The sequence below is a fragment of the Alteromonas antoniana genome (genome assembly GCF_019249295.1).
GTDB classification, from domain to species: domain Bacteria; phylum Pseudomonadota; class Gammaproteobacteria; order Enterobacterales; family Alteromonadaceae; genus Alteromonas; species Alteromonas antoniana.
In genome coordinates, this window is the sequence record NZ_JAESDH010000015.1 from 1 (window position 1) to 115,061 (window position 115,061).

The 115,061-nt window shown below is 47.8% G+C and carries 109 protein-coding genes and 5 pseudogenes; 83 read left to right on the plus strand and 31 right to left on the minus strand.

The genetic code is table 11. From position 1 onward, the window contains the following. Positions 1 to 82: 82 nt before the first annotated feature. The 5 genes and pseudogenes from JKP77_RS13120 to umuD form a co-directional block, all read right to left on the minus strand. A pseudogene (locus JKP77_RS13120) lies at positions 83 to 571 on the minus strand (IS21 family transposase); the annotation flags it as partial. 104 nt (positions 572 to 675) lie between these two features. Further along, a complete protein-coding gene (locus JKP77_RS13125) occupies positions 676 to 1,164 on the minus strand; it encodes a hypothetical protein (protein ID WP_218311694.1) in 489 nt (162 codons plus the stop codon). Positions 1,165 to 1,168: 4 nt separating this feature from the next. Further along, positions 1,169 to 2,578 (minus strand): tyrosine-type recombinase/integrase, encoded by a 1,410-nt coding sequence (locus tag JKP77_RS13130; protein ID WP_061094527.1) that lies wholly within the window; start codon positions 2,576 to 2,578, stop codon positions 1,169 to 1,171. A 188-nt stretch (positions 2,579 to 2,766) separates the two neighbouring features. Next, positions 2,767 to 3,000: pseudogene (locus JKP77_RS13135) on the minus strand (Y-family DNA polymerase); the annotation flags it as partial. A 7-nt stretch (positions 3,001 to 3,007) separates the two neighbouring features. Next, complete coding sequence (umuD, locus tag JKP77_RS13140) at positions 3,008 to 3,457, minus strand: translesion error-prone DNA polymerase V autoproteolytic subunit (protein WP_000116661.1); 450 nt, start codon at positions 3,455 to 3,457, stop codon at positions 3,008 to 3,010. Between umuD and JKP77_RS13145 the strand changes: the two genes are divergently transcribed. The 21 genes from JKP77_RS13145 to JKP77_RS13245 all read left to right on the plus strand — a co-directional run bounded on the left by JKP77_RS13145 (position 3,456) and on the right by JKP77_RS13245 (position 27,810). Then, entirely contained in the window at positions 3,456 to 3,713 is a 258-nt protein-coding gene (locus JKP77_RS13145; protein ID WP_000182836.1) for a hypothetical protein, read from the plus strand. The two genes, umuD and JKP77_RS13145, sit on opposite strands and share 2 nt — an antisense overlap. Before the next feature lie 382 nt (positions 3,714 to 4,095). Then, the gene (locus JKP77_RS13150) at positions 4,096 to 5,001 is read left to right on the plus strand and encodes a 3'-5' exonuclease (protein WP_000196208.1); all 906 of its coding nucleotides are present in this window, start codon (positions 4,096 to 4,098) and stop codon (positions 4,999 to 5,001) included. An 87-nt stretch (positions 5,002 to 5,088) separates the two neighbouring features. Further along, on the plus strand, positions 5,089 to 5,388 hold the full coding sequence (locus JKP77_RS13155; protein WP_000284112.1) for a hypothetical protein: 300 nt from the start codon (positions 5,089 to 5,091) through the stop codon (positions 5,386 to 5,388). 321 nt (positions 5,389 to 5,709) lie between these two features. Next, positions 5,710 to 6,660 carry a WYL domain-containing protein gene (locus JKP77_RS13160; RefSeq protein WP_000180271.1) on the plus strand — a complete coding sequence of 317 codons (951 nt, stop codon included), beginning with the start codon at positions 5,710 to 5,712 and terminating at the stop codon, positions 6,658 to 6,660. An 8-nt stretch (positions 6,661 to 6,668) separates the two neighbouring features. Further along, positions 6,669 to 8,384 carry a type I restriction-modification system subunit M gene (locus JKP77_RS13165; RefSeq protein WP_001065598.1) on the plus strand — a complete coding sequence of 572 codons (1,716 nt, stop codon included), beginning with the start codon at positions 6,669 to 6,671 and terminating at the stop codon, positions 8,382 to 8,384. Continuing rightward, positions 8,377 to 9,081, plus strand: a complete 705-nt coding sequence (locus JKP77_RS13170) for a restriction endonuclease subunit S (protein WP_000829999.1) — start codon at positions 8,377 to 8,379, stop codon at positions 9,079 to 9,081. Before JKP77_RS13165 ends, JKP77_RS13170 begins: the two co-directional genes overlap by 8 nt. Then, positions 9,078 to 10,232 carry a BstXI family restriction endonuclease gene (locus JKP77_RS13175; RefSeq protein ID WP_002040530.1) on the plus strand — a complete coding sequence of 385 codons (1,155 nt, stop codon included), beginning with the start codon at positions 9,078 to 9,080 and terminating at the stop codon, positions 10,230 to 10,232. Before JKP77_RS13170 ends, JKP77_RS13175 begins: the two co-directional genes overlap by 4 nt. A gap of 4 nt (positions 10,233 to 10,236) precedes the next feature. Then, positions 10,237 to 13,401: a type I restriction endonuclease subunit R gene (locus JKP77_RS13180; RefSeq protein ID WP_001001495.1), complete on the plus strand. Its 3,165-nt coding sequence runs from the start codon at positions 10,237 to 10,239 to the stop codon at positions 13,399 to 13,401. Positions 13,402 to 13,416: 15 nt separating this feature from the next. Continuing rightward, positions 13,417 to 15,615, plus strand: coding sequence for an McrB family protein (locus JKP77_RS13185; protein ID WP_000210502.1), 2,199 nt, complete (start codon positions 13,417 to 13,419; stop codon positions 15,613 to 15,615). Then, positions 15,615 to 16,742 (plus strand): 5-methylcytosine-specific restriction endonuclease system specificity protein McrC, encoded by a 1,128-nt coding sequence (gene mcrC / locus JKP77_RS13190; protein ID WP_001277095.1) that lies wholly within the window; start codon positions 15,615 to 15,617, stop codon positions 16,740 to 16,742. Before JKP77_RS13185 ends, mcrC begins: the two co-directional genes overlap by 1 nt. Beyond that, positions 16,742 to 17,596: a restriction endonuclease gene (locus JKP77_RS13195; RefSeq protein ID WP_000255863.1), complete on the plus strand. Its 855-nt coding sequence runs from the start codon at positions 16,742 to 16,744 to the stop codon at positions 17,594 to 17,596. Before mcrC ends, JKP77_RS13195 begins: the two co-directional genes overlap by 1 nt. Positions 17,597 to 17,689: 93 nt before the next feature. Beyond that, positions 17,690 to 17,971, plus strand: coding sequence for an ECs_2282 family putative zinc-binding protein (locus tag JKP77_RS22350; RefSeq protein WP_001067695.1), 282 nt, complete (start codon positions 17,690 to 17,692; stop codon positions 17,969 to 17,971). Then, the gene (locus tag JKP77_RS13205) at positions 17,971 to 18,444 is read left to right on the plus strand and encodes a hypothetical protein (RefSeq protein WP_001145412.1); all 474 of its coding nucleotides are present in this window, start codon (positions 17,971 to 17,973) and stop codon (positions 18,442 to 18,444) included. Before JKP77_RS22350 ends, JKP77_RS13205 begins: the two co-directional genes overlap by 1 nt. Before the next feature lie 119 nt (positions 18,445 to 18,563). Continuing rightward, entirely contained in the window at positions 18,564 to 20,714 is a 2,151-nt protein-coding gene (mobH, locus tag JKP77_RS13210; protein WP_000475920.1) for a MobH family relaxase, read from the plus strand. Positions 20,715 to 20,762: 48 nt separating this feature from the next. Next, positions 20,763 to 22,583 (plus strand): conjugative transfer system coupling protein TraD, encoded by a 1,821-nt coding sequence (gene traD / locus JKP77_RS13215; protein WP_000661889.1) that lies wholly within the window; start codon positions 20,763 to 20,765, stop codon positions 22,581 to 22,583. Positions 22,584 to 22,592: 9 nt separating this feature from the next. Then, positions 22,593 to 23,153, plus strand: coding sequence for a hypothetical protein (locus tag JKP77_RS13220; RefSeq protein WP_000546512.1), 561 nt, complete (start codon positions 22,593 to 22,595; stop codon positions 23,151 to 23,153). Further along, positions 23,140 to 23,775, plus strand: coding sequence for an IncC plasmid conjugative DNA transfer DtrJ family protein (locus JKP77_RS13225; RefSeq protein ID WP_000033756.1), 636 nt, complete (start codon positions 23,140 to 23,142; stop codon positions 23,773 to 23,775). The genes JKP77_RS13220 and JKP77_RS13225 overlap by 14 nt, the downstream gene beginning before the upstream one ends. A gap of 271 nt (positions 23,776 to 24,046) precedes the next feature. Then, on the plus strand, positions 24,047 to 25,603 hold the full coding sequence (gene istA / locus JKP77_RS13230; RefSeq protein WP_000850406.1) for an IS21 family transposase: 1,557 nt from the start codon (positions 24,047 to 24,049) through the stop codon (positions 25,601 to 25,603). 159 nt (positions 25,604 to 25,762) lie between these two features. Continuing rightward, positions 25,763 to 26,011, plus strand: coding sequence for a hypothetical protein (locus JKP77_RS13235; protein ID WP_001083547.1), 249 nt, complete (start codon positions 25,763 to 25,765; stop codon positions 26,009 to 26,011). Beyond that, positions 25,971 to 27,242: an IS4 family transposase gene (locus tag JKP77_RS13240; RefSeq protein WP_196897288.1), complete on the plus strand. Its 1,272-nt coding sequence runs from the start codon at positions 25,971 to 25,973 to the stop codon at positions 27,240 to 27,242. Before JKP77_RS13235 ends, JKP77_RS13240 begins: the two co-directional genes overlap by 41 nt. 325 nt (positions 27,243 to 27,567) lie before the next feature. Beyond that, positions 27,568 to 27,810 carry a hypothetical protein gene (locus JKP77_RS13245; protein WP_013785947.1) on the plus strand — a complete coding sequence of 81 codons (243 nt, stop codon included), beginning with the start codon at positions 27,568 to 27,570 and terminating at the stop codon, positions 27,808 to 27,810. 15 nt (positions 27,811 to 27,825) lie between these two features. On the opposite strand, the gene JKP77_RS13250 is transcribed toward JKP77_RS13245, so the two are convergent. The 4 genes from JKP77_RS13250 to JKP77_RS13265 form a co-directional block, all read right to left on the minus strand. Further along, complete coding sequence (locus tag JKP77_RS13250) at positions 27,826 to 28,404, minus strand: RES family NAD+ phosphorylase (protein ID WP_218311738.1); 579 nt, start codon at positions 28,402 to 28,404, stop codon at positions 27,826 to 27,828. Further along, complete coding sequence (locus JKP77_RS13255; protein WP_218311695.1) at positions 28,405 to 28,599, minus strand: hypothetical protein; 195 nt, start codon at positions 28,597 to 28,599, stop codon at positions 28,405 to 28,407. 2 nt (positions 28,600 to 28,601) lie between these two features. Beyond that, positions 28,602 to 28,973, minus strand: coding sequence for an MbcA/ParS/Xre antitoxin family protein (locus JKP77_RS13260; protein ID WP_013785949.1), 372 nt, complete (start codon positions 28,971 to 28,973; stop codon positions 28,602 to 28,604). 89 nt (positions 28,974 to 29,062) lie between these two features. Continuing rightward, entirely contained in the window at positions 29,063 to 29,731 is a 669-nt protein-coding gene (locus tag JKP77_RS13265) for a TetR/AcrR family transcriptional regulator (protein ID WP_218311696.1), read from the minus strand. Positions 29,732 to 29,754: 23 nt separating this feature from the next. On the opposite strand from JKP77_RS13265, the gene JKP77_RS13270 reads away from it, so the two are divergent. Then, positions 29,755 to 30,801, plus strand: a complete 1,047-nt coding sequence (locus JKP77_RS13270; RefSeq protein ID WP_013785951.1) for an efflux RND transporter periplasmic adaptor subunit — start codon at positions 29,755 to 29,757, stop codon at positions 30,799 to 30,801. Then, positions 30,798 to 33,839 (plus strand): efflux RND transporter permease subunit, encoded by a 3,042-nt coding sequence (locus tag JKP77_RS13275; protein WP_218311697.1) that lies wholly within the window; start codon positions 30,798 to 30,800, stop codon positions 33,837 to 33,839. Before JKP77_RS13270 ends, JKP77_RS13275 begins: the two co-directional genes overlap by 4 nt. A gap of 84 nt (positions 33,840 to 33,923) precedes the next feature. On the opposite strand, the gene JKP77_RS13280 is transcribed toward JKP77_RS13275, so the two are convergent. Further along, entirely contained in the window at positions 33,924 to 34,538 is a 615-nt protein-coding gene (locus tag JKP77_RS13280) for a DUF938 domain-containing protein (RefSeq protein WP_013785953.1), read from the minus strand. A gap of 211 nt (positions 34,539 to 34,749) precedes the next feature. Between JKP77_RS13280 and JKP77_RS13285 the strand changes: the two genes are divergently transcribed. Next, positions 34,750 to 34,983, plus strand: coding sequence for a bacteriohemerythrin (locus JKP77_RS13285; protein ID WP_013785954.1), 234 nt, complete (start codon positions 34,750 to 34,752; stop codon positions 34,981 to 34,983). 223 nt (positions 34,984 to 35,206) lie between these two features. On the opposite strand, the gene JKP77_RS13290 is transcribed toward JKP77_RS13285, so the two are convergent. Together JKP77_RS13290 and JKP77_RS13295 are read right to left on the minus strand one after the other, a co-directional pair. Continuing rightward, positions 35,207 to 36,511 carry an IS1380 family transposase gene (locus JKP77_RS13290; RefSeq protein WP_013784042.1) on the minus strand — a complete coding sequence of 435 codons (1,305 nt, stop codon included), beginning with the start codon at positions 36,509 to 36,511 and terminating at the stop codon, positions 35,207 to 35,209. 188 nt (positions 36,512 to 36,699) lie between these two features. After that, positions 36,700 to 37,656: an IS1595-like element ISAma5 family transposase gene (locus tag JKP77_RS13295; RefSeq protein ID WP_168477428.1), complete on the minus strand. Its 957-nt coding sequence runs from the start codon at positions 37,654 to 37,656 to the stop codon at positions 36,700 to 36,702. 197 nt (positions 37,657 to 37,853) lie between these two features. On the opposite strand from JKP77_RS13295, the gene JKP77_RS13300 reads away from it, so the two are divergent. Continuing rightward, positions 37,854 to 39,347 (plus strand): IS4 family transposase, encoded by a 1,494-nt coding sequence (locus JKP77_RS13300; protein ID WP_013785955.1) that lies wholly within the window; start codon positions 37,854 to 37,856, stop codon positions 39,345 to 39,347. A 39-nt stretch (positions 39,348 to 39,386) separates the two neighbouring features. Further along, positions 39,387 to 40,118: pseudogene (gene istB, locus JKP77_RS13305) on the plus strand (IS21-like element helper ATPase IstB); the annotation flags it as partial. Between the two features lie 78 nt (positions 40,119 to 40,196). Here the strand turns inward: istB and JKP77_RS13310 are convergent. Beyond that, positions 40,197 to 40,769: a hypothetical protein gene (locus JKP77_RS13310; RefSeq protein WP_001167481.1), complete on the minus strand. Its 573-nt coding sequence runs from the start codon at positions 40,767 to 40,769 to the stop codon at positions 40,197 to 40,199. 288 nt (positions 40,770 to 41,057) lie between these two features. Here JKP77_RS13310 and traL point away from each other — a divergent pair, with 288 nt between their 5' ends. The 8 genes and pseudogenes from traL to JKP77_RS13350 form a co-directional block, all read left to right on the plus strand. Then, entirely contained in the window at positions 41,058 to 41,339 is a 282-nt protein-coding gene (gene traL / locus JKP77_RS13315) for a type IV conjugative transfer system protein TraL (protein WP_000433889.1), read from the plus strand. Beyond that, positions 41,336 to 41,962, plus strand: coding sequence for a TraE/TraK family type IV conjugative transfer system protein (locus tag JKP77_RS13320; protein ID WP_000667169.1), 627 nt, complete (start codon positions 41,336 to 41,338; stop codon positions 41,960 to 41,962). Before traL ends, JKP77_RS13320 begins: the two co-directional genes overlap by 4 nt. Then, positions 41,946 to 42,842, plus strand: a complete 897-nt coding sequence (locus JKP77_RS13325; RefSeq protein WP_002040533.1) for a TraK domain-containing protein — start codon at positions 41,946 to 41,948, stop codon at positions 42,840 to 42,842. The genes JKP77_RS13320 and JKP77_RS13325 overlap by 17 nt, the downstream gene beginning before the upstream one ends. A 2-nt stretch (positions 42,843 to 42,844) precedes the next feature. Further along, entirely contained in the window at positions 42,845 to 44,134 is a 1,290-nt protein-coding gene (locus JKP77_RS13330) for a TraB/VirB10 family protein (RefSeq protein WP_000647308.1), read from the plus strand. A 74-nt stretch (positions 44,135 to 44,208) separates the two neighbouring features. Beyond that, positions 44,209 to 44,781: a type IV conjugative transfer system lipoprotein TraV gene (gene traV, locus JKP77_RS13335; protein WP_024015925.1), complete on the plus strand. Its 573-nt coding sequence runs from the start codon at positions 44,209 to 44,211 to the stop codon at positions 44,779 to 44,781. Next, positions 44,778 to 45,164, plus strand: coding sequence for a TraA family conjugative transfer protein (traA, locus tag JKP77_RS13340; protein ID WP_000180224.1), 387 nt, complete (start codon positions 44,778 to 44,780; stop codon positions 45,162 to 45,164). Before traV ends, traA begins: the two co-directional genes overlap by 4 nt. Positions 45,165 to 45,383: 219 nt before the next feature. Next, positions 45,384 to 46,175, plus strand: coding sequence for a type IV toxin-antitoxin system AbiEi family antitoxin (locus JKP77_RS13345; protein WP_002040534.1), 792 nt, complete (start codon positions 45,384 to 45,386; stop codon positions 46,173 to 46,175). Then, a pseudogene (locus JKP77_RS13350) lies at positions 46,168 to 46,854 on the plus strand (nucleotidyl transferase AbiEii/AbiGii toxin family protein); the annotation flags it as partial. The gene JKP77_RS13345 and the pseudogene JKP77_RS13350, both read left to right, overlap by 8 nt. Before the next feature lie 79 nt (positions 46,855 to 46,933). Here JKP77_RS13350 and cadR read toward each other — a convergent pair. Next, positions 46,934 to 47,341 carry a Cd(II)/Pb(II)-responsive transcriptional regulator gene (gene cadR / locus JKP77_RS13355; RefSeq protein WP_004364961.1) on the minus strand — a complete coding sequence of 136 codons (408 nt, stop codon included), beginning with the start codon at positions 47,339 to 47,341 and terminating at the stop codon, positions 46,934 to 46,936. 95 nt (positions 47,342 to 47,436) lie between these two features. Here cadR and JKP77_RS13360 point away from each other — a divergent pair, with 95 nt between their 5' ends. The 13 genes and pseudogenes from JKP77_RS13360 to JKP77_RS13420 all read left to right on the plus strand — a co-directional run bounded on the left by JKP77_RS13360 (position 47,437) and on the right by JKP77_RS13420 (position 61,642). After that, positions 47,437 to 48,333: a cation efflux transmembrane domain-containing protein gene (locus JKP77_RS13360; RefSeq protein ID WP_218311698.1), complete on the plus strand. Its 897-nt coding sequence runs from the start codon at positions 47,437 to 47,439 to the stop codon at positions 48,331 to 48,333. A gap of 3 nt (positions 48,334 to 48,336) precedes the next feature. Next, complete coding sequence (gene lspA / locus JKP77_RS13365) at positions 48,337 to 48,849, plus strand: signal peptidase II (protein ID WP_004813174.1); 513 nt, start codon at positions 48,337 to 48,339, stop codon at positions 48,847 to 48,849. A gap of 21 nt (positions 48,850 to 48,870) precedes the next feature. After that, positions 48,871 to 50,160 carry an ISL3-like element ISPpu12 family transposase gene (locus JKP77_RS13370; protein WP_035594389.1) on the plus strand — a complete coding sequence of 430 codons (1,290 nt, stop codon included), beginning with the start codon at positions 48,871 to 48,873 and terminating at the stop codon, positions 50,158 to 50,160. Positions 50,161 to 50,210: 50 nt separating this feature from the next. Then, a pseudogene (locus tag JKP77_RS13375) lies at positions 50,211 to 50,484 on the plus strand (nucleotidyl transferase AbiEii/AbiGii toxin family protein); the annotation flags it as partial. 131 nt (positions 50,485 to 50,615) lie between these two features. Then, on the plus strand, positions 50,616 to 51,308 hold the full coding sequence (locus tag JKP77_RS13380; RefSeq protein ID WP_001228924.1) for a DsbC family protein: 693 nt from the start codon (positions 50,616 to 50,618) through the stop codon (positions 51,306 to 51,308). Further along, the gene (traC, locus tag JKP77_RS13385; protein ID WP_000648043.1) at positions 51,308 to 53,707 is read left to right on the plus strand and encodes a type IV secretion system protein TraC; all 2,400 of its coding nucleotides are present in this window, start codon (positions 51,308 to 51,310) and stop codon (positions 53,705 to 53,707) included. Before JKP77_RS13380 ends, traC begins: the two co-directional genes overlap by 1 nt. After that, positions 53,700 to 54,047 (plus strand): hypothetical protein, encoded by a 348-nt coding sequence (locus tag JKP77_RS13390; RefSeq protein ID WP_001044649.1) that lies wholly within the window; start codon positions 53,700 to 53,702, stop codon positions 54,045 to 54,047. The genes traC and JKP77_RS13390 overlap by 8 nt, the downstream gene beginning before the upstream one ends. Then, positions 54,031 to 54,543 carry a S26 family signal peptidase gene (locus JKP77_RS13395; protein WP_002040537.1) on the plus strand — a complete coding sequence of 171 codons (513 nt, stop codon included), beginning with the start codon at positions 54,031 to 54,033 and terminating at the stop codon, positions 54,541 to 54,543. The genes JKP77_RS13390 and JKP77_RS13395 overlap by 17 nt, the downstream gene beginning before the upstream one ends. A 7-nt stretch (positions 54,544 to 54,550) precedes the next feature. Continuing rightward, on the plus strand, positions 54,551 to 55,678 hold the full coding sequence (locus tag JKP77_RS13400; protein ID WP_002040538.1) for a TrbC family F-type conjugative pilus assembly protein: 1,128 nt from the start codon (positions 54,551 to 54,553) through the stop codon (positions 55,676 to 55,678). Further along, positions 55,662 to 56,690 (plus strand): TraU family protein, encoded by a 1,029-nt coding sequence (locus JKP77_RS13405; protein ID WP_000735888.1) that lies wholly within the window; start codon positions 55,662 to 55,664, stop codon positions 56,688 to 56,690. The genes JKP77_RS13400 and JKP77_RS13405 overlap by 17 nt, the downstream gene beginning before the upstream one ends. A gap of 2 nt (positions 56,691 to 56,692) precedes the next feature. After that, on the plus strand, positions 56,693 to 60,385 hold the full coding sequence (gene traN / locus JKP77_RS13410; RefSeq protein WP_000805219.1) for a conjugal transfer protein TraN: 3,693 nt from the start codon (positions 56,693 to 56,695) through the stop codon (positions 60,383 to 60,385). A 231-nt stretch (positions 60,386 to 60,616) separates the two neighbouring features. Further along, on the plus strand, positions 60,617 to 60,949 hold the full coding sequence (locus JKP77_RS13415; protein WP_001132435.1) for a hypothetical protein: 333 nt from the start codon (positions 60,617 to 60,619) through the stop codon (positions 60,947 to 60,949). 30 nt (positions 60,950 to 60,979) lie between these two features. Further along, positions 60,980 to 61,642 carry a uracil-DNA glycosylase family protein gene (locus JKP77_RS13420; RefSeq protein ID WP_000342215.1) on the plus strand — a complete coding sequence of 221 codons (663 nt, stop codon included), beginning with the start codon at positions 60,980 to 60,982 and terminating at the stop codon, positions 61,640 to 61,642. Between the two features lie 90 nt (positions 61,643 to 61,732). Here JKP77_RS13420 and JKP77_RS13425 read toward each other — a convergent pair whose 3' ends face one another. Beyond that, positions 61,733 to 62,335, minus strand: coding sequence for a hypothetical protein (locus JKP77_RS13425; protein ID WP_000035788.1), 603 nt, complete (start codon positions 62,333 to 62,335; stop codon positions 61,733 to 61,735). A 367-nt stretch (positions 62,336 to 62,702) separates the two neighbouring features. On the opposite strand from JKP77_RS13425, the gene JKP77_RS13430 reads away from it, so the two are divergent. From JKP77_RS13430 to merA, 22 genes are all read left to right on the plus strand, one after another. After that, the gene (locus JKP77_RS13430) at positions 62,703 to 63,029 is read left to right on the plus strand and encodes a hypothetical protein (protein WP_000455722.1); all 327 of its coding nucleotides are present in this window, start codon (positions 62,703 to 62,705) and stop codon (positions 63,027 to 63,029) included. 15 nt (positions 63,030 to 63,044) lie between these two features. Next, positions 63,045 to 63,464, plus strand: a complete 420-nt coding sequence (locus JKP77_RS13435) for a single-stranded DNA-binding protein (protein WP_000795984.1) — start codon at positions 63,045 to 63,047, stop codon at positions 63,462 to 63,464. Between the two features lie 79 nt (positions 63,465 to 63,543). Then, the gene (gene bet / locus JKP77_RS13440) at positions 63,544 to 64,362 is read left to right on the plus strand and encodes a phage recombination protein Bet (protein ID WP_218311699.1); all 819 of its coding nucleotides are present in this window, start codon (positions 63,544 to 63,546) and stop codon (positions 64,360 to 64,362) included. Between the two features lie 81 nt (positions 64,363 to 64,443). Next, entirely contained in the window at positions 64,444 to 64,587 is a 144-nt protein-coding gene (locus JKP77_RS13445) for a hypothetical protein (protein WP_000167276.1), read from the plus strand. 60 nt (positions 64,588 to 64,647) lie between these two features. Beyond that, positions 64,648 to 65,664, plus strand: coding sequence for a YqaJ viral recombinase family nuclease (locus JKP77_RS13450; RefSeq protein ID WP_000862954.1), 1,017 nt, complete (start codon positions 64,648 to 64,650; stop codon positions 65,662 to 65,664). 209 nt (positions 65,665 to 65,873) lie between these two features. Then, positions 65,874 to 66,833, plus strand: a complete 960-nt coding sequence (locus tag JKP77_RS13455; protein ID WP_218311700.1) for an AAA family ATPase — start codon at positions 65,874 to 65,876, stop codon at positions 66,831 to 66,833. 2 nt (positions 66,834 to 66,835) lie between these two features. Then, positions 66,836 to 67,600, plus strand: a complete 765-nt coding sequence (locus JKP77_RS13460; RefSeq protein WP_001901423.1) for a hypothetical protein — start codon at positions 66,836 to 66,838, stop codon at positions 67,598 to 67,600. 98 nt (positions 67,601 to 67,698) lie between these two features. After that, positions 67,699 to 68,652, plus strand: a complete 954-nt coding sequence (locus JKP77_RS13465) for a DUF3150 domain-containing protein (protein WP_000027441.1) — start codon at positions 67,699 to 67,701, stop codon at positions 68,650 to 68,652. Between the two features lie 61 nt (positions 68,653 to 68,713). Beyond that, positions 68,714 to 69,154 (plus strand): hypothetical protein, encoded by a 441-nt coding sequence (locus JKP77_RS13470; protein ID WP_024023027.1) that lies wholly within the window; start codon positions 68,714 to 68,716, stop codon positions 69,152 to 69,154. Positions 69,155 to 69,223: 69 nt separating this feature from the next. Next, positions 69,224 to 70,879 carry a VWA domain-containing protein gene (locus JKP77_RS13475; RefSeq protein WP_053410252.1) on the plus strand — a complete coding sequence of 552 codons (1,656 nt, stop codon included), beginning with the start codon at positions 69,224 to 69,226 and terminating at the stop codon, positions 70,877 to 70,879. 82 nt (positions 70,880 to 70,961) lie between these two features. Then, on the plus strand, positions 70,962 to 71,459 hold the full coding sequence (gene radC / locus JKP77_RS13480; protein WP_000797298.1) for a RadC family protein: 498 nt from the start codon (positions 70,962 to 70,964) through the stop codon (positions 71,457 to 71,459). Then, positions 71,459 to 71,800: a hypothetical protein gene (locus tag JKP77_RS13485; RefSeq protein ID WP_024023025.1), complete on the plus strand. Its 342-nt coding sequence runs from the start codon at positions 71,459 to 71,461 to the stop codon at positions 71,798 to 71,800. Before radC ends, JKP77_RS13485 begins: the two co-directional genes overlap by 1 nt. A gap of 91 nt (positions 71,801 to 71,891) precedes the next feature. Then, the gene (locus tag JKP77_RS13490) at positions 71,892 to 72,965 is read left to right on the plus strand and encodes a DUF7146 domain-containing protein (RefSeq protein WP_024023024.1); all 1,074 of its coding nucleotides are present in this window, start codon (positions 71,892 to 71,894) and stop codon (positions 72,963 to 72,965) included. Between the two features lie 89 nt (positions 72,966 to 73,054). Continuing rightward, entirely contained in the window at positions 73,055 to 73,759 is a 705-nt protein-coding gene (locus JKP77_RS13495) for a hypothetical protein (protein ID WP_024023022.1), read from the plus strand. A 92-nt stretch (positions 73,760 to 73,851) separates the two neighbouring features. After that, the gene (locus tag JKP77_RS13500) at positions 73,852 to 74,796 is read left to right on the plus strand and encodes a thioredoxin family protein (RefSeq protein ID WP_024023021.1); all 945 of its coding nucleotides are present in this window, start codon (positions 73,852 to 73,854) and stop codon (positions 74,794 to 74,796) included. A 2-nt stretch (positions 74,797 to 74,798) separates the two neighbouring features. After that, positions 74,799 to 76,187, plus strand: coding sequence for a conjugal transfer protein TraH (locus JKP77_RS13505; protein WP_024023020.1), 1,389 nt, complete (start codon positions 74,799 to 74,801; stop codon positions 76,185 to 76,187). Between the two features lie 3 nt (positions 76,188 to 76,190). Next, positions 76,191 to 79,760 (plus strand): conjugal transfer protein TraG N-terminal domain-containing protein, encoded by a 3,570-nt coding sequence (locus JKP77_RS13510; RefSeq protein WP_109247963.1) that lies wholly within the window; start codon positions 76,191 to 76,193, stop codon positions 79,758 to 79,760. Between the two features lie 97 nt (positions 79,761 to 79,857). Further along, positions 79,858 to 80,247: an Hg(II)-responsive transcriptional regulator gene (gene merR, locus JKP77_RS13515; protein WP_028867973.1), complete on the plus strand. Its 390-nt coding sequence runs from the start codon at positions 79,858 to 79,860 to the stop codon at positions 80,245 to 80,247. A gap of 84 nt (positions 80,248 to 80,331) precedes the next feature. Next, positions 80,332 to 80,679 (plus strand): mercuric transporter MerT family protein, encoded by a 348-nt coding sequence (locus tag JKP77_RS13520; RefSeq protein ID WP_028867974.1) that lies wholly within the window; start codon positions 80,332 to 80,334, stop codon positions 80,677 to 80,679. Positions 80,680 to 80,738: 59 nt separating this feature from the next. Further along, on the plus strand, positions 80,739 to 81,014 hold the full coding sequence (gene merP / locus JKP77_RS13525) for a mercury resistance system periplasmic binding protein MerP (protein WP_028867975.1): 276 nt from the start codon (positions 80,739 to 80,741) through the stop codon (positions 81,012 to 81,014). Between the two features lie 9 nt (positions 81,015 to 81,023). Further along, positions 81,024 to 81,437, plus strand: coding sequence for an organomercurial transporter MerC (gene merC / locus JKP77_RS13530; protein WP_154622165.1), 414 nt, complete (start codon positions 81,024 to 81,026; stop codon positions 81,435 to 81,437). Positions 81,438 to 81,474: 37 nt separating this feature from the next. Next, entirely contained in the window at positions 81,475 to 83,148 is a 1,674-nt protein-coding gene (gene merA, locus JKP77_RS13535) for a mercury(II) reductase (protein ID WP_028867977.1), read from the plus strand. A 105-nt stretch (positions 83,149 to 83,253) separates the two neighbouring features. Here the strand turns inward: merA and eexR are convergent, their stop codons facing one another. The 7 genes from eexR to JKP77_RS13570 are packed head-to-tail and all read right to left on the minus strand — an operon-like array spanning position 83,254 to position 86,926. Next, positions 83,254 to 83,685, minus strand: coding sequence for an entry exclusion protein EexR (eexR, locus tag JKP77_RS13540; protein ID WP_040132805.1), 432 nt, complete (start codon positions 83,683 to 83,685; stop codon positions 83,254 to 83,256). A gap of 54 nt (positions 83,686 to 83,739) precedes the next feature. Further along, a complete protein-coding gene (locus JKP77_RS13545) occupies positions 83,740 to 84,273 on the minus strand; it encodes a FlhC family transcriptional regulator (protein ID WP_000566752.1) in 534 nt (177 codons plus the stop codon). Next, a complete protein-coding gene (locus tag JKP77_RS13550; protein ID WP_000210563.1) occupies positions 84,270 to 84,569 on the minus strand; it encodes a flagellar transcriptional regulator FlhD in 300 nt (99 codons plus the stop codon). Before JKP77_RS13550 ends, JKP77_RS13545 begins: the two co-directional genes overlap by 4 nt. After that, positions 84,566 to 85,114: a lytic transglycosylase domain-containing protein gene (locus JKP77_RS13555; protein ID WP_040132806.1), complete on the minus strand. Its 549-nt coding sequence runs from the start codon at positions 85,112 to 85,114 to the stop codon at positions 84,566 to 84,568. The genes JKP77_RS13550 and JKP77_RS13555 overlap by 4 nt, the downstream gene beginning before the upstream one ends. Continuing rightward, positions 85,101 to 85,763 (minus strand): DUF6475 domain-containing protein, encoded by a 663-nt coding sequence (locus tag JKP77_RS13560; RefSeq protein ID WP_007105460.1) that lies wholly within the window; start codon positions 85,761 to 85,763, stop codon positions 85,101 to 85,103. The genes JKP77_RS13555 and JKP77_RS13560 overlap by 14 nt, the downstream gene beginning before the upstream one ends. After that, positions 85,750 to 86,619: a hypothetical protein gene (locus JKP77_RS13565; protein ID WP_040132807.1), complete on the minus strand. Its 870-nt coding sequence runs from the start codon at positions 86,617 to 86,619 to the stop codon at positions 85,750 to 85,752. Before JKP77_RS13565 ends, JKP77_RS13560 begins: the two co-directional genes overlap by 14 nt. 55 nt (positions 86,620 to 86,674) lie before the next feature. Beyond that, positions 86,675 to 86,926 carry a helix-turn-helix domain-containing protein gene (locus JKP77_RS13570; protein ID WP_024015942.1) on the minus strand — a complete coding sequence of 84 codons (252 nt, stop codon included), beginning with the start codon at positions 86,924 to 86,926 and terminating at the stop codon, positions 86,675 to 86,677. A 117-nt stretch (positions 86,927 to 87,043) separates the two neighbouring features. Between JKP77_RS13570 and JKP77_RS13575 the strand changes: the two genes are divergently transcribed. The 6 genes from JKP77_RS13575 (at position 87,044) to lysS (ending at position 95,038) form a co-directional block, all read left to right on the plus strand. Then, on the plus strand, positions 87,044 to 87,691 hold the full coding sequence (locus JKP77_RS13575; RefSeq protein ID WP_000854920.1) for a LexA family protein: 648 nt from the start codon (positions 87,044 to 87,046) through the stop codon (positions 87,689 to 87,691). 256 nt (positions 87,692 to 87,947) lie between these two features. Then, complete coding sequence (prfC, locus tag JKP77_RS13580; protein WP_218311701.1) at positions 87,948 to 89,537, plus strand: peptide chain release factor 3; 1,590 nt, start codon at positions 87,948 to 87,950, stop codon at positions 89,535 to 89,537. Positions 89,538 to 89,551: 14 nt separating this feature from the next. Next, positions 89,552 to 91,282 carry an arginine--tRNA ligase gene (argS, locus tag JKP77_RS13585; protein WP_218311702.1) on the plus strand — a complete coding sequence of 577 codons (1,731 nt, stop codon included), beginning with the start codon at positions 89,552 to 89,554 and terminating at the stop codon, positions 91,280 to 91,282. A 131-nt stretch (positions 91,283 to 91,413) separates the two neighbouring features. Next, positions 91,414 to 91,989, plus strand: coding sequence for an NADPH-dependent FMN reductase (locus tag JKP77_RS13590; protein ID WP_218311703.1), 576 nt, complete (start codon positions 91,414 to 91,416; stop codon positions 91,987 to 91,989). Between the two features lie 375 nt (positions 91,990 to 92,364). Further along, positions 92,365 to 93,463, plus strand: a protein-coding gene (prfB, locus tag JKP77_RS13595) for a peptide chain release factor 2 (protein WP_218311704.1) whose coding sequence is annotated in 2 segments (ribosomal slippage) — positions 92,365 to 92,439 and positions 92,441 to 93,463 — 1,098 coding nt in all. Because the reading frame shifts where the segments join, the coding sequence is not laid out codon by codon here. 24 nt (positions 93,464 to 93,487) lie between these two features. Continuing rightward, positions 93,488 to 95,038: a lysine--tRNA ligase gene (gene lysS, locus JKP77_RS13600; protein ID WP_218311705.1), complete on the plus strand. Its 1,551-nt coding sequence runs from the start codon at positions 93,488 to 93,490 to the stop codon at positions 95,036 to 95,038. On the opposite strand, the gene JKP77_RS13605 is transcribed toward lysS, so the two are convergent. Genes JKP77_RS13605 through JKP77_RS13615 form a run of 3 tightly spaced genes read right to left on the minus strand, consistent with a single transcriptional unit; the run spans position 95,025 to position 97,197 of the window. Next, on the minus strand, positions 95,025 to 95,921 hold the full coding sequence (locus JKP77_RS13605) for a ketopantoate reductase family protein (protein WP_218311706.1): 897 nt from the start codon (positions 95,919 to 95,921) through the stop codon (positions 95,025 to 95,027). The genes lysS and JKP77_RS13605 overlap by 14 nt on opposite strands. Positions 95,922 to 95,931: 10 nt before the next feature. After that, positions 95,932 to 96,642: a TIGR01621 family pseudouridine synthase gene (locus JKP77_RS13610; RefSeq protein WP_246601209.1), complete on the minus strand. Its 711-nt coding sequence runs from the start codon at positions 96,640 to 96,642 to the stop codon at positions 95,932 to 95,934. A gap of 3 nt (positions 96,643 to 96,645) precedes the next feature. Next, on the minus strand, positions 96,646 to 97,197 hold the full coding sequence (locus tag JKP77_RS13615; RefSeq protein ID WP_218311707.1) for an Hpt domain-containing protein: 552 nt from the start codon (positions 97,195 to 97,197) through the stop codon (positions 96,646 to 96,648). A 285-nt stretch (positions 97,198 to 97,482) separates the two neighbouring features. Between JKP77_RS13615 and JKP77_RS13620 the strand changes: the two genes are divergently transcribed. The 4 genes from JKP77_RS13620 to JKP77_RS13635 all read left to right on the plus strand — a co-directional run bounded on the left by JKP77_RS13620 (position 97,483) and on the right by JKP77_RS13635 (position 103,411). Next, positions 97,483 to 100,329 (plus strand): M16 family metallopeptidase, encoded by a 2,847-nt coding sequence (locus tag JKP77_RS13620; protein ID WP_218311708.1) that lies wholly within the window; start codon positions 97,483 to 97,485, stop codon positions 100,327 to 100,329. A 131-nt stretch (positions 100,330 to 100,460) separates the two neighbouring features. Next, positions 100,461 to 102,059 carry a glutamate--cysteine ligase gene (gene gshA / locus JKP77_RS13625; protein WP_218311709.1) on the plus strand — a complete coding sequence of 533 codons (1,599 nt, stop codon included), beginning with the start codon at positions 100,461 to 100,463 and terminating at the stop codon, positions 102,057 to 102,059. A gap of 68 nt (positions 102,060 to 102,127) precedes the next feature. Continuing rightward, a complete protein-coding gene (locus JKP77_RS13630) occupies positions 102,128 to 102,766 on the plus strand; it encodes a transglycosylase SLT domain-containing protein (protein ID WP_218311710.1) in 639 nt (212 codons plus the stop codon). A 519-nt stretch (positions 102,767 to 103,285) separates the two neighbouring features. Further along, a complete protein-coding gene (locus JKP77_RS13635) occupies positions 103,286 to 103,411 on the plus strand; it encodes a DUF3149 domain-containing protein (RefSeq protein ID WP_218311711.1) in 126 nt (41 codons plus the stop codon). An 86-nt stretch (positions 103,412 to 103,497) separates the two neighbouring features. Here the strand turns inward: JKP77_RS13635 and smrB are convergent, their stop codons facing one another. After that, positions 103,498 to 104,109, minus strand: a complete 612-nt coding sequence (smrB, locus tag JKP77_RS13640; protein WP_218311712.1) for an endonuclease SmrB — start codon at positions 104,107 to 104,109, stop codon at positions 103,498 to 103,500. Between the two features lie 91 nt (positions 104,110 to 104,200). Here smrB and prmB point away from each other — a divergent pair, with 91 nt between their 5' ends. Genes prmB through JKP77_RS13655 form a run of 3 tightly spaced genes read left to right on the plus strand, consistent with a single transcriptional unit; the run spans position 104,201 to position 107,444 of the window. Continuing rightward, positions 104,201 to 105,136 (plus strand): 50S ribosomal protein L3 N(5)-glutamine methyltransferase, encoded by a 936-nt coding sequence (gene prmB, locus JKP77_RS13645; protein ID WP_218311713.1) that lies wholly within the window; start codon positions 104,201 to 104,203, stop codon positions 105,134 to 105,136. A gap of 9 nt (positions 105,137 to 105,145) precedes the next feature. Further along, positions 105,146 to 106,246, plus strand: coding sequence for a chorismate synthase (aroC, locus tag JKP77_RS13650; RefSeq protein WP_218311714.1), 1,101 nt, complete (start codon positions 105,146 to 105,148; stop codon positions 106,244 to 106,246). Positions 106,247 to 106,280: 34 nt separating this feature from the next. Then, positions 106,281 to 107,444 (plus strand): MFS transporter, encoded by a 1,164-nt coding sequence (locus JKP77_RS13655; protein ID WP_218311715.1) that lies wholly within the window; start codon positions 106,281 to 106,283, stop codon positions 107,442 to 107,444. Between the two features lie 90 nt (positions 107,445 to 107,534). On the opposite strand, the gene JKP77_RS13660 is transcribed toward JKP77_RS13655, so the two are convergent. After that, on the minus strand, positions 107,535 to 107,846 hold the full coding sequence (locus JKP77_RS13660) for a DUF2845 domain-containing protein (RefSeq protein WP_218311716.1): 312 nt from the start codon (positions 107,844 to 107,846) through the stop codon (positions 107,535 to 107,537). A 279-nt stretch (positions 107,847 to 108,125) separates the two neighbouring features. Here JKP77_RS13660 and JKP77_RS13665 point away from each other — a divergent pair, with 279 nt between their 5' ends. Continuing rightward, positions 108,126 to 109,094 carry a TolB family protein gene (locus JKP77_RS13665; protein WP_218311717.1) on the plus strand — a complete coding sequence of 323 codons (969 nt, stop codon included), beginning with the start codon at positions 108,126 to 108,128 and terminating at the stop codon, positions 109,092 to 109,094. A gap of 37 nt (positions 109,095 to 109,131) precedes the next feature. Here the strand turns inward: JKP77_RS13665 and JKP77_RS13670 are convergent, their stop codons facing one another. The 4 genes from JKP77_RS13670 to sodB all read right to left on the minus strand — a co-directional run bounded on the left by JKP77_RS13670 (position 109,132) and on the right by sodB (position 114,811). Beyond that, positions 109,132 to 110,655 carry a SpoVR family protein gene (locus JKP77_RS13670; RefSeq protein ID WP_218311718.1) on the minus strand — a complete coding sequence of 508 codons (1,524 nt, stop codon included), beginning with the start codon at positions 110,653 to 110,655 and terminating at the stop codon, positions 109,132 to 109,134. Further along, positions 110,645 to 111,943: a YeaH/YhbH family protein gene (locus JKP77_RS13675; protein ID WP_218311719.1), complete on the minus strand. Its 1,299-nt coding sequence runs from the start codon at positions 111,941 to 111,943 to the stop codon at positions 110,645 to 110,647. Before JKP77_RS13675 ends, JKP77_RS13670 begins: the two co-directional genes overlap by 11 nt. Before the next feature lie 29 nt (positions 111,944 to 111,972). Beyond that, positions 111,973 to 113,895 (minus strand): PrkA family serine protein kinase, encoded by a 1,923-nt coding sequence (locus JKP77_RS13680; RefSeq protein ID WP_218311720.1) that lies wholly within the window; start codon positions 113,893 to 113,895, stop codon positions 111,973 to 111,975. Positions 113,896 to 114,229: 334 nt separating this feature from the next. Next, positions 114,230 to 114,811 (minus strand): superoxide dismutase [Fe], encoded by a 582-nt coding sequence (sodB, locus tag JKP77_RS13685; protein ID WP_218311721.1) that lies wholly within the window; start codon positions 114,809 to 114,811, stop codon positions 114,230 to 114,232. Between the last annotated feature and the right edge of the window lie 250 nt (positions 114,812 to 115,061).

Below are 115,061 nucleotides of genomic sequence, written 5' to 3' on the forward strand. Positions count from 1 at the left end.
ATATAGAACGCATCTCCTTAAACGAAGATAGCCTCAAACACTAAACGAATCACAACGGTCTATATTGATCGCTTACGTGATAACGAACTTCGCCCGTATCAGGATTGATGATAGGTACCGTTGGTCCGCAATAGTCAATAAACAACTTATCGCCTGCGATGTGATGTTGTCGCATACTGCGTTTCTGCTTTTTAAGCCACCGCTGATAGTGCTCGCAGAACTGCGTGTAGCCGTAGGCTGACGCACTATCCTCGGCGCAATATTCTTCCCACAGCAAGAGCTTAGTCATGCCTTTGCGCTTCAACTCTTGCTGCATTAGCATAAAGTCAGGCAGCCGTTTCTGGCGCTGAACGGGACCCGTGCTATACAACTGCGCTTCGAGCGTTTTATCGTTTAGCGCTTCCGGCAACGGCCACGATAAGTCACTGGATTTAAAGCGCGAGAGTATTTCACTCACGGTTGAAGGACCAAGACTTAAGCATTGGCCGATGTCTCGATGGCTTAATCCTACTTCGAATTTGAGACGCAGGACGTCTTTAATCTTTCTCATATCGGTTCTCTTTCTCGCCATGGCAGCTCATTCCTTCAATAAAGTGATGAAGTGGAGCTTACCAATTGATTTAATGAGAAAAAGAAGAAGATTTCGGGATTCCGATCAGTGATTTCGGAAAAACGTCATTTTTGATCGGATAACTCCGAAATAGGCGATCGGATTAGACCGAAATCAGTGATCGGATTGAACCGAAATGGGTGATCGGAATGGGCCGGAACATGCAAGCGCCGTAACTCACCTGAGTTACCAGCGTAATAAAGATATCCAGCCTGACTAAAAGGGTCGAACTTCTTAATGTCGCAAAATGCAATGTAAGTCTTTAAGGCGCTTAATTTAACTACTAGAGACCATGCATTGGTTTCATTTTTCTTCTCTTGATCAACCCATCTTTTTAGCTTTTGCATTCTTTCCAGTCGAGAGGGTTTAGCTAATGGTTTTTTGGGATCACACTGTTCATGACACCAATAAATAAAATTGTGTCTTGTGCTGTTTAGCACCCCTTCTGGCCGTATATCAACGATCAAATCTAATGAAGTAACATTTTTCTTAGTAATCGGCGGAGCGGGTGATTTATTTTGATTTCTCGATGCTGCTAATCGACTTTTTGCCATATCATCACCTCAGCGATTGTTGTGCGAATTGATTTTTACGCTGAGCGAATTCCAACCATGTTTTATTGTCATTCATGTAGTTAACGTATTTTTGAGTGGTAGAGGTGCTTTCATGCCCCATCAAATCAGCCAGCTCCTGTAACAAAGCCTCGAAGGGCTTACCTGTTTCCATATGTTTGCTGTACAGCCAGTCGGTTGCGAAAGTGGCTCGTAAGTCATGAGGGGCAAAATAAATATCAAGCCCACAGTGTGTCAAATCATTGCGGATAGTTTCCACATACTTTTGAATGGTGTTTGGAGCGTAGATATTGCCATTCGATTTAACGAATAAGTGGTTATGGCGAAGTAATCCTTTTTCAATAGCCTTCTTCCTCGCCTTACTTAACTTGTACTCGTACAACAGATCCATGACACTGGCTGGGATTTCAATTGTTCTGTTTTTTTTGAACTTGGTTAAGCAACCGTTAATATTCTCACCAATTTGCACCTTAACTACTTTAGCTTTTGGCTTGTCCACGACAGAGGCAGGAAATGTTATTAATTCCTCCAATCTCAATCCCGTTTCAGTTTTTAAGTACACCATTAGGGCTTTAGTGTCAGATGAATTTTCAATATCAAGGTGTTTATAAAGCTCTTGTTTTTCATCTTCACGAAGTGGGTTAAGCTCTCGAATATCAGCATCTTGAGGTTTTTTTATGTTCTTAAATGGTCTAGTGAGACCTGTGGTGTATACAATAATTTCCTTACTGTGACTGCGATTGAGATGTGAGAGCATTTCATGTTGTGCTCTGTTTCCTTTGTTGCTTATGCGAACAGTCTTTGCCTTAAACTCAAATGGTCGAAAGGTTTTGCTGATTGAAATGATCCGCTGGCGATGAAGGAAGATGAAGTAATTGACAACTTTCAAAACATAGTTAGAGGCTGTACTTGGAGAACCACCGACTTTTCCAGTTTCATCCTTGGTATAAAGGTTTTCCAATAAATAGTCTCGATATCTCACGATTGGACTTTCCTCTACCTTCTCGGTGCAGTCATATATTGTTAACGGAGGTTTTTCATCAACCAGAAGGCCAGTCCTTGGGTGTGTATGTTCGGGGATTTCCGTGCTCAACCACCGATAGAAGCTCAATAACGCAACTGCATGGGATTGAATCGTCTTATCGGAGGATATATCTGGATCTGCCAACAAAGAGTGAAGATATAGATTCACTGGCACCACATTGATACCATCGGGGTCTATTAAAATTGGAAGTTTATGAGCAAATGGTTTTGAGTTGTCCCTAACGTCATGGATGATCTCGCCACTGTCAGGGTGTGGCCTACTTATAAATGAGGGATATTTCTCCGTACTAATCCACATAAGACAATAGTCAAAGCCGAAGTCATCTGGAAACGACCTATTTTGTTCAATCACATTAACACCTAAATCATCCGTTATTCACACTGCTAAGCCTTCCCCCAGGGGGTTACGCGTTCATACATCTACTTTTTCAAGATATTTCTTAACCAATAGTAAAAATTGTAACCACCCCTCATCTCGACGTCTAATTTATACAACCTGAAACATTACAACATGTGATGTCTAAAGTATTTCCCAACTGTAAGCGCATAGTTAGAGGAGAATGCCAAAATGCCATGGCGCTGCATTTCGGCTTTGATCTGAAAGACGGGTACGCCCATTTTAATACCGAGTAACTTAGCTTCACGCGAGCGTGCAACCACGCAGCCGTCATTGTTGGACAGCACCACAACCGGCGTATCTTTTAAATCAGGACGAAACAGCTTCTCACAACTGGCGTAAAAGTTGTTGCAGTCCACCAAGGCAAATACAGGCATGGGACAGTCACGACTTACGGCGCATGTTTCGCACCACATTGGTGACCACACCAAATATCTCTAACTCTGCCCCTTCAGGAATATGAATGGGCTCATACGCCTGGTTTCTTGGGATCAGCTTGACGCACGGCCTTAGTTGAAGCTCCTTTACCGTGAGTTCTCCATGGATGCCAGCGATGACAATGTCACCGTGTTCTGCTTGAACAGAACGATCAACCACCAAAATATCATCTGGGTGAATCCCAGCATCAATCATTGAATCACCTTCAACACGCACAAAGAACGTTGCAGCCGGTCGCTTGATGCACAGCTCGTTGAGGTCGAGCGTTTGCTCAACATAATCCTGCGCTGGTGAGGGAAAACCAGCAGAAACACGTTCCATGAACAATGGAATACGAAGGCGCTTGGCTTTGATGAAGGCAAGTGCGCCGCTACGGCCTATCAGCGAGACACTCATGACGAACCTCGAAAAAATAGAATTAATACTGTTTGTTTATACAGTATCTGATGCTATGCTGATTTCTACAAGTAAAATTGTAGGTAAAACTGTAGTTGTTCGAGTAAGACGTTGTGTCGTGGGTGATTTCTTTTTTGTGTTGAAAAGCTTGATGTGGGGATTGCTCGCCCTCGTCAAAGCCTGCAAGGCTTGGACAATACTGCTTCTGCCTACTGCTCTTGTTTCTGTTACTGATCCTGTTACTGCTACTGGTTAACGCATGGGTCAAGTAACCGTCAAACAAGGCTTGTTGAACCCTTTGCAAAGGGTTTAAAAACAGTTAGTAAAATTCTGCTTCGTATTGAATTTACTGGCTTAAAGCGAAGTCAGGAGCATCATTAAAATGCTCAGTCGAACTCAGTTCAAGCCTTTTTCAACCGTTTGAAAAGGGGTTGGCTAAGCCATACCTAAAGGGTATCGGTAAGGGTTACCTAAAGGGTTTAGCTAAGGCTTTCTGAAAGGCTTAGCCAAAGCCTTCATACATGGGTCACCCAGTAGAAAGATCAAAAAAACGCTGAGGTATCCAAGGTGCATTTAGAGAAACCTGTGGCACAGTGAAATAACCCAAAGCGAACAATAGAATTGAAGAGGAACCATCAATGACAAGAGCCCCTGCGCCATTTCCGCTAGAGCGCCTCGCGGATATTCCAGAAAGACCAGAAGATTTTAGATTGCTGGAGCGTATTCCATTAACGCGTGAGCCGCAGTCCTGGCCACTTGAACTTTCTCCTATGGTTGGTGATGAACAGCCAATGGTGCTGCTCGATACAGAGACAACCGGACTGTCTGCCGAGGACGAGTCCATTATTGAGCTTGGTATGGTTAAGGTGCTTTACAGCCCCTCTGCTCAGCGGATTGTGTCGATTGTTGATGTGATCAGCTTGTATGAAGATCCCGGTAAGCCTATCCCCGAGCTGATTACCGAGTTAACCGGTATCACCGATGATATGGTGCAAGGCCAGCACATTGATGATTCACTGGTAGCGAGTTGGTTATCCGATGATCCGCTGGTGGTTGCACACAATGCGCAGTTTGATCGTCCTTTCTTTGAAAAGCGGTTTGCTGCATTAGGCCATCTATCTTGGGCCTGTTCAGCCAGTGGCATAGATTGGAAGGCACTGGGTTTTGAAAGTCGAAAGCTTGAGTACCTGCTGCTTCGCTTAGGTTGGTTTTATGAAGGACACCGAGCTGCAACCGATTGTTTGGCGATGGCCTGGTTGTTCCATTTGTTGCCCGAGTCCGTTGCAAACTTGTTGTCTGAAGCGGACAGGCGAACTGTGTTAGTTCGTGCGTTTGGTGCGCCGTTTGACGTAAAGGACTATTTAAAAGAGCGTGGTTACCGCTGGCATGACGGTGTTAAAGGTGCCAACAAGCATTGGTGGCGCGAAATCAGCGAAGACGAGTTACCGCAGGAACAAACTTACCTGGATGATTTGTACCATCGTGGCTCAGAACATGCCCACTATGACTACAAAGATGCTCGCAATCGATTTAAAGCTTTGTAGCTCTCTATAAGTTAAGCCTTGCATATTTGAGAATCTCTGGAAAATGGAAAGTGAACTCATGGTTTAACCAACAAGAGGAATCTTTCCATGTACCAAGACACCTACATTGAATACTGGGGCGAAATCTTCGTCTCTGCCCGCATCATTGAATTTGGCATCACGTTCGAGCGCTTTCTTAAAGATCCATGGAAGCACTTGATGTCCTGTGGCCAAGAGTCTGCACCGGACGCGATTGCTGAAGGGATGCTGCCATTGCTACCAGCCCAGGCAGAAGTCGCCAGGCGCATTCGGGAGAGTGAGCAACGAGCCCTGATGTCTACAGAGTCGGACAAAGGGGTATCTCATTGCAGTTACATCGTGGTGCCACTGGTTCGGGTAGCGCATTGATTGATAGCAACTATCATCGATGGCACCAAACAAGGTCTTCACGCCCATACCTGAGCGGCAATTGCAATCCAGATCAAAAAGTTGCCGCTTAGTCTTCCCTACAAAATAATTTGTGATAGGATGATACCTAATAAAATTAATTAGGTTGAAGCCTATTCAGTGTTTTATGGCCATCTGTCCAGCTTCAACCGGTAGAGATTGATTAGTCATTGCGGATGAAGAGCAGCATTGAGTGACACTATTCAATGTGATTACGCGATGTCTGACCGTACTTTATAAACAGAGTTTTAAGAATCTGGTTGAATTGGATAAACAAGACGCATGACAAATGATGGTCTGAAACAAACGGTAGTGGTGAAGCCAGATAGGCTTTCGCAGATAGCGCAGTTGCCACAAGCAACCAGGGATCGCATTGCCCACATCGATTTCACCTTATTGTTTAAGGGAGAAGCGGTACGGGCAGACTTAGTAGATCGGTTCAGCATAGCTGCTGCACAAGCAACGAAAGACTTCACCATGTACCGAGAGCTTGCGCCAGGCAACATTGAGTATGACCAAAAGCTCAAATTGCATAAGCGCGGTGAAGCTTTTGAACCCTTGTTCGACTACGACGTTGTCAGAACACTGGCAACCATTAGCCAAGGCTACGGAGATGGCTTTACTGGAAAGGTAAAACCACCATTGGCTTGTGAAGCGCCTTATCACCTTAACAAGCCGAGTTTGTCGATAGTGGCGAAGGTCACCGAAGCCATCCACAAAGGCAAAGCCTTGAGCATTACCTATGTGTCGTTATCGAGTGGTGAAACTACGCGTGAAATAGTGCCGCATACGCTGGTGGACAATGGCCTGCGTTGGCACGTTCGTGGTTTTGACCGCAAGCATGGCCAAAGCGGAGCGCCAAATGGGTTCCGTGACTTTGTGCTTACCCGAATTAAAGCAGCGGTCGTGCTTGAGGATTCCATTCTGTCAGAGGCTGAACTTGAAACCCAAGACCGGCAATGGAATCGCTTTGTAGAGCTTGAGTTAGTACCGCACCCACGCATAGAGCACAGCGAAGCGATTGAGCTTGACTATGGCATGAAAGGTGGTGTTTTAAAGATTGAGATTAGAGCGGCAACGGCAGGTTATTTACTCAGACAATGGAATGTCGATTGCTCCAAAGCAGCTCAGCTAAAAACACCCGAATTTCATTTATGGTTAAAAAATTATCAAACTTTATACGGTGTGGGTAACCTTGCGATTGCGCCTGGTTTCGATAGCGTCACAGCATAGGGAAGAACATGAATAATTCAGAACAGCAGTTTTTAAAAGAACTCGATGTAAAGTTGTGGTCGGCAGCCGATCGGTTACGTAACAACCTCGATGCCGCTAACTATAAGCATGTCGTGCTAGGGATCATCTTTCTAAAGTATGTGTCAGACGCTTTTGAAGAGCGCCAACAAGAGTTACGTCAGTTGTTTACTCAGGACGATAGCGATGACAATATTTATTACATGCCTCGTGAAGATTATGACTCTGACGAAGAATACAACGATGCGGTCAATGCAGAGTTAGAACTGCACGAATACTATCAAGAGAAAAACGTTTTCTGGATACCAAAAAGGGCAAGATGGAAATTTATAAAAAGTACTGCTTCTCTTCCGATCGGTAGTGTAATTGACAAAGATAGTCATGGAAATGAAATTAAATTGAGATCAATTTCATGGTTGATTGACAATGCACTGGATGAAATAGAGTCGCATCGGATAAATGATAAGCCAGCAAATCCAAAGTTAAAGGGAGTTTTACCTCGAATAAGTCGTTACGAAGTTGAAAATACGAATCTAACAGAGTTAATAAATAGATTCTCTGATACGAGTTTTAGTAATCCTGAGTTTAATGGAAAGAAGTTAAGCTTAAAAAGCAAAGATATTCTTGGTCATGTATATGAATATTTTTTGGGGCAATTCGCGTTGGCTGAGGGAAAACAAGGTGGGCAGTATTACACACCTAAAAGTATTGTTACTCTAATTGTTGAATTGCTAGAGCCATATCAGGGGCGGGTTTATGATCCTGCAATGGGGTCGGGTGGATTTTTCGTTTCAAGTGAAAAATTTATTGAAGAACACGCAAAAGAAAAAAAATACAACGCATCAGAACAAAAAAAACACATATCTGTTTATGGTCAAGAAAGCAATCCTACCACATGGAAGCTTGCGGCTATGAATATGGCTATAAGAGGCATTGATTTTAATTTTGGGAATAAAAACGCTGATACTTTTCTAGATGATCAGCATCCAGATCTTAAAGCTGATTTCGTAATGGCAAATCCTCCGTTTAACATGAAAGAATGGTGGAGTGAAAAGTTACAAGGAGATATAAGATGGATGTATGGAACACCTCCAAAAGGGAATGCTAATTATGGATGGCTTCAACATATTATCCATCACCTAAATTCTAATGGTAAGGCAGCAATCTTACTTTCAAATGGGTCTTTGACCGTAAATGCTAAAGACGAATATGAAATAAGGAAGTCCATCGTTGATAGTAATTTATTAGATTGTGTGATTGCTCTCCCGACACATTTATTCACTAACACGCAAATTGGTGCATGTATTTGGTGCTTTAGTAAAGCAAAAGACAAAAGACAAAACAGAGCGAAAAATGTGCTATTTATCAATGCTAAAAATTTAGGAACTCTTGAGACTAAAGTAATCAGATCTCTATCAAAGTCTGAAATAGAACAAATAGCGGATTGTTATAAAGACTGGGTTAGATCTGAAGGATACAAAGATCAGCCTGGGTTTTGTAGAAGTGTTGATATAAGTGAGATAGAAAGGCATAAATATGCCCTTGTACCAGGTCGATATGTGGGTTTTGACAGGAAAAATCTTGTATCGAAGGAAGCACAGATTGAAATGTTTAAGAATATTCAAAAAGTAAGTAATAGGCTTAATGAAGTAGTTCTGGCGGCTGAAAAAACAAAACAAATAATGGAGAAAGTTTCAAATGGCTGAACCATTTCTATTAAGTCATAAAGATTGGTTTCATGGAACTTTAGAGGCTTGTAAAAAAACTGGATTAATTCTTCAGGTTGAATCAGGTGGCACACCCAAAACAAATGAAGATGATTATTGGGAAGGAGATATTCCATGGCTAACTCCCAAAGAAATTACTGACATGGATGGTGTTTACGTCAGTAAAACAGAGAGAAATATCACTACTTTAGGTCTTAAAAGTTCGGCAGCAAAACTATTGCCTGCAGGAACAGTAATGCTCAGTAAAAGAGCCCCTGTTGGTGCAGTTGCTGTCAACACTGTTCCTATGGCTACAAATCAAGGTTTTTTGAATTTTACATGTGGGCCACTTTTGAGGCCGCTTTATTTAGCATATTGGTTTCGCTTGAATAAGCCTTATCTTGACGCAGTTGCTAATGGTTCAACATATCCTGAACTCTATAAAAGTGATCTCTTTGAGTTTCACATATCAGTGCCTTCAGTAGATGTACAAGACAAAATATTGAAAGTAATTAGCGCACTTCAGTTTTGTAAACTATCAGGGCATGCACTAGAACAATCCGCATTAGATATGCAGCAACTTAGCAATATAAAAGCAGAAAGTAACGAGTTAGAAAAGACAATAAATCAAGTGATGTTCCTACTATTTTCAGGGGAGCTTTCAATAGATGATCTTAGTAAAAGGCTCTCATTATGATTGGTTTGTGTCAAAAAGGTAGTTGCCGAAAGTTGATTGGTCATACTGGGAAGTGCGATCCTTGGCCGACTAACTGCTGGTCATTTCTGGAAGAAAAAGATAAGAAAAAACTTTCAAAAGCAGGCTACGCAACACCGCGAGGAGGAAAGAAGGGGGCTTATCAAAATCATGTTTATAGAAACAATAAAGTTATCATTCCTTTTGAAAAGATTAATGTTATTGATACTTCAAACTATGAAGATGGGTACATCGTAAGGCTGTACCCTGATCAAGCTTTTATTTCTTCAGGTATTTTGAGTGAAATAAATTTGCCAGATGGTGAGCCACTCGTAATCGGTGAAAATGCTTTTGTATTGTATCGCTCTCATCAATCTTTTGATGAGTTTCCACCGCTTGACGAATGGTCCGTTCGTCACTTGGAGGATAAGAATGGAAATATCGTTGAAAAAAGAAGTTCAGAAGTATTAGACAAAGGGCATTATATTCTTCGCCTTCCAAAAGTTGGTGGAGGCAAGAAAATTATAAAAAATGAAGTTATCGAAGGGCCACCGCAGGGGATTTTTGCTCCTGAATATGCTAACAAGGAAACTAATTTTCTATCACAAGCATCTTTAGCATGGCAAATTATACATACATCGTCTAGCCCATATACAGCATCACAAGCATTACATCTGAAATTAATTCTAGATGAGTGCTCACTTAGTGATGGGGTTCACTATAACTATCTTGGGATGATGAAAGGAAATATTACAACTTGCCCACTATGCCTCAAAAGAATTTCATATGATGAGCTTCATAGTCATATAAACCTTGAGAATGAAGAATCTCTTTTAAACTCTGGCCTAATAGTAGATGGAACCAATCGTTCTACTACAGTAAATCTATTTCATATGATTCCACTTGAATATGAACGGTTGCATCATAATCACTTCTACGTTTCTTGGGGGCATGCAACTTGTAATACCAAGCTTGGGCAGCGAAGATGTTATTCGCTTGCTGAAGTAAAGGAAATGGATATAAAAGTAGCTAAGTTAATTGGTGATAGCATTGAAACTTTTGGGTGGATTAGTGATGACGACAAGATGATTAGATCCCCGAATGGAGCTGTTTGGATCAGAATCTCTGAAGAGCTGTATATAGAGAGGGATTAAAGTTATGAATGAAGAAAATCTAGAGAGCCTTTGTTTAGGTTGGTTTAGGGAAAATCATTGGGATATTCTTCATGGGCCTGATATTGGTCCAGATGGCAACAATCCTCTGAGAAAGAATTACTCTGACGTTATCTTAGAAACTTACTTAAAATTAGCATTTGAAAAAATCAATAACCATATTCCTGTTGTTCAAATAGATATCTGCTATGAACAGTTTAAAGCCATTATATTAAAACCTGATTTTTTTGATTTAGTTACAAGTAACCGTTCTTTTCATCGTTTCTTGTTGCAAGGAGTTCCTGTTGTATATAAGGGAGCCGATGGTGAATCGATACAGGATCATGTTTTTATTATCGACTTCGATAACTTGAACAATAATCTATTTACTGTCGTCAATCAGTTCACGATTACTGGCACCAAACAGCCACGTCGGCCTGATGTCATTTGTTTTATCAACGGCTTACCGATTGCTGTTCTTGAGTTGAAAAGCCCAAGCGATGAAAATGCCGATATTTGGGATGCCTTTAATCAACTGCAAACCTATAAAGATGAAGTCTCAGACCTTTTTATCTTCAATGAGGCGCTAGTAGTCAGTGATGGTTACACCGCTCGGGTCGGCTCTCTAACTGCTAACCAAGAGCGTTTTATGCCTTGGCGCACTATTAATAATGAAAACGATAAACCTTTACTGGAGTGGCAGCTAGAAACCATGGTTCGCGGTTTTTTTGATCGTGAGTTGCTGCTGGATTACATACGATTTTTTGTATTGTTTGAAACAGACGGTGAGACGATCATTAAAAAGATTGCTGGTTATCACCAGTTTCATGCTGTGCGAGAAGCGGTAAAGACGACAGTCATTGCGGCTCAGCAAATTGATGGCGTAACAGAGAAGCGGGCAACCTATGCCGATGAGGTAGTACCTGGTAGTAAAAAAGCAGGTGTGGTTTGGCACACTCAAGGCAGCGGCAAAAGTATTTCAATGTGTTGTTATGCCGGTATGTTGCTTCAACAAAAGGCTATGAATAACCCAACGCTGATTGTTGTTACCGACCGCAATGATCTAGATGGTCAGCTCTATGCCACGTTCTGCAACGCAGTTGAGCTCTTGAAGCAAACGCCTGTTCAAGCATCTGACAGGGATGCGCTAAGACAGTTGTTAGCTGAAAGAGAGTCTGGCGGCATCATTTTTACCACAGTGCAAAAGTTTGCCCTGCTTGACGACGAGAAGCATCATCCAATACTCAATGAGCGTCACAATATAGTTGTTATCTCAGACGAAGCACACCGCAGCCAATATGGCCTGAAAGCCACCTTAAGTGCAGATGGTCAATATAAGTTTGGTTACGCCAAGCATATGCGCGATGCGCTACCGTCTGCTTCCTTTATTGGTTTTACTGGTACACCCATTTCACAAGAAGACAAAGACACTCGCGCTGTATTTGGTGGCTATGTGTCCATCTACGACATTCAAGATGCAGTAGATGATGGCGCAACCGTTCCTATTTATTATGAGTCACGCTTGGCAAAGCTTGATTTGAACCATGCTGAAATCGCTGAGTTGTCCGATCAAGTTGATGAAGTGGTAGAGGACGAAGAGGACGTAAGCAACCGTGAAAAAACTAAGGGGGAATGGAGCCGTCTTGAAAAGCTTGTTGGTGCGACGCCTAGATTAAGCCAAGTTGCAGCTGACTTGATCGAGCACTTTGAGACACGCAATGCCACTATGGATGGTAAAGCCATGATAGTGGCTATGAGCCGTGATATCTGTGCGCATCTCTACAATGAGATTATTGCACTGCGCCCAGAATGGCATTCGGATGATCCTGAAAAAGGGGCGATTAAGATTGTGATGACAGGGTCAGCTTCGGACAAGCCACTTTTGCAACCCCATATCTATAACAAAAAAACCAAAAAACGCTTAGAAAAGCGCTTTAAAGATATGAATGATCCTCTGAAGTTGGTCATTGTCAGGGACATGTGGTTAACGGGGTTTGATGCGCCTTGTTGTAACACTATGTACGTGGATAAACCGATGAAAGGCCATAACCTGATGCAGGCCATTGCGCGGGTTAACCGCGTATTTAAAAACAAGCCAGGCGGTTTAGTTGTTGACTACATTGGTATTGCTAACGAGCTTAAGCAAGCATTGAAAACCTATACAGACTCTAAAGGTAAAGGCGAGCCAACACTCAATGCAGAAGAAGCGTTTTCCATTCTTTTAGAAAAAATTGATGCTATCCGTGGCATGTTTGGTAAAACACCAAAATCCGATGGTTTGGACATATCGGGGTATGAAACTCAAGCGCACAAACTATTGGTGCCTGCCGCTAACTATGTACTTGGCTTAGAGGATGGCAAAAAGCGTTTCTTAGACTTAGTGTTGGCGGCAACAAAATCATACTCACTATGCAGTACCTTGGATGAGGCCAAAGAGTATCGGTGCGAAATAGCTTTTTACTCTGCCATTAAGGCCGCTATCAGCAAATTTACCAGTGTGGATAGAAAGCGCACTCAGGAAGAAAAGAACTCGGCACTGAAACAGATCCTAGATAACGCAGTGATCGCCGAAGGCGTTGCTGACGTGTTCGCACTTTGTGGCTTGGACAAGCCCAATATTGGTTTGCTATCGGATGAGTTTTTAGAAGACGTGCGACAGATGCCGGAGCGCAACCTCGCCGTTGAGTTACTTGAAAAACTTCTCAAGGATGACATTAAAGCGAAAACACGTAATAACGTTGTGCAAGAGAAGAAATACGCAGACCGCTTGCAAGAAACGCTTAGAAAGTACAATAACCGCGCCATTGAAACAGCTCAGGTCATTGAAGAACTTATTCAAATGGCCAAAGAGTTTCAGGAAGAAATGATGCGCGAGGCTGAACTGGGGTTAAATCCAGATGAAATCGCGTTTTATGATGCTCTAGCCAACAACGAAAGTGCAGTACGTGAACTTGGTGATGAGATCCTTAAAAAGATTGCCGTCGAAATCACAGACAAACTCAGAAAATCGACCACGGTTGATTGGCAAGTTCGTGACAGTGTTCGAGCTAAATTAAAAATACTCGTGCGCCGCACTTTACAGCGTTACAAATATCCACCTGACAAAGCCGCTGAAGCTGTAGAGCTTATTTTGAAGCAGGCTGAGACATTGTCGAATTCATGGACGAAATAAAGGGTGCTTTTATAGATGACAACAAATAAATCTAATTCATTCTGGTTTGTGGGTGCATCCTACGGCAAAGGTAGTGAAGACCAAACGGAGCGTTTTCTCAACGATGGCGTTTGGCAAAATGGCTATGAAGATAAATATCTCGATGTAGTCCGCAGTATGCAGCCGGGCGACAAGATTGCCATTAAATCGTCATATACAAGAAAGCGAGAGCTCCCTTTTGATACTAAAGGCCAGACTGTTTCAGTAATGGGGATCAAAGCTATTGGTGTGATTACCCGTAATCATGGCGATGGCCGGTTTGTCGATGTTGAATGGCAACCACGCTTTGAGCCTGTTAATGAATGGTATTTCTATACCAATCGCAGCACTATTTGGCGCGTTTCTCCCGATGATTGGATGACAGAGGGGCTTATTGACTTCACTTTCAATAATAAACCCCAGGATATAGATCGTTTTCGCAATGCTCCCTATTGGAAGGAGCGCTTTGGTGATACCCCTGTCGATAAACAGCGTTTTAAATGGACCCAATTTTACGAAGAGTTTGCCGACAAGCTATTAACTTACAAGGATGATCGTGCTTCTTTAATGGCAGCCATCCACGATTTACCGAACAAAATTGAAAGCATTTCTGTCCTTCAAGATCAGCCTAAGGAAGGCACAAAAGATTTGCTAAGTGATATTTGCCCGTTTACCGTCTTCGGCCTGTTTAACCGGGGCATTACCGATGCTAACCGAATAGCCATCGCAAGCGAGCTTGCTGCTTTTTTGAAAGTTGAAACGCCTGTTCCTAATTCCTTTGAAGGTATCCCTGTTGTTAATAATCAGCGCTCTTGGTTTTTTGGATACAAATACCGACGGGGTGAACATGACATTGATACACTATGGAACCTTTTTGAGGCCGCCATAGAACACGCTAATAACTCAGAAACTGATACCGCAGAGGCACTTTACGATGCTTATGAAACTGCGACTAAATGCTGGGGAACCGGCTGGAACCTCTCAATGGGGCTGTATTGGATTAGACCATGGAAGTATCTGACACTTGATGGCCAATCACAGGCATACATCACTAAAAAGCTGGGTTTAGAAATAGGCAAGAATGGCGAAAAAGGTCGCTGTAGCTCAAGAGATTACTTCGGTCTGATTGATGATCTAGAAACACGATTTCAAGAGGACGCCTACCCCGTACACTCTTTTCCAGAACTGTCGCTTTCGGCCTGGCTATTTAAGGATACCGACACATCCGCTCATCCGAATGCTACTAACCTTGATGACGAGGAGCTATCGGCAGAAGAAGACGAAGTTGCTGTTCAGACTGCGCCTATTGAACCTTATACTATTGACGACATCATTGCCGATGGTTGTTTTCTTGAAAGAGAAAGCATCGCAAAAATAATTACTCAGCTTAGACATAAGAAAAACCTTATTCTCCAAGGCCCTCCGGGAACTGGTAAGACATGGCTCGCAAAGAAACTTGCATATGCGTTAATGGGCCAAAAGGACGAAAACTCTCTACGCGCTGTTCAGTTCCACCCCAATCTATCATATGAAGATTTTGTGCGTGGTTGGAGGCCATCAGGCGAAGGAAAATTAACTCTCGTTGATGGTCCATTTCTGGAAATGATTAATGAAGCCAAAAAAGATGCGAGCAGCAAACACGTAGTCGTTATCGAAGAAATTAACCGAGGAAACCCTGCTCAGATTTTTGGCGAAATGCTCACATTGTTAGAGGCTGACAAGCGCACGCCAAGTGAAGCTTTGGAGCTTAGTTATCGTCGAGCTGAAGGCGAAAGAATTCATATTCCCGCTAACCTTTATGTTATTGGCACTATGAATATTGCCGACCGCTCATTAGCACTTGTTGACCTTGCTCTACGTCGCCGATTCGCATTTTTTGATCTTAAGCCAACGCTCGGTGAGGCATGGCGCAATTGGGTTCATAGTAAGGCTGGTATTGATAACGATTTTTTGCAGTTAATTGAACAGCGCATAGTCTCACTAAATAACGAGATTTCAAAAGAACGCAACTTGGGCCCTCAGTTTAAAATCGGCCACAGTTATGTAACACCACCGTTAAATACAAAGATTGAAGATGCTGCAGCATGGTTTCAAGGTGTCGTAGAAACTGAAATTGGACCGCTTCTTGAAGAATACTGGTTTGACGATATAGAACGCGCTATCAAATCCAAAGACGCTTTGGTTGAAGGCATCTAATGTCTGCCGTTATTGAAGCTAAAAGCCAAACTACTTCGTCGAGACGATTAGGAAAGATTCCTGTTCGTAACCTGTGGTTGTTGATGCTCTATGCTTCGGACCTTTATCGCCACCTTGGCACCAATAAAGTCGACGTAGAAGACAACCCAGAAGACATAGCAGATTTGGTTGCCGAGATTCTCTGCCATCAAGTTGAAGAACGCATGATGCGAAATTTAAGCTATGGGTATGAATCGAAAGTTGCTGTAATCAATCGAGTTCGTGGACGCATAGATACCCTAACCACCGAGCGGCAAAGGCTACTTGAAAAAGGTAAGGTATGCTGTCGCTTTGATGAGTTAACGGTAGATACTCCCCGTAATCGTTATGTTAGATCTGCATTAGAACGATTATCAAAGCTGAATATTAAACCAACTCTTGCCCATAAATGCCGAGCCTTAATGCTGAGTTTAGAACGTCTAGGCGTGAGCAAGGCAAAGCCAATAAATTACAGCGGAAAGTCGGAAAGATTTGGACGCCATGATATTAGCGATCAGAAGATGGTTGCTGCAGCCGATTTGGCTTTTTCACTCGCTATACCCACAGAGTTTGACGGTCAATTTCATCTAACAGCTCCTGACACTCGAAAAGAGTGGCTTAGAAAATTGTTTGAAAAAGCTGTAGCGGGTTTCTATGCCGTAGCACTAGATAAAAGAGAGTGGCGAGTATTGGCTGGCAAACAGTTTGATTGGCAGATATCAGATAAAAGCTCAGGGATAGACGAAATTCTTCCCAGCATGAAAACAGACATCATTATCGATAATCGTTCACCAGACAAGCGTTTGGTAATCGACACAAAATTCAATTCAGTGACCACTAAAGGTTGGCATAGGGAACAGACTCTTCGCAGTGGTTATATCTACCAAATGTATACTTACCTTAGAAGCCAGGAAGACACTTCAGACCCCAAATCACTTGAAAGTATTGGCATGTTACTTCACCCGACAGTAGATAAAGAAGTCGCTGAGATGGTAACAATTCAAGGCCACCCAATATGGTTTTGCACTGTTAATTTAGGTGAGTCAGCTATTTCAATCAGAGAGCGCCTACTTGCTCTTTTACAAAAGAGTTTCCAGGAGAAAAAATAATGGTCACATTCGATCAACTTATGCTACCGCTAATAAAGGCATTAGTGAACCTTGGGGGCTCAGGCAGTATCGACGAGATATACGAAGAAGTTGTCGAGCTTGAGAAGTTTGATGAGGGTACTTTGGCTGTTCTGCACAACCCTGAAAAAAGTAGCCAAACTGAAGTTGGATATCGATTAGCATGGGCTAGAACCTACCTGAAGAAAGCTGGATACCTTGAAAACTCATCTCGTGGCGTTTGGGCACTTACAGATAAAGCTAGACAGGAACCGGAAATCGATAGCAGAGAAATTGTCAACTTTGTTAGAGCACTGGACCGCAAGCCTGAACAGACTAATGCTACGACATCTACTCCAGAACTGTCGTCCGATGACTCCCCTGAAGAGGCTATGCTTTGGCGTGAAAAACTGCATCATGTGCTAATTGAAGAAATGAGCCCGGATGCGTTTGAGCGACTAACACAGAGGTTATTGAGAGAATCAGGCTTTATCCATGTTGAAGTGACTGGTCGCACGGGTGATGGTGGTATCGATGGCAAAGGAATTGCCCGAATCAACGGTTTGATGAGCTTTCATATCGCTTTTCAGTGTAAAAAGTACAAAGGTTCCGTTGGGGCTCCCGAGATCCGTGATTTTAGGGGCGCAACCGTTGGTAGAGCTGATCGTGGGATGTTTATCACTACAGGTAACTTTACAAAAGCTGCGATTGAAGAAGCCAACCGTGATGGCGTTGCTCCGATTGACTTGGTCGATGGTGATCAGTTAGCCGATAAGCTTAAGGAACTTAGTTTAGGCGTTAAAACAGAGTTAGTTGAAAAAGTAACAGTTGATCCTGGCTGGTTTTTAGGTCTTTAACTGTTAATAAGCACCAAAGGAACTCCAACGTGCATTGTCTAGTTCTTGAATATATGCGGTTAAATACGGCCACTCACATAACGGAAAGTTAGAATGAATCCTGAAAAATACAATAGAAGTATAAGCTTGCTTTGCCCGACTTGTGGCTGTTCAGACTTTTCATACGAAGACGGTTGCGATGAAACAATACAAGTAATGACTTGTGCATCTTGTGACCGAGAGTTTAATAAAGATGAGCTTATTCAAGAGAATAGCGAAAATATTGACGAGCACCTTTCTGAAATCAAGGAAGAAGTTTTAAAAGACGTTCAAGACGAACTACGTAAATCTTTAAAAAAGGCTTTTTCTGGTAGCAAGAATATAAGGATTAAGTAATGCCAGTAACTATTGATGCAGGTGATGTGATAGCTGGATTAGCTTTCCTTTTATCTGGCTACGCAACATGGCAAACGGTCAGCTTTAATAAGAGGCAGAAGTCACTTGTCGAAAGCCAGGAAAAGCTAAACACCATTCTCTTGGAAAAAGAAAATGAAGATGCTCTGAAAGGAAAGCAAGCTGACCTTGGTGCATCAATTATAAAACTTGGCAGCAGTAAGTATCGGCTTAAGGTTTGGAATAAAGGTGCTGCTACTGCAAGAAACGTCAGAATTGAGTTCCCCGAAGGTAACGATTTAGTTATTGAATCAGAAGTGACTGACAAATTTCCAATGGAAAGCCTCGAAAAGTATCAAGCCGTTGAGCTAATAGCCGCTGTTCATATGCAAACGAAACGAAAGCATGTTGTTCGGCTAGTTTGGGAGGATGATGCCCAGTCTTACAATGAAAAGCTGTCTTACCCCACACTGTAATGTAACTGTCGGTTTTCTCACTAGAACGAAGACAACTACAGATAAATGCATATTTCTTTCGGCTATCTAACATCTTCAGTTGCTACAGAACCTTCACACTATCGTGTCGGAGGTTCACTATGTTCAAAAACCTATTTTTTCAAACCAAAGCACTACCAGAACTGTCATCGCAACTGGATACAGAAATTCCACGCTACCCGCCATTCCTGAAAGGGTTGCCAGCTGCGTCCCCCGAGGATTTGCAGTCTACACAAGACGAGCTAATTACCAAACTGCGCCAGGTACTTGGCTTTAACCTGCGTGATTTTCAAAGGCTAATTCAGCCCTGCATTGATCATCTGGCTGCTTATGTTCATTTGTTGCCAGCTTCTGAGCATCATCATCACAGTGGCGCTGGTGGTTTATTACGTCATTCGTTGGAAGTTGCTTTCTGGGCTGCACAAGCTGCTGAAGGGATCATCTTTGTTGCCAGTGGCACACCGGTTGAGAAAAAAGAGCTGGAACCAAGGTGGCGTGTTGCGGCGGCATTAGGCGGTTTGTTCCATGATATTGGTAAGCCTGTTTCAGACTTGTCTATTACAGACGAAGATGGACGCTATCAGTGGAACCCTTTTTTAGAAACCTTATCCCAGTGGACCACAAATAACAGCATTGAACGCTATTTTATTCGCTGGCGCGACGGACGGTGCAAGCGGCACGAGCAATTTTCAATTTTGGTTTTAAACCGGGTGATGACACCCGAGTTGCTCGCCTGGTTAACCCAACCGGGCCCTGAAATTTTGCAAGCCATGCTGGAGGCAATTGGCAATACCGATCCCGAGCATGTCCTGTCTAAATTGGTTATTGAAGCTGACCAAACCAGTGTCCAGCGAGACCTGAAAGCTCAACGAATTTCCGTTGACGACAACACCATTGGTGTCCCAGTCGAACGCTATCTACTTGATGCCATGAGGCGATTGCTTGCCAGTTCCCAGTGGTTGGTCAATCAGCGAGATGCCAGAGTTTGGATACGAAAATCGAATCAATCAACCAATCTTTACCTGGTTTGGAAAAGCGCGGCTAAGGAAATCATTGAGCTGTTGGCCAAAGACAAGATACCTGGCATTCCAAGAGATCCCGATACCCTTGCGGACATCCTCATTGAGCGAGGATTAGCCACAAAATCAGCCTCAAATGAGCGATATGAAAGCCTTGCCCCTGAAGTGCTGATCAAAGACGGCAAGCCAATCTGGTTACCCATGCTGCATATATCTGAGGCCGATTTATTGTTCAGTTCGAATGTACCAAGTGGTGTGAGGCTGTTTAGCAAATCTGAGTGGGAAGCAACACAGCAAACACAAGCAGAGCCTCAGAGTCGTTCCAGTGAGCAGCCAGGCTTGTCTGAAGCGTCATCATCAATTGAACTCAATAATTCGGCTGAGTCGCCATCGACAAAATCGTCCGAACAAGATGATGAACGTCGTCTTGCCAGTGATGTTAATCACCTTCAGGCAACTGAAAATGCTCCAGGTGATGAATGCGAAAAGCCTAACAACTCATATGATGGCGCTATCTCAAATAACGTAAACCAGCACGATGCAGAAGCATTGAATCTGCCTGAATCTTTGGCATGGCTCCCAGAGGCCAGTAGTGCGTTGGTTATGGTTGATGAACAGATACTGGTCCGCTATCCCGATGCCGTAAGACATTGGTGTGCTCCCCGAAAACTGCTTGCTGAACTCAGTCGATTGGATTGGCTTGAAATAGATCCGGCAAACCCGACGCGTAAAGCCAGAACTGTGACTACGAAAGGTGGCGTTCAGGAGCAAGGGTTACTGCTGAAAGTATCGATTTCTAAAGGGCTTACTGCACTGATTGACCTTCCCAAACAAGACGCAGAATCAGCGGCAGCAATTCAGAACGAAGAGGCTTCACCGCGACCGAGTCGAACTGAGACAACCAATGCCCGAGCAAAAGAGCCCTCCAAAAGAGCGGAGTGTAAGCAAAAGCCGATTGCGCCCAATGCGAACTCAAGTATCGACCCCAAACACGCGCAGCGCCAACAGATGGTTAATTTTGTGAAAGATTTGCCCATCTTACTGACCGATGGCGATTACCCAGACGTGGATCATAGTGCCGATGGTATTCGCGTCACGATTCAAACCTTACGCCAAGTCGCCAATGAGCATGGCATTCCAGCCGGACAGCTGCTTCGGGGGATCTCGGCCAGTGACCAATGCCAGTTTGATGAGGGGGAAACGGTTCTGTTTACCGCTCACGCTGAACGTTAATCCATTTGAAATTAAGCGGATTGCAAACGGTTATTTTGCGGAGCATGAATGAAAGAAAACGCATACGAGATGCCCTGGCGCACGAACTATGAAGCCATGGCCGCAGCAGGTTGGCTGGTTGGGGCAACAGGGGCAATAGCCGCAGAAATGCTGACTGAGTTACCACCTGAACCATTTTGGTGGATGACAGGGATTTCCTCGGGCATGGCGTTGTATCGCCTTCCTGAGGCTTATCGCCTTTATAAGTTGCAGATGGGGCTAAAAGGCAAACCATTGGCATTTATGGAGCTGTCGCATTTGCAAAAGGTGATGGCAAAACATCCTGATGAATTGTGGTTAGGGTATGGCTTTGAGTGGGATCAACGTCATGCCCAACGCGCTTATGAAATCCTAAAGCGGGATAAGCAAACCTTGCTTAACCAAGGTCACGGCAAACAAATGGGTTCGACCTGGATTCATGGTGTCGAGCCCAAAGAAGAAGATGTGTATCAGCCAGTTGGTCACACCGAGGGGCATACCTTAATTGTCGGAACGACCGGTGCCGGAAAAACCCGATGCTTTGATGCGATGATCACTCAGGCCATTTTGCGTAATGAAGCTGTGATTATTATTGACCCTAAGGGAGACAAGGAACTTAAGGATAATGCACAGCGAGCCTGTATTGCCGCCGGTAGTCCAGAGCGCTTTGTGTATTTTCATCCGGGTTTTCCAGAGCGATCAGTACGTCTTAATCCTCTGAGAAACTTTAACCGAGGCACTGAAATTGCCAGCCGAATAGCGGCCTTAATCCCATCCGAAACCGGAGCTGATCCATTTAAAGCTTTTGGCCAAATGGCATTGAACAACATCGTGCAAGGTTTGTTGCTTACTTCTCAGCGTCCTGATCTGAAGACTCTGAGACGATTCTTGGAAGGCGGCCCAGAAGGCTTGGTAGTAAAAGCCGTCACGGCTTGGGGTGAGCAGGTATATCCGAACTTTAGTGTGGAGATTAAGCGCTTTACCGAAAAGGCCAATACCTTGGCAAAACAAGCGATGGCGATGCTGCTTTTTTATTACGAACGCATTCAGCCCGTTGCCGCCAATACCGATTTGGAAGGGTTATTGAGTATGTTTGAGCATGACAGAACCCACTATTCCAAGATGGTGGCTTCATTGATGCCGGTGCTCAATATGCTCACTTCAAGTGAACTTGGCCCGCTGCTATCACCGATTGCAAACGATGTAGATGACAGCAGGTTAATTACGGATTCTGGCCGTATTATCAACAATGCCCAAGTGGCCTATATCGGGTTGGATTCATTGACCGACGCCATGGTTGGCAGCGCCATTGGTTCGTTGCTTTTATCCGATCTCACCGCCGTGGCCGGTGACCGCTATAACTATGGTGTTGAAAATCGTCCCGTAAATATCTTCATCGATGAGGCGGCTGAAGTCGTCAACGATCCCTTCATTCAACTGCTCAACAAAGGCCGTGGCGCAAAAATGCGTTGTGTGATTGCTACTCAGACCTTTGCTGACTTTGCAGCTCGTACAGGCAGTGAAGCTAAGGCCCGTCAGGTGTTAGGTAACATCAACAACCTGATAGCTCTTCGGGTGATGGACGCCGAAACACAGCAGTACATTACTGACAATCTGCCTAAGACTCGGTTGCAGTACATCATGCAAACTCAAGGTATGTCGTCCAACTCGGACAGTCCAGCGTTGTTTACCGGCAATCATGGCGAGCGCTTGATGGAAGAAGAAGGCGATATGTTTCCACCGCAGTTATTAGGCCAGCTTCCCAACCTGGAGTACATCGCCAAGCTTTCAGGTGGCCGCGTGATCAAAGGCCGCATTCCTATTTTAACCAGCTCTACACAGGCAGCATAAGGAGTCTGTATGCATCATTCTGTCTGTCTGAAAATGACAACACTTACCAGTAAAGAAATGCTCGCTCAGTGGCAGCAACATAACCCCCAGTTCAAGGAAACCTTAGGACTGCTTGAAACCGACTGGCCTCATGCTTTGGCCTCGGTGTATTGCTTGGCGGACTACTTAACGGATGCGTTCACGTTAGATGGCCATTCCATCTTTGATTTGTGTCTGTGTAATGGTTTGGGCAGTTATGAAGAAGTCAGTTGTGATGATGATAGTGTACGCCTTTGGCATTTCATTGAGGCACTGACCTGGACTGCCGCCAGTGCTTTAACGGGGATTCGCCTGCGTGATCCTGACCATTTCGAGTGGGCCGCCGTAGATGGTGTGTATTTCTACTCCTGGATTCGTAATCGTCCAAATCGGATGGCGTATCTGGCTGAAGGACGTATTGATATGCGTTATGTCAGTGGCCATACATCGACAAAGCGGCTTCAACAAGTGATTAAAGCCCGGATTATGACTCCAACCGTTGCAGCCATGCTGGCGCGAGTTGAAGAGGATGTTTGGCATGAGCAAGCATAAGTCGGTTTGGCTGCTGTGTCTGGCACTGATGCTGGAGATTATTGCCATTGGCGTGTTAGTGCCCGGTGATTGGACTGGCCGGGTCATCAGTAAAGAGAAGCAGATGATCCAAAACCAATTGGGCGCACAAACAAGCTATTGGATTGGTCAAACTAGCCATCGCTGGTATCAATCATGGGTTGTGGATACGCAGATGGAGCAATCTGTGCGAGATTTTCTAATCCCCACTGAAGAGCAGCGACTGCGCTCTAAAGGGATGGAGAACATGGGAGGCTTTTGGTTTGTCTGGGTAGAAGACCGTATTCAGGCATTTTTTGATGTGTTGTACCAAGTGTTCACTCGATTTGCTTTACTGATGGTCTGGTTGCCCTTTGCGCTTATTCTCATGTTACCGGCGTTGTGGGATGGCTTAATGACCTGGAAGATTAAGAAGACAACCTTTGATTTTTCGAGCCCTATCATTCACCGCTACAGCATGATTATCCTGGGTTCAGGCGTCATCTTGCTGTTTATGGGATTGTTCGCCCCGCTGGCTATTCCACCGGTGGTACTACCGTCGATGATCATCGGCTTGGCATTGATGGCAGGGTTGGCGTTAAGTCACTTGCAGAAGAAGATATGAGGCCAGTTGGGCCTCATCTTGTAGAGCTAAAACCTTACGCCTACGGTATTGCCGTTCTCGTTGCGTATTTTTCCCAACCGTGAACACCAGTTTTTCTCTAGCGTGAACACCTAATTTTCTTAACTGTGAACACTGATTTTTGCCTAAGCGTGAACACTTTTTCCGCATGACAAAATTTAGTGTTCACGGTAAGCAAAAATCCCCACCCCTTCTTGCAGGTCAGTTTTTAACCATTAACCTGCGCTCCTTTGTTTAACCCTCAGGAGCCGTTATGAAAACGAAGAAGATCTCTATGCAGAAAATCAAAGAAATTCTGCGCCTCAAATACGGCGCCGACCTCTCATCCAGGCAAATATCCCGTAGCCTGAATATATCAACGGGGGCTATCTCAAAGTACCTCAATCGAGCCGATGCGGCTGGCATTGGTTGGCCTTTGCCAGAGAGCATGACAGAGCAACAAGTTTTAGCCATCCTGCAGCCGTCACGAAAACCAAGAAAGGACACGGTCACCGTGTTTGCGGAACCCGATTTCAATGCAATTCACGATGAGTTGGGGACCAAGGGAATGACACGACAATTGCTGTGGGAAGAGTACACACAAGACCACCCCAGTAATCACTATAGCTATTCTCGCTTCACCGTTCTGTTCAAACGTTGGCAGGGCTCACGCCAGCTATCGATGAGACAAACACACCTAGCTGGCGAGAAGATGTTTGTCGATTATTGCGGGCCGACCATGGATGTCATTAACCCTCAAACGGGCGAGGTACGTACTGCCCAGATTTTTGTCTCCGTCCTGGGCGCCAGCTCTTATACATTCGTTGAGGCGACATGGTCACAAAGCTTGCCTGACTGGATTGGTTCCCATGTTCGAGCATTTAACTTTTTTGGTGGTGTTCCGGAGGTGGTTGTGCCAGATAACCTGAAAAGTGCCGTTAGCAAAGCCTGCCGCTATGATCCTGACCTAAACCCTACCTATCAGCAACTTGCAGAGCACTACAATGTTGCCGTCATCCCAGCTCGCCCCTACAAACCAAAGGACAAATCTAAAGCAGAGGTCGCGGTTCAAGTGGTTGAGCGGTGGATCATGATGCGCCTGAGAAAGCAGCCATTTTTTACTCTCGCGTCACTTAATCAAGCCATTCGTTTTTTGCTGGCAGACCTCAACAACCGCCCGTTTAAAAAACGTCCGGGATCTCGCCAATCTCAATTTGAAAGTATTGATAAGCCTGCGTTAAGACCGTTACCACCATCCCCCTATGAGTACCTTGAGGTTAAAAAGGCCAGAGTTCATCTTGATTACCATGTGGAATACGACGGTCACTTCTACTCCGTACCATATCAACTGGTAAAACAAAACGTGATGATTCATGCAAGCCGAACCACCTTGACCATTAATCATCAGGGAAAGCAGGTGGCCCACCACCCGCGAGCCTTTAAACACGGCCACACGACTGACACCACGCATATGGCGAAGGCGCATTTGAAGCATCAAGAGTGGTCGCCTCAGCGGTTTGTGTTATGGGCAACCCGAATTGGCGAATACACGACATTGGTGGTTGAGCATCAACTTGCTGGTCGCCGTCACCCCGAACACGGTTATCGCGCTTGCCTGGGTTTACTTAACCTGACAAAGAAGTATGGCCAGGAAAGGCTCGAAGCCGCCTGTCGTCGCGCACATTATATTAACGCTATTACGTACAAAAACATTGCCTCAATTCTCAGCAAAGGTTTAGACAACCTGCCCATGGAAGATGGCGATGCAGACAAGCAGATTTCCCTTCCCCTCAGTCACGATAATGTTCGCGGTGCCAAGTACTATCACTAATTACGCAAAGGAAAAACGAATGATTAATAACTCAAGTTTCGGGGTTCAAAAACAGCAAAAAATACAGCTTAAGTTACTGAATAATATAAATAAAAATAGCCTTTTCGTGGTATAATGTTAGTTAACTAGACAAAACAAAACACCCACCCAAGGCTATGTATGAATTCTGACACAACCTCTTCTGTTTTGCCATCGCTCACCGCTGAGTATTTAAGCCGCCACGATGTTCAAGTGGATAATCTGTTTAGCAAAGCATGGCAGCGCATCGGTTTTAATCGACTGCTGAAACAAGCGCGGTTTTCAAAGCGTTCAGGATCACCCGTCAGTGATGTAGTGTACCTTTTACTGCTTTGGGTCTGGCTTAACGATGTTTTCAAAGGAGTCGTTACAAAGCTTCTCGATCACTAAGAAGGATGCCCTTTATGATCTTCTTAATCGGGAAGATCTGGATTGGCGCAAGTTGCACCTTCAAACAGCGAAGACCGTCATCAGTTTGACTGACCACAGCGCCATACGCGCCTATGTTGTTGATGATTCTGTTAAAACACGGCGCGGTAAAACCATGCCAGGCATCTCTAGCCACTTTGATCACCTCAATGGTCGTTGTGTGATGGGGCAGCAAATCCTGACCCTAGGGCTGGCGACTGAAAAGCAATTTATCCCTTTAGATAGCGAACTCTATATCAGTCGAGTTAAATCACAACCTCTGACCAAAGCCTTTGCCGATGGTCGCAGTATCGCCGCAAAACGTTATCGTGATGCGCAGTCAATGACTAAACCGGAGATGGTCCATGGCATGATTAAGCGAGCCGATCGGTCCGGCATTCATGCACAGTATTTTTTAGCCGATTCATGGTTTGCCAGTAAGTCCATGCTGGCCTTTATGGAAGCGCAATCGTTAGTCTCCATTGTCCGTATGAAGAAAAATAAAATGAGTTACCGCGTGGCCGGTAGTGACAAGGTTCTCTCAACAGCGGCTGAGCTATACCAACATCACATCAAAGGCCAATGGCAGAAGGTTAAGGGCAGGCCATACCAGTCTAAGGCGATCACCGTTGAGTTAAACTTAGCACAAACCCTCGATGCACCTGATCACTGGATCAAGGTCAAGCTGCTGTTTGTACGTGGCGTTAACGAAGAAAAACAGCGTGCTGGAAAGCATGATTGGGCCTTGTTTTTATCCACCGACACTCACCTCAGTGATGAGAGAATACTCGAAATCTATGCATTACGCTGGGGAATCGAAGTGTACTTTAAGGAAGCGAAACAAAAGCTTGGGTTCCTTAAAGAGCAGAGTACACATTACAGTGCTTATATCGCCTCCATCCATTTAACGGCTCTGCGATTCTGCTTGCTGCTATTGACTCAACACGAGGAAGGTGCCGCTCGACTGAGTTATAGTCGTAACGACATGATCAACAGTCTGTGCACCTTAGATTTTGCCAGCCGACTCTGGGTTATCTTTAGAGCGCTGATATCGGGAGCGCTTGATGAGCTCAGCAAGCTATATGGAGTCAGCGTCGCCCAAGAGATCATGAACCAAATAGACAAAACGGTTCAGGAGTTCTTTATGCAAGTCATGCAAATGGATACCTTCACGCTGAGGCTAGAAGCCAAATCTATTGGTGATGAGTACTGATTTTAAGCTAAACTGAACTCCGAAACTTGAGTTATTACTCTCGGTGATGTAAAAGCCATTTTTTTCTATGCAAGCTTGTTTCCTGCATTTGTCGATCTGACGACTATCGCCACGTCAGACATTGCAACGATTATTGTGTTGACTGTCGTTGCAGTCGGTGGTGTTAAACTGGGTTATGCGTATTTCGCCAGCAGGATTCTGTCCTGGACTAAGGGCAGAGCACCAGGCGTTGTTAAAAAGACCGCTGGCGGTTTTATGGTTGGTGCAGGCACATACCTTATGGTAAAAGCCTAATGAATTGAAAATCCCACGTTGGAGGTTGTAGATGGAAGATGATTTTGAAGTTGAAATGAGTGCTTTAAGCCAGGAGCTGACGGCTGAGGGTAAAACTGTTCAGGTCGATATTTACCGTGGCGACACGGGAGGCTGGATTCTTGAAGTGATTGATGAATCGGGTGTTTCGACAGTCTGGGAAGATGAGTTCGATACAGAGGAAGCCGCACTGGATGAAGTTAAGGCGACCATCAGAGATGAAGGAATTGATTCTTTAATTGGTATGGATGTGTAAATGACGCTGGGTTAATCATACCGGGTTCCGTGGTGCGGATGGGGCTGGCATAGGAAACAGCCTGTTAACAGAGAACTCCTCCAGACAAAAGCTGAAGACCTGTTGGGAGCCCATTGCTTTAAAGGTTACCTGTTCCTGGGTTAGTTCACAAAACCAGTTTTCTCTGGATTGCGGCGCCTGGTCAGTGAAGGCGATGGGGGTAAAGAGGGCTGCGCACAGCTCATCACGAGCTGAACGGGCCGATAGATATTCAAAGGCTTCTACTCCAGCTTCTCTCATGTTGGTGCCTAATGCTTGAGTCAGGGAGTACTCAGTGCGGTGGCGCAATGCTGCCGTGAATGCACTAAAGGGTGGCTGTTGAAGCTGGATACCTTTATCGGTCTTATAACCCACTGTGAACAGCGTATGCTCGGTGTTCAATTTTGCCGCAGGTGCCGTTCCTTCCATTGAGCGGAGAAACACAAAGCGGTAGAAGGCGGATTCTGCCAGGGTTACTTCAAGTGATTTTCCGCCGTAGAACAGGCTAGGTTCATGGATACGGCCAAATCGAGATCCCCAGTGTAAGGGAGGATAACGAAAAGGTGTTTTGAGCAGTTAGTGCAGGGTGTTTGGGTAGGTATCAGGATAGTCGGGTTTTGAGGTTTCAAGTAACTCTTCAAGCACCGCCTGTTCTTCGAGTGTGTCCACATAGCCTAGTGTGGCGACTTGTTCCTGATTTTCCACCAGGCGGTATAACAACCCCTCAATGGGTCTGATGCAGGCTTCGCCGTTACAGTCAGCCCAGATCATGGTTACACCTTGCCTCGTATCGCATCCAGGCAGGTCACCACACGCATAAGTCCCTGAACAGTTTGTACCTGTATAGCAGGAACACCGCCAGTAAGCTTGTTCTGTGAGCGCATGAAATGTTTGATCCAGGCCTGGTCACCCCCGGTGAGTGCAAATAGTGCCCGGGCGGCTCTGATCAACAGCAGGGCCAGTTCACCTTGTTTACTGTCGGGACTCAGGTCCAGGTTTTGCTTTAAGCGTGTTATCGCGGTTCTATGCACACCAATCACCTTGCCCAGCTCATCTTGCTTGAGTGTCAGCTGTTTGGATGCATTAAGTAGTGCTTTTGACAGGACAACAGCTGGGTCTGGTCGTTGCTTTAGTTGTGCAGTCATCTTGCTTTTCACTCCAGGATCTAACTTTTGATCTTTATTTTAGATGCAAATAAAGCAAAATGGTAATCAGTTTTACTAAATGAAACATTTCATCTCTGCCACAGCCTCCAGCACTGCTTCACAACAGCGTCAACATGCCTGTTGATTTCCTCACCAGGTTGTCTGGGTGGGAGTTGATGCAAGGCACGCACTATGTCCAGTCCTGCAAGCATGCTCAAAAACAACTCGGCGGCATGCTCAGTATCAGTACACTCTATACGTCCTGCCTCTTGTTGTATTTTTAACCAGCCGCTCAAGGTGTCTAAGGCGTTTTGAACACTGTTGTTGTACATGCTGTGCAGTAGATCCCGGTCTACTTCGTGCAGGCTGCCCAGCAAACGCAGAAAATTGAGGTGTTCATGGCTGAGTACGAAATGTGCCAGGTTTAGTGCAAAGTCATGCAGTGCTTGCCGAGGTGTTTGGCCCTGCTCAGGTTCGATAACCAGGTGTTGAAGCAAGCTATCGCACTGGCGATGAATGATGGCCTCGATCAGTGTGTTTTTTTCGTTAAAGCGGTTATAGACCGTTACTTTTGAAACGCCCGCTTTACATGCGACCGCTTCTATCGAGAATTTAGCTGGGCCCTGGGTGAACAGAAGTTCTGTGGCGGCATCCAGAATAGCGACTTCTTTGCTGGGATCGACAGGTCGTCCCGATCGTGACTTACAAGGCACTTTTTTATCCATTTTAATTAGTGTACGATTGCGTTCATTAATCATAGTGTATTTTTGAGTCGATTACCATGCATAGACCCTTATTCTTTATGGCTATTGTGCTGTTAATGCTGGGCTGTAGTCCAGATAATGGTGCATCCAATGCACCTCAGTCTGCGGCTCCCTGGGTTCGAACTCTGGTAGTGAGTAATGCCTCTTCTGCTTTTCTGAAGCTATCCGGCACAGTAAAAGGGCGCTATGAAACACCCGTTGCCTTTCAGGTTTCGGGCCGTATTCTGGAGCGCTATGTTGATGCGGGTCAGCGGGTCGAAGCGGGGCAGTTGCTGTTCCAGTTGGACCCGCGTGATTTGTTAGCCTCGGTGCGAGTGGCTGAAGCTGACATGAAAACGACTGAAGCGGCATTGGCAATTGCACGCAGCGAGTTGAATCGTCAACAAACACTGGTAGACGGCCAGTTTGTCAGCCGCCAAACCCTGGAGCGTTATGAGCTGACACTGCGTGAAGCCATCAGTCGTCATCAGGCGGCTAATGCTGTGTTGGAGCAGGCACGTAATGCTGTGGATTATGCTGAACTGCGTGCTGAAAAAGCGGGCATACTGAATGCCGTGACAGCTGAGCCAGGACAGGTGGTCATCATGGGGCAGGCTCTGGCTACTCTGATTGACGATAGCTCACTTGAAGCGGAGGTATATCTGCCTGAAGGTGAGGATGCTCCAGCGTCTGGTAGCCTGTTGATTGATGGTGAATCATTAGCGATTACTTTGCGGGAGATGGCAGCCTCGGCTGATCCTGACAGTCGCAGTTGGCGGGCACGTTATCGTATTGAGTCGCGCTCTGATGCCTTAAGTCTGGGCAGTGTGGTACAGGTCAGGCTTGACCAGCCACTGCAGGAGACAACCTTTAGTGTGCCCCTGGGCGCACTGGATGAACGCAGTCAAGGCGCTCAGGTCTGGCAAGTAGTTGAGGGGCAGGTGCAGCCTGTGCCTGTGGAGGTGCTGGAGCTGAGCCAGGAATATGCCCGTATTCGCGCTTCCCTGACGCAGGGTAGTCGCATTGTTGCGCTGGGCACGCATTTATTAACGCCGGGCATGCAGGTCAGGGAGCAGGCGCGATGAATTTTCCCAATTTGTCAGCCCTGGCAGTGCGTGAACGCTCGGTAACCCTGTTTTTTCTTCTCCTGTCTGTCTTTGCCGGTGTCTATGCGTTTTCATCTTTGGGGCGTGCCGAAGACCCATCCTTCACTGTACGGGTGATGGTGGTGTCGGCTATCTGGCCCGGTGCCACACCGACCGAGTTACAGGATCAGGTTGTTGACCGTCTGGAGAAACGCATTCAGGAAGTGGAGTACCTGTATAAAATTGAAACCACGATACGTCCGGGTCGGGCCGATTTACAGATAGAGTTCGAGGACTTTTCACCCAGTGAAAGGGTGCCTGATCTGTTTTATCAGGTACGTAAGCGCATGCTGGATGAAGCCGGAAGTCTGCCTGCGGGGGTCATAGGTCCGATCGTTAATGATGATTTTTCAGATGTGTATTTCTCGCTGATTTCACTGACGGCACCGGGTATGCCGATGCACAGCCTCACCCGTGAAGCGGAATCTGTCCGTGATCGTTTACAGCGTGTGCCTGGCCTGCAAAAAGCGCTGTTACTGGGCGAGCGCAGTGAGCGGGTGTTTATCGACTTTGATATGAACCGCCTGAATAACCTGGGGTTGTCAGCAGAGCAGATTTTTGCTGCGATTGAAGCCAGTAATCGTATGATGCCAGCTGGCTTTGTTGACCTGGACGGGCCACGCGCCTACCTGCGTGTGGATGCTGATCTGGCGGACCTTGATCAACTGGCTGCTTTGCCGATACGTGTGGGAGACCATCTGTTAAAGCTGTCTGATCTGGCAGATATACGGCGAGGTTACGAAGATCCTCCCTCCTATATGATCAGGGCGGATGGTGAAGCGGCCATATTGTTGGGGGTGGTGATGCAGGCCGGTCAGAACGGCCTGGAGTTTGGTGAGCGTCTGACGGCCTTTATTGATGCTGAACAGGCCGCGTTACCCCTGGGTATGTCTTTGCATATGCTGACCAATCAGACCGAAGCGATCAGTCAGGCCGTTGATCTGTTTCAGATCAAGTTTCTGGTGGCGGTGCTGGTCGTTATGGCTGTCAGCATACTGGCGATTGGCTTTCGTGCGGGTCTGGTGGTAGGTATTGCCATCCCCGTTACCATCGGCCTGACCTTCCTGTTGATGAAAATTACCGGGATCAATCTGGATCGTATCACTCTGGGTGCCTTGATTATCGCCCTGGGGTTACTGGTGGATGATGCCATCATCGCCATTGAAATGATGATCGTTAAAATGGAAGAGGGCTGGGAGCGGGTGCGCGCGGCCAGTCATGCCTGGAGTGTGACGGCCGCCCCTATGCTGTTTGGTACGCTGGTGACGGTAGCGGGTTTTGTCCCGATCGGCTTTGCCCAGTCAAGTGTGGGTGAATATGCCGGCAATATCTTTTGGGTGCTGGCCTTTGCACTGCTGGTTTCCTGGCTGGTGGCTGTGACTTTTACGCCTTATCTGGGAGTGAAGCTGCTGCCATCCTATACTCAGCATCAGGCTGGAGATATCTATCAAACACGTTTTTACCAGTATCTGCGAGGCGTGGTAAACACCTGTGTGCGTTATCGTAAAACGGTCGTGCTGTCGACACTGATGTTGTTGATACTCAGCGGTGTGGGTATGGCAACGCTGGTACAAAAGCAGTTTTTTCCAGGTTCAGACCGTCCAGAGGTATTGATCGATATTTACCTGCCGCAGGGCAGTGCAATCGGCACGACAGAAGCCACGGTAAAACGCCTCGAAGCCATATTGGAAACGCTGCCCGAAGTGAAAAGCCTGTCATCCTATATCGGTGCGGGTGCGCCTCGATTCTTTATTTCGGCTAACCCTGAACAGCCTGATCCGGCCTTTGCCAAGATCATTGCCATAGGCCATGATGCCGGTGCTCGTGATCGTATTATGGCGGAGATGAATCGTCACCTGGAGGCAGGTGAGTTTCCTGAAGCACGGGTACGCGTTACCCGTTTGCTATTTGGACCGCCGGTTATCTGGCCTGTCAGCTTTCGCGTGCTGGGCCCGGATACTGAAGTCTTGCGTTCCATCGCTCACGAGGTGCGTAATCTGATGGCGGCGCATCCCAATACCGTGATGCCGCACCTGGAATGGGATGAGCGTACACCCGCCTACTATCTGGATATGGACCCTGACCGTCTGCGGTTAATGGGACTGACGCCGACCGAGGTTGCGCAGCAACTGGCGTTTCAACTCAATGGTTTTAATGTCACCGATGTGCGTCAGGATGTTCGCAGCGTACAGGTGATCGCGCGCAGTGCACGCGAAGGGGGGCTGTTACCCGAGGCGCTAGAGCTTAAGACAGCGGATGGGCGCAAGGTGGCGCTCAGTCAGTTGGGCGAGTTGAGTATCCGCTATGAAGATCCGGTGATAAAACGCTATAACCGTGAACCCTTTCTGGCTGTACATGCCGATGTACAAGGAGCCCAGCCACCTGACGTGACCCATGCGATCTGGGCTGACATGCAGTCGCTGCTTGCTGAATTACCACCGGGCTATCGTATCGATATAGGTGGATCGGTTGAACAGTCTGGCAAAGCGGATAGCTCCATCCAGAAGCTGCAACCGCTTATGCTGGCGCTTATGCTGATTTTCATCATGCTGCAGATGCGCTCATTTACCGGCACGTTTGTGGTGATTGCGACGGCTCTACTCGGGTTGGTAGGAGCGGTGGCAGCACTGCTGTTGTTTAACCAGCCGTTTGGTTTTACCGCGCTGCTGGGGTTGATCGGTTTAAGTGGTATTTTAATGCGCAACACCATGATACTGGCGCAACAGGTGCAGGATAACTTCGATTCCGGTATGCAGGCGGGTGCCGCTGTGGTTGAGGCGGCGGTGCAGCGTTCCCGTCCGGTGGTACTAACCGCTCTGGCGGCGGTGCTGGCTTTTATTCCGCTGGCTCTGGATCTGTTCTGGGGACCCTTGGCCTATGTGCTGATTGGCGGTGTCGCTGTGGGTACGCTGATTACCTTGCTATTTGTGCCAGCGCTCTATGCATGGTTGTTCAAAGTGAAAGTCAGTGACTATTGAGTCGTTCACTATCTGCAGAGTTGATAGCCTGTAAAGAGTGGATTGCCAGCCTGGCGGGTACAGCAGTTCGGCTGCTGTACTTGCTCACTCCTTCCGAAATACCACCGATAGATTGTTAGCTGGCATGGGAACTACCGCTTGTCGTATCAGCCCTTGCTCTTTTGCCAGATGAGTGACCTCATCCAGATGGCGGATACCCCAGAGCGGGTTACGTTGGCGGAGTGATGCATCAAATGCCAGGTTGCTCTCGGCAGGGCTGACATCGGCCTGCCAGAAAGGGCCATAGAGGAAGAGGACGCCATCGTTACTGAGCAGATTTTGGGCTAATTTCATAAGCCCCTCGGCGGCTTGCCAGGGCGCAATATGGATCATGTTGATCGCCAGCAGGGTGTTGTAGTCACCCTGAGGCATTTCTGTGGGAGCGGTTACATCCAGGAGTCGGGCTGGAAACAGCTTTGGATGGTGGTCACTCTGTCGCCTGGCTTCGATGCTGCTTAAGGCTGTCGGATCTATATCGGTGGGTTGCCAGTGAACGACCTGTGAGAGATTTGAGGACAGATACACCGCGTGCTCGCCCGTTCCTGAAGCTATTTCCAGTACCCTGGCCGGATCGGGAAGGTATGTCTGCAAGACATTGAAGATCGGCTCTCTGTTGCGCCGTGTAGCGGGTGCATGGGCAAGCGAGTTTGATGGTTTCATCGCAGATAGGTCTCCCTGCAAAGCAAAAGGCTCTGTATCAGGGACATTAATCTACCGGAAGAAAAGGCCAGGGTCACGTTTCATTAACCTGTGGTGTTAATTCCCATAGCAAAAATTTACTGTATTTATCCCTTATGGATATATGGGAATAGGTGGCTGGTATACAATGTCTTTTTAAAGGTTTGAATTCGGCTATAAGGCTATTTTACACATGACATCACTTTCAGATGATGCAAACAACACGTTTGAAATCTTTCCCTGGAACCCGCAACTTGAGACGGGTATTGCGATTATTGATGATCAGCATCGTAATTTGGTGATCCTGCTGAACAAGCTGGGTCAGCAGTATGTGCAGGGTGTTTCCAAACAGGCTATTGAGCAAATTCTGAAAGAGTTATCCGATTACGCTGACTACCATTTCCAAACTGAGGAAGCTATCTCCTGAATCAGTGACGAGTATTGCTTAAGATTACAGATCGGAGCAGTCACTGTTTTATCGCTCTTTAACAATCGATTTTATTCGTACTGATGTGCGCTTGCATTGCAGGCTACTGATTTTTGCCTATTAAAGGATTTTTCTCTGGTTAAAATTCAAACAATTTTGACCGATTTGGCATGCTGAGGCCTGGCTACTAGCCATGCAAGGAATGTTTGGTATATCGAGTATGTCAGGTAATGTGATACACGCGATTGAATGCGCTAAAGCCTGGACAATGAGAGCCAAACTTAAGTGTCAGCTGTCTACCGCTCTTCACGAGTCGGCAGGCCAGATACATCAACTCTTGCATAACGGTTTTCAATCGGCGACGTTTCGCTGAGTGCCGCACAGGTGAGTCAGATTGCATTAAGCCGCGTAAACCGATCCAGCGTAAGATGTTATAAGCCATGACGGCAAAGCCCATGACCAGATCGTTGGTCGCGAACTTCCCAGATGGCAGGCGCTCTAGATCCAAGTCAGTCTTGAACTCGCTATGGAACTGTTCACACAGCGCATGCCCTTTGTAGAGTTTAATCACCGTGGCGTCATCTGCCACATCTGAAGACAATGAGGTCAACCAGCCATCTAAGCTGATTTCAGGCTCCAAGAACAACTGACCTTTGGCATCAGAGTGTCTCACCGTAACTTTGACCACTCGACGCGTATTGGCCGCATCATCCAGCTGTTGAGAGAACACGGCTTCCATTTTACCGGGTCGTGGATGATGCCACTTCGCATGTGCACAGGCTTCATCGTACCATTGCCAGACATCCTGCTTTCGTGGGTTCCATTTAATCAGGAAGTCGACGTTTTGGTTGTTCAGAAAAACACGGTTTTCAAGCGCATCATGTGCACTATCCAGTCGGATCAGTAATGACTGATCGGTCAGCTGACGTGCTCTTGGAATCACGCGTTGAAGTACATTGATAAACTCAGCATTAGCATGCTGGCTGCCAGGGCGTAACTCACAACCTAAGCACCACCCTTGCTGACCCAAATAGGCAGCAATCGGCGCATAGCCATCATGCCCTTTGTAAGTGTAGGAAACACCTTCCTTTTTAGTGTCACTGTTATCCATGGGGAACACGTCCATATCCAAGGGAATATGCCCTGTTGAGAGCTCTGTTAGTGGAATGGATGCATTCTGTAAAAACTCAACACTGGCCGAACTTAACAGTGGTAGTAAATTAACGGCATCTTCATCAAAGCGCTGACGTAATCGCGCGGATGAGGGTGATTGTTTGATACCCATGGCGGCCTTGAAGTAGGGATCATGTCTGGCTTGTTCGACGGCTTCAAAGTCACTTTTGCCCAAGCAAACGAGTCCTACATACGTACGAATAAGATCGATATTAGCGATACCATGGCGTTTAGCGACATCACGAGAAGTCTTATGAAGTGATGTCATTTGGTTGATGCAATGACCAATGAGAGCAAGACCACCATGAGGTGTGATCACTTCGGTTTTAGACTGAACAAGCTTGAACTTACGCATGGTAGTAACATCACTGATTGGGTGAATGGACAGTGATGACTATTTTAACGTTGGAAGCCTTGCTATTGCAGGGTTTTGAACACATTTATTGAATCTGAAGTCACGGATTCAGGTACAAGTTAAGATAAACTAATGCCTGAGTCAGTGTGTTAATGGTAATAAAAAAAATAAATATATGAATTTAATGGCTATGTTCGGATTAACTGTTGTTGAATCGAAAAGAGCCTGTTTTCGTTAAGGTTTTCTGGAGTATCCATAAACCTGAACCAACCTAGGTAGTGTTCCAAGTATTTTGTGGCTACTCCGTGAAACCGTTTTATCCACGCTTTCAGACGGCTGTGATAGGCGTTAACATTTTGAATGTGAAAGACTTTATCTATCACCTTAACTCCTCCTGCCACATCTAAGCGCTTGTGTATTAAATCATTTTTCTCAGAAAGAGCTATGTAGGGCTTATAGCCATCACTACACAACACACTGTCTTTCTCTAATTTCCCTGCTAGCTCCTGATGTAGAGCTGCCGATGTAACACTTGGCACAACGGCTTCATACGTATTCTTAGCTCGGTCTCTGACCGTTAAAACTGGCACCCAATCATCCTTTGAACGCCCCCGTTTTTTCGCTTTCATCCCTCTTTTACGGGGCTGACGAGTCATCCGTTTTGAGCCTTTCTCTGAGTAGGGAAAAAGTGTTTCGTCTGCCTCGATAATGCCTTCTAATTTGCTCGCTTTCAGTGCTGATGGTAGCGCCAAGAATCGGTGCCGCCACCTGAACGATGTTTCAAGGTGGAGGCCACATTCTTCGGCACATTTACGCAATGGCTTACTGTCCAGCATACAGCGAATATATTCTAACCAAAGCTCTTTGTACCTCAGTCGAGCTAGCGGTGTCGCCGTTGTCGCTACAAAGGTTTTGCCGCAGTTCTTGCAGCGATAACGCTGCATCTTGTTTACCTTGCCGTGCCGATTGATCAGTGAGCTATGGCAGTGCGGGCATTCAGGGTTTTCAACCATCCGCTCCTCAAGCTCTGTTATCAACTGTGAGACGCTATCAGTGCCTTTCAGCAGCTTCTCAACATAACGGGTTTGACTATCTGTTAAGTGTTCTAACTCGGCTATAAGCTTTGTAAATTGTGCTGGGAGCATGATCAATCCTTAACAACTGTATTCATATACAGTATAGCAACAATTTAGCAGAACATAGCCAATTTAATACTCAAGTTTCGGGGTTCAAAAACAGCAGAAATTATAGCTTAAGTTACTGAATAGTATAAATAAAAATAGCCTTTTCGTGGTATAATGTTAGTTGTCTAGACATAACAAATACAACTCAAAGGCTACACATGAATTCTGACACAAGCTCTTCTGTTTTGCCATCACTCACCGCTGAGTATTTAAGCCGCCACGATGTTCAAGTGGATAATCTGTTTAGCAAAGCATGGCAGCGCATCGGTTTTAATCGACTGCTGAAACAAGCGCGGTTTTCAAAGCGTTCAGGATCACCCGTCAGTGATGTAGTGTACCTTTTACTGCTTTGGGTCTGGCTCAAAGCAGACTCAATTGCGATGTTTTCAAGGGAGTCGTTACAAAGCTTCTCGATCACTAAGAGGGATGCCCTTTATGATCTTCTTAATCGGGAGGATCTGGATTGGCGCAAGTTGCACCTTCAAACAGCGAAGACCGTCATCAGTATGACTGACCACAGCACCATACGCGCCTATGTTGTTGATGATTCAGTTAAAACACGGCGCGGTAAAACCATGCCAGGCATCTCCAGCCACTTTGATCACCTCAACGGTCGTTGTGTGATGGGGCAGCAAATCCTGACCCTAGGACTGGCGACTGAAAAGCAATTTATCCCTTTAGATAGCGAGCTTTATATCAGTCGAGTGAAAGCACAACCACTCACCAAAGCATTTGCGGATGGTCGTAGTATCGTAGCAAAACGCTATCGTGATGCGCAGTCAATGAGTAAGCCGGAGATGATCCACCGCATGATTAAGCGAGCCGCGCGGTCCGACATTCATGCGCAATATTTTTTAGCTGATTCATGGTTTGCCAGTAAGTCCATACTGGCCTTTATGGACGCGCAATCGTTAGTCTCCATTGTCCGCATGAAGAAAAATAAGACGCGCTATCGCACTATGGATAACACCTCGGCTCTAGCAACAGCGGCTGAGCTTTACCAACACCACATCAAAGGCCAATGGCAGAAGATTAAGGGTAGACCATACCAGTCTAAGGCGATCACCGTTGAGTTGAATCTAGCAAAAAGCATCAAAGAGCCTGATCACTGGATCAAGGTCAAGCTGTTGTTTGTTCGTGGTGTCAACGAAGAAAAACAGCGCGCTGGAAAGCATGATTGGGCCTTGTTTTTATCCACCGACACTCACCTCAGTGATGAGAGAATACTCGAAATCTATGCGTTGCGCTGGGGCATCGAAGTGTACTTTAAGGAAGCGAAACAAAAGCTTGGGTTCCTCAAAGAGCAAAGTACACATTACAGTGCTTATATCGCGTCCATCCATTTAACGGCGCTGCGATTCTGCTTGCTGCTACTGACTCAACACGAGGAAGGTGCCGCTAGACTGAGTGATAGTCGTAACGACATGATCAACAGTCTGTGCACCTTAGATTTTGCTAGCCGACTCTGGGTTATCTTTAGAGCACTGATATCGGGAGCGCTTGATGAGCTCAGCAAGCTATACGGAGTCAGCGCCGCACAAGAGATCATGAACCAAATAGACAAAACGGTTCAGGAGTTCTTTATGCAAGTCATGCAAATGGATACCTTCACGCTGAGGCTAGAAGCCAAATCTATTGGTGATGAGTGCTGATTTTAGGCTAAACTGAACTCCGAAACTTGAGTTAATAAAACACGCACTCAGCTAAACAGTTTGCGATTAACCGGTATGGCTGAGGCTCTGTCTCAGCAGTGTGATCAACCCAATACCTATGAGGAGCTGAGCTTTCTCGAACGACTCGCACTCTTGGTTAATCATGAAATCACAACCCGAGATAACCGTAAAATTGCACGCCTGTTACAACAAGCCAAACTCCGAATCAATGCCCAACCATCAGACATTGATTACCAAACCAAGCGTGGTTTAAACAAAAGCACCGTCGCACAGCTATTGCAGTTTGACTGGGTTAAGCAGCATCGAAATATTCTGATTGAAGGGCCAACAGGCACAGGCAAAACATTCCTGGCCTGCGCCATGGGGCAAACTGCTTGTGAACAAGGAATCTCCGTGCGCTACTACCGGGCCAGCAGACTACTTGAAATGCTCACGATCGCACACGGTGACGGTAGCTTTGGTAAAGTGCTTTTACAGTTGCGGAAAACTGAAATCCTGATCATAGATGACTGGGGATTGGACGCCCTAAAGCGGCAGCAAAGAATGGACTTAATGGAAGTGATTGAAGACCGGCACGGAATCGGATCGACAATCATTACTAGCCAACTTCCAACCAATCATTGGCATGAAACTATTGGCGATCCAACACTTGCTGACGCCATCTTAGATAGGCTTTTACACAACGCCTATAAAATTAGTTTGAAAGGAGAATCCATGCGTAAAAAACAAGCGAATCTTGACCAACTGTGAACACTTAAGGTAAAAGTGCCGCATCTGCAAGAATAAGGGGTGGAAGTGTTCACGCTAAGCAAAAATCAGCGTTCATAGTTATAAAAATACGCACTCGTCTTCAGCAGGCAAATGGTAAGTATCAATAAGGTGGCCTTGAAGCCAAATATATTGAGGCATCCAAAACGAGTACTGTCGTATAAGAGCCAATACTTCTTTTAACGGTTTGTTTGCATGAGGCTCGGCAATACGAAAGTACATGAATGAGCAATAATCTCGAAAATACTCATGAAGCTCTGAATCCGATAGCGTTTCTTTTAGCGGCCTGTTTTGTTCGTCGTCCTCATCAGGGGAATTGGCATAAATTTCAAATAGCTGCTTTTCAGTGAGCATCTCCAAGAAGTGGTCTTCAATTAAAACCCCATCACTGGTATCGACGTCCATACCATCTTTGACATCAAAAGCCATGACACATCCAGAAGATAACGCCACTTCTGATGGTTTCAGTAAGTCATTAGCTAGCACAACTTGATGCCAATGATTAAAACCAGCAGATACTGCAACTTCATCGAGTGCTTGAGTGTGTGGAATGGATTTTTCACGTTTAAGCTTTCGTGCTTTTTGCTTTAAACGTTCAACCGAGGCAGAGGAAATGATTTTAGTAATTTGCATTGAGTTTCTCCTATTAGCGAATACGGTGCCCACTGCCGAGGTCGCAGAAAAAACCTAAGCAAAAAATAAATTTGATATGCATGTCGTCCCGTCCGGGTTTGCTAAAGTGGGCAGCTGGTCTCGACACGACCAATAACCCCATCATATCAACCGCATCAAAAAGATCAATTGTTAGTATTGTCTGAGTAGAACCCTCAAAACCTTCAAGAATTCGGCATCTAGCTGACCACTGAACCTACCAATCCCAAGGCATCCTTCACTTCTCAATTCAAACAACGAGGAGTGACTATGGAACCTGTGAATATTCCATCCTATATCGATGACCCGCCGCACTTCCTGCTTTGGAGTGCCGATGAGATGGCTCCCATTCTGTTGGGGCTAGTGATCGGCATTTTTACCGGTAATGCCTTGGTTTTATGCCTGTTGGGGTTGGTGACAACCAAGCTCTATCGGCGTTTTCGTGATGGTCGCCCAGATGGTTTTATTCTTCACGCCATCTACTGGGCCGGGCTGTTGCCAACCAAAGCCAAGACAATCCCTAACCCATTTATCAGGAGCTATCTGCCGTGAAGTTCGACGTGTTTTTAAAATCATGGCAAGGCACGCAATTAGAGAACCGATGGCAACGGTTCCTGATTGCGGTGCTGGTGCTATCTAACTTGCTGCTTGCGGTAGCGGCATTTTCTCGCAATACCGTGGTGGCCATTCAACCACCAACCTTGTCTGAAACGGCTGAAGTGTCACGAAACCAGGCCAGTCAGCCTTACCTGGAATCTTGGGGACTCTACCTGGCTGAGCTTATGGGCAACGTGACGCCGGGCAATGTGTCCTTTATCCGGGTTGCTATCGAGCCGCTACTTTCACCTGCGGTGTACCAGCAAGTGGTCGATGCACTGGAGATTCAGGCAAGACAGATCCGTGAAGACCGAGTCACGCTCAAATTCCAACCCAGACAAGTGGAGTATGAGTATGAAACCGGCCATGTCTTTGTGACCGGTTATTCCTTGGTCTCTGGACCATCTGGAGATGAGCAGCGCCAAACTCGCACCTATGAGTTTGATATCGACATTGAGCAATACCGTCCAAAACTTAGCTGGATGGATACGTATGAGGGGCAAGCTAGAACGAAGCGAGTTCGTGAAAAGTTGACCCAAGAGCAAAACCGGAGGGTGAATGATGCGAACCAAAATTAGTCGATGGATGACACCAAGTTTAATCGCAATGAGCTTGAGTGGCGTTCTGTTATCACAAGCGTCGTATGCAGACGTGGAATTGCCGATTGTGCCAGCTAGTGTGATGAAGCAGTCTGCTACTGCAAATCCACCGGTTCAAAGCAATTCGGTTGCAGCGGATACGCCAACAACGCTACTGATGACACCGGGGGTTAATGAACTGATCCCTGTAGCACTTGGTCATCTGAATCGAATTGTGACGCCGTTTGAATCGCCTAAGGTGAGAACAACCAGTGATGCTCAGACGCAAATCAAGGGGAATGTTGTATATGTAGCCACGGACAAAGAATCACCGGTTTCACTTTACATCACTCCGCCTGGTCAGGAAGCGCCCGCATTATCTGTCACCTTAGTGCCTCGTCGTATTCCACCGCGTGAAATTACCTTAGCTATTGATGGTCAGCAGTGGCCTATTAAGGGCGTCGTGAACCGCAAAGCCGCCACTTGGGAAACAGCTCAGCCATACGTTGATAACCTACGAGACTTACTCAGACGCCTTGCATTAAATGAGTTGCCACAAGGCTATGACATCCGTTTGGCTGTCCAAACTGACATAAGCCCTAAATGTTTTCAGCCAGGCTTAAAGTTTGGTTTTAAGCAGGGGCAAATTGTGACGGGACATTACTTCACCGTCTATGTAGGACTGGTTGAAAGCTTTGCCGATGAACCGATAGAAGCCAGTGAAATAGCCTGTCATGCACCAGATATAGTGGCAAGCGCCTACTGGCCGCGCAATATCTTGTTGCCGGGTGAAAAGACTGAGTTGTATTTAGTTGTTCGCAATCATCGTGAAGAAGCGGTGGAAAGTCAGCGACCTTCACTTCTTGTGGGAGGTGAATAACGATGAAAGCACAATGGGAACAAATGAGCCCGAACATGAAGCGTGGCCTATCGGTTGCTGGTATTGCTGGTGGTCTCATCCTTATGGTGATGGTGTTTTCACCTAATCCTGACGATGGCTCAAGCAATCGGAACCGGCAGGAAACGATCCGGCACATTCTAACGGATACCAATACTCGCGATGTTGGGGTCGATAGTTTGGCTGCAAACGTAAAACTACTCAGTGAGCGCAATGAACAGTTACGTCGTGAAGTTGAGCGCTTGCGTCGTGACGTCGATTCAGGGCGGCTAAGCCCAGGTTCGCCTTCTATACCAAGTGAGGTCAATGCGGAGCTGGCCCGCCTTAGAGCGGAACTTGATGATGTTCGCGCTGGAGGTGATGCAGCAGTTGAAGGCACAAATAGCCGCTTTGAAGTGCCTTTATCTGCCATGGAATTACCCAAAGACGAAAAGCCTCTGCCGTCTAACCCAGACGACTATTTTGCCAATGCGCCGCTGCCTGATCCGCTCTATCAGCAGCCAGCCAATGGCCAAGGTACACGAGCACGAGATGTTCCATTGCCGCCAATCACGATTCGTATGATTGAGCCTGAAGTGGTTGCTGAACCAGAGGTTGTTGTGCAAGAAGCGCCGCCTTTGTATCTACCGGCGGGCAGCATCATCTCAGGTACTTTGATCACCGGTTTGGATGCACCGACTCACGAGTCCGCAAGACGAGAGCCTTTTCCTGCATTGCTGAGGATTCAAAAGGAAGCCATTTTACCCAACCGATTTAGAGCGGATATCAAAGAGTGTTTCTTGATCGCCGCAGGTTACGGTGATTTGAGCTCTGAGCGTGCTTATTTGCGAGGCGAGACCATTTCATGTGTGAGAGAAGATGGTGGCGTCATTGAAACGCGACTGGATTCTTATGCCGTGGGTGAAGACGGCAAAGCCGGTATTCGTGGCCGATTAGTGTCGAAACAAGGCCAGCTGGTGGCCAAATCGATGATGGCCGGATTCCTTCAGGGCTTGGCAGGCGCATTTGATGTGAATCCTGTTCCGACGATTCAGACGGGTAATGCCGGTGATACTCAACTGTACCAGCAAGTCATGAGCCAAGAAGCATTACAAGGTGCTGCGATTAAAGGCACCGGTAAAGCATTGGATCGAGTGGCCAAGTTCTATTTGGACATGGCTGAAAATATGTTCCCAGTCATAGAGGTAGACGCTGCCAGGAAAATTGAAGTCATAGTCACTCGTGGTGCCTCGTTGTCGTTGGCCACTTCGCAAGGGGGAGGTGCAAGAAGATGAAAAAATCCTGCATGTTGCTAACCGATCGAAGTCCGTTTCAGACAATAAGATGTGTATCCAGAGGAGAGTTAACCATGACGACATCAATGCAGAACAACCCAAAGCACCATTCAAAACAGTGGTCTAAAGCTGGATTACTTTTATTGGTAGTCGGCTCAACCTTATTGTCTGGCTGTAGTTCATTGGGTCTTGGGAGTAGTGAATATGGATGCCCAGGTATGCCTGACGGTGTGCGCTGTTTATCCGCTCGTGAAGTCTATGAGCTTACCAGTAATGGCGCTGCACCCAAGACGATTGATGCTGTGGCGACTCGAATGGGTGCTCCCTCTGGGTATTCACAATCTGATTTAGAGACAGGACTGCTGAGCCATCCAGCATTACCTGAGACGCAGCAATCTGCACCTATTCGCATTCCTTCAAGGGTGATGCGAATTTGGATTGCGCCTTGGGAGGATGACCGTGGAGATCTGAATTTATCCAGCTACGTGTTTACCGAAATTGAACCGCGCCGGTGGGATATTGGGGTGTCAGCACCTCGAACGGTTTCGCCTGTGCTACGTCCACTTCAGACTCAGAGCGATTCAACCTCAGCGGGAGCTGATGGTAAGCGCGATAACTTGAGTATCTACGGAGAAACTAACGAATGACAAATGCAGTTCGCACCATTCAAACTCAGCGCCTAATGACCATTGGTGCGCTTGGTTTGATGGCGTTAATGATTTCGGAGCCCTCATTTGCGGGCACCGGTGGTGATGCTTTCACCGATGTGTGGGATACCCTAAAAGATTGGACCCAAGGTACTTTGGGACGGATCGTAGCGGGAGCCATGGTTCTGGTGGGTATTGTGGGCGGTATCGCTCGCCAAAGCTTGATGGCCTTTGCCTTGGGCATTGGTGGCGGTATGGGTCTCTACAATACGCCAACAGTCGTTGAAAGTGTTATGTCTGCAACTTTACCTGTCGTTGCCAGCACTCAAGAAGTCATTGACACAGCAGTTCCAGCGATCAGCGCCGTTTTACTGGGCACCTGAATGTGAGCCACAGTAGGCACTTCACTTAAGGTAATCAAACTAGGTCTACACAACATCGGGTTATTGGTGATGTTCTGTAGACCTTTTCATTTCAACAACGCCGCATTAGCGGGCTTGGTTTACAGTATTTGGTATATTAATACCTAAGGTGTTAAAATTCCTATCGTAATAAACTATATGGTTTATACTGTTCGTGATATTCATACCTTGGGTGTTAAAATGTCATCTAAAATAAACTGGCTTGTTGCTCATACTTCTCCTGGTGCGCTAGTACTTCAGCAATGGCTGACTGAAAACGGCGTGAGCTACTCCCTGGCTCAAAAGTACACGCAGAACGGTTGGCTGAAGAAGCTTAGTTCTGGTGTGTACTATCGTCCAAATGCGCAGGGCGATATAAAGCCAACTTGGGTTGATGCCATTCAAGCATTGGATGTGCAATTGGGCGTTCCAGTTCATTTGGCTGGATTGAGCAGCTTAACTCACCAAGGACTGAGTCACTATTTGCAGCTGAACAAAGAGCAAGTTTGGATTTGCGTTAAAAACAAGTCGTCCTTACCGAAATGGTTTCGTGAATTCCCTTATCAGAATTGGTTTTACTGCGGAAACCATAAGCTTGAAGTGAATCCCGAGAAGGATTTGAAAAGGATCACGGTTAAAGAGAAAGAGCTCACTGTCAGCTGTGCAGAACTTGCTGCCTATGAAGTGGTAGATGCGATTGGAAAGCTGATTTCATTTGAGCATGTCGCAGAATTATTTCAGGGTTTAGTCAATCTTAGCCCTAGAAAAGTACAAGATATTCTTGAACGAAGCAGCTCTGTTCAGGCAAACCGAATATTTCTATTTCTGGGTCGATACTACGATCACCAGTGGGTCAATCGCATAGATGAAACAAGAATTAAATTGGGGGCAGGAAAGCGGCAGGTTGTCGAAAAAGGACGTTTTGATGAGCGATATCAAATCACAGTGCCAGAGATATTAAGCGTCAAAAAAGGTGAACAACATAATGGATAAAGATAGCCCATATTACAAACAGGTTTCCTTGCTCATAAGAATGCTTCCTGTGGTAGCAACAGAGACGGTTTTTGCACTTAAAGGTGGCACCGCCATTAATTTATTTGTGAGAGATTTTCCTCGGCTATCTGTAGATATTGATCTTGCTTATCTTCCACTTGAACCAAGAGATGAGGCTTTGATTAATGTCAGGGCTGCATTGCAGCGCATTACAGACAGAATCAATACTCAACCAGATATCAGAGCGGCATTTCAGGATAATAAAGCTGATGAACTGAGAATCGTTGTATCAAGTCCGGTTGCGACGATCAAAATTGAAGTGTCGCCCGTCGCCAGAGGTACATTGCATAGTGCAGAAATAATGCCAGTTCAAGAGTCTGTTGAAGACGAGTTTGGTTATGCTGAGATTCAGGTAGTCAGTCTTCCCGATCTGTATGGTGGAAAATTGTGTGCTGCAATGGATCGCCAACATCCTCGCGACTTATTTGATGTGCGTATGTTACTTGGCAGTGAAGGGATTTCGAGAGAGATTTTGGTGGGTTTTTTAACCTATACATTAAGTCACCCTCGGCCTATTAATGAAGTCATGTCGCCAAACTGGCAGCCTCTGAATGAGAAATTTCAGGCAGAATTTGACGGAATGACTTTTGAAAAAGTTGAATGCGAAGACTGGGTAAGCGGATTAAATGGTTGATCTTACCTTTGCATGAGAGTGAGACAGACCGGCATCTCATCGGATTATCTGGTTGATGCTTCACCTACTGCTGGTGCATGTTTCCTTCGCTAATTCCAGCAAGAACCCCACACGCCTCAACTTCCCGGTCATCGTTGCAACTCGCTCTCAGTGAAACGAGTTGTTTCTCAAGCGCTTGCAGAGCGGTTATCTGCGACCGCACATGAGAGATGTGATCATCGAGCAAGGCGTTGACGGCGGTACAAGGCTGATGAGGGTCGTCCTGATAGCTCTGTAGTTCGTGAATCTCAGCCAGTGACAGGCCCAGGATTCTGCAGCGACGGATGAAGGCCAGCCCCTCACCATGCTTCTCGGTATAGACACGGTAACCGTTGTCCTGCCGATCAGGCGGCGGCAACAAGCCCTGCTGTTCATAGAAGCGGATCGTCTGTGTTTCGACCCCTACCAACTGCGCCAACTGACCAATGCGCATCAGCCTCCTCCCCAACGGATTCTTTACTCTATTGACATTATAGTAGCTTTATAGTTTTAAATGGTACCACAACATTGTTCAAGTGGAGTCGTATCATGAGAAAATCCTGTGGTGGCGCCTGTGGCGGTGATGCAACGTCCGCAGCGGATACCGATATACAGGCCTCCTCCGAGGCGCCAGGGAGATGGGTCAGTGTTTATGCCGTGCCGAAGATGGACTGTCCATCAGAAGAACGAATGATTCGCCTAGCCCTGAACGGCTTTGAGGAGATTCGGGCGCTGTCCTTCGACTTGTCGAACCGCCGGCTGAAGGTCGTGCATGACGGCGAGGTCGAGCCCGTCACCTCGAAACTGAAGACCTTGGGGCTAGGCGCCTCGCTTCAGGAAACCGTCGCTGCAAATCCGGAGACCATCAAGGCCGCCGAGTTTTCGGCAGCTTCTGCTAAGCAAGAATCCGGGACCCTGCGCTGGTTGCTCGGCATCAATGCACTTCTGTTCGTGGTGGAAATGACTGCCGGTCTGATCGCCCGGTCCACCGGCCTGATTGGAGAATCCCTGGACAATTTTGCCGATGCGGCGGTGTACGGGCTTGCCCTTTATGCGGTTGGACATAGCGTGAAAATGCAGGTACGTGCCGCGCATCTTGCTGGTGTACTGCAACTGATCTTGGCTGTGGGCGTACTCATAGAGGTGGTGAGACGCTTTGTATTCGGTAGTGAGCCTGAATCGCTGGTGATGATGGCTATCGCATTCGTCGCATTGATTGCCAATACCAGTTGTCTGCTGCTCATATCCAAACATCGGGAGGGCGGGGCGCACATGAAGGCAAGCTGGATATTCTCGGCCAACGACGTGGTGATCAACCTGGGGGTCATCACCGCCGGCGCTCTGGTCGCGTGGACCGGGTCCAATTATCCGGATCTGATTATCGGCACCATCGCGGGGGTAATTGTACTTAACGGTGCTAGACGCATTCTGGCGCTCAAGGATTAAGCAATGTCCATTTTTGGCAAACATCTGTCACCGTACGCTCTGTTGTCCATCTCCGGCCTGCTGGCAGCGTCTGATCAGGCCGTAAAATGGCTGGTGCAACAATCAATGGCATATGGCGAGTCTATTTCAGTGACCTCATTCTTTAACTGGGTACACGTATGGAATACCGGTGCCGCATTCAGTCTTTTTGCGAATGGTGGAGGCTGGCAGCGCTACTTTTTTATCGGAATCGCGGTAGTGGTCTCGATTTTTCTGATCAAGCTGATCCTTGAAAATCGTCATAAAGGAGAAGCCATCGCTTACAGTCTTATCCTCGGTGGCGCCATGGGCAACCTGATTGACCGGGTCTTTCGCGGCTATGTTGTGGATTCCTTTGATTTCTATTGGCGAGACTGGCATTGGCCGGCCTTCAACCTGGCTGATATTGCAATTGTCCTCGGTGCCTTACTTTTAGTTTCCAGCAGCTTGTTGGGTAAAAAAGCAAACACCAATGCCGAGTCGGATGGATCTGACTGACACCTACGCCTATACAACACCATGACCGAACTTCCCGACAACATCCTTCACCTGCCGCAATACCAAGTACTGGGCTGCAAATCAACCGACGACGAAATGCACTTCCAGGTGGACGTGCCCGATCCCATCGCCTGCGAGGAATGCGGCGTGCAGGGTGAGTTCGTACGGTTCGGCAAGCGTGACGTTCCCTATCGTGATCTGCCCATCCACGGCAAGCGGGTCACTCTCTGGGTGGTCCGCCGCCGATACACCTGCCGGGCCTGCAAGACAACATTCAGGCCCCAGCTACCGGAGATGGTGGACGGATTCCGTATGACACTGCGGCTGCATGAGTACGTGGAGAAGGAATCCTTCAACCACCCCTACACCTTTGTGGCGGCACAGACCGGCCTGGACGAGAAGACGGTGCGCGACATCTTCAACGCCCGCGCCGAGTTGCTGGGGCGCTGGCACCGCTTCGAGACGCCCCGCATCCTGGGCATTGACGAGCTATACCTGAACAAGCGCTACCGCTGCATTCTGACCAACATTGAGGAGCGAACCCTGCTCGACCTTCTGGCCACCCGCCGCCAGGACGTGGTGACCAACTACCTGATGAAGCTGAAAGACCGGCAGAAGGTCGAGATCGTCAGCATGGACATGTGGAACCCCTACCGGGCAGCGGTCAAGGCTGTGCTGCCCCAGGCCCGTATCGTGGTCGATAAGTTCCATGTGGTGCGCATGGCCAACGATGCCCTAGAGAGAGTGCGCAAGGGCCTCAGAAAGGAGCTGAAACCGTCCCAGAGCCGGACTCTCAAGGGAGACCGGAAAATCCTGCTGAAACGCGCTCACGAAGTCTCAGACCGGGAGCGCCTCATTATGGAGACCTGGACAGGCGCGTTCCCGCAACTGCTGGCCGCCTACGAGCACAAGGAGCGCTTCTACGGCATCTGGGACGCCACCACACGGCTCCAGGCAGAAGCCGCCCTGGACGAGTGGATAGCCACCATCCCGAAGGGCCAAAAGGAAGTCTGGAGCGATCTGGTCAGGGCAGTGGGAAACTGGCGCGAAGAGACCATGACCTACTTCGAGACGGACATGCCCGTCACCAACGCTTACACGGAGTCCATCAACCGACTGGCCAAGGACAAGAACCGTGAAGGGCGCGGTTACTCCTTCGAGGTGATGCGGGCACGAATGCTCTACACCACGAAGCACAAGAAGAAGGCACCGACTGCGAAGGTCTCTCCTTTCTACAAGAAAACCATCGGTTACGGACTGCCGGACTTCGCAGAGGAACTCAACTACGGAGTCGATCTATCAACCATCTGAGGGTGGTATCAGATTGATGGGGTGAAGGTGCCCCATCAACCATTAAATCCGTATACCCCGAAGACTTAGCCTCTTAGGCCCATGATGTTAATTGAACTGCAAAAACATTTCACAGAAAGGGATCATGCTTTCCTTATGTCATTCAAAAGAGGACAACCTGACTGGGCATTGTTTGACTATCCTAAAGCAGCAGACTTGCCAGCGATTCGTTGGAAGTTGCAGAACATTAACAAATTGGCAAAGAATCAAGCAAAACATCAAGAGCAATTAGATAAATTGAAGCAAGTGCTTGATGATTGGCTTGTTAACGCAAACGCCGAGTAATTCGTTTATAACAAACCTCAACGAGCTATAAGCCCCCTAGTTAGATTGCGATTTCTTCAATCTATCTAACCGAGTCCACATAGGACAACTGCATAGACTGGAGCCTCGATTTACATTAACGAGGACTCCTCATGCGAAAACTATCTCCAATTATTCTGGCGCTTGCGCTGTCTCCATTGGTTCAAGCTGAACCTGTGTCTGAAGTGTCGCCCGTTGGCAAAATTGACGGCATGGTTTCTTTGCCGGTCACGGGTATGAAAGCGGTCGAAAGCAATGGCCGTATTGTTTTCATGTCAGACAGTGGCCGGTTCGTCATTGATGGCACGCTCTATGATGCCTGGTCGAAAAAGCCGCTTACCAGCCTTGAAGAAATTCGTGAAGCGGGTAACACGCTGGACTTAAGTCGTCTTGGCTTAAAAATGGATGATTTGAATCCACTGACGCTGGGTGAAGGCAAAAAGAAAGTGGTGGTCTTTGTTGATCCCCGGTGTCCGCATTGCCATGAGCTTTTGAAACAAGCCCTACCGCTAACCAAAGAATACACCTTCCAAATACTCCCTGTGCCAGTGCTTGGTCCTGATTCAGAGCGTCAGGTTCGCCAGCTTGGCTGTGCGCGTGACAAAAAAGCGGCCACCGATGCATTGCTGAATGGCCGGATTGGTAACCTAGAACAGGATGATGCCTGCAACTTAGAACCAATGCAGCGTACCTTGGTGACGGCTCAAATCCTGGGCATTCAAGGTGTGCCTTTCATCGTCGCCAATGATGGTCGCATCAGCCGAGGCCGTCCTTATGATCTTTCTGCTTGGTTGGAGGGGCGTTAATGAAAGCCTCTCTGTATTCAGGGCAACGCGCTTCAGAGCTATTGCCAGTATTGGCCTATTCAGACGATGAGCAACTGTTTTTCATGGAAGACCAAAGTGTTGGCTTTGGTTTTCTATGTGACCCATTGCCGGGTGGTGATGAGTCTGTTGCAGACAGGGTTAATGTTCTTCTCAACAACGACTGGCCAAAAGACACTTTGCTGCAATTTGGCCTGTACGCCTCGCCTGATATTCAAACCGACCTTCAGCGCATGATGGGCTTACGGCATCGTCAATCCGATCCATTGCTTAGGGCGTCGATACGCAAACGTGCGGATTTTCTCGATGGGGGCACGGTTCAACCGATAGAAGAATCGACCCAGACTCAGGTTCGCAACTTTCAACTGATCGTCACCTGCAAATTGCCTTTGGAAAGTCCTATACCGACGGAGCGTGAGTTGAGTCGAGCATCCGCGCTTCGGGCTTCTTTCTCGCAAGCGCTGGCAACGGTTGGTTTTCGCGTCACTGAGATGACTGACCGAAACTGGCTCGCGGCAATAAGTGCTCAGCTTAACTGGGGAAAAGATGCTTCCTGGCGCAATCCATCACCAATCCGCAGTGAGGCAGATAAACCACTTCGGGAGCAAGTGTTGGATTATGACCGAGCTATCAAGGTGGATAGCCAAGGTCTGATGCTGGGCGATTACCGAGTTAAAACCTTATCGTTTAAACGCTTGCCTGAGCGGATCTGGTTTGGTCATGCCGCAAGTTTTGCGGGCGATATGATGACGGGCAGTCGCGGTTTACGCGGCAGCTTTTTGCTAAATGTCACCATTCACTTTCCCTCAGCTGAGGCGATGAGATCTCGTTTAGAGACGAAGCGTCAGTGGGCGGTCAATCAGGCCTATGGCCCGATGCTCAAGTTTGTGCCGGTGCTTGCAGCCAAGAAAAAGGGATTTGATGTTCTTTTTGAAGCTTTGCAAGAAGGTGATCGTCCTATTCGGGCCAATATGACTTTGACGCTGTTTTCACCAACGGGAGAAGCGTCCATCAGCTCTGTTTCAAATGCTCGAACTTATTTCAAAGAACTCGGATTTGAGCTGATGGAAGACAAGTACTTCTGTTTGCCCATTTTCCTGAATGCCTTGCCATTTGGTGCTGACCGCCAGGCGATGAACGACTTGTTTCGATTCAAGACCATGGCGACACGGCATGTCATCCCTCTGTTGCCTTTATTTGCGGATTGGAAAGGCACTGGCACGCCGGTGATTAACTTTGTTTCCCGTAATGGCCAGATCATGAGTGTGTCCCTTTATGACTCGGGCAGTAATTACAATTGTTGCATCGCGGCGCAATCGGGATCGGGTAAGTCATTCCTGGTGAACGAAATCATCTCCTCCTACCTATCAGAAGGCGGGCAATGCTGGGTGATTGATGTTGGCCGCTCTTATGAAAAGCTGTGTGAAGTCTATGACGGTGAGTTCTTACAGTTCGGGCGAAACAGTGGCATTTGCTTAAATCCGTTTGAAATCGTTGAGGACTATGACGAAGAAGCGGATGTGTTGGTTGGGTTATTGGCCGCAATGGCCGCACCTACGCAGTCATTAACCGATTTTCAGATGGCAAACCTAAAGCGTCAGACCCGTGAACTGTGGGAGAAAAAAGGTCGTGCCATGTTGGTTGATGATGTGGCAGAGGCCTTGAAAAATCACGAAGACCGACGTGTGCAAGACGTGGGTGAGCAGCTCTATCCATTTACGACACAGGGCGAATATGGCCGCTTCTTTAATGGCCACAATAATATTCGCTTCAAAAACCGTTTCACCGTTCTGGAGTTAGAAGAGCTCAAGGGGCGTAAGCATCTACAACAAGTGGTGTTGCTTCAGCTTATCTACCAAATCCAACAAGAGATGTACTTAGGTGAGCGGGATCGTCGCAAGATTGTGTTCATCGACGAAGCCTGGGATCTGCTGACTCAAGGTGATGTCGGTAAATTTATCGAAACGGGTTACCGGCGATTTCGAAAATATGGTGGCAGTGCTGTAACGGTAACGCAATCGGTCAACGATTTGTATGATAGCCCTACAGGTAAAGCCATCGCTGAAAACTCAGCCAATATGTACCTGCTTGGTCAAAAAGCTGAAACCATCAACGCGCTCAAAAAAGAAGGCCGCTTGCCACTAGGTGAAGGCGGCTATGAATACCTGAAAACGGTTCATACCGTCACTGGTGTCTATTCCGAAATTTTCTTTATTACCGAAATGGGCACCGGGATTGGCCGCCTCATCGTCGATCCGTTTCACAAGCTGTTGTACTCGTCCCGTGCAGAAGATGTAAACGCGATTAAACAGTTAACGCGCAAAGGCCTTTCTGTTGCTGATGCCATCTCTCAGTTGTTGAAGGAGCGAGGCTATGAATAAGACCACGCTTTGGCCATTTATGGCCTCTATTACTTTGTCTATTGCTGGTAGCGGTTTAATGACCAGCTGGCTCTTAATGAAAACACTCGAACCCATCCACAGCCAGTTGGCGTTAAGTACGCCCATTGCGGTCGTGGATTTTGGGGAGGCTGTGCTGTCACTGGGCCCCAATGCCAGCGAACAAGACATCGAATCCAGGTTGCTTCAGACCAATCAGCAAATTGAAAAGCTAAAAGCAGCCGGTTTTATCGTGCTGGATGCCCAAGCGGTGGTGGGTGCTGATGATTCCGTATTTGTGCCATTAGGCTCAAAGGAGGTGTCTCATGCAGATACTCCGTAAAAGAATGCCTTGGCGGCCATACCTCATCCAGTTGACTGTTCTTGCGTTAATCATGGCCTTGGTAGGCACCTACGCCATGATGCGCTACCGAATAGGTATTGATACCCAGCAAGAGCGCTGCCTGCCTGATACCACGGTGTATCTGATTGACCTATGGAATAAAAAGCCCGTTAAGGATGGTTTGTATGCCTTCCACTCAAAAGGACTCGCTCCGTTATATAACGACGGTACTCGGATGCTGAAACGCCTAACAGGGATGCCTGGGGATGAAGTCAAGGTGACGCCTGAGCATGTGATGGTGAACGGTGCTGAAGTCTCAAATGGCATGGCATTAGCCCAGCGTCTTGGTGTGGCGGAAACAGAATTTAGCCGCTCATTGACGCTGCAAGAAAACGAATATTGGTTTTCCGGTGAGGCTGCAACGAGTTTTGACTCCCGCTATTGGAATGCCGTTAAGCGCGAGCAGATTGTTGGTCGCGCTTGGCCGCTTTGGTAGGAGGTGGATGATGAGAAGACTATGCCTCTTATTTTTGTTGGTTGCTCCATTGGCTTGGGTTCAAGTTTCCTGGGCACAAGAGCCTTATCCGTTGTCTGATGAGGACAAAAAGATCGTTGAAATGAGCCGCAGCATTTTACAAAGTGCTGTGGATGGTTCATCTGAATTTATCGAGCCTTTTTCACCGATTGAACAACCTGCGTCGCTCAAACATAACGATGAATGGTTGATTTTTGCGTCGTCTTCACTGGGAGATTCCTCACTGAAGCAGCTATTTAAAGAGGCCAGTGCTACCGGCGCTATTGTGTTGTTTCGGGGAATTCCTGAAGGAAAGACCTTGGGGGCGGCTATCCGTGATTGGCATACGCTGATGACGGGGCTTGATCCTGTTCCTCAGGTTCGAATCGATCCGAAAGCCTTTGTGCACTGGCGGGTGACTAGCGTGCCTGCTATTTTCCGCATAGAAGATGACAAGGTGACTGCAAGTGCACTAGGGGTTTACAGCAAGGACTGGTTGCAGCGTCAAATTGAAACAGGCAATACCGGTTCATTGGGTCAACGCGGTCCTATTCATTCGATTTTAGAACCGGATTTGGTGCAAGTAGCGATGCAGCGTTTACAGTCGATTGACTTGGGCGCGTTAAAGAAAAAAGCCATTGAGCGTTTCTGGTCTCGCCAAACATTTACTGAGTTACCCAAAGCCACGCAGTATCGGATAAGAACGGTTGATCCAACCATCGTCATGCAGCGGCCACTATTGGATGCCAATGGCCGAACATTGATCCCAGCGGGAACGCGTATTAACCCGCTAAAAGCCTTGCCATTTACTCAGCAGCTCGTGGTGTTTAATGCGTCGAACGCTGAAGAAGTGGACGCAGTAGCGCATTGGCTTGAGGGCCAAGATAGGACACTGCGCCGCATTACGCTTATCACCACGCAGCTCGACCGTACTCAAGGCTGGAATCGCCTCAATGCGATAGAAAAGACATTGGACAGTCCGGTTTATCTTCTCAATGCCTCGCTAAAGCAGCGCTTTGATTTGCAAGTCACCCCATCGTTTGTTCAAGCAAAGGGACTCGCGTTTGAAATAGAAGAAATTCCAGCAAAGGAGCTTGTTCATGAAAAAGCTCAATAATACGTATCGTCTGTTGCGGACTCTCGTTGTCATGTTTGTCCTAAGCGCATCTATTCCTGCAAAAGCCGACCTGACCTGCCCAGACGCGGGGTTATTGTCCGGCAAGTTGCTGACGGATGTTTGCTGGTCATGCATTTTTCCTATCCGGGTTGCCGGTCTTCCTCTTGGTTCTGGAAATGTCCCAAGCGGCGCATCAAACAAGTCATTTTGCTTATGTGAAGACAACTTAGGTGTGCCAAGGCCAGGTATTGTTACCAGCATGTGGGAGCCAGCGCGTCTGATTGAACTGGTCAGAACGCCGGGTTGCTCGCCTTCCCTGGGAGGGATTCGTTTACCGTTAGGTGATAGACGACTGCAAGGTGGTCATGGCGAGGGTGAATACGACACCGGTGATCTCGCTTTCTACCATTACCATTATTACGCCTTTCCGCTTTTGGTCATGCTCGATTTGTTCATGGATGGCAATTGCAATGCCGATGGTTACATGGACTTTGACTTGATGTATTTGTCGGAATTGGACCCAACATGGCTGAACGATGAACTGGCCTTTTTTACTCAGCCTGAAGCTGCTGCCGTTGCCAATCCATTGGCTATTTCGGCTTGTACCGCTGACGCTGCCTCATCGACGCTTGGTAAACCCATCGACCAGTTGTTTTGGTGTGCTGGCAGTTGGGGCCATCTCTATCCCTTATCTGGCCACACCTTAGCCATTGGCTCATTAGCAGAAAACACCAGCCATTTAGCGGCGCGTGCAATCGCGGCTCAACACAGGCGTGGTCTTGCTAGGCGAACAATGGGGAACAGTGCGCTATGCCGACCTGTTATCGAACCCATGCTGCCGAAATCCCAATACAAGATGAGTATGTTCTTCCCTGTACCGGAAACTGAAAGTGCGCATGTCATCGGTGAAAGCACCATGAAATGGGGAGAGTGGCGAACGATCCCCGGTGCCGGTGAAGATGCGCTCTACATTTTGTGGCGCTGGCAAGACTGCTGTAACTCGGGAGGTTAACTATGAAACCAACACTTTTTACCCGAGTTTTAGCGGGTGTTTTATCAATCACTATGGCTTGCTTGCCCTTACATGGTGTGGCCGCTGATGTGCAGCGCCAATCCGGCTTAAGCGGACAACAAGAAGGTAAGCAATTACTGCAAAACTGGACGATGCCCGCACTTAACGGCAATACATTGTTGGTGCCGAGTGGCAGTGGTAATGAGTCCATTAACTTGCAAGAGCTATTTCCTGGTATGGATCAGGGCTCATTAGATGTCTTAACGGGCGTTTATGGCTCTGATGCCAGCATGAATCAATTGGGGACGCAGCGCCAAGAGAGCATGGCATCCGAAAGTGGCGCTACGGGTGAGGCGTTTCGCTCGCTACAGCAAATCAAAGACAGGTCTCGGCCAGATATGGTCAATGATCCGCTTTGGGCATTAACTGATGCGGTTCAAACTGACCCCAATCTATTAACCCAAAGCTTCCCCGGCTGTGAGTCTCAAGGTGAAGGCAGCCCAAATTACCAGCAATGTGACAGGCTCAATACAGCGGTTAACAGCTGCACTATTACTCACGATTACACGGCAGGCATCATTGAGCATGTTTCAGGGCCGATGAACCTTCGCTCTTGTGGTGAGGGGTGTCTTGAAGTTTGGATTGGACGAATTGGCGACAACTACTGGAGTGGCCGTTGTAAAGTGTTTGAACAGGCCATCACACTCAAAGTCGTGAACCCCGATGCGATTACCTCAGCCGTTCTTGAATACGCCAAATGGGATGACTACATGCAAGTGTGGCTTGGTGATCAGAAAGTCTGGTCTGGGCCGAACAATAACTTTCCACCAGAAACGGCAGGTCGTTGCGAGCTCAGTACCAGTTGGGAGCGCAATCCAAATACCGATCTCACTGCCAAGCTAAAAGCGGTAGAACCAGGTTTAGAAGTGCCGGTAAAAATTCGCGTATCGGTTACGGGTAGTGGTGAGGGCTATGCACGCATAAAGGTGCGCTTTGATCCAACCAAGGTAGTGATGAATGATAGTTGGTCGCCACAATCCTGTATCGAACAAGCAGCGGATATCCCGACGAAGTTTTCAGACTACAGCATTCAATGCACGGATCAGCCTTCTTCAACCAACGGATGTACGGTGGTCAATGGTGTTTCAGTTTGTGAATCCTACTTTGCCCCTAGCCCTGTGGCTGGCATATCGCCTTTGTGTCGGCGTGTACAAGTCAGTGTGGATGATGAAAGCTATAAGGGGATTGAAAATCAGGCCTGCCAAGTGCTTGAAGCGAATCCTTCCTGTGGATTCATGTCGTCAGAATGTGCCGAGACCAATGATAAAGGTGAATGCATTCGTTTTACCGATACCTATGACTGTGGATTGCAAACCAGCGATCCAAAGTGTGTGGTATCTAACCTTATGCCAAGTAGTTTTGAGGCCTGTGAGCCTACTCAGACGATTACGCCATTTACTGAAACCAAGCATGTACCGGATTACCAGGTGTGCGAGAAGATCAGCACGCTTACTGAGTGTCAGTTAGAACGACGTGTATCCGCTGAAACTCATCAACAAAGCTGGTCTATTGAGCGTGGTTGCTTTAGCTCTGAAACGCTCAGCTTTGTTCCACAGCACAGCAGTACTATGCAAACTGGGAACGCGATACTGAGAATTTTTGATAATCAAAATACTGAGATAAAAATTACCGAGTCGCCATCCAAGGCAAATGGTTGGAAAACGACACTCTCACTGACGGGCAATAAGGAAACGGTGACTGAGACGAAACCGTCCATTAAATACCCTGAAATGACGTGTCCAAAAGGAACCTTGGTTGGTTCATTGTGTAAAGTCGCCAATGGGTCGATTATTTCGTGGCATGAACCTCAGGAAGTTACTCGTTCCAGATGTGAATCCGGCTGGAACAAAGTCGATTTCGATACTTGCAGCCGAGAAGTTCAGAAGTGTTTGGCTCCTGCGAAACTGAGCGCTTCATTGACCTTCTCTGGCAAGTACTTAGAACAGGACGTTGTTCATCAATCAAGTGATCCGGGCATAGACCAATGCTTGATGCAAACGGATCAGTTTACTGCCGTGCAGTGGCAGTGTTTGGATACGGGCACAAAACGAATCGACGGGTTAACGGTTGGTAGTGGCGAGTTGGCCAATCTTGGGAGCCTTTATCCAGCGGTTGTTTCGTCTCCTGTTCATTTAACCAGTCGCGGCAGCTCTGATGGACTGGGACTCTCATGCTGGAGGGCAAGAGCAACCTACAATGCTTCGACTGCTCATCCAGAGTTCAACATGGGCAGCTCAGATAGCTGGGTAGATGCCAATGGTAATACACAAACCATCGTTAATAACGGACAAAACACGACCACCAATACGTGTGCCGCGCTGGAGCAAAACCTGGCCTGCCAGTACGTCAGAACCGAATGCACTGAAGGCGGGGCTGGTCATGAAGGCTTCTGCTATATCCAAAGTTTGGTGTATGACTGCGGACAAAGCGTTGAAGTGCAAAATGCACGAATGGAAACTCAATACAACTGTGAGGGGCCAGTTCGCTGTATGGGCACAGATTGTTTAGAGCCAGAGTCAATCAAGCAGGCTAACTTTGCAGAAGCCGCAGCGATGCTTAATGCGGCGCAGTTTATGACCAATGATATGTCATGTACGGGAGCTGATGGCCAAGATAACGTCGAGTGTACGGTCTTTAAAGGTAATGCTGGCCAGTGCAAAAAAGCCGTTGGTGGCATAGTGGATTGCTGTGAAAAGCCAAGTGGCGTGTCGTTATCGGATTACATCACGATGATAGTGGCGGTTAACAAGCTTGATACGGCAGTCATGGCCATGAATCCGTCTTCGGCAATCTATGGTTCGTGGAATACGCTCAGGGAACCAATCACCAGTACCTGGAGTGCGGTTAAAGAGCCTTTTGTGTCTGCATGGGACTCTCTCATGGGGGCTGGGCCATCAACGGCTGCTGGCGCGGGAGCGGAGCAAGCTGCGACTGGCTTTATGCAGGTGTTGACCAACAAAACGGCTGAGTGGGTAGGCTCTACGTTTGGTTCGGGGGCGCAATCGGCACTGTTTAGTAACGTTGGTGGTGCGGTTGGAGCCGATGGTGTCGTTTCGGGTGGTAACTTTGCCCTGGGGGGCGCTGCGGGCGCGGTTCTGAGTACGGTTATGACGGCCTACATGATTTATTCAGTCACTATGATCCTCATTCAGCTTATCTGGAAATGTGAGCAGAGCGAGTTTGAAATGAACGCCAAGCGGGTATTGAAGAGTTGCCACTATGTAGGCTCTTACTGCAAGTCTAAGTTCTTAGGTGCCTGTGTTGAAAAACGGCAGTCATATTGCTGTTTTACTTCGCCACTTTCACGGATCATTCAAGAACAAGTACGTCCTCAATTGGGCCTTGGTTGGGGCAGTGCCAAGTCACCAAACTGTGAAGGTTTGACCGCGAGTCAGTTAAACCAGGTAGATTGGAGCCAAGTCAATCTCGATGAATGGATAGGTATCTTGTCGATAACAGGCAACCTACCCGAAGTACCGTCACTGGATCTGGAACGACTCACAGGCTCAGGAAGTACGCTAAACGTTGATGGAAATCGTCAGAGTGCCGCAGATAGAGCCATTGAACGGCTAAACGGAATGGATGCACAGAAACTGCGTCAGGAGGCGACGGAAGAAATTTCGGGGAATAATTGAGCGTATCCATCTAAAACAGCTTTGCCAATAATGTTCCATCATGGTTACTTTAATGAGCTTATTGCGCCTTAAGGTAACCAATTTGGCACTTTGGGCCTCTTATACTTTCTGTTCAGCGTGTGCGCAATTTGCTCTTATTTTTTTACCATTTTCAGACTTAGGAGGCTGCTGCAAAAAGGAAAAGCTGATAGTCTGGCACATATAAAATTTATGATAAAAGGAAAATTAATAATGCCTAATTTCGATCAAAACTTTGAAGCTACTCGTTTGTCTATGCTTTCAAAACAACACCCTGACATTGTGAAGGTGTCGGGTGAGGTGGTGTTTCGTGCGGAAGATGACGAAGACCGCCTAAGCGGAACATCTTGGACTCTTGAAGATGACATTTTTGATCAGGTCACCGAATCAGGCTTCAAATTACACTTGCTTGAACTTCTGGATAATTTCATAGAATACCGAGGTCAATGTAACGAGCTGCCGAAAAAGGAAGGGATTGTGCGTTTTGGTGGTGGCACTTTAAATATTGAATGGCTACCTAATGGAACTACCCATCTATCCAAATGATGTTTTATAAGAACCAGCCTGAGTTTTCCTATGGATGATAAATATGTTTCAGAAATAGACTGTCTTGATAAGTTAATGGTTGCATGGTCAGAGGCATTCCCGAAGGATTGGTATTTCAACTACGATGGAGTGATTTCAACTGAGGACTGGGATAGTTGTGGTAAAAAAGTTTTGTTTGTTTTAAAGGAAACAAATGAAGCAAAGCAAAATATTGTCAACGCTATTAATAGGGCTATTGAGGTGAAGGCAAGTGGATGGTGGCGAGGAAAGGTTCTTCGTCGGGTGGGGCGTTGGGCTTACGGACTTCAAAAATATGATGGGGCTGTGCCGTCACTGAGAGATGCTAAATTAAATGAAAAAAATGCAGTTAAGAATATTGCATACATAAATATAAGGAAAACATCTGGAAGTGCGCGAACCGACCAAAAATCATTTGACGCCCATGCCAAAGAATTTGCCCCTTTTGTTCGAAGGCAAATTGAGTTGATTAACCCTGATATTGTTGTGCTTTGCGGCACATATAATCAAGTTAAACGTTACGTATTCCCTGAGCTTAAAAAAGTTAGCGAACGAGTGCATGTTAATGACGGGGTTGTCTTCATCAATGCCTTCCATCCTGCCGCAAGAAAAAAGTCGGCCATGCTTTATCATCAAGTACTCGATAACTACCACGCTTACAAAAATCATATATAACCAATGCTTGAATAGTTATATGCAGCGCAAGCCTTGCGTCGTATCTTGAAAAAGCCCCTTCAAGAGGGGCTGTGTGATGGGAGCCGTTCGCTAGTTGGCGGGAGTATCTGTTTCCTCTTCAGTGATATCGTCATCGGTTGAAGGCACCGCTTGCTCAACTTCTGCTTCTTTACCCTTAGCTTGGGCTGATTTTCGTGCACGAATTTCGATATCAATAATGCGTCGTGCAAGTTTGATAATGCGCTGTTGCCATGCGTAGTTGCCATCAACACGTTGCTTGTTACTAAGCACGCTAGATAACCAGAGTGTGTCCATTGAGATCATCAACGAATCGAGTTTGCGCACTAAGCCGACAAACTGGCCAACCTGAGGCGAGCTGATTTTAGCGTTGAAGGTAATCGGGTCGGTGTAGTCAGGTACTTCATCGATGCCGTTGGACTCCATCAATTTGTCCAAACGAGATTGTTCGTTGTCTACCGCCTTAGCGCAATCCTCGATCAACTGGCTAATGATCTGTTCCACGTCATCAATTTCGTTCTCATCGCCAATGATGCGCAGGATGACATCGATTCCGTAAAGCGCACTGACCGTCCGTCTAAAAACACGGTCAACGACACGTTGCGCCTGTAAGCTATTAATTGTGAATGATTGTTCAAAGATGGGTTTTGAGTAACTGGGTTTTGCTTGGGCCATAAGTTTGCTCCTGATATGACAATAATCAGTCCCTAGACTAATCCTCTGTGAGGTAATGGCCTTTCAGCTAGGTGGAAGAATTGAGCATCTTTCTGACTATCCTGTCTGGATAAGACGGTTACACTGACTATCAAATATTGCTGATCTGTTTCAGTGATATCTGCGCCTGAGAGCATGAGCTCAAAGGAAGCCCGCCGCTGAGTATTCTCAGTGGTACTAAGAGGTAGCTAGCCTCCTTAAACAAATAGCCTGCATGTTCTTACATGCTCAACCATGCGTTCCTTACGGTTCGCCTTTTCACCACCCAACTGGGGGAGTTTTCCCCAGTTGGGGGTGACTCCTTCAAAACCAAATTATGGAGTCACCAATGGAATATATCTTCGGATTTATTATCCAAATCGCGGGCATTATGTTGCTAGCAAAACTGAGCTGGTCGCTTTTGCGATTGCTTGCTCGTCAAAGCGTGCGTCCGTTTCGATTTGTACTTACTCAAATCAAGCGATTGCTCACACCAACACCAAAACGTCGTCCAATGGCAGTGCCTAAAGCTCCTGGTATGCCCCGTTTGACATCTGCGTTTTACAAAGAGCCACATCAGTACGACATGGCTTTACTCGAAATACCAACCTATCTGCGTCGTCAGTCTTCTTTGCCCAGCCGGGTAGAAGCGACTGTGTGCACAGAGTTCAACTAAGACGAGGAGAACATCATGAAAAACCAAGTAACACTCATAGGCTACGTTGGCGCTGAGCCAGAGACACGAGCCTATCCATCAGGTGATTTAGTGACCAGTATTTCACTGGCCACTTCTGAGAAATGGCGCGACCGTCAATCCAATGAGCTCAAAGAGCATACGGAATGGCATCGGGTCGTTTTTCGAGATCGTGGTGGATTTAAGTTAGGGCTAAGAGCAAAAGATTTAATCCAAAAGGGAGCGAAGCTTTTTGTTCAAGGGCCTCAGCGCACGCGTTCATGGGAGAAAGATGGCATTAAGCATCGATTGACCGAAGTGGACGCGGACGAGTTTCTGCTTCTTGATAGTGTGAACAAAGCATCTGAGCCATCACCGGCGGATGATGCGAGCTCCCAAGCTAATTGGGCACAAACTTATCCTGAACCAGATTTTTAACCGAGCAAAAACGCTTTAACCCAGCCGGGAGTACTTTCCCGTCAGGGGCAGACTCCCACTTTGATTGTCGGAGTCCATAATGGAAAAACCAAAGCTAATCCAACGCTTTGCTGAGCGCTTTAGTGTCGATCCAAACAAATTGTTCGATACCCTAAAAGCAACAGCATTCAAGCAACGTGACGGTAGTGCACCGACCAATGAGCAGATGATGGCGCTCTTGGTGGTTGCAGATCAGTACGGCTTGAACCCTTTCACCAAAGAGATTTTTGCGTTCCCTGATAAACAAGCTGGAATTATTCCAGTGGTAGGTGTCGATGGATGGTCTCGCATCATCAATCAACACGACCAGTTTGATGGCATGGAGTTTAAGACTTCAGAAAACAAAGTCTCACTGGATGGCGCGAAAGAATGCCCTGAATGGATGGAATGCATCATCTATCGGCGCGACCGTTCGCACCCAGTCAAAATCACTGAGTATCTGGATGAAGTCTATCGACCGCCTTTTGAAGGTAACGGCAAAAATGGCCCTTACCGGGTAGATGGTCCATGGCAGACGCACACTAAGCGAATGCTAAGACATAAATCCATGATCCAGTGTTCCCGCATTGCGTTTGGCTTTGTGGGAATTTTCGATCAAGACGAAGCGGAGCGAATTATCGAAGGCCAAGCAACACACGTTGTTGAGCCATCGGTGATTCCACCCGAGCAAGTTGATGATCGAACCCGAGGGCTTGTTTACAAGCTTATCGAGCGGGCGGAAACTTCAAACGCTTGGAATAGTGCATTGGAATATGCCAATGAACATTTTCAAGGTGTTGAACTGACGTTTGCGAAACAAGAAATATTTAATGCACAGCAACAAGCAGCCAAAGCGCTCACACAGCCTTTAGCTTCTTAGAGCCACGCATTCATTTTACTAACCCTGGCGGGATTATTCTCCCGTCAGGGGGAAGGTCTCGTCTTTTTTTGGAGATCTTCCATGACTAAATCAGCCTCACTTTTTCGCTTGGTATTGGTTGTTGCCCTTGTCGTAGGTTCGATTCAAGCCGGTAAAACGGCAATTGATTCGCTTCAAGCAAGTGTTGTTCAGCACCAAACAGCGTTAGCACAAGCTGCAAAGTAACCACTTAACCCTGAAGGGGAGTTCTCTCCTTCGGGGGAGTCTCCCTTCAAAGGAGGCAATATGAAGGTTATCGACCTATCACAACGTACTCCTGCATGGCACCAGTGGCGCATTGCAGGGGTTACGGCATCTGAAGCCCCAATTATTATGGGGCGTTCACCCTACAAAACACCTTGGCGATTATGGGCAGAAAAAACTGGATTCGTATTACCGGAAGACCTGTCGAATAATCCAAATGTGCTTCGCGGTATACGGTTGGAGCCTCAAGCAAGGCGAGCATTTGAAAATGCGCATAATGACTTTCTTCTGCCGTTATGTGCAGAAGCCGATCATAACGCAATCTTTCGAGCCAGCTTTGATGGCATCAACGATGCGGGCGAGCCCGTTGAACTGAAATGTCCTTGCCAGTCAGTTTTTGAGGATGTGCAAGCTCATCGAGAACAAAGCGAGGCGTACCAGTTGTATTGGGTGCAAGTACAGCATCAAATACTGGTCGCCAATAGCACGCGTGGTTGGTTGGTATTCTATTTTGAGGATCAACTGATTGAGTTTGAAATACAACGAGACGCGGCGTTCTTAACTGAATTGCAAGAAACAGCGCTTCAGTTTTGGGAGTTAGTACAGACCAAAAAAGAACCGTCAAAATGCCCTGAGCAAGATTGTTTTGTTCCTAAGGGTGAAGCCCAATACCGTTGGACATCGCTGTCTCGACAGTATTGCTCAGCACATGCCGAAGTGGTCCGACTGGAAAATCACATTAAATCTTTGAAAGAGGAAATGCGAGACGCCCAGTCAAAATTGGTCGCCATGATGGGTAACTACGCTCATGCCGACTATGCTGGGGTCAAACTCAGCCGCTACATGATGGCGGGCACGGTGGACTATAAGCAATTGGCCACCGATAAGTTAGGCGAGCTGGATGAACAGGTTTTAGCCGCTTACCGAAAAGCGCCACAAGAGCGGTTGCGCATTAGCACCAATAAGCCAGAGCAGCCCGTTGAAACACCAATCAAAATCAGCCTTGAGCAAGAGAACTTGGTTCTGCCAGGTGACTCGCCGAGCTCATTTTATTTTTAACGTTCACTTGGAGCCGATTTCGGCTCCTTTCTAATGCGCTCATATGGAGTGCATCAGAAAGCAGTTTCACTCGTAGCCAATGCTGGGTACGAATGATAGAGCGAGCTGAACTCTTACATACACAGCCATACCACAATCAACATACCACCCGACGGGGACTTCATTCCCTGCTGGGGCATGGAGCCTCGTCAAAACTGATGAGGTTTACCATGACTGAACAATCCCCATTTTTGGTTCAAGTGAATCAAGCGTTTAATGTCCCGGCTCCTGATGCTTTCGTTCTGGAAGGATTTAGTGCCGACACTACCCATCCAAACATTCCCGTTCGCAAGGACGAGTATGTTTTTAGAAAAGAAGACTTACGTGACGTATTGGCGTTCTTGTCTAACCCAGACGGTGACGGTTTGTATATTACAGGCCCCACTGGATGCGGGAAGACCTCGCTAATTTGCCAAGTTGCTTCTCGATTGAATTGGCCTGTTCAGCAAATTACTGCGCACGGTCGATTGGAATTGTCCGATCTTATCGGTCACCACACACTGGTTAATGGCAACATGACCTTTGTGTATGGACCGCTGGCACTGGCTGTAAAGCATGGCCATTTGCTGATCATTAATGAAATGGATCTTGCTGAGCCTGCTGAACTGGCTGGGCTCAATGACATTTTGGAAGGTGCCCCTTTGGCCATCGCACAAAATGACGGAGAGATCATCATGCCACACAACAAGTTTCGTTTTATCGCTACCGGCAACAGTGCGGGCAGCGGTGACCAAACGGGCTTGTATCAAGGCGTGCTTCAACAGAATTTGGCTTTCCTTGATCGCTTTAGAATCATTGAAGCGACCTATGCAGAACCATCTGTAGAGGAAGCCATTCTGGAGAACGTTGCGCCGGGCTTACCAGAGGTCTTTCGCCAAAAAATGGTGAAGGTGGCTGGTGACATTCGTCGTCTTTTTATTGGGGGCGCGGATGGCGGTGCAGAGCTTAGTATCACCATGTCCACTCGGACCTTGGTGCGCTGGGCAAAGTTAACACTTGCTTTTAAAGGCGCTCCTAACGCAGTGGAGTATGCACTGGTTCGGTCTTTGACGGCTCGTGCTGAGTTGGAGCAACGTGAAGCCATTCACCGTATTGCCGCTGATGTCTTCGGTGACCACTGGGAGGATTGATGATGGAAAAGTGCTTTGCTCTTTACCGTTACAGTCATTCTGATGGGACAGCCAAAGAATGGGCCATTTACGTTGGATCAGATACCCAGGAGATTGAAGTTCGGTTTGGAAAAGCAGGTCAATTGTCGCAGCAGCGATTAATTGACTCGACTGATCCTAACGCAGAAGCAGACCGAAGAATCAATGAGAAAATCAACAAGGGTTATCGATTTGTTGGACAAGTCGGCATTGATCATCAAGGGCGGCCATTTGAACTATCAAATGCGCTTGATAGCGTCGCGTGCGCCAATAACGTCAGTTGGGAGTTTCGTACTCGCAAGGACGTCAATGGTCAAATCTCGCTGGCGCAAAAAGCGTTGTTCGATATGGCAAAGCTGCTTGAAGCCTATGGCTTGGCTGTTATTGATGATAACCAAGTCAGGATTGGAGAATGGTCATTAGGGTTTTGCAAAAGCGGATTACCTAGTACCAATCAAATCAGCATGGTGTCAGGTGAAGGCGCTGGCATTGTTAACACTGATGATGGCCCGTGGCCATTGTTGCTGTTACTGGCTTTTAAGCGTCAATTACCACCACTGTGTTCGCTCACAGTAGCGAGTCCTGAAGGGATAGAAGTATCCGACCAACTGAAGTTGGAAAAAGATGTATTGCGGTTGCTAGGCAGTGATTTAGAGCGGGTTCGCCCGATAGCTGAAGCACTGGACTTAATGCCTGTGAAAATCGATCTCAACCAATCGTCGCCTGATTCGCAAAATTACTATTTCTGATAGTGGTATTGCCATTAGCGCGTCAACTACTACCACCCAAACGGGGGCCATTGCTCCTGTTGGGAGTGGTGCGTCCCCATCTCGCATGAGGATGCACTATGAGTATTCAAACCCTCGACAAACTGTTGATTTGTCACATCGACTGTTCCATCTGGAGCGGTAGAAAAAAGCTAAGGCCTGAAGATTTCAGATTAGCCAATGGCAGCCAACTTCCACCGAAGGATGTTGCCAGCTTAGGGAGTAAAAAAATTTGCGACCCAGAGGCATTGGCGAACTTTGAAAGGCTTAAGAAAGAAGCGCAGCGCTTGTGTGAGCAAGTCGGTGTGCGGTTTTTAGGTGGCTATGCCGTCCCTGAAGACCGAATTGATCAGATTGTTCCAGAGCTTGACAGGATCGGTCAGGAGTTTGCGCAGTGCAAGCAGTTGTTCTTGGACAACTATGATCAGGTGACGTTTGACTGGGTTGCGAAACACCCGGAATTTGCAGATGCAATTCGGCGTGCGCTGTCACCCATCGAAGACGTGGAACAACGGCTTCAGTTCGATTATGCCATCTATCGAATGCAACCGGCTGAACAAGCTGGTGGCTTAGATGACAAGGTCAATGGCATGGGACACACCCTATTTAGGGAGGTGGCTCGTGATGCTAATGAACTGTTTGAGCGTTCCGTTGCAGGAAAGAATCAAATCAGTCAGCGTGCCCTTAATCCTCTCAAGCGATTAAGAGACAAGTTGGATGGTTTGTCATTCCTGGATCATCGAGTTCAGCCGATGGTTGAAGCGATGGACAATTTATTTGTTCGTCTGCCGAAGACCGGCCCTGTGACAGACAATCTCTATCACGAACTGATGGCGACCATTTTAATTTTGTCTGATCCAGACAAGATGAGAATGCACGGTGAAGGTCAATTGGATATCAGACAACTGATGCCCAAACCTGAACCTAAACCCGCACAGCCAGTATCTGCTCAGGCAGATAACTTACGTGCAATACCACAACCAACCGTCAGACCAAACCTTGGTTCGACTGTACCAAACTCATTTTATTTCTAACGTCCTTGAGGGCATGTTGCCCTTAAGGGCGCATGTCCTCTGAACTATGTAAGAGGAAATTATGCAATCAACCATCCATAACCCCAGCCAACTGAACCAGTTTGAACCGCATTTTCGTGGTGTGACTGATGCGGTTGAAAGTGAATCGATACCAGAAGTGGCGTGTTGTCGAACGTTAGTACAACGATCGTACTCAACACATAGTGTCGTGATCCCCAAGAACCCTGTATTGATCGCAGATGCGGACGGGCAAGGTGTTTGGGTAACGGCCATGGTGTTTGTTCCAAACATGGCATTGCAGCAAACCGCTCATGAGCGGGCCTGGCTGCAATATCAACACGAGGTGTCTACTCAGTTACAAGACCAGTATGGTCTGACATTGGATGACATCCTGAGTTTAGACCAGCTTAAAACGTCATTTGAGCAGCACGAGAGTACCGCTCAATTGGTGGCTTGGTTAGGTCAAAAATACGACCTGGTTAAGCTAAAAGCACAGGTTTAAACACTTACATTCCCAGCGGGGAAACGCTCCCGCTGAGGGAGTATTCCCCCTAATGATTAGGAGACTCCCATGAATCATCCATTAAAAAATGCACTGCCAATCGTTGCCGCCGCTTATGGCGAAAAGTTTGGTGTGAAGGTGCTTATTCAAGGACAAGATGCGTTTACCGATGGTGAGCGGATTGTGATCCCAACAGCAAACCCAGACGACCCACACTATCAACAAATAGCTTGGGGTTATCTGGCTCATGAAGCGGCGCATATTCGGCATACCAATTTTGACATGGTGAAGAAGGCGTCGTCTAAGCCGATCCGTAAGGCACTTCTCAATATTATTGAGGATGTGCGCATTGAAAACGAATTGGCAAAGGATTACCCCGGAACCCGGCGCAGTATTTCGCAAGTGATTGAGTACATGGTGGACACACAGCAAATGTGTGTACCTGAACAGCCTGAGCCTGCATCTAACTTGCAAGCCTGGTTGTTGTTTCGCTTGAGATGCCATTTTCTGGGCCAGAAAGCGCTGACGCCTTTGTATCAAGCTGTTGATGAAAGAGTGAGACAACTCTTTCCTGCCGCAGCGATGAGCCGGTTAAGCGCCATGCTGACAGCAGTGCCTAGCCTGGCATCTACAGGTGAAGTGCTGAAACTTGTCGATGCCATCGTTGCCATGTTGGAAGAAGAATCTCGTCCACCACAGGATGAGTCTGATGCTGATGGCGGTGATGACATTGGACAAGATGCGAGTAATGACAGCAATAGCAGTAGTGACAGTCAAACCCCGGAAACAAGTTCGTCTGCAACAGGGGATGCTGCTGAAACGAGTGATTCAGATAACTCTGATCAAGCTGATAATTTGCGACAAGCCTTAGAGGCCAGTGCCGCTCACTTTGAACCCGATACCTTTGCACAAGTGGCAGAAGTGTTGTCGGAACAAGCAGAAGGACATCAGGGCGTCACTCCACTCAGTTTGCCCCAAGCAGAGCAAGCTATGTTGGGTGATGAGGCTATCTTGACCTTATCGGCGTCTGAGTCGGCTCAAATTCGAGCCCGACTTAGGGGCATGGTTCAGTCCAGTCAGGACAATCGGAATCATGCCAAACGGTACGGTCTTCGAGTGGCAACTCATCGTCTTGCCGCTTCACAAGCAGGTGAGTCGAGATTGTTTATTCAAAGGCAGCCCCGCATTGCGCCTAATGCTGCTGTGCACTTGCTTGTCGATATATCGGGCTCAATGGGTAAGCCCATTGGCGAAGGTAATCGCAAGTATTTTCATGTTGCCAATGAAGCCGCTTTGGCTTTAGCCATGGCATTGGAAGGTATACCGGGTGTTGTACCTGCGGTCAGTTATTTTCCTGGTATTCATCAGGAAGTTTCTATCGCGTTATTGCCCAAGCAATCGGTTCGACATCGGGCCGCCTGTTTTGACCAAAAACCAAGAGGTTGTACGCCTATGGCACAAGCTATGTGGTTTGCGGCAAACAGTTTGTTGGCACAAAAACAGAAGCGAAAGCTAATGATAGTGCTAACGGATGGTGACCCAGATGATTGGGCTGCCACGCATGACATTGTTGACCGGTGCAGACGCAGTGGCTTTGAGCTGCTGGGGATCGGGATTCAAACACGCAGTGTTGAGAAATTCTTTCCTCGAAGCATCGTGATTAACGACGTCAAAGATCTGAAGCGTGAGTTATTCGAAGTAACACAACAACTGATAATTCAGTAACCACATCCATTTTACCACCCTGCGGGGACGATTCCGTCCCCGCCTGGGCATGGGTTCGTCTCCGTTTTTTTTGGAGACTCCTATGAAAAACAGAAAGTTCTTAGCTGGCGAAGAAGCCGGTACTTACATCGTTCCTGAGCAAGTGACTGAAGCGGATATCTTAGATATGGCGCTCAAGCTTGCCCGTGGTCGATTGAGTAAAGGTCGAAAAATTGAACAGCCATCGTCGGCGTTCTCATACCTGCAAACACTGATGCACGAGTATGAGCACGAAGTCTTTGGCGTACTGTTTCTTGATACAAAGCATCGCGTTATTCGATTTGAAGAGCTGTTCAAAGGCACTTTAGATGCAGCGAGCGTTTATCCAAGGGAAGTAACAAAACGAGCGCTAGAACTTAATGCGGCAGCAGTGATACTGGTTCATAACCATCCATCGGGTGATCCTGAACCCAGTGAAGCTGATAAACGCATCACTCATCGACTCCGTGACGCCTTGTCACTTGTTGATATTCGAACGCTTGACCATGTCGTGGTCGCATCCGAGGGCTGCGTTTCGCTTGCCGAACGCGGTTATCTTTAATGAATGGGCGCATTGCCCATTCTCCTTCATCACAAAAGCAGTCCTATCAACACACGTCATCACAGCTCGAATTTCTATTTGAGTTTGATGATGCCCCAGTCACTTGGTCTGACACGGAAATCTGGCAGTTACGCGAAGGCATTCTATTGGATGCGATCCGTGTATTGCTGGACGGTCGTGTCAGTACTCGATTGCGAAGGGATGTGTTGTCGTGGATTCAAAATGACGAATTAACGCCATTTTGCTTTCGTGTTTGCGCGATGGCTGCGGTTGTCGATCCTGATGTGCTTCGTGATTCCATCATGTGGCTATTAAGACGACATGGTATCCAGCTTGACTAACGTTCCTGCATTAACCAAACGGCTCAATGCAGGACCCAAGCTGACTTTTACCACCAGTGGTAGGAGTCGGCTTTTTACTTAAGGAGGTTATATGGCGTTACCTTTACAAATTGAAACAGTAAGGCCATATCTTAATGGCCAATGGCTTCAAGTATTAGCGGTATTGGTGCCAGAACTTGATGCCGCCATTGCTCGAAAGGGCCGTCATGTGGCTTGTCCTGTTCATGGCGGTCGTGATGGCTTTAGGCTATTCAAAGATGCTGAATATACCGGAGGTGGCGTTTGTAACACCTGCGGTATCTTTCATGATGGTTTTGAACTGTTGTCTTGGATTAATGGATGGAACTTTGCTCAGTCTATTGAAGCAATCGGCCAGGTTCTTGGTATTCAACCCGGACAAATACAAGCGCCTATTCGGCCAATACCGAGTAACGCAGTTGATTGGAAGGCTAGAAAGCAGGACGAGGACAAAGCGATTATCCATCGCTTGAATCAAACCTGGGGAGAAACGTTTTCTCTTGCAGATACTCGTGCGCAACCAGTTTGGAACTACATGCATCGTCGTGGCATTGTTACCCGGCTTCGTCCTGAATGGGATTCGGTGCTGAGGTATCATCCAAACTTGCCTTACCATGATGAAGATGGCTTGTTTATCGATAGCTACCCAGCGCTGCTAGGTAAAATCGTTACTCAGCAAGGGCGTTCGGCCACGTTTCATCGGATCTACCTAAGTGAAGATGGATTCAAAGCGCCGGTTGAAAAGCCTAAAAAGATGATGCCGATACCAAGTGACAGAACAATCACTGGTGGTGCCATTCCGATAGGTGAGCCTGGTGAGGTATTAGGTGTTTCTGAAGGCATCGAAACAGCTTTAGCGGTTACCAGAGCTACGGGACAGACATGTTGGTCGGTTGTGAATGCAACGCTACTGGCTAGGTTTGAACCACCAAGTAATGTGAAAATGCTGTACATCTGGGCAGATCACGATCTCTCTGAGACCGGCCTGAATGCAGCGAATGAACTCAAGAAAAAAGCCTGGCAAAAAGGCATTCTGACACAAGTTCTGATCCCTCCGATACCAACGTCACTTGGCGTGAAAAGTTGGGATTGGAATGATGTGCTGAATGTTTACGGAGCCATGGGCTTTCCGAAAGTTCATATCTGATCTAAGGGGCTTCGGCCCCTTTTTTTGCGCCTTGCATATTTGAAAAATCATGGAGAATGAAAAATAGATAACCAATAGGAGAAACAAACATGATGGTATTAACCCTGTTAACAAAGCAGATTGATGGTGAGTTTACGGTTTACTGGAAGACCGGCCTTCGAAGAGGTGGTGAACTAAAGGTCGATTTAGGTGAGCAATACGACAAGCTAACTGAGCAGCAAAAGCCAATTGCAGCTGAGCTCTATGCGATTCATCACCTACTGTCAGTGAAAGAGGTGATGGGGAGTAACCGAAGCGGTAATGGGCTTCAAATCCGGGTCAGTAAAGGAGCTATCAAAAAGTTACAGAAACAACGCTCAACTCAGCATTCACTTTACAGCCTGACTAGGTTTTTGCTCACTCGATACCAGGAAGCACAGATATCGGTAGAGAAACGGGAAGATTGGCTCTCATATTCCTTCGAAGAATACAGCGTCGATAATGCTACCGTGAGAGAAATCGATGAGGTCATCAACGTTCCGAACATTGGGCCTGTCGTGGTGACTCGTCATGCACTGGAAAGGTTTGTGGAACGGCTTTCAGGCGGTGTACCTAAGCATCCTTGGAAGGCTTTGTGCGCTAAATTGTGTAGCACAGAATTGGCAAAATCTTTATTGCCAGAATGTATAGCTTCAAAGAAAGCAAAAAAATATTTCGTACAGGCAGAGTTTTGGTGTCATGGGAGCTCTGGTATGCACTTTGTGATGGTGCCATCAGCCAAAGCACTTACGTTAGTAACAGTGTTTAATAGATAGTCAGAAACACACACGATTCCTTCATCTATCTGGCCAATCGCTCTTACGGGGATCTTTAGCATGTTAGCTCTGTGAAATTTCTGGAGCTGACAATGAGAACGCCTTTGTTACCTTGGTTCATCCTATGGGTGACCATCCCAATCATTATTTTCTTTCTATTCATCTTGCCCGCCTATGCTAGTGATGGGCAATTCTATCAGCGTGGTCAGGAAGGTTGGTTTTGGTATCAGGTCATTCCCGAGCCAGCCGAGTCTGAAGACCTAATGAAGCCGAAATCTGGTGTTGTGGAGCCCACTAAGGACGGGCTAAAGCCTTTCAGTGCTGCCTGGTTTCGTGAGCACATGCAGTCGTTCATGGACAAGGCAATTGATGAGCCGACGAATGAGAACGTCAGAGCCTATCTGTATCTCCAGCGCGTCATGATGGATAAGGGCTCACAGTTTGCTGATGTTAGTCAGCAGGTGGTCATGGGCGATCCTGTTTTGGATGAAATCAGTCGCAGACCCTTGGCGACCTATGCTGCCAATCGGATGGATCGAGAAGCTGGCGCTCAACGTGATGTAGCTTTAGGTGAAGTAGCGAAGCGGGCTGGTTTGTTCTTTTTCTATCGTTCGGATTGCCCTTATTGCCATGCTCAAGCGCCTATCATCGAATCTATGGCCTTGAACTATGGGTTCGAGGTGTTTGCTATTGCTGTCGATGGCTTGCCTTTACCCGGTGGAGAGTTTCCCAATTACAAAGTCGATTCAGGACAAGCACAATCCTTGTCCGTTACGACTGTCCCTGCCGTGTTCTTAGTTGACCCGCCTAACGTTATTACTCCGATTGGACAAGGCGCAATGAGCCTTGATGAGCTCAATAATCGAATCATTCTCGCAGCCCATCAAGCCGGTTGGATTGACGATCAAACTTACTATGCCACCAGACCTGTTCAACCCGGCGTGTCACTCGCGATGTCAGCCCAAGAGCTTAACGAAAAGATATTACAGGACCCTGAGTTCCTTGTTCGCTATCTGCGTGCACAAGGAGGGTTATAACAATGAAAAAAGTAATCCGAGTATCGCTAATCGCCTGTGCGATTGGTTTTTCATCTATGAGCCAAGCAAGCTTGCAACAGGAGATGAACCAGTTGTTTGGTTCAATGACCAACACCACTGCGCCTGGTGTATTCGAGAGTCAGCGGCGTGGCGTTATATCTGGAGGAAGCGTTGTTGTTCGTAACAGGATCATGAACGAGAACCTCGTCTCTATGGTGCCACCGTCATTCCAAGCCGGTTGTGGCGGCATTGATATGTTCGCGGGAAGTTTGTCATTTGTTAACGCGGATCAGTTTGTTCAATTACTTCGCTCTGTTGCTGCAAACGCCAAGGGGTATGCATTCCAATTGGCGCTCAGTGCTATGTGTGAGAAATGCTCTCAGCACATGGAGACACTGCAAAAGAAAATCCAGCAGTTGAACGAGTATTTTGGTAATTCCTGTCAAATGGCTCAGGGAGTCGTGAACGATACCCTGGCTGCTTTTGGTAAAAAGGGGCAAACAGAAGCCAGCATGTTGAGCTCACTTAAAGGGGCTGGGGACATTTTTACCAGTTGGAGTGAGTCCAATGGTAAGAACCCATATGAGAACGCTTCGAGTGTCGCGGCATCTGATGTAAACAGAACGATTAAAGGTAATTTGGTTTGGCGAGCACTGAAACGTCATTCGGCATCAAGCTGGTTTGCATCGGGGGATGACCGTTTTCTTGAAGCAGTTATGTCGGTGACTGGTTCGATCATTGTTGGTGATCTAGCTAATGCCGCTGATGGCCAAGGTAAAGCCCCGAAACTGACCAGACTGAATGGCAATAAAGTGACTATTGAGCATCTAATTCACGGCGGTAACGTCGCTATGTACCGATGTGACACAGTGACACAAGACGGCTGTCTGAATCCGACAATCACTAACGTGACCCTGACGGGGTTATCAACCCAAGTAGAAAATTTACTTCTTGGTACAGGTTCCAGTAACGGCATTATTTTTAAGTTTGCTCGAAATACAGGAGCTGCTAGCACCACCGAAAAGGCTTTTATGACATCGGCTCCTGCGAGCATTGGCGGCATGATTCGAACACTTTCTGCATTAAATGAAGGGGCCGCTAGGTCGTTTGCTTCACGAACGGCACCATTTATTGCTGTTGAGATGGCGCGAGCATTGGTTGAAGACATGCTCAATGCAGCTAGAAGTACCTCCGGTGTGGAAGATCATGCCTATGCGAAGTTATTAACGGAAGACCTTGAACGTGCACGTCGCCAAATCAATGAGGAGTACGCTGCGTTGCAGCGAAGATACGGCTCAGAGCAAGAATTGCTGGCGCATTTTAACCAGGTGATTCAGACCATTCGCAAACAGCGTTATTACACCGTTAAATCTACGGCACTGGGGGAATAGGTCATGTGGGAGATCTATTCCATCGGGGATTCGGCATTTTTAGAGCAGGTCTTGAACGCTGTCGCGATGATTACTGGTACAGGCGACTTTACTTCAATGGTTCGCATTGGCTTGCTCATTGGGGTATTGATGGTCTCTGTTCAGGCCTTAATGCAAGGCGGTCGTGGCATTAACTTTCAACACGTTTTAGTCTCATGGTTAGTCTTTGCAACCATGTTTGGACCCAGTACCCGAGTGAGCATTGAGGATGCGTACACGGGACAAGTTCGAGTGGTTGATAATGTGCCCATCGGTGTTGCTGCCGCAGGCAGTACGATTTCAACTGTCGGCTTTCAAATCACGCGATTGTTTGAAACGGCGTTCTCAACTCCCGCCATGACGGAATACGGCTTTGCATCCAGTTTACAGTCACTGATTAAAGTGAGAAAACAGGTGATGGATCGCTCGGGGTTGGGTGATGCAAATCGTGTCGGTGGCTCAGATATCGAGCAATCGTGGTTTAACTACATCAAAGAATGCACCTTGATTGGCATCGACATCGGCCAAAAGAACCTAGATCAGGTGCTGAGTGATCCTAACCCGATGACTGCGATTAGGTTTGATTCGCGCATATATGGCACACGCATCATGCTCAGTGGTAGCAGTAGCGATCTGGACTGCACCGATGCCTATAGCCAACTGAAACTCATGACAGAATCAACCTTCATTCCGAGGCTTAAACAGGTTCTGTCAGCCTCATTGGGGACTTCGTCAGCCACTGACACTGATGACGTGATCCGAAATGCACTGAATAACCTTGGTTTGGCTTCGGTTAACACCCAAGAGTACATGACCGCGTCAGTGCTTTTGCCTATTTATGAGCAAAGCGTGACGGGCAAGTATATGGATGATCAAGCTTTCACCGCCGCCGTTATGGTTAATCAAGCGATTGAACAGCGCAATACACAATGGGCGGCGGAGCAGACTCTTTTCCAAAGTATCGTTCGTCCGATGATGACGTTTTTTGAGGGTTTCATTTACGCCATCACCCCTTTGATGGCCTTTGTGATAGCCCTTGGCCAAATCGGGATGCGAATGGCTGGGAAGTACTTGTTAATCCTGCTTTGGATTCAACTTTGGATGCCTGTCATGGCTATCATTAACCTGTATATTCATTTAACCGTTGCAGGGAAAATGTCGGCTCTTGATGCCTTTGCAGGTACAGAAGTGCCATCTTTTGCTGGGATGATGCAGATGGATTCAGTGCTGCAAACCTGGATAGCTACTGGCGGCATGTTGGCGTCGAGTGTTCCGGCAATTTCGCTCATGCTCGTGTATGGCTCAGCAATAACTGCAACCCACTTGGCTGGACGTCTTCAAAACGGTGATGCCATTGATGAAAAGATGGCAAGTCCAGATGTCGCGAAAAATGCCCCGGTGATGCAATCACAGTCAATGTTCCAAAATTCAGCCCTCACTGGTTCTGCTATGACCGGCGCGTCAAACCTACTTAGCAGTTTCTCTGTCGGAAATGCGGTGGGTTCAATGGTCGGCTCTGCAAAAGAATCCATGACTCAGGCAACTCAAGCCTTTAGCCGTCAGGTTGGCAATACCATGAGTCGAACCTTTGGTGAAAAGCTAAGTTACGACAACCTGTCTTCAGTTGGACGTCAGATCGGTTCTTCTAATTCCGCATCTAGCGCCGTTGTTAATCAGGTTACTGATGACCTGCAAACACGGTATGGTTTCGGAGACGATAAAAAAGACGCTGTACGTGGCTTGGTATCGGGCGTGTTATCGGGAGGCCTAAGGGTCGGTGGAGATGGAACCATTACAAATACCGGTGATAAAGAAGTAGCAGATAAAGGGTTCTTGGGAAGATTACTTGGTACAGGGGGGAATGACTCCCCACAAGGTAACTTGCCTGGAGTCGATAAGCCTGAATCCTCAAGAGTGCCAAAAATATCACGGCTACGAGCAGGCTTGGATTTAGGTGGAAACTTTAGTGGCCAAGTTGAGTCGTCAGAAGGCAGTTCTCGATCTACGACCGCAAATACGCTCACTGGGGAGATGCAAAGCTTGGCATCGAGTGATTCACGACGTGCTGAGTATCGCGATGCAATGGTTAAGGACCTTTCAGATTCAAGACGTTCTGGCGTTGAAATGTCGTTGTCTAACCAAGACTATCAGTCACTTCAGAGTTCAGCACAAGACGTTATCACGGCATCAAACCGCTTTAGTGAGCTTGATCAGGCCAGCTACAGTCTATCAGGACAAAGGAACACGGATGGTGCGACGTTAACTCGATTAGCAGCGGATAATCCTGAAGTCATGGATTATTTAGGTCGCTATATGAACCAGCATGTTGAAGCAGGTAACCGATTACGTGAAAACCTTCCAATGTATCAGCGCTTGCTACCTGATGATAATCAGGCGTATGTGGCCGCAGCTATGGAGTCTTTAACCTATAGCAACTCCTCGACGCCCGCTGAACGAGACAATGACTATCAAGCAGCAATGACTGTTATGGCCATGGCTACCGGAGCCGATTTACGATCTATTCAGCCACGCTCTAATGAAGGCTTGTCATCAACTGCACCTACTTTTGGTGGCACTCAAAGCCAAGTTGAATCCGGTGTTCTGGGAGGCTATGAGGATGCTGCAACAGTTCAAACGCAGTTCAATTCGGCTCAATCCGCTTACCAAACCAATCTTTCTGGTGTAGATGGACAGCTGAATGCGCATCAGCAACAAGCCCAGCAGGCCGTAGCTTCTGACACAAGTACCTATCAATCTGGACTCAACAGTGAAGCTGGCTCTCAGTGGCGATCTCGCATTATGGCTGATGATAGCGGAGTCTCAGGTGCTGAAATGTTCTTCAACAGCGCCAGTGCTATCGGTGATTTCAGTGGCAAGCATACTGATGCAGCTCTGCATACCCTGAATCACTTTGGCGAAGACTATGAGAGTTACAAAGAACAAGCGCTTGAAGATCCTGGCTCACGAGGTTTCTTGCACAACGCTACTGTGGCCAGCAAATCAACCTGGGATGGCTTAAAAGCCGCCGTTGATGCAGGAACCTCTTTGGAAAACCCATTGACGGCGTTTAATGATGCATACAGTGGATCGAGTTCGCAGTATGCCTCCGAAGTAAACTGGGGCACTAAGTCTGAAGCCATGTTGGCGGGGGCATTCGGTGCGGCAGTTAACAATCGATATGGTGAGTTTCTAGAGCAGTATGCTGATGATTTTAAACAGGAAGCATACAGCGAAGGGCAGAGAATGGGATTGACCCCGATTCAAAGTCAAGTTTTCGCTCAAGCTTTCAATGAAGGTTTGGCGGGGCGCGTTTTCAATTCTGAAGACTCATCGAGTTGGTCGCCTGAAATGCTTGGTCTAAGGGAGCAAATGCTAAATGAGTATCGTCAAAAGGATGAGAGTGGCGCTTACATCTCTGACAGTGTGTCTGATGAAGATAAAGCATTTGTGGATAAGCAGATTGCAGTGATCTCAAATGCATCCCTTGCGGGAGATTATGCTCAGAACAACTTGATCGATATTAGGGCATATAACCAGGCATCAGGAAATAAATAAAACAAGGAGTAGAAGCTCAAGGCTAACGAAGTTTTATGGCTTAATTACGTAGATAGGGATATATTTCTCCGTACTTAGATACGGAGAAATATATCACATGTACACAATTGGAAAATTAGCCGAACAAGCTAGTATCAATGTTGAGACTGTTCGTTATTACGAACGACGTGGTCTTATAGAAAAACCTGAAAAACCGCATCTAGGCTACCGACTTTATCCTTTGGCAACATTAAACCGAATAAAATTCATTAAACGTTCCCAAGATCTTGGGTTCACTTTGGAAGAAATCTCCAATTTACTCAGCCTTAATGACACTCCCTGTATAGAAGTGCAAGAAATGACTTTACACAAGCTTGCAAGTGTGAAAGCCAAAATAGCAGGTCTTCGCCGCTTAGAAACCGTTCTCACAGAATTATTGAATGAGTGTAATTCTAATACTAACCAATCCCACTGTCCCATTATTGATTCCCTACTTCCTGAAGATTAATAATGAGTCAAATTTTATCTTGACTCCGTAGTTGGGTACGGGGTTTAAGCTTGTTTTACTAAAGTACGATAAGTAGAGTGAGTTATGTCAAAAAGTAATCCCAACTTTCCAATCATCGGCGGTGTTATTGCCGCTATTGGCGCTGGTCTTTGCTGCGCTGGTCCTTTCGTCTTGTTGCTGCTAGGCGTGAGTGGCTCCTGGATTGGTAATTTAACCTTGTTAGAACCTTATCGTCCCATTTTTATCCTGCTGGTTTTAGCCTTATTTGGCTTCGCAGGCTGGAAGGTCTATCGCCCCGTCGAGGACTGTGAGCCAGGCACCGCCTGTGCAGTTCCTCAAGTGCGAAAACGTCGGCAGGTGATCTTTTGGTTAACGGCACTGACTGCGTTGGTTTTAGTCACCAGTAATTATTGGATTGTCTGGTTTGCCTGATGACGATTTCTAACCTTTTATTTTGATTAAATCTTTATGGCTTGCTCTTGGAGAAAATTATGAAAACACTCGCCCTAATGTCCCTGTTCGTACTGACCAGCCTGAACGCTTTAGCTGCCCCGAAAACAGTTACTTTGGAAGTCCCAACCATGAACTGTGTGACCTGTCCCTTTACCGTGGAAAAAGCCTTACAAAAAGTCGATGGCGTCAGTAAAGCCGAAGTGACCTTTAAGACCAAACTGGCGGTGGTCACCTTCGACGACGAAAAAACCACGGTAAAAGCACTGACCGAAGCCACCACTAACGCGGGTTATCCGTCAACGCTCAAGGAGTAAAGCATAGAAATGCTAATACGGTTACTGACCCGGTTCGGCGATAAGATTAGCTCATTGGGCGCGCTGGTTTCTGCTATGGGATGCGCCATGTGTTTCCCGGCCATTGCCAGTCTGGGCGCTGCGGTAGGACTGGGTTTTCTCAGCCAATGGGAAGGTCTGTTTGTTAGCACGCTATTACCCCTGTTTGCCTGGATTGCCTTGGTACTCAACGGACTTGGCTGGTTCAGCCACCGGCAATGGCACCGTAGTGCGCTGGGTGTGGCCGGCCCCATTTTATTGCTGTTATCGCTCTATCCGTTTTTCCAGTACGGCTGGAGCAGCTATGTCACCTATTCAGCATTAGGCCTGATGGTTGCCGTATCGCTTTGGGATATTTTTTCACCGGCGAATAAACGCTGTGATGATGACAGCTGTGCTGTTTAACACGACGCAATGCCTGACTACTATTTGAGGAAAACGAATGATCTTACTATCGATAGAAGGGATGACCTGTCCAAGTTGCGTCGCCCACGTTAAAGAAGCACTCGATGCGATCGAAGGCGTTAATAAGGTTGAAATATCTTATGAAAACGCCAGAGCAACGATCACCACGAACGGTGGGGTCAGCGTAACCGTTCTCATTGGAGCAATAGAAGCTCTCGGTTATATCGCAAAAGAATCCACTGGCACTGCAAAAGAAATTACTTCACCGAACGACTGCTGTGACAACGAAAATGCAAGCAACACTGAAAGCAACCAAACTCAACATGTGGCGATTATCGGTACGGGTTCCGGCGCTTTTGCCTGCGCTATTAAAGCCGCTGAAGGTGGTGCCAAGGTCACTCTTATTGAGGGAGCCGATGTGATTGGCGGCTGTTGCGTGAATGTCGGCTGCGTACCCTCAAAAATTCTAATCCGCGCCGCTCAATTGGCTCAGCAGCAACGCAATAATCCCTTTACCGGACTGGAAAATCATGCGCCCCAATTGAGTCGAGCCTTGTTGACTCAGCAGCAGACCGCTCGGGTCGAAGAGCTGCGCGCGGCAAAGTACCAGAATATTCTGGAGACAAATCCTGCGCTTAGTTTACTTAAAGGTTGGGCGCAATTTAAAAATGCCAACACCCTGATAGTCAGAAAAAATGATGGAACCGAGCAGGCAGTTCACGCCGATAAAATCCTGATCGCTACCGGCTCCACGCCAACCATTCCTCCTATTGATGGTTTAACTGAAACACCTTATTGGACCTCTACCGAAGCGCTGTTTGCTCAGGAATTGCCGCAGCACCTGGTCGTGATTGGTTCGTCGGTTGTAGCGCTGGAAATTGCCCAGGCTTATCGCCGTTTAGGCAGTGAAGTCACCATATTAGCAAGACATACATTGCTTTATCGGGAAGATCCCTTGCTCGGTGAAAAACTCACCGGATGTTTTGAAAAAGAAGGCATTCGAGTATTAAACAGTACGCAAGCTACCAAGGTGACCCACGATGGAAGCCAATTTACATTGGAAACTAACGCGGGCGATCTACGCTGCGATCGTTTGCTGGTAAGCACCGGGCGACACGCCAATACTTGCCAACTCAATCTGGGCGCGGTGGGTGTTACGACCAACAAAAAGGGCGAAATCGTTGTTAACGAACGCATGGAAACGAATGTTCCCGGTATTTACGCCGCCGGAGACTGCTGCAACATGCCGCAATTCGTCTATGTCGCCGCGGCCGCCGGTAGCCGTTCCGGCATCAACATGACGGGCGGATACGCCAAACTGGATCTATCCACCATGCCAGCAGTGATTTTTACCGATCCCCAGGTGGCAACTGTTGGGCTCACGGAAGAGCAAGCCAACGCACAAGACATTGAAACCGACAGTCGTGTATTGGAGATGGAGAACGTGCCGCGCGCACTGGCGAATTTCGAGACCGATGGTTTTATCAAATTGGTGACGGAAAAAGCCACTGGCCGCCTGATCGGGGCGCAGATTCTGGCGCATGAAGGTGGAGAACTGATCCAGAGTGCGGCGCTGGCGATCCGCAACCGTATGACGGTGACGGAATTAGCCGACCAGCTTTTCCCTTACCTGACTATGGTGGAGGGTTTGAAGCTCTGCGCCCAAACCTTTAACAAGGATGTCAAAGAACTGTCCTGTTGTGCTGGGTAACGAACTTGAGTTGATCCGTATTCATTGATGGAAATGGCATTTTTCATTCGTAGTACGAAAGTGCCAATCAATTTTTTGAGTATAAGTAAAAAAGCAGTCAATTTACTATGACCTTGTTTTTTTAGGGAGGATAGATGAGCGACCATCTGCAAATTCGTTTACCCAGTACCAATATTTTTTTTCGCTCAGGCTTAGTTCTCGACCGGTATCTTTCAGTTGTCTTTGAAATAAATGGATTAGTCCGCTTAAGCCTAAGAAGGCTAAACCGACACATAAAATTGTCCAACTCGCTTGCCAATATGCGATTGCTACAAGCATAGTGATGATGGCTATAAGTCCGATGGGATTACAGGTCGCTTTGAATCCCAAGTAGCTGAAAAAAACGACGGTGCAAATCAGAAATGGCAAAGCCGCTAACTTGGCAGATGCCGTTAATATTTCTGAGGGAAAAAAATGAGCCGCAGCCAAAGTCGCCAGAAAAAGCCCCAGTGATATAAACCAGCAGCGTGCTGGTAAAGATTTAAGTAATTTTATCATCTTAGTACTCTCAAAGTGCACGGGCGGTGCACAATCAAATCATGCATCAGCATGTTAGTTCTCAAAAAGTGCTCTAGTGGTTTGCTCGGCCATAATCTCACACACAGGACATTTAAGCTGAATGCGCTGTTGAGATACCGTCAAATACAGACTGCCGCATCGACACCGGTGTAAGGATGCAAGCTGTGATCTTAAATCACGAGCTAGAACCCAACCTTCATTGATGGTCAGTTTTTTCCAGGGGATCTCAGCTGGAAGATCTGCCTCTTCTCTTGCAACCAAGTACGCATCGTAAGCCTTCATCAAAGCATCGATATTTAATTTCTTGTAGACATTATCACCACCAATATTGACATAAAGCGCCATCAGCAGGGAGCCTTCAACTAGGGCTCTTCTGCTTTTAACGATGGCATCAGATTCTGGCAATTGACCAGGACAAGGTGACTTGCCAGTCACTTCTTTGTGCAGCCTTCTGATAATGTGGATTGGCAAACCTGTATCGAGCGCGATAATGGTCGTTCGAAATCCGTACTTAATAAGCAGCGAGGCTCGGGTAAACAGCTCACTTTTGGACAGGTTATCAATCATGCATCCCCCTTGTTGTTTAGGGTTGATAATAAATAAGCGATTCTTGGGATACCTGTACCTTTGCTCTTCACCATCTCAATCAGTTGGCTTTGGTTACCCCTTGGTTGAAACAGCATGAATGATGAGGTCGCCACTCGTTGCAGGTCGTCAACACCGGCATTAATCAGTGCATCCACCACGTCGCGTGTAAGTCCAAAGCGCAAGACCGCCTCTTGCGGATCAATGCGCGCCAATTCACGTGCTGCGTGTAGGTACGCCAAATTTAATTGATAGAAGTCTTGTTGATTGGTTGTCATTGACGGACCTCCAGTTCATGTAAAATATTGCGATAGATAGAAAGCACTCTTTGCCCATACCAGCGTGCACGATCTTCGTTCCAACTGTGATAGCGGCCTATGCCAAGCTCTAAATCATTTGGTGAAGACTTGATTGCTTCGGCCAAAATACTTGAGCCGACCGTAAGGTTGGTGATGGGGTCTAGCAGTTCCGCTGCTGAGCTCACCCGATGCCCATGCCAATGCAAATTGATTTGCATAAGGCCAATATCGAGCTGATATTTTTCAGTCTCTTGCAGTGCCTGGTTTAACAGTTGCTCTGCTTCTGTCTTAGATTTGGCGTAGGTTGCGTTTGAACCATTGCGAATTGCGTATGGCCATGGACTGGTCATGTTGAGACCACGATGTGAGGCCGACTCAGCCAAGGCAACGGCGTAGAGCATGACTGGATCAATACCAACGCTTTGTGCTGCTTTTTCCCACTGATAGCCCGGAAACGCATAGACTGAAGTGCTTGCGGACATGGCTATCACTAGGGCAATGGTTTTTGCTTTAATCGTTTTCATTTTTGTCCTCTAATTGATTTCCGAGAAGCGCCTGAATGGCTTTCGGGCTTATTCTTTTTAATGGCACTGCGCTAAAGTCGGCGATGCCTCTCGTATAAACTTGTGCCGCTTTTGACCAGTCGCCTACGGCAACAGGCGCTTGCATATCAAATCCTTTTTGCTGGTTCTGATGGTCTGCAATACCCTGTAATAGCCTTGGGTATTCACCCACTTCGTCCCGTAGCAAGTAAGCCTGGTAGCGTGTTAAAAACTCTTTTTGCTTAAAGGGGTATTCCCTGTCATCAACCTTGCAGAGTTCAACCCATCCACCCATGTCTGAAATCACGCGGTGGATAAGCGCATCGTCAAACATCACGGATGTCCAAGCGCCAACCTGACGAACAGCCTTGTCAACTTTGTTCCAAGCAACCATGGCTCTTGAACCTGAGTTGCCGTCGATATGCTTGATGACGTCAGCGGGCTTTGGAAAAAATTGCCCAGTATCCGGTGATTGAATATGCCGAGTCAGACCGATTCGCACTTCTTCAATGCTATAAGCACGAAGGGCTTCAAATGCGATGGATAGCAATTGTGGTGATACGCTTTTGCCATACATGGCCCAAGCTGCTCCCCAAACTTCAGCAAACTCGCGTTTATCAACCTCCTGCACTTGAACGAACCTCCCGAATACCTGGTCCGGCCCAGCTTTCAGCAATGCGGCGATTGCTTTCTTCAATATTCAATTGGTGATTGCTGCCCTTTAGGCTCGTCGATGATTGCTGTACTTCATCAATGCGAACGTACTCGTCTTCCCATTGCCGGTTTAAAAGCCAGTTATGTGGCATAGGGGTCTTAGTCCGATCTTGATACTGTAATCGGTTGTCTCGTTGCTCTTTCCAGCGTGTTAGCACTTCCAAGGCGAGTTCATGGTCTTCATTGAGGCCCATGCGTAGCCATTCTTCTTTGGCTTTCGCTTTTTTTTCTTTGCGTATTTGTACATCCCAGAAGTCTTCAAACTGTATGTGGTCAACAGTTTTAACTGTTGGTTTATTGCTTCTCTCAGAGTCATCCGACCGTTGAGAGTCCCTTACCGGGTTGCCATCAGGCATAAACAATGATGAAAATTCTTCTGGTAGCCGAGCTTGAAAAGCGGCAAGAGATTTCAAAAGCGATGCCATACCAATGAAGTCGGCAGGTACATCTTTAAGCAACCGAAAGGCTGCCTTACCTTGGTTTGGGTTTTCGATTGGGTTGTGCTTCAGAAAGCTTCGAATCAAAGTCCAACCAGATCCCTCGCAACGAATCAGGAACTGATCTTGTTCTAACTCACTTAACGTCTTGGCAACCTGTTGCTCATCCCAGTTCAAGTCAGAAGCAACGTAACCAATCGGCAGTCGAAAGCAGCCAAGCAAATTACAATGTGGGCATGTAAGCAAATACAGTCCTAGCAACTTCGCTGAGTCACTCCAGGACAAAACATTTTGCTTTAGCCAAAAGCGGGTATAGACCTTGCCATAATCACGCATGGAGGAACTCGCTTTTGTGTTTACGTAAAATGCTGACCATTATTTGCCCTTAATCCTACTGGTTACTGGCTTTCAGCTCGCTTGGGCATTCGGGATAGATGTCCGGTCTTAACTGAGATCGGGTTACCTGTCCTTGCGTAGCTTGTTCGATGGGTAAAACGAATTCAGCGGGAACACGCCCTGATTTATTCAACCAAAACCAGACGTTTTGCTGTTTTGAGTTGATGGCTCTTGCTAATGCTGATTGCCCGCCGACCAAGTCAATGGCACGGCGGAGATGTTTTTGTGTCGTTTTGAACACTTCCATACCGTCTCCTGTTACAATAATAACTGTTACAAGATTGAATGTTACAGTTTAAACTGTAGATAAGTCAACAGTTAAAATTGTTGAAAGACTACAGTTTTATTTGTAGAATGCGGGCTTATGAAAACTTTATCCGAACGACTAAACCATGCCTTGCAGCTTACTGGGGTAACTCAGTCTGAGTTGGCTCGTCGCATTGGTATCAAACAGCAGTCGATCAGCCAGATTTGCTCTGGTAAATCGGCTAGGTCTCGTTACACCATGCAGATCGCGGAGGCGCTTCGCGTGAATGCTCATTGGCTCGCCACAGGTGATGGCGAGATTGGCTTGGGGGTCGGTAATGTAGAAGTCGGGCCTGATATTAAGGGAAGAATTCCTCTCATTAACTGGGTTCAGGCCGGTGATTGGACTGAAATAGCGGAGGGATTTGCCCATGAAGATGCTGAGGAGTGGCGTGAAGTCACTGGGAAAGCACATGAGGGTTGTTTCGCACTTCGCGTAAAAGGCGACAGTATGGAAAATCCAAGCGGAAAAAAATCCATACCTGAGGGGGCAGTGATCGTTGTTGATCCTGAGTTACCTTACTCTTCAGGTTCATTGGTTGTTGCGCGTTTGGATGATTCGAAAGAAGCAACCTTTAAGCAGTTGGTTATTGATGGTGAACAGAAGTATCTAAAACCTTTGAACCCGCAATACCCTGCAATACCGATCAACGGCAACTGCACCATCATCGGTGTAGTACGACAAGCTATCATCGATTTCTGGTAGCGAAGGAATTTGTGGTTTAGCCACAGTTGTTCATTAGCTGAAGAAGCAACGATTGCAAACAGCTACAACTGAGCATTGGTGCACGCTGAGAGTAAATGGTAACCGATTAGATAACCATTGATTGTTTATAAAGTCAAGATCAGCGAAAATAGCGGCCAATTACGATTAACACGACGGATTTGACAAGCGAAGAACTGAAAAGAGAGTACTTCCAAAAGTGTGTACAAATCCGTGTACAAACTAAAAGAATTTATACATGGCAAACCAAGATTTTCTTAATGAAATCAATAAGCGAAGGACCTTTGCTATCATCTCGCACCCTGACGCCGGTAAAACGACGATCACCGAGAAGGTATTGTTGTTCGGTCGCGCGCTACAAACTGCCGGAACCGTAAAGGGCAAAAAGTCCGGTCAGCACGCCAAGTCGGACTGGATGGAAATGGAAAAAGAGCGTGGGATCTCGGTTACCACCTCGGTAATGCAGTTTCCCTACAGCGACCATCTGGTGAACCTGCTCGATACACCGGGACACGAGGACTTTTCTGAAGATACCTACCGTACTCTGACGGCTGTTGACTCTTGCCTGATGGTGATTGATGCGGCAAAAGGGGTTGAGGATCGCACCCGTAAGTTGATGGAAGTCACCCGTCTGCGCGACACTCCCATTCTGACGTTCATGAACAAGCTGGACCGCGACATTCGTGACCCGATGGAACTGCTTGACGAAGTTGAAACAGAGCTGGATATCCTGTGCGCCCCTATTACCTGGCCAATTGGCTGTGGTAAAAGCTTCAAGGGCGTTTATCACCTGTACCGTGACGAAGTGATTTTGTATAAAAGCGGTCAGGGTCACACCATTCAGGAAGTCCGTATTATCAAAGGCCTGGATAATCCGGACGTTGATACTGCGGTTGGCGGCGATCTGGCGGAGACATTGCGGGATGAACTGGAGTTGGTTCGTGGCGCCTCAAACGAGTTTGACAAGGAACTGTTTATAGATGGACAGCTTACACCGGTATTTTTCGGTACCGCGTTAGGTAACTTTGGTGTCGATCACATGCTGGACGGCATGATTGAGTGGGCACCAGCCCCGCAGGGACGGGAAACCGAAGACGGCACTATTGACGCCAGCAGCGACAAGTTCAGTGGCTTCGTGTTTAAAATCCAGGCGAATATGGATCCGAAACACCGGGACCGCATTGCGTTCTGTCGAATCGTGTCGGGTAAATATGAAAAAGGCATGAAGATGCGCCACTCGCGCATTGGCAAGGACATTCGTATCTCCGATGCGCTGACCTTTCTCGCGGGCGACCGCTCGTTGCTGGAAGAAGCCTATGCCGGCGATATTATCGGCCTGCACAACCATGGCACAATCCGTATCGGTGACACCTTCACGGCGGGTGAAAACTATCGCTTTACCGGTATCCCTAACTTTGCGCCAGAGCTGTTTAAACGCATTCGCCTGCGCGACCCACTAAAACAAAAGCAGTTGCTGAAAGGCCTTATCCAGCTTTCCGAAGAAGGCGCGGTTCAGGTATTCCGGCCGATGGCAAATAACGACCTGATTGTCGGGGCGGTAGGGGTACTGCAGTTTGATGTGGTGGTTGCCCGTCTGAAAGCAGAATATAATGTGGATGCCCTGTACGAGCATATCAATGTGAGCACGGCGCGCTGGGTGTACTCAGACAGCGAAAAGAAACTGGATGAGTTCCGCCGAAAAGCTGAGCAAAATCTGGCATTGGATGGCGGCGACAACCTCACTTACATTGCACCGACCATGGTGAACCTGCAACTGGCGCAGGAACGCTATCCGGACATCGAATTTAAGAAAACGCGCGAACATTAAGACAAAGACAACCTATGAATATACATGCACTATTGGTTAGCCGGTTTACCGAAGCTTTAGAGACATTAGGCGTTGAAGACGCGCCGGTACCGGTAACGCGCAGCGCGCGCCCTGAATTTGGTGAGTACCAGTTCAACGGCGCCATGGCACTGGCCAAAAAAATGAAGCAGAAGCCGCGCGACATCGCTGAGAAAATCCTCGATGCGGTAACGCTCGGTGATGTGGCCCAGAAGCTGGAAATTGCCGGTCCGGGTTTCATCAATATCCATTTAAAAGACGCCTGGCTGGCGAACCAGTGTGAGCTGGCGCTGCATGATCCGCGTTTAGGCATCGCTAAAGCGCCGCAACAAAATGTGGTTGTGGACTATTCCTCTCCGAACCTTGCTAAAGAAATGCACGTAGGCCATTTGCGTACCACCATTATTGGTGATTCGGTAGTAAAAGTGCTGGAGTTTCTTGGCCACAACGTTATTCGCCAGAACCACATGGGCGACTGGGGCACCCAGTTTGGTATGCTGTTGGCGCACCTGTCTGACAAACTTCAGGAAGAAGTGGCGGAAACCGCATTGTCTGATCTGGAAGACTTCTACCGTGAAGCGAAAGTCCGCTTCGACGAAGAAGAAGGCTTTGCAGATCGCGCCCGTGAATACGTGGTTAAACTGCAGGGTGGCGATGCACAATGCCTGGCGTTATGGGAACGGTTTATCGATATCTCAATCGCGCACTCTGAAGAAGTGTATGAAAAGCTGAATGTGAGCCTGACCCGCAAAGACATCATGGGCGAGTCGGCGTATAACGCTGACCTGGCGAACGTGGTGGCCGACCTGAAAGAAAAAGGCATTGCGGTGGAAGATCAGGGCGCGCAAGTGGTGTTTATTCCTGAGCTTGCCGACAAAGAAGGTAACCCTGCGGTGTACATCGTACAGAAGTCCGGTGGCGGCTACCTGTATGCGACGACTGACCTGGCGGCAATGCGCTACCGAAGCGGGAAGTTGAATGCTGACCGTACACTGATTCTGACTGATGCCCGTCAGGCGCTGCACTTTAAACAAACTGAAATCGTAGGTCGTAAGGCTGGCTTTATGAAGCCGGAGCAAACCTATGAGCATTGCCCGTTCGGCATGATGTTAGGCAGCGACGGCAAACCGTTTAAAACCCGCTCTGGCGGTACAGTCAAACTGGCTGAACTGCTGGACGAAGCGGTAGAGCGCGCGACAAATCTGATCACGCAGCGGGATACCGACTTAAGTGGCGACGAGCTTAAAGAAGTCGCGCGTAAAGTGGGCATTGGTGCCGTGAAATATGCAGATCTCAGCAAGAACCGTACTACCGACTATATGTTTAGCTGGGATTCCATGCTGAGCTTTGAAGGCAATACGGCGCCTTATCTGCAATACGCCTACACGCGGGTAAAAAGTATTTTCCGCAAAGCCGGGGTATCACTGGCGACTTTACCGGGTGAAATCACGCTTACCGAAAAACAGGAGCATCACCTTGCCGTGTTGCTGATGCAGTTTGAGGAAGTGGTTGGCGTGGTATCCCGTGATGCAACACCACACGTGCTGTGTACTTATCTGTATGATGTGGCAAGCGCATTTATGTCATTTTATGAGGCCTGCCCTATCTTAAAAGAAGGCACGGAGCAGAAAACCCGGGAGAGCCGTCTGGCACTGTCAGCACTGGTTTCCAGAACACTGGAACAGGGCTTATCGTTACTGGGTATCGAAACACTGGAAAAAATGTAACAGTCACCGTACCGTTAAAAAGGCAGTGCTAATACACTGCCTTTTTTGTTTGTATTCATTTTGTCGTCTGTTTGCTTCTGACTTCGGATAGCTAACAGCACGGGATAAATTAAAAACTATTGGAGCACAACATGGCAAAACTTCTGGCCTTTGCAGGCAGTACCCGTAAGAACTCGTATAATCAGGCGATCCTCGATGTCGCTGCAGAAGGGGCCAGAGAGGCGGGGGCTGAAGTCACCATGATATCGCTGGCAGATTATGCGATGCCTATTTTCAATGAAGACGAAGAAGCGGAGTTCGGTATTCCTGAGCGAGCACAGGCTTTCAAAGAATTGCTGATTTCTCACGATGGCTTTCTGATTGCGTCACCAGAATATAACTCCAGCTATCCGGCATTGCTGAAAAATGCCATCGACTGGGCATCCAGAAAAGCGGGCGATGAAAAAGTGCTTGGCGCTTATAAGGGCAAAGTGGCAGGGATCATGGCGGCATCCGCTGGTGGACTGGGTGGTATGCGTGTGCTGGTTGTGCTTCGGATGTTGCTGGAAAATCTGGGGACCATGGTGCTGCCCACTCAACGCGCCGTGGCTAAAGTCAGTACGCTGCTGGATGACAATGGCGCAGTTAGCGATGAAAAAACCATCAAGCAGCTTAAATCGCTGGGAAAAGAAACCGCAGAGCTGGCCGCGAAAATCAACGCGTCCTGAGTGAGCTTACCGCACATCGTTGCGGATTAAAGATACAAGGTAGATGCGGTCAGTGATTGTTTTACATAACGCTGACTGCAATCAGCCGAACAAGCCTGAAAGGGAAACAGGCTAACTATGGGCTGCGCCTTCAGTATAAGTCAGTCATGGTATCCGCTTAATTTCTTATCCTTTCTGTCTCTCCACGCTATCAAAATTGCCGTAAATTCGTTACTATCCGCGGTCTTATATTATTTGTACCGCATGCTGCAAACGGATTGCTTCTGATTTGCGATTTTTTCGCAGCCAGAACTCTGCGAACGTGAGTTCCGGGCAGGGAAAGTCGCCGTTAGCATGAGACCGCATGCGATGAACTAAGGGTCATTGAACACGCATATGTTTGAAACCAATCCCGTATACAATGCATTGAAAGACATCCGTGAGCGCACCGATGCGCTTAGGGGGTATCTTTGACTTTGATACAAAGTCAGAGCGATTAGAAGAAGTTAACCGCGAGCTGGAAAGCCCTGAGGTCTGGAATGAGCCGGAACGCGCACAGGCGTTAGGCAAAGAAAAAGTTGCCCTGGAACAGGTGGTAGAAACCATCCAGAATCTTGATCAGGGAACTGAAGACGTTGAAGGCCTGGTAGAGCTGGCGGTTGAGGCTGAAGACGAAGAAACCTTCGAAGAAGCCAAAAAAGAAATGGAAGGCCTGATTGCGCAGCTGGAGACCTTAGAGTTTCGTCGCATGTTCTCAGGTCCGAATGACACCTGCGATTGCTATATTGATTTGCAGGCAGGTTCTGGCGGCACCGAAGCGCAGGACTGGGCGAATATGCTTCTTCGCATGTACCTTCGCTGGGGCGAGGCGCATGGCTTTAAAACCGAGTTAATTGAAGTCTCTGATGGTGATGTGGCCGGTATCAAAAGTGCTACGATTCGCTTACAGGGTGAATATGCCTTCGGTTGGTTGCGCACGGAGACCGGCGTCCACCGCCTGGTTCGCAAGTCACCTTTCGACTCAGGGAACCGCCGTCATACCTCGTTTTCTTCCGCCTTTGTCTATCCTGAAGTGGATGATGACATTGAGATTGATATCGATCCGTCAGATTTGCGCATCGACACCTACCGTGCTTCGGGTGCGGGTGGGCAGCACGTAAACCGGACGGACTCAGCGGTTCGTATCACGCACGAGCCAACCGGCATCGTCGTGCAGTGTCAGAACGACCGCTCACAGCATAAAAACAAAGATCAGGCGATGAAGCAGCTGAAAGCCAAACTGTATGAGTTTGAGCTTCAGAAGCAGAACGCTGAGAAACAAGCGATGGAAGACAACAAATCTGATATTGGCTGGGGAAGCCAGATCCGCTCTTACGTTCTGGATGATTCCCGCATTAAAGATTTGCGCACCGGGGTAGAAACCCGCAATACGCAGGCCGTGCTGGATGGCGACCTGGATAAATTCATTGAAGCCAGCCTGAAATCAGGTCTGTAAACGAACATTAGCAAGTGACAGGTTATGACCGACCAACAAACAGACGAAAATAAATTAATTGCTGAGCGCCGGGCGAAACTGAGCGCCATTCGTGAACAATGCCGTGCTAACGGCTTCCCGAATGCTTTCCGCCGCGAGAACTATGCCGAAGAGCTACAGGCTGAATTTGGTGAACTGGATAAAGAAACGCTGCAGGAAAAAGACCATAAGGTAAGCATTGCTGGCCGCGTAATGGCTAAGCGTGGCCCGTTCCTGTTGCTACAGGATATGACTGGCCGCATTCAGGCCTATGCTGCCAAAGAGGTTCAGAAAGACATAAAAGCCAAGTACGGTGCACTGGATATTGGTGACATTATTGGGGTGTCTGGGGCACTGCATAAATCCGGTAAGGGCGATCTGTACGTCAACATGGAAGAGTATCAGCTGCTGACCAAAGCACTGCGTCCGCTGCCGGAAAAATTCCATGGTCTTTCTGACCAGGAAACCAAGTACCGCCAGCGTTATGTGGATCTGATCACCAGTGAGCAAACGCGCAACACCTTTATGGTACGAAGCCGCATCATCAACGGTATTCGTCAGTATCTGACTACGCGCAACTATCTGGAAGTCGAAACGCCGATGTTGCAGGTGATCCCAGGTGGGGCGACAGCCAAACCGTTTACCACGCACCACAATGCCATGGACATCGATATGTACCTGCGTATTGCTCCAGAGCTGTATCTTAAGCGTCTGGTTGTGGGTGGGTTTGAGCGTGTGTTTGAAATAAACCGTAACTTCCGTAATGAAGGCTTATCAACCCGTCACAATCCCGAATTTACCATGCTGGAATTCTATCAGGCCTATGCAGATTACAATGATCTGATGAACCTGACTGAAGACATGCTGCGCACACTGGCAGAAGATATTCTGGGTACCACCACGCTGGTAAATACCGTGCGTGATTCAGAAGGTAACGTCACCGAAGAAAAGCATTATGACTTCGGGCAGCCGTTTGAGCGCCTGAGCATGGGTGATGCGATCCTCAAATACTGGCCAGAGGCTAATGAGGCTGCTATCCGCGATCCGGAAGCGCACCTTGATGAGCTAAAAGCCATGGCGAAACAGCTGCATATCAAAGAGCCGGAAGTTGATGGCATCTGGGGCGCAGGTAAGTATCTGTGTGAAATCTTTGAAGCCACTGCGGAAGAGAAGCTGGAGCAGCCTACCTTTATTACTGAATATCCGTGGGAAGTATCGCCACTGGCACGCCGCAACGACGACAACCCGTTCATCACTGACCGTTTTGAGTTCTTCGTAGGTGGTCGTGAGATTGCCAACGGTTTCTCTGAGCTAAACGATCCGGAAGATCAGGCTGAACGTTTCCGTAAGCAGGTAGAAGAGAAAGACGCCGGTGATGACGAAGCCATGCATTTTGATGATGACTATATTCGTGCACTGGAATACGGCTTGCCGCCAACAGCGGGTGAGGGGATTGGTATTGACCGTCTGGCGATGCTGTTTACAGACAGCCCGACCATCAAAGACGTTATCCTGTTCCCGCACATGAAGCCGCAGGAAAAACCTAACGCTGAGTAAGCGAGGTTACTTGTTCTACTAAAAGGGCATTGTGGGGAACCGCAATGCCCTTTTTCTTTGCCTGCAACACGATGTAGCCGTTAATGGCGTCAATTTCGGTTTGCCGGTGATGTACCACATCCTGATGCATGCTTGAATAATTGGCGGCGGTTGCTGCTGCGACGTCCCGCACGCGCGACACTAATGCTTTTGCATCGGCAGGTATACCTGATGCGCGCATGACCGCCGCAGTTTCATGACATATCTCATCTATCTGACTATCGAAACGGCCATTAAGCAATGTTCCATTAGGTATGTCATTGAGCGCTGTCAGTGGGTTTATGACGGCATTTATGCTCAGTTTGTGCCACAGAGACGGATAAATATCTGCGTGCCAGACCACATCCTGCAGACAGTGCCGCAGCGATGACAGCACCTGCTCCTGAATCGCGGTGAGTGGGCCGATATCCGGGCTGATAGAACCGATATCTGTGGTACCGCGACCTGTGATCCGGACGTGATTTTCTGAATGTTTTAACGCCCCCATTCTGGTGGTGGCCAAAAATACCGGATTATCGGGCAGAGTATGGCGTGCTGTTTCAGCGCCTCCCATGCCGTTGTGCATCAATACGACAGGCGTGTGCACACAAACGAAAGGTTGCCATTGCTGCAGGGCCGACGCTATCTGGTGGGCCTTTAGTGGCACAATCAACACATCGCTGCTATCCAGTTTTACTGGTTGCGATAACGGTGTGTTAAGCATGATTTGCTGATCTTGTTGATCGATCACTGTCACCGCTGCAGCGGGACTCCGTGAGAATACTCTGTAGGGGATGTTGTGCTTCGCTGCGCCAGCCGCGATCGCTGAACCTATAGCGCCGGTGCCGAGAATATTGAGCGTCATTATTCGTGACCTAGCGGGTATCAGGTGACGACGGGGCCGGGAAAGCGTACGCTGGCCAGTTCATCTTAGCGGGATCCCCCAGACTATCAAGCCACAGGGCAAACGCCTGCGTTGCGAAATGCTCGCCCTCTGCAGGTGGGCATTGTGTTGTGATGCGTTTTCCGTTGTGCATAAAACTCAGACGCCAGGCGTGTAAATAGGTGCGGTCTGACTGTGTGCCACCGTAAAGCGAGTCTCCGAGGATAGGAGAGCAAAGGCTTTTCAGCGCTACCCGAATCTGATGCGTTTTGCCTGTCAGTGGGCGCACCACAATGCCTCGTAACCCTGGTGCGATACTGCCGGAGAAGAATTGAGTGACTGCCAGGTTAGTCTGACTTTTTAACAGAATATGCTGCCCCCTACGGCGGTTTTGCATATCACCAGACACGGTTCCCTGCTTTTTTTTCGGCTTTTTATCAGTCACTGCAAGGTAGAATTTCTGCACTTCGCGATTAGCGAATTGTGCGCTCACAGACGCAGCTGTGCGGGCATTTCGGGCCAGACAAATCACGCCGGAAGTCACGGTATCAAGTCGATGGCAGAGATGAAGCTGGCTGTCGCCGCTTATCGCTTTCACCGCTGTGACAATGCCTTCGTCAGCATCATGCATGGCCATGCCGGTAGGCTTGGCAACGATCAGAAAATCCGGGTCCTCTCGCAGGATGCGGACAGGGTGCAACATACTTCAGGCTTCCAGTATATTCAGCGCAGACTGGTAATCCAGTTCATCGATATGGCCGCGCACGGTTTCTCGTACAGACGCATCCGAGTAAATGGCGTTGAGCCAGTCGTCAAGCTGAGTCTGCGGAATAAATTCGCTGGCTTTGAGCGCGTTGATAAGCGCTGCCTTTGCGGCGGTATCGGCCTCATCAGATGTTGTGTCAGCGGGGGATGTGCTGTCATCGAGTCGCGCTATCGCATCAAGCGTATCAGACAATATAACCACAAACGCCGGGTAGTGTTCTGGCACAGCATCTGCCTGTTTAAGTGCATCATCCAGCACTTTACTGGCTTGAAACAACGCACTCAGCCCAAGATTGCCGGCGACCCCTTTCAGCGTATGAATATGGGTGCGCGCAGCGGTAAAGTCTCGCTGAGAAAAATATTCCTGCATCTTGTCGTCTGTCTGCCGGTATTCATCGGAAAACTTACCAAGAAGCGTTAATAAAAGGGCTTTGTTTCCGCTAAGCTGCGAAATGCCGAATTCAAGGTCGATGAGGGTAATCGCTTGCGTCATGAATATTCCCTTGTTCAGTGTGACCCCAGTTTAAGCCAGAAAAACAGAAATTGATACAAACTGCCTGCCACTCATAGCGGCAAATTAGCGGATTCTCTGTTAGTCTTCTCCGTCGCATTGTCATTCGTAAACCGGGACAGGTTTTCGCACCGGTGAAAAAGGTGCACGGCGTGTAAACGTAAACAGTATATAAAATGTCAAACGAGTCTGGACGACGGTGGCGCTGTCAATAGCGTGAGAAGACGCTATCGGTTACGATGTCAGATTAAATTTTAAGGATGTACGATGATTTTGAAGTTGACCCATAACGCCCTCATCGCCCTGGGCATGGTGACCATCCTGGCAGGATGCCAGCAGGCGCCTCAGCAAAAGCCAGAGGCAACTGACTCCGCGAACCCGGTAGCACAGGAAAGCTTTATTCCCTATGAGAAATACACGCTGGATAATGGGTTGACCGTCATTCTGCATAAAGATGACTCGGATCCGCTGGTGCATGTGGACGTAACGTATCATGTCGGCTCTGCCAGAGAAGATGTCGGCAAATCCGGTTTTGCACACTTTTTCGAGCATATGATGTTTCAGGGCTCAGAGCATGTGGCGGACGAGCAGCACTTCAAAGTTATTACCGAGGCGGGCGGCAACCTGAACGGGTCGACCAATACCGATCGCACGAATTATTATCAGACCGTGCCGGCCAACCAACTGGAAAAAGTGTTGTGGCTGGAATCCGATCGAATGGGTTTTTTACTGCCGGCAGTAACGCAGGAGAAGTTTGAGAACCAGCGTGAAACCGTAAAGAATGAGCGTTCACAGCGTGTAGATAATCAGCCTTATGGTCTGCGGTTTGAGAAAACCGGCGAAGCCCTTTACCCTGAAGGCCATCCTTATTCCTGGTCTACTATCGGCTATGTAGAAGACTTAGACCGCGTCAGTGTGGCCGATCTGAAAGCGTTTTTTAAACGCTGGTATGGGCCAAACAACGCCGTACTGACGATTGGTGGTGATATCGATGTCGCTCAGACCAAGCAATGGATACAAAAATACTTTGGCAGTATCCCGGCAGGCCCAGAAGTCTCTGAACCTGAACCACAGCAAGTGACGTTAGACAAAACCCGCTTTGTTACATTGGAAGACAACGTACATTTGCCGTTATTGCAGATAACTTTCCCCACCGTCTATGCCCGTCATCCGGATGAAGCACCGCTGGACGTCTTGTCAGATATTCTTGGCGGCGGTAAAACCTCACTGTTTTATAAAAATCTGGTTAAGTCCGGCGTTGCGGTACAAGCCGGTGTGTCACATCCGTGTCGTGAGCTGGCTTGCGAATTTCAACTGATTGCGCTGGCGAATCCTGCCGTGTCAGGTAGCCTGGCGGACCTCGACAGAGCCATTACAGATACCTTAAAAGAATTCGAAGAGCGTGGTGTCATGCCGGACGATCTGGTCAGAACCAAAGCCAGCATCGAGGCGTCTACGGTGTTCGGTTTGCAAAGTGTCGCCGGGAAAGCGTCGTTACTGGCCAGCAACGAAACCTTTGAAGGCCAGCCTGACCTTGTGGCTGAAGACTTGCGTCGTTACCGTGCTGTAACAGCCGAAGATGTGATGCGTGTTTACCGTAAATACATCAAAGGGCAAAGTGCCGTGGTGCTAAGCGTTGTCCCCGAAGGGCAGACGGAACTGGCTGCAGCGCCGCAAAACTTTACGTTTCCCGGAAGAGACATACCCGAGTCAATCGCACTGGCAGACGGTGTATCTGCACCGGTTATTAATGAAGACATCGACCGTAGCAGCATGCCTGAAGCCGGGCCGGTACCTGTGGTGAAAGTCCCTGAATACTGGGAGACGACCATCGCGCCAGGCATTACGGCTTTGGGGATAACCAGCGATGAGACGCCCACGGTGACGCTGTCTATCAGTCTTGAGGGGGGAATGCTACTTGACCCTGCCGGGAAAGAGGGGACGGCGTTCCTTACCGCCCTGATGATGAATGAATCTACCAAGCGCTATTCCAATGAAGCGATGGCCAATGAACTGGCGAAGCTGGGAAGTTCAGTCAGCTTCAGCGCCGCCGGACGTTATACACAGATCTATGTTTCTTCCTTGACCAAAAATATCGACGCCACTCTGGCGTTACTTGATGAAAAGCTGTTTAGCCCGGCTTTCCTGGCTGAAGACTTTTCCCGTTTGAAAGAGCGCGTGATTCAGGGAATGCAGCAACAACAAAAGACACCTTCGGTGCTGGCAAAACGAGCCCGCGATCTGGTGTTGTTCGGTGAGAATAACCGGGTGAGTTACCCTGATGAAGGCACGTTAACCTCGCTACAGAACATTACGCTTGATGATGTGAAAGCGTTTTATCAAAAGTACTATAGTCCGGCAAAAGCCAGCATTGTGACGGTAAGCGATCTCAGTCAGGACAGTATTACCCGTTCACTGTCATTTCTCTCCGATTGGCAGGGCGAAGACTACGAGATTAAGGGGTACGCCGCGTTTCCTGACTATGACCAGCAAAACCTGTTTCTGGTAGACAAGCCAGGTGCTGTGCAGTCAGTAGTATATGTTGTAAAGCGTAGTCTTAAATATGATGCGACCGGTGAGTATTTCCGCGCGCGGTTAATGAACTTTCCGTTAGGTGGTGCGTTTAACAGTCGTATTAATCTGAACCTCAGAGAAGACAAAGGATACACATATGGCGCGTCCAGCAGCTTTCTGGGCGGGAAAACGCTTGGCTGGTTTGAGGTCAGTACCGATCTCACCGCCGCCAACACAGCCGAAGGCATCGAAGAGATTTTTAATGAGATTAATCATTATCGCGAAGACGGGATGACAGAGCAGGAACTGACGTTTATGCGCAACGCGTTTACCCTGAGTGATGCCCTGGACTATGAAACGCCAGGCAGTAAAGCGCGATTCCTCAGACAGCTGCAGTCGTTTAATCTGCCTGATGACTACCGCACGACTCAGGTGGAGATCCTTCGTAATATCGATACACAGACGTTGCAGTCGCTGGCGAAAAAGCATTTGACTACTGATACTATGCAGGTGATCGTGGTTGGAGATAAAGAAACAGTAATGCCCCAGCTAAACGCGCTGGGGATACCGGTAACATCGATGTCGGTAGTGGAGCCGTGACAACAGCGGCTGTCATTAAACGATATTAATACGCCAGCCGTGGCGTTTTCTGGCTGAATTTACGCTCACGGCTTGAATTACTAAAGTAGTTTCCCCATAACCGGGGAAAAACGACGACATGGACTGATACATTGACCATACCTGAATACTCTTTCAGCGAACGCCTTAAGGCATTGTCCCAAGACGATTTTCAGCAAGCCCTCACCGGCATCCGGCGTGGTGTTGAGCGTGAGGCATTGCGTATTAATAAGGACGGCAGTCTGGCAACGACACCACACCCCCGGGAACTGGGTTCAGCACTGACCCACGATTCCATCACCACAGACTTTTCCGAGTCGCTGCTTGAGTTTATTACCCCGCCAGAGACCAGTATCGATACGACCATGGGGCAGCTTCATGACATTCATAAGTTTGTGCTGAGCCACATCGGCGATGAAATGCTCTGGCCGATGAGTATGCCCTGCTTTATCGAAGATGAAGATCAGATCCCAATCGCCTATTTTGGTGAATCCAATGTGGGTAAAATGAAGCGCGTTTATCGCATGGGACTGAAAAACCGCTATGGCAGCATGATGCAGGCTATCGCTGGTGTACATTTTAACTTTTCACTGCCGGACACATTCTGGCAGGCGTGGTCGACATTCCATGGAACTTCATTTGGGCAGGAGCAGGTGTCTGCAGATTATTTTTCAATGATCCGCAATTATCGCCGACTGTGCTGGTTAATTCCTTACCTGTATGGCGCTTCGCCTGCACTGTGCGGATCGTTTTTGAAAGGTAAGCCGCATAACTTACCCTTTGAAAAAACGGGTAAGGGCACGTACTACCTGCCTTATGCGACGTCATTACGCATGAGTGATTTGGGTTACACCAATGCCGAGCAGTCAGCGTTGCAGATTTGCTACAACAAGCTGGATAATTACGTGCGTTTGTTGCGTGGTGCAATGGAAACACCGTCTACGCGTTTTGAAAAATTCGCTGCTGGTGAAGAAGGGCAATATCAACAGCTGAGTCACAATATCCTACAGATTGAAAACGAACTGTATTCGCCTATCCGCCCAAAACAACCAACCGCTTCCATGGAAAAGCCCACGGATGCTTTGGTTCGCCGCGGGATAAGTTACATTGAAGTGCGCGCACTGGATGTGAATCCGTTCTCAGAAGTCGGAATCGATGCCGGCCAGTTTGCCTTCTTGGATGTCTTTCTTCTGACCTGCCTGCTGATGCCCAGTGAGGAAATGACGCCAGCAGGGCTGGAAGAAGCAAATCACAACATGACAGCTATGGTACTTGAAGGACGTAAGCCAGGCGTGATGCTGCAAAAAGAAGGCAAAGACGTTACCATGACGTCATGGGCTGACGAGCTGTTTGCGAAATTCACCGAGGTAGCGCAGGTTCTGGATTCTGCGAATGAGACAACACGCTATTCAGCTGCGGTTAAGGTTGAATGGGAAAAAATAGATAATCCGGCGAAGACATTGTCCGGTCAGATTATTGAACAGTTGACAAAAAACAACGAAGATAATGGTGCGATGGGTATAAAGCTGGCCAGTGACTATCAGGCAGCAATTAGCCAATGGCAGTATACCTTTCAGAACGAAGAGTCGTTTCGCACGCTGGCCGCTGCATCGCTGGACGCGCAAAAAGCCGTTGAAGAAGCCGACGATAAAGATTTTGATACGTTTATCCGGGACTACTTCAGCGAGCCTCCAGCTAAAAAAAATGCCTGACTGGTGTCAGGCATTAGAAGGGTTCCAGGGAAACACACATTTTACTAGAACACTTAGTTGGACACGGTATGATCGAAAAGTTCAAACATCTGTGCATTTTTTTTTCAGGTTTGATAGTCCTCGTACCAGTTATCCTGGCTGGATGCGCCACGACGCCGCCTAAAGACAGCAGCAATATCTGTGAAATCTTCTACGAGAAAGATGACTGGTATGATGCTGCTGCGGCGGCGCGTGATAAGTGGGGCGCCCCTATTCACGTTCCTATGGCTATGATGTATCAGGAAAGTTCTTTCCGTCACGATGCATTACCTCCCCGTGATTATGTTTTCTTTGGCTTAATTCCGTGGGGAAGGGTAAGTTCAGCTTACGGTTATTCGCAGGCAAAAACACCTACCTGGGCAGATTACGTGCGAGAAACCGGCAACAGCTGGGCCGATCGGGAAGACTTTGAAGACGCCATTGATTTTATGGGATGGTTTATCTACAAATCGCAGAAAGTAAACGGCGTATCAAAATGGGATGCCTACGCACAGTACCTTAATTATCATGAAGGCTGGGGCGGATATCGCCGCAAGTCATACAATGCCAAACCCTGGCTTAAAAAAGTCGCTGCGAAAGTCAAAGCGCGCTCGCTACGCTATGCTACACAGCTGAAAACCTGCGAAGAAGATTTACAGAAAGGCTGGTTTATGAAGTTGTTTACCTGAGCCAGGTTTGCAGACAATTTCATCGCTGGGTGGTGGCAGGCAATAACAGCATAGCCACACAGAGAAACAAGCGCCGTGAGTGCTAAACAAAAGGAGGCTTCGGCCTCCTTTTTCTTTGCATTGCGATAACATGCTCTCAGAAGACGGATGCTTTGGTAGCAACGGCAGGCATGTTGATGAGATAGGAAAAAGAGAAGGGCAGGTGTGAGAACCTGCCCTTCAGCGACGTTAAGCCAAGACCGTTTAAAACCCAACGTCGAACAGGCAGGATCTACATTATTGCAAATGATAATGATTTGCAATAACTTTTTTATGGTCGGGTAAGACGACAATGTCTCATCGTTTTTACAAGACTCATTCCGGGAATTTCTCACGCATTTTCAACAGAGTCAGTCGTGCTTGATCCAGATCATACTTACCAGGCCATTGAAACCGGGCATTTGACCTGGATCAGTAAATGGATGACGGAATTGTCAGACACTCATCACATAGCGAAAAAGACACATGAGGAGAGCCGCTATGTTCATGACAATGTTAAAAGATCCGGTTGTTTGGGGTTCACTGTTAGGTATTTTTATTATCGTGTTGATGATGGCCTATTACACATACCTGTTTATGCACAACAGCGCGGATGAAGATAAATAAGTCTATGGTCACTCAGCGAGTCCTGAAGCATGCAGTTGCAAGACAGGATTCGCAGGGAATGGCAGTCGCCCTTGCCAAGCACTTCCCTAACGTTTTGCCGGGGCCATATCGTCGATATCAATGAGCACAAGCAGTGAAGCCTGACCGCCGTATTCCAGCGGTGCCTGGTGAAAAGCGCGCACGTTGGGATGCTGGATCAGGTAATGTGGCAGGGCACGTTTAAGAATGCCTTGCCCGATGCCGTGCATCACGCTGACACAGTCGATATGTTCTTTGCGCGCCGCATTGAGTAGCGCTGCCAGCTCTGCTTTGGCCAGCTCCTTGGTTAAGCCGTGTAAGTCCAACACCAGTTCAGGGTAAAAGTCGCCACGCCGTAACCGTTTGAGAGTATGGGTCGGTTCCCCTTCGCGACAATATCTTACCGGGCCTTCATCAGGCAGTCTTGCCTCGTACATATCAGAAAAATTAAATCTGGCCGCCACCTGACGGGATTGCGCTGAGTGTTTATCTGTACTTCGTTTGAACTGACGCTGGGCAGCGCGCCGGCGTTCCGGGTTTATCTGATCCTGTGCGAGCTTTTTGACGCCACGCATGGCATCCCGGAAGAGCGTTTCTTCTGCGGGCTCTTCACTGACAGCGCTGTCGACAACGGGCGTTTTGTGAAGTCTTATTTTCGCTTTCTTTAACTGATCTTTCATTTAGGCCGGATATCGTCAAATTAGGCATGGGCGAGCAAAGTATCTTTGGGTATGATAACAGCTTTGATAAAGCGGATGTACCAGAGCGCGAATGACCGACAAATTCTATCTTGAAGAAGCCATTGATGATCTTCATACCCTGCTGGACATGGTCCGGTGGGCGACCAGCCGGTTTAACGATGCGGCACTGTATTTCGGACATGGTACCGATAATGCCTGGGATGAGGCGGTAAGTCTGGTATTTCAGGCGTTACACCTTCCCCATACTATGACCACGCAGACGGGAGAGGCGCTCTTCCATGCCAGATTAACCAAAAGTGAGCGGGAGAAAGTGGCTGAGCTGGTGCTTAAACGCGTGCAAACGCGAATGCCTTTACCCTATCTGACGCATGAAGCCTGGTTCTGCGATTTGCCTTTCTATGTTGACGAGCGGGTATTGATCCCACGCTCGCCATTTGCTGAACTGATCAAAAAACAGTTTAAGCCGCACGTTACCGCCGCGCCATCCACTATATTGGATATGTGCACGGGCGGAGGATGCATTGCTATTGCGCTGGCTTACGCCTTCGATGAAGCTACCGTCGACGCGGTTGATATCAGTACCGATGCCCTGGAAGTGGCGGATATCAACATTCAGGAACATCAGCTGGAGCAACGCGTTTATCCCATTCACTCAGACTTGTTCACGCAGCTGAGCGGGCAGTCGTATGATCTCATCGTGACGAACCCGCCTTATGTTGATGCTGAAGACATGGCTGATTTGCCTGAGGAATATCATCACGAGCCTGAGCTTGCGCTGGCAGCGGGGGACGATGGTCTGGATTTGGTGGCGACCATGCTGGAACAGGCGCCGGCTTACTTAAACGACGGCGGCTGGATGTTTGTCGAAGTCGGCAACAGTGAAGTGCATATGGAAAATCGGTTTCCGGGGTTGCAGATAGAATGGATCAATTTTGAGTTTGGTGGGCAGGGGATCTTCGCTGTCTCGAAAACAGCGTTAACAGACTACTTTACGCGCGAGGATTAACAGAGAACTATGGCAGGTAACAGCTTCGGAAAAATGTTTACTGTCACCACGTTTGGTGAGAGTCACGGAATTGCAATAGGTGGCGTGGTAGATGGATGCCCACCGGGACTAACGTTATCAGAAGCGGACTTACAGGGAGACCTGGATCGCCGTAAGCCGGGAACTTCACGCTACACTACCGCGCGTCGCGAAGATGACGAAGTGCAGATCCTGTCAGGTGTGTTTGAAGGTAAAACCACTGGCACCAGCATTGGCTTGCTGATTAAAAACAAAGACCAGCGTAGTCAGGACTATTCCAATATTGCCGACCGTTTCCGCCCGGGTCATGCGGATTATACCTATGAACAGAAGTACGGTACCCGGGATTACCGTGGTGGCGGGCGTTCTTCAGCTCGCGAAACGGCTATTCGCGTGGCGGCAGGCGGAATTGCCAAGAAGTTTCTCAAAGACGAGTTTGGCATTGAGATAAAAGGTTACCTGTCACAGTTAGGGCCAATTAAAGCTGAAACGGTGGATCACAGCGTGACGAATACCAACCCGTTTTTCTGTCCGGACCCTTCAAAACTGGATGCGCTGGATGAATACATGCGTGACCTGAAAAAATCCGGTGACAGTATTGGCGCGAAAGTGTCTGTTGTGGCGGAAAATATGCCGGTAGGGTTAGGTGAACCAGTGTTCGACAGACTGGATGCAGATATCGCCAGCGCAATGATGGGCATCAATGCGGTAAAAGGCGTTGAGATTGGCGACGGTTTTGATGTGGTAGAACAAAAAGGCAGTGAGCACAGAGATTCGCTAACGCCAGAGGGCTTTGCCAGCAACCACGCGGGTGGGGTTCTTGGCGGGATCTCCAGCGGTCAGGACCTCATTGTGCATATGGCGCTGAAACCAACGTCCAGTATTTCCGTGCCCGGCAAGACTATCGATAAAGACGGCAACGAAATCGAAATTGTCACCAAAGGTCGCCATGATCCTTGTGTAGGCATTCGAGCGGTTCCTATTGCCGAAGCCATGCTGGCAATCGTTTTGATGGATCACTGTCTGCGTCATCGCGCGCAGAATGCCACCGCGCATTCTCAAACGCCTGTCATTCCCGGTAGCACGGGCTAACGCTGACAGTGAGATCTCACTTCGGGGATGACGGTTGAACGTCTCCCCACGCACGCAGTTAATTTTACTGGCAATCACCTACTGGTTTTATTTTGGTCAGTTAGGTGTTCTGGTTCCTTACCTCGGTATCTTCCTGGATGGCCGAGGCTTCTCATCGGCTGAAATCGGCGAGCTGTTTGCGGTCATTACGCTGGCACGGATTATTGGTCCTTCCCTGTGGGCCAGTATCGCCGATAAAACCGGTAAAAGCCTGGCGGTACTCCGGCTGGGCTGCTTTCTTACAGTTATCTCATTTTCCAGTGTATTTCTGTTTACCGGCTTTTGGGGACTTACTCTCTCATTCGGACTCATGATGATGTTCTGGACAGCCGTATTGCCACAGCTGGAAGTGATCACCATGCAATCCGTTGCGGGAACCCGGATAGGCTATGGCCAAATCCGGCTGTGGGGAAGTATTGGTTTCATTGTGCTGACCGTTGCATTGGGTAAAGCGCTCGATCACTTCACTACTGACGCGCCGGTTTATGCCAGCATTGCTGTGCTAACGATATTGTTCTTCAGTTCATTGTTGCTGCGTCAGCCAGCTATAAAAGCCAACGCCACAGAGCACAGTGGCAATCTGTGGCAGTTTGTTAAGCAACGCCCGTTTATTGTATTTTTAGTATCTGCGTCGTTACTGCAAATCAGCTTTGGTGCGTACTACGGCTTTTTCGCACTCTACATGCGCGATCTGGGCTATTCCGGCCAGCAAACCGGATTGCTGATTGCGTTGGGTGTATTAGCTGAAATCGGAATTTTCCTGATTGCCGGAAAGCTGATTAGCCGCGTTGGTGTGTGGGGGCTGTTGATGGCCTGTATGGTGTTAACCGCGGTGCGCTGGTATGCACTGGCCGACTTTGCACACAGTGGCTGGGTTGTGATGCTGACACAGCTTATTCATGCGCTAAGCTTCGGACTGACCCACGCTACCTCTGTTCATTTTATCCATCATTTCTTCCCGCAGTCTTTCCACAGCCGTGGTCAGGCCATTTATATCAGTATTGCGTTTGGGATGGGCGGCGCGCTGGGTAACTATCTGGCCGGACAAATGTGGGATCAGGGGACGAACGCGTTTAATACTTTCGGATTCTCAGCTATTACCGCGCTGGGGGCTGCTCTCGTTTTGCTGCTGTGTTCCAAAAAACGGATGAACGTGTAGCTCGCACCCAAGCATGTAAGCCTGCCATAACCCCTTAAATGACGTTGCGGCCACAACGTTTATCCTGTAAGCCCAGCCGTCATCTATTTCTCAGCTGCGCGGACCATCTTCGATACTGATCAACTTGCCGTTGTGAAATTCCAGCAGGCGTAAAAAGCGGCCGTTGCCTAAGTCGTAAGTCCAGCGCATCATATGGACGCGCTTGCCGTTCACTTCCACTTGTCCGAGGGAAAGCTCATCAAGCGGAGCGCCACACTTTCGCCTGACTTCGCCAGTTGTGTCTCCAGGCATCACCAGCTTGTTTTTACAGCGAAAGCCATCGGCCATAGCAGGGTGACTGAAAAGGAGAAAAGACAGCATTATCGTAAGACTGGCCAGGGCTATTTTAGCGACGTTGAACATCAGTATTCTCCAGGATGTTTTACTGCATTATAGCTTTAGAGTAGATCCGGACAAGTCTATGGTCTCTCAGTGAGCTGATATACATTATTGTTCCGCCTCATTTGCCTGGATGACTCGGCGCCGTGATCGATACGCGTTTGTCCAGAATGAAATTTGTACATTCAAGGTCAACAGGCCCAGAGTCTTTGTATTGCGTTTGCGGGTAAGGCCCGGACTTTGGTGTCTTATCATGGTAGGGTTATCAAGGTTGATAAGCGTATACATAACAGGGAAGCACTGATGATGCGTATTTCTGGTTTCACAGGGTTACTATTATTACTGGTAAGCCAATGCGTTCATGCACAATCCACAAAAGAAAACCTGTGGTTATTTTCGTTAGAAAATGCCAGCGGGCACACCAAAATTACCCAGGCTACAAAGCTGACTGACACCGCCGGATACAGTAATCAGCCGCATTTTTCGGTGGATGGCAGCAAGTTGTATTACACACAAGCTCTGACAACCGACGAGGGGCAGCAAACCGACGTGTTCGTGTACGACATTGTTCGTGGCTTTCATACCAACCTGTCTCGCTCAGCAACATCAGAGTATTCCCCAACGCCACGTTTCGATGGGAGTGGGTTATCGGTGATCCTCGTCGATAGCGACGGCAAGCAATGGTTATGGGGACTGGCATTTGACGGTACGAAACAAGCGCGCTTGTTTCAGGCGCAGCCCGTTGGATATCACGTATGGATAAACGAGAAGGCAGTACTGGCATTTGTATTAGGTGATGCGCAAAACAATGAACCGCATACCCTGCAAAGATTGTCGCTGAACGGCAGCGCGGTAATTATCGATCAGGATATCGGCGCAAGTTTGTGGGCGATACCTGGCAAAGGCATCTTTTCTTACACCAAAAATCCTGCGCCAGAGTCACAGCCTTCAACACTGATGGGATGGGATCCGGACGGGAACAGTGGCAGTGTGCTTACGCTGTTGCCGGATAATGTGGACTACATGGCCTGGACACCACGCGGAGAGGCTATCATTGTAAAAGGCAACGCAATCTGGCGCTGGAAGCCGGAAGAAATTTACGACTCGGAAGTGTCCACCACCAATGAGAATGAGGTAGAGGACAGTATGCTTGCCAACACCGTCAATGGCTGGGAGAAATGGCTGGATATCGGCACCTACTGTCCGAAGGGAGGCAGCCGTCTGCATATGTCACAAAACGGCACTTATCTCGCGGTAGTGTGTCAGGAATGATGCTGACGACGACATGCGCGGCGATGGGAATACCCTCTTACGCCGCATTCGGCGGACGCTTGCACTGACTCAGTATTTCTATCTCTCCGTCATCAGAAATCTGCTCCAATGTGACATCAAATTTCCACAGCCGGTGCAGATGCTTCATGACCTCATCTTTCGAGTCGGCCAGCGGAATGCCGTGCTGCGGTACATAGCGCAGAGTAAGCGAACGGTCGCCTCTCACATCCACGTTATATATCTGAATATTGGGTTCAAGGTTACTCAGATTATACTGTGCAGATAACTTTTCACGGATCTTCAGATATCCCTGTTCATCATGTATGGCGCTGACACTAACGAACGACTTACTGCTGTCATCTTCGACGGCGAAGAGTTTAAAGTCGCGGATCAGTTTCGGTGACAGGAACTGGCTGATAAAGCTTTCATCTTTGAAGTTATGCATGGCAAAGTGAACCGTTTCCAGCCAGTCTTTTCCCGCAATTTCAGGCAGGAAATGCCGGTCCTCGTCAGTGGGATTTTGACACACCCGTTTAATATCCATAAACATATTAAAGCCCAAGGCATAGGGGTTGATACCCGAGTAGTATGGGCTGTTATATTCCGGCTGCATCACCACGCTACTGTGACTATGCAAAAACTCCATCATAAAGCGGTCAGTGACCAGTCCCTCGTCATACATCTGATTTAAGATATGGTAATGCCAGAAACAGGCCCAACCTTCGTTCATCACCTGCGTTTGTTTTTGCGGATAAAAGTACTGGGATACCTTGCGGACAATACGCACTACCTCGCGCTGCCAGGGCTCCAGTAACGGGGCATTTTTTTCGATAAAATAAAGCAGATTTTCCTGTGGCTCGGCAGGGAAGCGCTGTCGCTGTGGTTTGCCGGAGGCCTTGGCTTCAGGTAGCGTTCGCCACAACTCATTCACCTGAGATTGCAGGTATTTCTCGCGCTGCTTCTGGCGCGCCTTCTCTTCCTGAAGTGACACTTTTTGCGGACGTTTGTAGCGGTCTACCCCATAATTCATCAGTGCATGGCAGGAGTCCAGGACGTTCTCTACTTCCTCATAGCCGTACTTTCGCTCACATTTAGCGATGTAGTTTTTGGCAAAAACCAGATAGTCGATAATCGAGTCGGCATCGGTCCATGTCTGAAACAAGTAGTTGCCTTTAAAAAAGGAGTTGTGACCGTAGCAGGCATGCGCCATAACCAGCGCCTGCATGGTAATGGTATTTTCTTCCATCAGGTACGCGATGCACGGGTTGGAATTGATGACAATCTCGTAGGCCAGCCCCATCTGTCCCCGTCGGTATTGCTGTTCGGTTTGTATAAACTTCTTACCAAATGACCAGTGCGTGTAGTTAATCGGCATGCCAATACTGGCGTAAGCATCCATCATCTGTTCAGCAGTGATGACCTCAATCTGATTGGGGTAGGTGTCGAGCTTAAAATTGGCAGCAATACGGTCAATCTCTTTTTCGTATTGCTCAATCATTTCAAATGTCCAGTCGGGGCCGTCACTTAACTGCGTTGTCTTAGCCTGGCGTTTAGGTGCCATACTGACCTCCAGTAGCGGATTTTCGTTCGGTGCGCGCAAAGAGCTCTCTGAACACCGGATAGATATCGCTGACCTGCTGAATGTGCTTGCACACAAAGTTGTCGACCAGCGCCTCAACCTGCTGATATTCCCGCCACAGGCTTTGATGCTGGCGTTCCGTGATTTCGATATATGCAAAATAGCGGGTTAAGGGCAGCAGTTTTTTCATCAGCAATTCGCGGCACTGAGGTGAATCATCAGCCCAGTTATCGCCGTCTGATGCCTGTGCTGCATAGATATTCCAGTCTGTGCCTGTATAGCGCTCCTGAATAATCTCATCCATTAGCTTAAGCGCGCTGGAGACAATCGTACCGCCGGTTTCCTGAGAGTAGAAAAACTCATGTTCATCTACCTCTTTAGCCTGCGTATGATGGCGTATATAAACCACCTCCACATTCTCATAAGTTCGGGTGAGGAAAAGGTAAAGCAGAATATAGAAACGCTTTGCCATGTCCTTGGTGGCCTGATCCATCGAGCCGGACACATCCATCAAACAGAACATAACGGCTTTGCTGGTGGGTACAGGTCTGCGGTCGTAGTTTTTGAAGCGTAAATCAAACGTATCGATGAAAGGGACTTTGGCTATTTTGGCTTTGAGCTGTTCAATTTCCTTCTCCAGCTCCATAATTTTCAATGTGTTATCGTGTTTGTCCGCTTTCAGCGCCTGCAGTTCTTCCTCTAATTCCCTGAGTTTTTTGCGATTGCCGCCCGTAAGCGCAATACGCCGAGCTACCGATCCTTTCAGTGAGCGGACGATATCTAGGTTACTGGGGACCCCGTCGGTTTGATATCCGGCACGGTAGGTTTCGTACTGTACGACTTTATCGAACTGATTTTTTTTCAGGTTAGGCAGGGCGAGATCATCGAACAGTAAGTCCAGATACTCATCTTTACTGATTGAAAAAACGAATTCATCCTCACCTTCGCCACTGTCGCTGGCATCACCTTCACCGGCACCCTGGCCGCCGCCAGAAGGGGGGCGATTGATCCTGTCGCCGGCCGTGAACTGATCATTTCCCGGGTGTACGACGTCGCGTTTGCCTCCTTTTCCGGTATGAAATACAGGTTCAGAGATATCGCGGGTAGGAATACTGATTTCCTCTCCGGTTTCCAGGTCGGTAACAGAGCGTTTGCCCACCGCGTCGGATACAGCGCGCTTGATCTGACTTTTGTAGCGTTTCAGAAAGCGCTGACGGTTGACGGTGCTTTTGCCCTTACTGTTAAGTCTTCTGTCTATAAAATGCGCCATAAGCACCTTCTTAAGTGACTACACCCTCCTTACGATGCTTTTCGCACACGCAGATACCATTCACAAAGCAATCTGACTTGCTTTTGTGTATAGCCTTTTTCTTTCATGCGATTGACAAAGTCATCGTGCTTTTTCTTATCTTCGGTGGAGCCTTTGGTGTTGAATGAGATGACCGGTAACAAGTCCTCTGTGTTAGAGAACATTTTCTTCTCGATAACGGTGCGCAGTTTTTCGTAACTCGTCCACGCGGGATTTTTGCCGCTATTATTGGCGCGGGCACGCAGCACGAAGTTGACAATTTCGTTTCGGAAATCTTTGGGGTTCGATATGCCAGCTGGCTTTTCCGTCTTCTCCAGTTCTGCATTTAACGACTCGCGGTCGAATAACTGGCCGGTTTCCGGGTCGCGGTATTCCTGATCCTGGATCCAGAAATCAGCATAGGTCACATAGCGGTCAAACAGGTTCTGGCCATATTCAGAGTAAGACTCCAGATAGGCTGTCTGAATTTCTTTGCCGATGAATTCGACATAACGCGGTATCAGATACCCTTTTAAAAACTCCAGGTAACGATCGGCCGTATCCTGCGGAAATTGTTCGCGCTCTATCTGACGTTCCAGTACATAAAATAAGTGAACCGGGTTGGCCGCCACTTCCTGATGATCAAAGTTAAAAACCCGCGATAAAATTTTAAAGGCAAAGCGGGTAGACAGTCCTTCCATGCCCTCATCGACACCCGCGTAGTCGCGGTACTCCTGATATGACTTGGCTTTGGGGTCGGTGTCTTTCAGACTTTCCCCATCATAAACCCGCATTTTTGAATAAATACTGGAGTTTTCCGGCTCTTTAAGCCGCGATAACACGGTGAACTGCGCCAGGCACTCCAGTGTGTCCGGTGCGCAGGGAGCACCGTTAAGCTCACTGTTATCGAGCAGCTTGCGGTAAATATTAATTTCTTCGCGCACACGCAGACAATAGGGCACTTTGACGATATAAACACGGTCCAGGAATGCCTCGTTGTTTTTGTTATTTCTGAACGTCTGCCACTCTGACTCATTGGAGTGAGCCAGAATCAGCCCGTCGAAGGGCAGGGCAGAAAAGCCCTCAGTAGGATTGTAGTTACCCTCCTGGGTTGCCGTCAGTAAAGGGTGAAGCACCTTGATTGGCGCTTTAAACATTTCAACAAATTCCATCAGGCCCTGGTTGGCCTTACACAACGAGCCTGAGTAGCTGTACGCATCCGGATCATTCTGAGCAAACTGTTCAAGCCGGCGAATATCTACCTTTCCGACCAGTGAAGAAATATCCTGATTGTTTTCATCTCCGGGTTCCGTTTTCGCAATACCCACCTGATCCAGCACCGAAGGGTAGACCCGGACCACGCGAAATTTAGTGATATCTCCATTGTATTCATGAAGACGTTTTCTCACCCAGGGTGACATGATGGTTTTCAGATAGCGTTTAGGGATGCCGTAGTCTTTTTCCAGTAGGTGGCCATCTTCGTTGACATCAAACAAACAAAACGGATGGTCGTTTACCGGAGAGTCCTTAAGCATATAAATCGGGACTTTCTGCATGAGCTCTTTCAGGCGCTCTGCCAGCGATGATTTACCACCACCTACCGGGCCTAACAGATACAAGATTTGCTTTTTCTCTTCCAGGCCCTGTGCGGCATGACGGAGGTAGGAAACAATTTGTTCTATGGCTTCTTCCATTCCATAGAATTCGCTAAATGCAGGATAACGCGCAATGACACGGTTGGAGAAAATTCGGCTTAGCGCTGGATCGTTTGATGTGTCAATCATTTCCGGCTCGCCGATAGCCTTCAGTAGTCTTTCTGCTGAGTTTGCGTATGCAAGAGGGTCTGACTTGCAGATTTCAAGAAACTCCTGGATGGTAAATTCTTCCTGCTTACGCTCCTCGTATCGATTCTGGTAATGTTCGAAAATACCCATGATTACCCCTAGAAAAAACGGATGCCCGTTCTTTTATCTTAGTCGGTATTCGGAAAAGCGTTAGAATTTTATAACGTATTTTGGAATAACCCCGCCCTATTTTGTCTAAACAAAAATTGAACTTTTTCCCAATAAAAACGTCTAGTTACGTTATTCGTAAGTTAACTTTTTTGTAACAAATATGAACAGTAGGGAAGTCAGGGGAGTAAGAGGACTCTCGTGAAGTGCGAACGTGAATTTGCGCTTAATGTAGAGAAGCATAAGGCCGACTGCATCATATCGGATATAAAAAAACGCCCGCAATCACGCGGGCGTTTTTAATGTACTTATAAACTTATGCAAAGTTTTCTGAGGCAAAGTCCCAGTTAACCAGTGCCCAGAAACCTTCCAGGTACTTAGGACGCGCATTACGATAATCGATATAGTAAGCGTGTTCCCATAAATCTACTGTAAGAACCGGCGTTACACCGTCTTCAGAAATTGGCGTTTGCGCGTTGCTGGTGTTCACGATATCCAGTGAGCCATCAGCAGTTTTTACCAGCCAGGTCCAGCTTGAACCGAAGTTGTTTACTGCTTTGTCGTTGAATGCAGCCTGGAAGTCTGCGAACGAGCCCCACTTCGCTTTAATGGCATCAGCCAGCGCACCAGTAGGTTCGCCACCACCGTTAGGGCTTAGGCAATGCCAGTAGAAAGTGTGGTTCCACACTTGTGCTGCGTTATTGAAAACACCGCCTTCTGAAGATTTGATGATCTCCTCAAGGCTCTTGTTTTCCATATCGGTACCTTCAACCAGGCCGTTTAGCTTGGTAACGTAAGTCGCGTGGTGCTTACCATAGTGGTAGTCCAGCGTCTCAGATGAAATATGAGGTTCCAGTGCATTTTTTTCATAAGGTAATGCCGGTAATTCAAAAGCCATACGAATCTCCATGTTGGTTCTAATTTGTCATTCCGACGAATGGTTTATGCTCGCATTGCGCCGGATTCGGTCTTAGCTTATCTGGGATATTGGGATTAATCTTTGTAATCCAATGACAAATTTATGAATTTTTCAAATTGTCTTGCCAGCGAAAGCTGTTACGGGTTGTGCATCATGCCTGTTCTGACTTACTTGGTAGCCTGTAATGTCCCAAACAGATCACTTCTGTTATGCGAAGTTTCCGCCTGAT

Excerpts from the sequence above, each read along its gene's own strand:
- JKP77_RS13680 (WP_218311720.1), bottom strand. The coding sequence starts at position 113,895 with ATGGGTATTTTCGAACATTACCAGAATCGATACGAGGAGCGTAAGCAG.
- JKP77_RS13145 (WP_000182836.1), top strand. The coding sequence starts at position 3,456 with ATGACGAACCTCGAAAAAATAGAATTAATACTGTTTGTTTATACAGTA.
- JKP77_RS13310 (WP_001167481.1), bottom strand. The coding sequence starts at position 40,769 with ATGCAAATTACTAAAATCATTTCCTCTGCCTCGGTTGAACGTTTAAAG.
- JKP77_RS13155 (WP_000284112.1), top strand. The coding sequence starts at position 5,089 with ATGTACCAAGACACCTACATTGAATACTGGGGCGAAATCTTCGTCTCT.
- JKP77_RS22350 (WP_001067695.1), top strand. The coding sequence starts at position 17,690 with ATGAATCCTGAAAAATACAATAGAAGTATAAGCTTGCTTTGCCCGACT.
- JKP77_RS13565 (WP_040132807.1), bottom strand. The coding sequence starts at position 86,619 with ATGCGTGATTATGGCAAGGTCTATACCCGCTTTTGGCTAAAGCAAAAT.
- prfC (WP_218311701.1), top strand. The coding sequence starts at position 87,948 with ATGGCAAACCAAGATTTTCTTAATGAAATCAATAAGCGAAGGACCTTT.
- merP (WP_028867975.1), top strand. The coding sequence starts at position 80,739 with ATGAAAACACTCGCCCTAATGTCCCTGTTCGTACTGACCAGCCTGAAC.
- merA (WP_028867977.1), top strand. The coding sequence starts at position 81,475 with ATGATCTTACTATCGATAGAAGGGATGACCTGTCCAAGTTGCGTCGCC.
- JKP77_RS13370 (WP_035594389.1), top strand. The coding sequence starts at position 48,871 with ATGACCGAACTTCCCGACAACATCCTTCACCTGCCGCAATACCAAGTA.
- JKP77_RS13420 (WP_000342215.1), top strand. The coding sequence starts at position 60,980 with ATGGATGATAAATATGTTTCAGAAATAGACTGTCTTGATAAGTTAATG.
- JKP77_RS13380 (WP_001228924.1), top strand. The coding sequence starts at position 50,616 with ATGCGAAAACTATCTCCAATTATTCTGGCGCTTGCGCTGTCTCCATTG.
- JKP77_RS13500 (WP_024023021.1), top strand. The coding sequence starts at position 73,852 with ATGAGAACGCCTTTGTTACCTTGGTTCATCCTATGGGTGACCATCCCA.
- JKP77_RS13205 (WP_001145412.1), top strand. The coding sequence starts at position 17,971 with ATGCCAGTAACTATTGATGCAGGTGATGTGATAGCTGGATTAGCTTTC.
- JKP77_RS13360 (WP_218311698.1), top strand. The coding sequence starts at position 47,437 with ATGAGAAAATCCTGTGGTGGCGCCTGTGGCGGTGATGCAACGTCCGCA.
- JKP77_RS13450 (WP_000862954.1), top strand. The coding sequence starts at position 64,648 with ATGAAGGTTATCGACCTATCACAACGTACTCCTGCATGGCACCAGTGG.
- JKP77_RS13290 (WP_013784042.1), bottom strand. The coding sequence starts at position 36,511 with ATGCGTAAGTTCAAGCTTGTTCAGTCTAAAACCGAAGTGATCACACCT.
- traC (WP_000648043.1), top strand. The coding sequence starts at position 51,308 with ATGAAAGCCTCTCTGTATTCAGGGCAACGCGCTTCAGAGCTATTGCCA.
- JKP77_RS13160 (WP_000180271.1), top strand. The coding sequence starts at position 5,710 with ATGACAAATGATGGTCTGAAACAAACGGTAGTGGTGAAGCCAGATAGG.
- merC (WP_154622165.1), top strand. The coding sequence starts at position 81,024 with ATGCTAATACGGTTACTGACCCGGTTCGGCGATAAGATTAGCTCATTG.
- JKP77_RS13185 (WP_000210502.1), top strand. The coding sequence starts at position 13,417 with ATGACAACAAATAAATCTAATTCATTCTGGTTTGTGGGTGCATCCTAC.
- JKP77_RS13395 (WP_002040537.1), top strand. The coding sequence starts at position 54,031 with ATGCAGATACTCCGTAAAAGAATGCCTTGGCGGCCATACCTCATCCAG.
- traN (WP_000805219.1), top strand. The coding sequence starts at position 56,693 with ATGAAACCAACACTTTTTACCCGAGTTTTAGCGGGTGTTTTATCAATC.
- JKP77_RS13430 (WP_000455722.1), top strand. The coding sequence starts at position 62,703 with ATGGAATATATCTTCGGATTTATTATCCAAATCGCGGGCATTATGTTG.
- JKP77_RS13405 (WP_000735888.1), top strand. The coding sequence starts at position 55,662 with ATGAAAAAGCTCAATAATACGTATCGTCTGTTGCGGACTCTCGTTGTC.
- JKP77_RS13325 (WP_002040533.1), top strand. The coding sequence starts at position 41,946 with ATGCGAACCAAAATTAGTCGATGGATGACACCAAGTTTAATCGCAATG.
- JKP77_RS13265 (WP_218311696.1), bottom strand. The coding sequence starts at position 29,731 with ATGATTAATGAACGCAATCGTACACTAATTAAAATGGATAAAAAAGTG.
- JKP77_RS13285 (WP_013785954.1), top strand. The coding sequence starts at position 34,750 with ATGACATCACTTTCAGATGATGCAAACAACACGTTTGAAATCTTTCCC.
- JKP77_RS13270 (WP_013785951.1), top strand. The coding sequence starts at position 29,755 with ATGCATAGACCCTTATTCTTTATGGCTATTGTGCTGTTAATGCTGGGC.
- JKP77_RS13445 (WP_000167276.1), top strand. The coding sequence starts at position 64,444 with ATGACTAAATCAGCCTCACTTTTTCGCTTGGTATTGGTTGTTGCCCTT.
- traL (WP_000433889.1), top strand. The coding sequence starts at position 41,058 with ATGGAACCTGTGAATATTCCATCCTATATCGATGACCCGCCGCACTTC.
- JKP77_RS13665 (WP_218311717.1), top strand. The coding sequence starts at position 108,126 with ATGATGCGTATTTCTGGTTTCACAGGGTTACTATTATTACTGGTAAGC.
- JKP77_RS13490 (WP_024023024.1), top strand. The coding sequence starts at position 71,892 with ATGGCGTTACCTTTACAAATTGAAACAGTAAGGCCATATCTTAATGGC.
- JKP77_RS13505 (WP_024023020.1), top strand. The coding sequence starts at position 74,799 with ATGAAAAAAGTAATCCGAGTATCGCTAATCGCCTGTGCGATTGGTTTT.
- JKP77_RS13235 (WP_001083547.1), top strand. The coding sequence starts at position 25,763 with ATGAATTCTGACACAACCTCTTCTGTTTTGCCATCGCTCACCGCTGAG.
- JKP77_RS13220 (WP_000546512.1), top strand. The coding sequence starts at position 22,593 with ATGCATCATTCTGTCTGTCTGAAAATGACAACACTTACCAGTAAAGAA.
- JKP77_RS13605 (WP_218311706.1), bottom strand. The coding sequence starts at position 95,921 with ATGACGCTCAATATTCTCGGCACCGGCGCTATAGGTTCAGCGATCGCG.
- JKP77_RS13675 (WP_218311719.1), bottom strand. The coding sequence starts at position 111,943 with ATGGCGCATTTTATAGACAGAAGACTTAACAGTAAGGGCAAAAGCACC.
- mobH (WP_000475920.1), top strand. The coding sequence starts at position 18,564 with ATGTTCAAAAACCTATTTTTTCAAACCAAAGCACTACCAGAACTGTCA.
- JKP77_RS13555 (WP_040132806.1), bottom strand. The coding sequence starts at position 85,114 with ATGAAAACGATTAAAGCAAAAACCATTGCCCTAGTGATAGCCATGTCC.
- JKP77_RS13400 (WP_002040538.1), top strand. The coding sequence starts at position 54,551 with ATGATGAGAAGACTATGCCTCTTATTTTTGTTGGTTGCTCCATTGGCT.
- istA (WP_000850406.1), top strand. The coding sequence starts at position 24,047 with ATGAAAACGAAGAAGATCTCTATGCAGAAAATCAAAGAAATTCTGCGC.
- JKP77_RS13275 (WP_218311697.1), top strand. The coding sequence starts at position 30,798 with ATGAATTTTCCCAATTTGTCAGCCCTGGCAGTGCGTGAACGCTCGGTA.
- JKP77_RS13280 (WP_013785953.1), bottom strand. The coding sequence starts at position 34,538 with ATGAAACCATCAAACTCGCTTGCCCATGCACCCGCTACACGGCGCAAC.
- JKP77_RS13660 (WP_218311716.1), bottom strand. The coding sequence starts at position 107,846 with ATGTTCAACGTCGCTAAAATAGCCCTGGCCAGTCTTACGATAATGCTG.
- JKP77_RS13330 (WP_000647308.1), top strand. The coding sequence starts at position 42,845 with ATGAAAGCACAATGGGAACAAATGAGCCCGAACATGAAGCGTGGCCTA.
- merR (WP_028867973.1), top strand. The coding sequence starts at position 79,858 with ATGTACACAATTGGAAAATTAGCCGAACAAGCTAGTATCAATGTTGAG.
- JKP77_RS13635 (WP_218311711.1), top strand. The coding sequence starts at position 103,286 with ATGTTCATGACAATGTTAAAAGATCCGGTTGTTTGGGGTTCACTGTTA.
- JKP77_RS13495 (WP_024023022.1), top strand. The coding sequence starts at position 73,055 with ATGATGGTATTAACCCTGTTAACAAAGCAGATTGATGGTGAGTTTACG.
- JKP77_RS13470 (WP_024023027.1), top strand. The coding sequence starts at position 68,714 with ATGCAATCAACCATCCATAACCCCAGCCAACTGAACCAGTTTGAACCG.
- JKP77_RS13195 (WP_000255863.1), top strand. The coding sequence starts at position 16,742 with ATGGTCACATTCGATCAACTTATGCTACCGCTAATAAAGGCATTAGTG.
- lysS (WP_218311705.1), top strand. The coding sequence starts at position 93,488 with ATGACCGACCAACAAACAGACGAAAATAAATTAATTGCTGAGCGCCGG.
- JKP77_RS13125 (WP_218311694.1), bottom strand. The coding sequence starts at position 1,164 with ATGGCAAAAAGTCGATTAGCAGCATCGAGAAATCAAAATAAATCACCC.
- aroC (WP_218311714.1), top strand. The coding sequence starts at position 105,146 with ATGGCAGGTAACAGCTTCGGAAAAATGTTTACTGTCACCACGTTTGGT.
- JKP77_RS13460 (WP_001901423.1), top strand. The coding sequence starts at position 66,836 with ATGGAAAAGTGCTTTGCTCTTTACCGTTACAGTCATTCTGATGGGACA.
- JKP77_RS13545 (WP_000566752.1), bottom strand. The coding sequence starts at position 84,273 with ATGATTGATAACCTGTCCAAAAGTGAGCTGTTTACCCGAGCCTCGCTG.
- JKP77_RS13425 (WP_000035788.1), bottom strand. The coding sequence starts at position 62,335 with ATGGCCCAAGCAAAACCCAGTTACTCAAAACCCATCTTTGAACAATCA.
- JKP77_RS13610 (WP_246601209.1), bottom strand. The coding sequence starts at position 96,642 with ATGTTGCACCCTGTCCGCATCCTGCGAGAGGACCCGGATTTTCTGATC.
- sodB (WP_218311721.1), bottom strand. The coding sequence starts at position 114,811 with ATGGCTTTTGAATTACCGGCATTACCTTATGAAAAAAATGCACTGGAA.
- traA (WP_000180224.1), top strand. The coding sequence starts at position 44,778 with ATGACAAATGCAGTTCGCACCATTCAAACTCAGCGCCTAATGACCATT.
- JKP77_RS13435 (WP_000795984.1), top strand. The coding sequence starts at position 63,045 with ATGAAAAACCAAGTAACACTCATAGGCTACGTTGGCGCTGAGCCAGAG.
- JKP77_RS13415 (WP_001132435.1), top strand. The coding sequence starts at position 60,617 with ATGCCTAATTTCGATCAAAACTTTGAAGCTACTCGTTTGTCTATGCTT.
- JKP77_RS13455 (WP_218311700.1), top strand. The coding sequence starts at position 65,874 with ATGACTGAACAATCCCCATTTTTGGTTCAAGTGAATCAAGCGTTTAAT.
- JKP77_RS13575 (WP_000854920.1), top strand. The coding sequence starts at position 87,044 with ATGAAAACTTTATCCGAACGACTAAACCATGCCTTGCAGCTTACTGGG.
- JKP77_RS13520 (WP_028867974.1), top strand. The coding sequence starts at position 80,332 with ATGTCAAAAAGTAATCCCAACTTTCCAATCATCGGCGGTGTTATTGCC.
- JKP77_RS13180 (WP_001001495.1), top strand. The coding sequence starts at position 10,237 with ATGAATGAAGAAAATCTAGAGAGCCTTTGTTTAGGTTGGTTTAGGGAA.
- JKP77_RS13390 (WP_001044649.1), top strand. The coding sequence starts at position 53,700 with ATGAATAAGACCACGCTTTGGCCATTTATGGCCTCTATTACTTTGTCT.
- JKP77_RS13615 (WP_218311707.1), bottom strand. The coding sequence starts at position 97,197 with ATGACGCAAGCGATTACCCTCATCGACCTTGAATTCGGCATTTCGCAG.
- mcrC (WP_001277095.1), top strand. The coding sequence starts at position 15,615 with ATGTCTGCCGTTATTGAAGCTAAAAGCCAAACTACTTCGTCGAGACGA.
- JKP77_RS13300 (WP_013785955.1), top strand. The coding sequence starts at position 37,854 with ATGAATTCTGACACAAGCTCTTCTGTTTTGCCATCACTCACCGCTGAG.
- prmB (WP_218311713.1), top strand. The coding sequence starts at position 104,201 with ATGACCGACAAATTCTATCTTGAAGAAGCCATTGATGATCTTCATACC.
- JKP77_RS13225 (WP_000033756.1), top strand. The coding sequence starts at position 23,140 with ATGAGCAAGCATAAGTCGGTTTGGCTGCTGTGTCTGGCACTGATGCTG.
- argS (WP_218311702.1), top strand. The coding sequence starts at position 89,552 with ATGAATATACATGCACTATTGGTTAGCCGGTTTACCGAAGCTTTAGAG.
- JKP77_RS13620 (WP_218311708.1), top strand. The coding sequence starts at position 97,483 with ATGATTTTGAAGTTGACCCATAACGCCCTCATCGCCCTGGGCATGGTG.
- JKP77_RS13550 (WP_000210563.1), bottom strand. The coding sequence starts at position 84,569 with ATGACAACCAATCAACAAGACTTCTATCAATTAAATTTGGCGTACCTA.
- bet (WP_218311699.1), top strand. The coding sequence starts at position 63,544 with ATGGAAAAACCAAAGCTAATCCAACGCTTTGCTGAGCGCTTTAGTGTC.
- JKP77_RS13295 (WP_168477428.1), bottom strand. The coding sequence starts at position 37,656 with ATGCTCCCAGCACAATTTACAAAGCTTATAGCCGAGTTAGAACACTTA.
- JKP77_RS13170 (WP_000829999.1), top strand. The coding sequence starts at position 8,377 with ATGGCTGAACCATTTCTATTAAGTCATAAAGATTGGTTTCATGGAACT.
- JKP77_RS13175 (WP_002040530.1), top strand. The coding sequence starts at position 9,078 with ATGATTGGTTTGTGTCAAAAAGGTAGTTGCCGAAAGTTGATTGGTCAT.
- traD (WP_000661889.1), top strand. The coding sequence starts at position 20,763 with ATGAAAGAAAACGCATACGAGATGCCCTGGCGCACGAACTATGAAGCC.
- lspA (WP_004813174.1), top strand. The coding sequence starts at position 48,337 with ATGTCCATTTTTGGCAAACATCTGTCACCGTACGCTCTGTTGTCCATC.
- JKP77_RS13510 (WP_109247963.1), top strand. The coding sequence starts at position 76,191 with ATGTGGGAGATCTATTCCATCGGGGATTCGGCATTTTTAGAGCAGGTC.
- JKP77_RS13165 (WP_001065598.1), top strand. The coding sequence starts at position 6,669 with ATGAATAATTCAGAACAGCAGTTTTTAAAAGAACTCGATGTAAAGTTG.
- traV (WP_024015925.1), top strand. The coding sequence starts at position 44,209 with ATGACGACATCAATGCAGAACAACCCAAAGCACCATTCAAAACAGTGG.
- JKP77_RS13465 (WP_000027441.1), top strand. The coding sequence starts at position 67,699 with ATGAGTATTCAAACCCTCGACAAACTGTTGATTTGTCACATCGACTGT.
- JKP77_RS13570 (WP_024015942.1), bottom strand. The coding sequence starts at position 86,926 with ATGGAAGTGTTCAAAACGACACAAAAACATCTCCGCCGTGCCATTGAC.
- JKP77_RS13485 (WP_024023025.1), top strand. The coding sequence starts at position 71,459 with ATGAATGGGCGCATTGCCCATTCTCCTTCATCACAAAAGCAGTCCTAT.
- radC (WP_000797298.1), top strand. The coding sequence starts at position 70,962 with ATGAAAAACAGAAAGTTCTTAGCTGGCGAAGAAGCCGGTACTTACATC.
- JKP77_RS13150 (WP_000196208.1), top strand. The coding sequence starts at position 4,096 with ATGACAAGAGCCCCTGCGCCATTTCCGCTAGAGCGCCTCGCGGATATT.
- JKP77_RS13475 (WP_053410252.1), top strand. The coding sequence starts at position 69,224 with ATGAATCATCCATTAAAAAATGCACTGCCAATCGTTGCCGCCGCTTAT.
- eexR (WP_040132805.1), bottom strand. The coding sequence starts at position 83,685 with ATGATAAAATTACTTAAATCTTTACCAGCACGCTGCTGGTTTATATCA.
- umuD (WP_000116661.1), bottom strand. The coding sequence starts at position 3,457 with ATGAGTGTCTCGCTGATAGGCCGTAGCGGCGCACTTGCCTTCATCAAA.
- JKP77_RS13245 (WP_013785947.1), top strand. The coding sequence starts at position 27,568 with ATGGAAGATGATTTTGAAGTTGAAATGAGTGCTTTAAGCCAGGAGCTG.
- JKP77_RS13255 (WP_218311695.1), bottom strand. The coding sequence starts at position 28,599 with ATGATCTGGGCTGACTGTAACGGCGAAGCCTGCATCAGACCCATTGAG.
- JKP77_RS13345 (WP_002040534.1), top strand. The coding sequence starts at position 45,384 with ATGTCATCTAAAATAAACTGGCTTGTTGCTCATACTTCTCCTGGTGCG.
- JKP77_RS13670 (WP_218311718.1), bottom strand. The coding sequence starts at position 110,655 with ATGGCACCTAAACGCCAGGCTAAGACAACGCAGTTAAGTGACGGCCCC.
- cadR (WP_004364961.1), bottom strand. The coding sequence starts at position 47,341 with ATGCGCATTGGTCAGTTGGCGCAGTTGGTAGGGGTCGAAACACAGACG.
- JKP77_RS13590 (WP_218311703.1), top strand. The coding sequence starts at position 91,414 with ATGGCAAAACTTCTGGCCTTTGCAGGCAGTACCCGTAAGAACTCGTAT.
- JKP77_RS13630 (WP_218311710.1), top strand. The coding sequence starts at position 102,128 with ATGATCGAAAAGTTCAAACATCTGTGCATTTTTTTTTCAGGTTTGATA.
- JKP77_RS13260 (WP_013785949.1), bottom strand. The coding sequence starts at position 28,973 with ATGACTGCACAACTAAAGCAACGACCAGACCCAGCTGTTGTCCTGTCA.
- smrB (WP_218311712.1), bottom strand. The coding sequence starts at position 104,109 with ATGAAAGATCAGTTAAAGAAAGCGAAAATAAGACTTCACAAAACGCCC.
- JKP77_RS13240 (WP_196897288.1), top strand. The coding sequence starts at position 25,971 with ATGTTTTCAAAGGAGTCGTTACAAAGCTTCTCGATCACTAAGAAGGAT.